The 111335-nt window shown below is 72.4% G+C and carries 104 protein-coding genes and 1 riboswitch (1 of these 105 running past the window's edge); of the genes, 41 read left to right on the top strand and 63 right to left on the bottom strand.

Annotated features, from left to right (window positions below):
• On the top strand, nucleotides 1-693 hold the 3' portion of the coding sequence (locus ACIPYQ_RS33755; RefSeq protein ID WP_361757254.1) for an SDR family oxidoreductase. Its footprint begins 63 nt before the window's first position; the window shows 693 of its 756 coding nt (coding positions 64-756); the start codon falls outside the window, past its left edge; it ends in the stop codon at nucleotides 691-693.
• A gap of 53 nt (nucleotides 694-746) precedes the next feature.
• Here the strand turns inward: ACIPYQ_RS33755 and amaP are convergent, their stop codons facing one another.
• The 8 genes from amaP to ACIPYQ_RS33715 all read right to left on the bottom strand — a co-directional run bounded on the left by amaP (nucleotide 747) and on the right by ACIPYQ_RS33715 (nucleotide 6182).
• Nucleotides 747-1313: an alkaline shock response membrane anchor protein AmaP gene (amaP, locus tag ACIPYQ_RS33750; protein WP_401257869.1), complete on the bottom strand. Its 567-nt coding sequence runs from the start codon at nucleotides 1311-1313 to the stop codon at nucleotides 747-749.
• Nucleotides 1310-1864 (bottom strand): DUF6286 domain-containing protein, encoded by a 555-nt coding sequence (locus ACIPYQ_RS33745; protein ID WP_361757248.1) that lies wholly within the window; start codon nucleotides 1862-1864, stop codon nucleotides 1310-1312. The genes amaP and ACIPYQ_RS33745 overlap by 4 nt, the downstream gene beginning before the upstream one ends.
• Entirely contained in the window at nucleotides 1861-2229 is a 369-nt protein-coding gene (locus tag ACIPYQ_RS33740; protein ID WP_361757245.1) for a hypothetical protein, read from the bottom strand. The genes ACIPYQ_RS33745 and ACIPYQ_RS33740 overlap by 4 nt, the downstream gene beginning before the upstream one ends.
• Nucleotides 2230-2236: 7 nt before the next feature.
• Complete coding sequence (locus ACIPYQ_RS33735; RefSeq protein WP_030716925.1) at nucleotides 2237-2422, bottom strand: hypothetical protein; 186 nt, start codon at nucleotides 2420-2422, stop codon at nucleotides 2237-2239.
• 16 nt (nucleotides 2423-2438) lie between these two features.
• Nucleotides 2439-2876, bottom strand: coding sequence for an Asp23/Gls24 family envelope stress response protein (locus ACIPYQ_RS33730; RefSeq protein ID WP_382510831.1), 438 nt, complete (start codon nucleotides 2874-2876; stop codon nucleotides 2439-2441).
• A 151-nt stretch (nucleotides 2877-3027) separates the two neighbouring features.
• Nucleotides 3028-3807: an enoyl-CoA hydratase/isomerase family protein gene (locus ACIPYQ_RS33725; RefSeq protein ID WP_361757239.1), complete on the bottom strand. Its 780-nt coding sequence runs from the start codon at nucleotides 3805-3807 to the stop codon at nucleotides 3028-3030.
• A 159-nt stretch (nucleotides 3808-3966) separates the two neighbouring features.
• Nucleotides 3967-4188 carry a helix-turn-helix domain-containing protein gene (locus ACIPYQ_RS33720; RefSeq protein ID WP_030010789.1) on the bottom strand — a complete coding sequence of 74 codons (222 nt, stop codon included), beginning with the start codon at nucleotides 4186-4188 and terminating at the stop codon, nucleotides 3967-3969.
• Between the two features lie 395 nt (nucleotides 4189-4583).
• Nucleotides 4584-6182 carry an ABC-F family ATP-binding cassette domain-containing protein gene (locus tag ACIPYQ_RS33715; RefSeq protein WP_361757235.1) on the bottom strand — a complete coding sequence of 533 codons (1599 nt, stop codon included), beginning with the start codon at nucleotides 6180-6182 and terminating at the stop codon, nucleotides 4584-4586.
• A gap of 288 nt (nucleotides 6183-6470) precedes the next feature.
• Between ACIPYQ_RS33715 and ACIPYQ_RS33710 the strand changes: the two genes are divergently transcribed.
• Together ACIPYQ_RS33710 and ACIPYQ_RS33705 are read left to right on the top strand one after the other, a co-directional pair.
• Nucleotides 6471-7361: a neutral zinc metallopeptidase gene (locus ACIPYQ_RS33710; protein WP_361757232.1), complete on the top strand. Its 891-nt coding sequence runs from the start codon at nucleotides 6471-6473 to the stop codon at nucleotides 7359-7361.
• Between the two features lie 63 nt (nucleotides 7362-7424).
• Entirely contained in the window at nucleotides 7425-7820 is a 396-nt protein-coding gene (locus tag ACIPYQ_RS33705; RefSeq protein WP_401257865.1) for a VOC family protein, read from the top strand.
• Between the two features lie 101 nt (nucleotides 7821-7921).
• On the opposite strand, the gene ACIPYQ_RS33700 is transcribed toward ACIPYQ_RS33705, so the two are convergent.
• Nucleotides 7922-9346, bottom strand: coding sequence for a hypothetical protein (locus ACIPYQ_RS33700; protein ID WP_401257863.1), 1425 nt, complete (start codon nucleotides 9344-9346; stop codon nucleotides 7922-7924).
• Nucleotides 9347-9478: 132 nt separating this feature from the next.
• A complete protein-coding gene (locus ACIPYQ_RS33695) occupies nucleotides 9479-10609 on the bottom strand; it encodes an alpha/beta hydrolase family protein (protein WP_401257861.1) in 1131 nt (376 codons plus the stop codon).
• 355 nt (nucleotides 10610-10964) lie between these two features.
• Here ACIPYQ_RS33695 and ACIPYQ_RS33690 point away from each other — a divergent pair, with 355 nt between their 5' ends.
• From ACIPYQ_RS33690 to ACIPYQ_RS33660, 7 genes are all read left to right on the top strand, one after another.
• Nucleotides 10965-12233 carry an inorganic phosphate transporter gene (locus ACIPYQ_RS33690; protein ID WP_361757223.1) on the top strand — a complete coding sequence of 423 codons (1269 nt, stop codon included), beginning with the start codon at nucleotides 10965-10967 and terminating at the stop codon, nucleotides 12231-12233.
• A 44-nt stretch (nucleotides 12234-12277) separates the two neighbouring features.
• Nucleotides 12278-12499 carry a hypothetical protein gene (locus tag ACIPYQ_RS33685; RefSeq protein WP_361757220.1) on the top strand — a complete coding sequence of 74 codons (222 nt, stop codon included), beginning with the start codon at nucleotides 12278-12280 and terminating at the stop codon, nucleotides 12497-12499.
• Between the two features lie 158 nt (nucleotides 12500-12657).
• Nucleotides 12658-12744, top strand: a riboswitch (cobalamin riboswitch).
• Nucleotides 12745-12802: 58 nt separating this feature from the next.
• A complete protein-coding gene (locus ACIPYQ_RS33680; protein ID WP_401257859.1) occupies nucleotides 12803-13762 on the top strand; it encodes a cobalamin biosynthesis protein in 960 nt (319 codons plus the stop codon).
• Nucleotides 13759-15318 (top strand): cobyric acid synthase, encoded by a 1560-nt coding sequence (locus ACIPYQ_RS33675; RefSeq protein WP_401257857.1) that lies wholly within the window; start codon nucleotides 13759-13761, stop codon nucleotides 15316-15318. Before ACIPYQ_RS33680 ends, ACIPYQ_RS33675 begins: the two co-directional genes overlap by 4 nt.
• 106 nt (nucleotides 15319-15424) lie before the next feature.
• The gene (locus ACIPYQ_RS33670; RefSeq protein WP_401257855.1) at nucleotides 15425-17566 is read left to right on the top strand and encodes a putative cobaltochelatase; all 2142 of its coding nucleotides are present in this window, start codon (nucleotides 15425-15427) and stop codon (nucleotides 17564-17566) included.
• Nucleotides 17566-18165, top strand: coding sequence for a cob(I)yrinic acid a,c-diamide adenosyltransferase (gene cobO, locus ACIPYQ_RS33665; protein ID WP_319731803.1), 600 nt, complete (start codon nucleotides 17566-17568; stop codon nucleotides 18163-18165). The genes ACIPYQ_RS33670 and cobO overlap by 1 nt, the downstream gene beginning before the upstream one ends.
• Nucleotides 18159-19646, top strand: coding sequence for a cobyrinate a,c-diamide synthase (locus tag ACIPYQ_RS33660; protein WP_401257853.1), 1488 nt, complete (start codon nucleotides 18159-18161; stop codon nucleotides 19644-19646). Before cobO ends, ACIPYQ_RS33660 begins: the two co-directional genes overlap by 7 nt.
• A 2-nt stretch (nucleotides 19647-19648) precedes the next feature.
• On the opposite strand, the gene ACIPYQ_RS33655 is transcribed toward ACIPYQ_RS33660, so the two are convergent.
• The gene (locus tag ACIPYQ_RS33655) at nucleotides 19649-20374 is read right to left on the bottom strand and encodes a ZIP family metal transporter (protein ID WP_401257852.1); all 726 of its coding nucleotides are present in this window, start codon (nucleotides 20372-20374) and stop codon (nucleotides 19649-19651) included.
• A gap of 104 nt (nucleotides 20375-20478) precedes the next feature.
• Here ACIPYQ_RS33655 and cobC point away from each other — a divergent pair, with 104 nt between their 5' ends.
• Together cobC and ACIPYQ_RS33645 are read left to right on the top strand one after the other, a co-directional pair.
• The gene (gene cobC / locus ACIPYQ_RS33650) at nucleotides 20479-21900 is read left to right on the top strand and encodes an Rv2231c family pyridoxal phosphate-dependent protein CobC (protein WP_401257851.1); all 1422 of its coding nucleotides are present in this window, start codon (nucleotides 20479-20481) and stop codon (nucleotides 21898-21900) included.
• 188 nt (nucleotides 21901-22088) lie between these two features.
• Nucleotides 22089-23321, top strand: a complete 1233-nt coding sequence (locus ACIPYQ_RS33645; protein ID WP_401257850.1) for a CapA family protein — start codon at nucleotides 22089-22091, stop codon at nucleotides 23319-23321.
• Between the two features lie 106 nt (nucleotides 23322-23427).
• Here ACIPYQ_RS33645 and ACIPYQ_RS33640 read toward each other — a convergent pair whose 3' ends face one another.
• The 11 genes from ACIPYQ_RS33640 to ACIPYQ_RS33590 all read right to left on the bottom strand — a co-directional run bounded on the left by ACIPYQ_RS33640 (nucleotide 23428) and on the right by ACIPYQ_RS33590 (nucleotide 34138).
• Entirely contained in the window at nucleotides 23428-24372 is a 945-nt protein-coding gene (locus ACIPYQ_RS33640; RefSeq protein ID WP_401257849.1) for an SCO1860 family LAETG-anchored protein, read from the bottom strand.
• 292 nt (nucleotides 24373-24664) lie between these two features.
• A complete protein-coding gene (locus tag ACIPYQ_RS33635) occupies nucleotides 24665-25750 on the bottom strand; it encodes an amidohydrolase family protein (protein WP_362232347.1) in 1086 nt (361 codons plus the stop codon).
• Nucleotides 25751-25792: 42 nt separating this feature from the next.
• Nucleotides 25793-26851, bottom strand: coding sequence for an aminotransferase class V-fold PLP-dependent enzyme (locus ACIPYQ_RS33630; RefSeq protein ID WP_401257848.1), 1059 nt, complete (start codon nucleotides 26849-26851; stop codon nucleotides 25793-25795).
• Nucleotides 26852-26920: 69 nt separating this feature from the next.
• Nucleotides 26921-27628 carry a DsbA family oxidoreductase gene (locus tag ACIPYQ_RS33625; protein WP_401257847.1) on the bottom strand — a complete coding sequence of 236 codons (708 nt, stop codon included), beginning with the start codon at nucleotides 27626-27628 and terminating at the stop codon, nucleotides 26921-26923.
• Nucleotides 27629-27812: 184 nt separating this feature from the next.
• Nucleotides 27813-28019 (bottom strand): antitoxin, encoded by a 207-nt coding sequence (locus tag ACIPYQ_RS33620; protein WP_401257846.1) that lies wholly within the window; start codon nucleotides 28017-28019, stop codon nucleotides 27813-27815.
• 31 nt (nucleotides 28020-28050) lie between these two features.
• A complete protein-coding gene (locus ACIPYQ_RS33615; protein ID WP_401257845.1) occupies nucleotides 28051-28623 on the bottom strand; it encodes a GNAT family N-acetyltransferase in 573 nt (190 codons plus the stop codon).
• Nucleotides 28624-28703: 80 nt separating this feature from the next.
• Nucleotides 28704-30152, bottom strand: coding sequence for a penicillin-binding transpeptidase domain-containing protein (locus ACIPYQ_RS33610; RefSeq protein WP_401257844.1), 1449 nt, complete (start codon nucleotides 30150-30152; stop codon nucleotides 28704-28706).
• A gap of 62 nt (nucleotides 30153-30214) precedes the next feature.
• A complete protein-coding gene (locus ACIPYQ_RS33605) occupies nucleotides 30215-30901 on the bottom strand; it encodes a response regulator (RefSeq protein WP_401257843.1) in 687 nt (228 codons plus the stop codon).
• A complete protein-coding gene (locus ACIPYQ_RS33600) occupies nucleotides 30898-32184 on the bottom strand; it encodes a sensor histidine kinase (protein WP_401257842.1) in 1287 nt (428 codons plus the stop codon). Before ACIPYQ_RS33600 ends, ACIPYQ_RS33605 begins: the two co-directional genes overlap by 4 nt.
• Entirely contained in the window at nucleotides 32184-33167 is a 984-nt protein-coding gene (locus tag ACIPYQ_RS33595; protein ID WP_401257841.1) for a hypothetical protein, read from the bottom strand. Before ACIPYQ_RS33595 ends, ACIPYQ_RS33600 begins: the two co-directional genes overlap by 1 nt.
• Nucleotides 33168-33355: 188 nt before the next feature.
• A complete protein-coding gene (locus ACIPYQ_RS33590) occupies nucleotides 33356-34138 on the bottom strand; it encodes an IclR family transcriptional regulator (RefSeq protein ID WP_361757166.1) in 783 nt (260 codons plus the stop codon).
• A 127-nt stretch (nucleotides 34139-34265) separates the two neighbouring features.
• Here ACIPYQ_RS33590 and ACIPYQ_RS33585 point away from each other — a divergent pair, with 127 nt between their 5' ends.
• From ACIPYQ_RS33585 to ACIPYQ_RS33570, 4 genes are all read left to right on the top strand, one after another.
• Nucleotides 34266-35789 (top strand): aldehyde dehydrogenase (NADP(+)), encoded by a 1524-nt coding sequence (locus ACIPYQ_RS33585; protein WP_401257840.1) that lies wholly within the window; start codon nucleotides 34266-34268, stop codon nucleotides 35787-35789.
• 360 nt (nucleotides 35790-36149) lie between these two features.
• Entirely contained in the window at nucleotides 36150-36371 is a 222-nt protein-coding gene (locus tag ACIPYQ_RS33580; RefSeq protein ID WP_362232372.1) for a hypothetical protein, read from the top strand.
• Nucleotides 36372-36433: 62 nt separating this feature from the next.
• Nucleotides 36434-37702, top strand: coding sequence for a TerD family protein (locus ACIPYQ_RS33575; RefSeq protein ID WP_361757157.1), 1269 nt, complete (start codon nucleotides 36434-36436; stop codon nucleotides 37700-37702).
• A 102-nt stretch (nucleotides 37703-37804) separates the two neighbouring features.
• Nucleotides 37805-37981 carry a hypothetical protein gene (locus ACIPYQ_RS33570; protein ID WP_319734186.1) on the top strand — a complete coding sequence of 59 codons (177 nt, stop codon included), beginning with the start codon at nucleotides 37805-37807 and terminating at the stop codon, nucleotides 37979-37981.
• A 108-nt stretch (nucleotides 37982-38089) separates the two neighbouring features.
• On the opposite strand, the gene ACIPYQ_RS33565 is transcribed toward ACIPYQ_RS33570, so the two are convergent.
• Nucleotides 38090-39529, bottom strand: coding sequence for an alkaline phosphatase PhoX (locus ACIPYQ_RS33565; protein WP_401257839.1), 1440 nt, complete (start codon nucleotides 39527-39529; stop codon nucleotides 38090-38092).
• Between the two features lie 290 nt (nucleotides 39530-39819).
• Nucleotides 39820-41352 (bottom strand): hypothetical protein, encoded by a 1533-nt coding sequence (locus ACIPYQ_RS33560; protein WP_401257838.1) that lies wholly within the window; start codon nucleotides 41350-41352, stop codon nucleotides 39820-39822.
• Between the two features lie 390 nt (nucleotides 41353-41742).
• On the opposite strand from ACIPYQ_RS33560, the gene ACIPYQ_RS33555 reads away from it, so the two are divergent.
• The 3 genes from ACIPYQ_RS33555 to ACIPYQ_RS33545 all read left to right on the top strand — a co-directional run bounded on the left by ACIPYQ_RS33555 (nucleotide 41743) and on the right by ACIPYQ_RS33545 (nucleotide 44545).
• Nucleotides 41743-43584, top strand: a complete 1842-nt coding sequence (locus ACIPYQ_RS33555) for an endonuclease/exonuclease/phosphatase family protein (RefSeq protein WP_401257837.1) — start codon at nucleotides 41743-41745, stop codon at nucleotides 43582-43584.
• Nucleotides 43585-43654: 70 nt separating this feature from the next.
• Nucleotides 43655-44146, top strand: a complete 492-nt coding sequence (locus ACIPYQ_RS33550) for a GNAT family N-acetyltransferase (RefSeq protein ID WP_401257836.1) — start codon at nucleotides 43655-43657, stop codon at nucleotides 44144-44146.
• A gap of 144 nt (nucleotides 44147-44290) precedes the next feature.
• Complete coding sequence (locus tag ACIPYQ_RS33545; protein WP_361757141.1) at nucleotides 44291-44545, top strand: hypothetical protein; 255 nt, start codon at nucleotides 44291-44293, stop codon at nucleotides 44543-44545.
• A gap of 30 nt (nucleotides 44546-44575) precedes the next feature.
• On the opposite strand, the gene ACIPYQ_RS33540 is transcribed toward ACIPYQ_RS33545, so the two are convergent.
• From ACIPYQ_RS33540 to ACIPYQ_RS33530, 3 genes are all read right to left on the bottom strand, one after another.
• Entirely contained in the window at nucleotides 44576-44989 is a 414-nt protein-coding gene (locus ACIPYQ_RS33540) for a hypothetical protein (protein ID WP_401257835.1), read from the bottom strand.
• 170 nt (nucleotides 44990-45159) lie between these two features.
• Nucleotides 45160-46140: a 2,3,4,5-tetrahydropyridine-2,6-dicarboxylate N-succinyltransferase gene (gene dapD, locus ACIPYQ_RS33535; RefSeq protein ID WP_361765107.1), complete on the bottom strand. Its 981-nt coding sequence runs from the start codon at nucleotides 46138-46140 to the stop codon at nucleotides 45160-45162.
• 9 nt (nucleotides 46141-46149) lie between these two features.
• Entirely contained in the window at nucleotides 46150-47379 is a 1230-nt protein-coding gene (locus ACIPYQ_RS33530; protein WP_401257926.1) for an MFS transporter, read from the bottom strand.
• A 93-nt stretch (nucleotides 47380-47472) separates the two neighbouring features.
• Between ACIPYQ_RS33530 and ACIPYQ_RS33525 the strand changes: the two genes are divergently transcribed.
• Nucleotides 47473-48348, top strand: a complete 876-nt coding sequence (locus ACIPYQ_RS33525; RefSeq protein WP_401257834.1) for a winged helix-turn-helix transcriptional regulator — start codon at nucleotides 47473-47475, stop codon at nucleotides 48346-48348.
• 91 nt (nucleotides 48349-48439) lie between these two features.
• Here ACIPYQ_RS33525 and ACIPYQ_RS33520 read toward each other — a convergent pair whose 3' ends face one another.
• Nucleotides 48440-49015 (bottom strand): TetR/AcrR family transcriptional regulator, encoded by a 576-nt coding sequence (locus ACIPYQ_RS33520; RefSeq protein ID WP_401257833.1) that lies wholly within the window; start codon nucleotides 49013-49015, stop codon nucleotides 48440-48442.
• On the bottom strand, nucleotides 49015-49335 hold the full coding sequence (locus ACIPYQ_RS33515) for a multidrug efflux SMR transporter (protein WP_037930119.1): 321 nt from the start codon (nucleotides 49333-49335) through the stop codon (nucleotides 49015-49017). Before ACIPYQ_RS33515 ends, ACIPYQ_RS33520 begins: the two co-directional genes overlap by 1 nt.
• A 125-nt stretch (nucleotides 49336-49460) precedes the next feature.
• On the opposite strand from ACIPYQ_RS33515, the gene ACIPYQ_RS33510 reads away from it, so the two are divergent.
• Nucleotides 49461-50303: a hypothetical protein gene (locus ACIPYQ_RS33510; protein ID WP_401257832.1), complete on the top strand. Its 843-nt coding sequence runs from the start codon at nucleotides 49461-49463 to the stop codon at nucleotides 50301-50303.
• On the opposite strand, the gene ACIPYQ_RS33505 is transcribed toward ACIPYQ_RS33510, so the two are convergent.
• From ACIPYQ_RS33505 to ACIPYQ_RS33465, 9 genes are all read right to left on the bottom strand, one after another.
• Nucleotides 50287-51624, bottom strand: coding sequence for a hypothetical protein (locus tag ACIPYQ_RS33505; protein ID WP_401257924.1), 1338 nt, complete (start codon nucleotides 51622-51624; stop codon nucleotides 50287-50289). The two genes, ACIPYQ_RS33510 and ACIPYQ_RS33505, sit on opposite strands and share 17 nt — an antisense overlap.
• 252 nt (nucleotides 51625-51876) lie before the next feature.
• Nucleotides 51877-52221 carry a metal-sulfur cluster assembly factor gene (locus tag ACIPYQ_RS33500; RefSeq protein WP_030388904.1) on the bottom strand — a complete coding sequence of 115 codons (345 nt, stop codon included), beginning with the start codon at nucleotides 52219-52221 and terminating at the stop codon, nucleotides 51877-51879.
• Nucleotides 52218-52679 (bottom strand): Fe-S cluster assembly sulfur transfer protein SufU, encoded by a 462-nt coding sequence (sufU, locus tag ACIPYQ_RS33495; protein WP_351291359.1) that lies wholly within the window; start codon nucleotides 52677-52679, stop codon nucleotides 52218-52220. The genes ACIPYQ_RS33500 and sufU overlap by 4 nt, the downstream gene beginning before the upstream one ends.
• 22 nt (nucleotides 52680-52701) lie before the next feature.
• Nucleotides 52702-53958 (bottom strand): cysteine desulfurase, encoded by a 1257-nt coding sequence (locus ACIPYQ_RS33490; protein ID WP_030009137.1) that lies wholly within the window; start codon nucleotides 53956-53958, stop codon nucleotides 52702-52704.
• Nucleotides 53955-54722: a Fe-S cluster assembly ATPase SufC gene (gene sufC, locus ACIPYQ_RS33485; RefSeq protein ID WP_361765092.1), complete on the bottom strand. Its 768-nt coding sequence runs from the start codon at nucleotides 54720-54722 to the stop codon at nucleotides 53955-53957. Before sufC ends, ACIPYQ_RS33490 begins: the two co-directional genes overlap by 4 nt.
• A 7-nt stretch (nucleotides 54723-54729) precedes the next feature.
• On the bottom strand, nucleotides 54730-55047 hold the full coding sequence (locus ACIPYQ_RS33480) for a bifunctional 3-phenylpropionate/cinnamic acid dioxygenase ferredoxin subunit (protein ID WP_030027083.1): 318 nt from the start codon (nucleotides 55045-55047) through the stop codon (nucleotides 54730-54732).
• Nucleotides 55047-56225, bottom strand: a complete 1179-nt coding sequence (gene sufD, locus ACIPYQ_RS33475; protein WP_401257831.1) for a Fe-S cluster assembly protein SufD — start codon at nucleotides 56223-56225, stop codon at nucleotides 55047-55049. The genes ACIPYQ_RS33480 and sufD overlap by 1 nt, the downstream gene beginning before the upstream one ends.
• Nucleotides 56226-56300: 75 nt before the next feature.
• On the bottom strand, nucleotides 56301-57716 hold the full coding sequence (gene sufB, locus ACIPYQ_RS33470; protein WP_214930288.1) for a Fe-S cluster assembly protein SufB: 1416 nt from the start codon (nucleotides 57714-57716) through the stop codon (nucleotides 56301-56303).
• Nucleotides 57713-58474 (bottom strand): metalloregulator ArsR/SmtB family transcription factor, encoded by a 762-nt coding sequence (locus tag ACIPYQ_RS33465; RefSeq protein ID WP_361765085.1) that lies wholly within the window; start codon nucleotides 58472-58474, stop codon nucleotides 57713-57715. Before ACIPYQ_RS33465 ends, sufB begins: the two co-directional genes overlap by 4 nt.
• Before the next feature lie 389 nt (nucleotides 58475-58863).
• Between ACIPYQ_RS33465 and ACIPYQ_RS33460 the strand changes: the two genes are divergently transcribed.
• The 4 genes from ACIPYQ_RS33460 (at nucleotide 58864) to ACIPYQ_RS33445 (ending at nucleotide 62765) form a co-directional block, all read left to right on the top strand.
• A complete protein-coding gene (locus tag ACIPYQ_RS33460; RefSeq protein ID WP_401257830.1) occupies nucleotides 58864-59790 on the top strand; it encodes an ABC transporter ATP-binding protein in 927 nt (308 codons plus the stop codon).
• A complete protein-coding gene (locus ACIPYQ_RS33455; protein WP_361765079.1) occupies nucleotides 59787-60569 on the top strand; it encodes an ABC transporter permease in 783 nt (260 codons plus the stop codon). The genes ACIPYQ_RS33460 and ACIPYQ_RS33455 overlap by 4 nt, the downstream gene beginning before the upstream one ends.
• Nucleotides 60570-60637: 68 nt before the next feature.
• The gene (locus ACIPYQ_RS33450; RefSeq protein WP_401257829.1) at nucleotides 60638-61771 is read left to right on the top strand and encodes a hypothetical protein; all 1134 of its coding nucleotides are present in this window, start codon (nucleotides 60638-60640) and stop codon (nucleotides 61769-61771) included.
• A 4-nt stretch (nucleotides 61772-61775) separates the two neighbouring features.
• A complete protein-coding gene (locus ACIPYQ_RS33445; RefSeq protein ID WP_401257828.1) occupies nucleotides 61776-62765 on the top strand; it encodes a heme A synthase in 990 nt (329 codons plus the stop codon).
• 72 nt (nucleotides 62766-62837) lie between these two features.
• On the opposite strand, the gene ACIPYQ_RS33440 is transcribed toward ACIPYQ_RS33445, so the two are convergent.
• From ACIPYQ_RS33440 to ACIPYQ_RS33430, 3 genes are all read right to left on the bottom strand, one after another.
• Nucleotides 62838-63932 (bottom strand): amidohydrolase, encoded by a 1095-nt coding sequence (locus ACIPYQ_RS33440; protein ID WP_401257827.1) that lies wholly within the window; start codon nucleotides 63930-63932, stop codon nucleotides 62838-62840.
• A 94-nt stretch (nucleotides 63933-64026) separates the two neighbouring features.
• Nucleotides 64027-64395: a hypothetical protein gene (locus ACIPYQ_RS33435; protein ID WP_401257826.1), complete on the bottom strand. Its 369-nt coding sequence runs from the start codon at nucleotides 64393-64395 to the stop codon at nucleotides 64027-64029.
• Nucleotides 64396-64410: 15 nt separating this feature from the next.
• Nucleotides 64411-65352 carry a heme o synthase gene (locus tag ACIPYQ_RS33430; protein ID WP_361765064.1) on the bottom strand — a complete coding sequence of 314 codons (942 nt, stop codon included), beginning with the start codon at nucleotides 65350-65352 and terminating at the stop codon, nucleotides 64411-64413.
• Nucleotides 65353-65685: 333 nt separating this feature from the next.
• Here ACIPYQ_RS33430 and tkt point away from each other — a divergent pair, with 333 nt between their 5' ends.
• The 5 genes from tkt (at nucleotide 65686) to pgl (ending at nucleotide 72447) form a co-directional block, all read left to right on the top strand.
• Complete coding sequence (gene tkt / locus ACIPYQ_RS33425; RefSeq protein ID WP_401257825.1) at nucleotides 65686-67773, top strand: transketolase; 2088 nt, start codon at nucleotides 65686-65688, stop codon at nucleotides 67771-67773.
• 34 nt (nucleotides 67774-67807) lie between these two features.
• Nucleotides 67808-68926, top strand: coding sequence for a transaldolase (tal, locus tag ACIPYQ_RS33420; RefSeq protein WP_401257824.1), 1119 nt, complete (start codon nucleotides 67808-67810; stop codon nucleotides 68924-68926).
• A 5-nt stretch (nucleotides 68927-68931) separates the two neighbouring features.
• Nucleotides 68932-70458: a glucose-6-phosphate dehydrogenase gene (gene zwf, locus ACIPYQ_RS33415; protein ID WP_383569206.1), complete on the top strand. Its 1527-nt coding sequence runs from the start codon at nucleotides 68932-68934 to the stop codon at nucleotides 70456-70458.
• Entirely contained in the window at nucleotides 70455-71495 is a 1041-nt protein-coding gene (gene opcA / locus ACIPYQ_RS33410) for a glucose-6-phosphate dehydrogenase assembly protein OpcA (RefSeq protein WP_401257823.1), read from the top strand. The genes zwf and opcA overlap by 4 nt, the downstream gene beginning before the upstream one ends.
• Nucleotides 71496-71667: 172 nt before the next feature.
• Nucleotides 71668-72447, top strand: coding sequence for a 6-phosphogluconolactonase (gene pgl, locus ACIPYQ_RS33405; protein WP_401257822.1), 780 nt, complete (start codon nucleotides 71668-71670; stop codon nucleotides 72445-72447).
• A gap of 71 nt (nucleotides 72448-72518) precedes the next feature.
• Here the strand turns inward: pgl and pgi are convergent, their stop codons facing one another.
• The 13 genes from pgi to ACIPYQ_RS33340 form a co-directional block, all read right to left on the bottom strand.
• Nucleotides 72519-74174, bottom strand: a complete 1656-nt coding sequence (pgi, locus tag ACIPYQ_RS33400) for a glucose-6-phosphate isomerase (protein WP_401257923.1) — start codon at nucleotides 74172-74174, stop codon at nucleotides 72519-72521.
• A gap of 150 nt (nucleotides 74175-74324) precedes the next feature.
• Nucleotides 74325-74660, bottom strand: coding sequence for an RNA polymerase-binding protein RbpA (locus ACIPYQ_RS33395; RefSeq protein WP_010352468.1), 336 nt, complete (start codon nucleotides 74658-74660; stop codon nucleotides 74325-74327).
• A gap of 182 nt (nucleotides 74661-74842) precedes the next feature.
• On the bottom strand, nucleotides 74843-75073 hold the full coding sequence (secG, locus tag ACIPYQ_RS33390) for a preprotein translocase subunit SecG (RefSeq protein WP_030388924.1): 231 nt from the start codon (nucleotides 75071-75073) through the stop codon (nucleotides 74843-74845).
• Between the two features lie 130 nt (nucleotides 75074-75203).
• Entirely contained in the window at nucleotides 75204-75980 is a 777-nt protein-coding gene (gene tpiA, locus ACIPYQ_RS33385) for a triose-phosphate isomerase (protein WP_361765049.1), read from the bottom strand.
• A 6-nt stretch (nucleotides 75981-75986) separates the two neighbouring features.
• A complete protein-coding gene (locus ACIPYQ_RS33380) occupies nucleotides 75987-77201 on the bottom strand; it encodes a phosphoglycerate kinase (protein WP_401257821.1) in 1215 nt (404 codons plus the stop codon).
• Between the two features lie 131 nt (nucleotides 77202-77332).
• Nucleotides 77333-78340 (bottom strand): type I glyceraldehyde-3-phosphate dehydrogenase, encoded by a 1008-nt coding sequence (gap, locus tag ACIPYQ_RS33375; RefSeq protein WP_361765043.1) that lies wholly within the window; start codon nucleotides 78338-78340, stop codon nucleotides 77333-77335.
• Nucleotides 78341-78549: 209 nt separating this feature from the next.
• Nucleotides 78550-81510 (bottom strand): M14 family zinc carboxypeptidase, encoded by a 2961-nt coding sequence (locus ACIPYQ_RS33370; protein ID WP_401257820.1) that lies wholly within the window; start codon nucleotides 81508-81510, stop codon nucleotides 78550-78552.
• Nucleotides 81511-81652: 142 nt separating this feature from the next.
• Nucleotides 81653-82648 (bottom strand): DNA-binding protein WhiA, encoded by a 996-nt coding sequence (gene whiA, locus ACIPYQ_RS33365; RefSeq protein WP_266597925.1) that lies wholly within the window; start codon nucleotides 82646-82648, stop codon nucleotides 81653-81655.
• Nucleotides 82639-83703, bottom strand: a complete 1065-nt coding sequence (gene yvcK, locus ACIPYQ_RS33360; RefSeq protein WP_361765036.1) for a uridine diphosphate-N-acetylglucosamine-binding protein YvcK — start codon at nucleotides 83701-83703, stop codon at nucleotides 82639-82641. The genes whiA and yvcK overlap by 10 nt, the downstream gene beginning before the upstream one ends.
• Nucleotides 83700-84647, bottom strand: a complete 948-nt coding sequence (gene rapZ, locus ACIPYQ_RS33355; RefSeq protein WP_030720410.1) for an RNase adapter RapZ — start codon at nucleotides 84645-84647, stop codon at nucleotides 83700-83702. Before rapZ ends, yvcK begins: the two co-directional genes overlap by 4 nt.
• 33 nt (nucleotides 84648-84680) lie before the next feature.
• A complete protein-coding gene (gene uvrC / locus ACIPYQ_RS33350) occupies nucleotides 84681-86681 on the bottom strand; it encodes an excinuclease ABC subunit UvrC (RefSeq protein WP_401257819.1) in 2001 nt (666 codons plus the stop codon).
• Nucleotides 86682-87063: 382 nt separating this feature from the next.
• Nucleotides 87064-87846, bottom strand: a complete 783-nt coding sequence (locus tag ACIPYQ_RS33345) for a hypothetical protein (protein ID WP_401257922.1) — start codon at nucleotides 87844-87846, stop codon at nucleotides 87064-87066.
• Between the two features lie 5 nt (nucleotides 87847-87851).
• Nucleotides 87852-88448, bottom strand: a complete 597-nt coding sequence (locus ACIPYQ_RS33340; RefSeq protein ID WP_401257818.1) for a papain-like cysteine protease family protein — start codon at nucleotides 88446-88448, stop codon at nucleotides 87852-87854.
• 230 nt (nucleotides 88449-88678) lie between these two features.
• Between ACIPYQ_RS33340 and ACIPYQ_RS33335 the strand changes: the two genes are divergently transcribed.
• Nucleotides 88679-89611: a hypothetical protein gene (locus tag ACIPYQ_RS33335; protein WP_401257817.1), complete on the top strand. Its 933-nt coding sequence runs from the start codon at nucleotides 88679-88681 to the stop codon at nucleotides 89609-89611.
• A 9-nt stretch (nucleotides 89612-89620) separates the two neighbouring features.
• Here the strand turns inward: ACIPYQ_RS33335 and ACIPYQ_RS33330 are convergent, their stop codons facing one another.
• A complete protein-coding gene (locus tag ACIPYQ_RS33330; RefSeq protein WP_361765023.1) occupies nucleotides 89621-90052 on the bottom strand; it encodes a Rieske (2Fe-2S) protein in 432 nt (143 codons plus the stop codon).
• Between the two features lie 129 nt (nucleotides 90053-90181).
• Between ACIPYQ_RS33330 and ACIPYQ_RS33325 the strand changes: the two genes are divergently transcribed.
• Nucleotides 90182-91063 carry a carbohydrate kinase gene (locus ACIPYQ_RS33325; protein ID WP_401257920.1) on the top strand — a complete coding sequence of 294 codons (882 nt, stop codon included), beginning with the start codon at nucleotides 90182-90184 and terminating at the stop codon, nucleotides 91061-91063.
• On the opposite strand, the gene ACIPYQ_RS33320 is transcribed toward ACIPYQ_RS33325, so the two are convergent.
• Entirely contained in the window at nucleotides 91053-91664 is a 612-nt protein-coding gene (locus tag ACIPYQ_RS33320; protein ID WP_361765020.1) for a TetR/AcrR family transcriptional regulator, read from the bottom strand. The genes ACIPYQ_RS33325 and ACIPYQ_RS33320 overlap by 11 nt on opposite strands.
• A gap of 72 nt (nucleotides 91665-91736) precedes the next feature.
• Here ACIPYQ_RS33320 and ACIPYQ_RS33315 point away from each other — a divergent pair, with 72 nt between their 5' ends.
• Nucleotides 91737-92387 carry an NAD(P)-dependent oxidoreductase gene (locus ACIPYQ_RS33315; RefSeq protein ID WP_401257816.1) on the top strand — a complete coding sequence of 217 codons (651 nt, stop codon included), beginning with the start codon at nucleotides 91737-91739 and terminating at the stop codon, nucleotides 92385-92387.
• A 178-nt stretch (nucleotides 92388-92565) separates the two neighbouring features.
• Here the strand turns inward: ACIPYQ_RS33315 and uvrA are convergent, their stop codons facing one another.
• The gene (uvrA, locus tag ACIPYQ_RS33310) at nucleotides 92566-95547 is read right to left on the bottom strand and encodes an excinuclease ABC subunit UvrA (protein ID WP_401257815.1); all 2982 of its coding nucleotides are present in this window, start codon (nucleotides 95545-95547) and stop codon (nucleotides 92566-92568) included.
• A 185-nt stretch (nucleotides 95548-95732) separates the two neighbouring features.
• Here uvrA and ACIPYQ_RS33305 point away from each other — a divergent pair, with 185 nt between their 5' ends.
• From ACIPYQ_RS33305 to ACIPYQ_RS33295, 3 genes are all read left to right on the top strand, one after another.
• Nucleotides 95733-96425 carry a maleylpyruvate isomerase family mycothiol-dependent enzyme gene (locus tag ACIPYQ_RS33305; protein WP_401257814.1) on the top strand — a complete coding sequence of 231 codons (693 nt, stop codon included), beginning with the start codon at nucleotides 95733-95735 and terminating at the stop codon, nucleotides 96423-96425.
• Nucleotides 96426-96434: 9 nt separating this feature from the next.
• The gene (locus ACIPYQ_RS33300; RefSeq protein ID WP_401257813.1) at nucleotides 96435-97091 is read left to right on the top strand and encodes an MBL fold metallo-hydrolase; all 657 of its coding nucleotides are present in this window, start codon (nucleotides 96435-96437) and stop codon (nucleotides 97089-97091) included.
• A gap of 210 nt (nucleotides 97092-97301) precedes the next feature.
• Nucleotides 97302-98627 (top strand): MFS transporter, encoded by a 1326-nt coding sequence (locus tag ACIPYQ_RS33295; protein WP_401257919.1) that lies wholly within the window; start codon nucleotides 97302-97304, stop codon nucleotides 98625-98627.
• Between the two features lie 6 nt (nucleotides 98628-98633).
• Here the strand turns inward: ACIPYQ_RS33295 and ACIPYQ_RS33290 are convergent, their stop codons facing one another.
• The 4 genes from ACIPYQ_RS33290 to uvrB all read right to left on the bottom strand — a co-directional run bounded on the left by ACIPYQ_RS33290 (nucleotide 98634) and on the right by uvrB (nucleotide 104719).
• Nucleotides 98634-99617: a TerC/Alx family metal homeostasis membrane protein gene (locus ACIPYQ_RS33290; protein WP_361769452.1), complete on the bottom strand. Its 984-nt coding sequence runs from the start codon at nucleotides 99615-99617 to the stop codon at nucleotides 98634-98636.
• 238 nt (nucleotides 99618-99855) lie between these two features.
• Complete coding sequence (locus tag ACIPYQ_RS33285; protein ID WP_401257812.1) at nucleotides 99856-101838, bottom strand: TerD family protein; 1983 nt, start codon at nucleotides 101836-101838, stop codon at nucleotides 99856-99858.
• Nucleotides 101839-101895: 57 nt separating this feature from the next.
• Nucleotides 101896-102474: a TerD family protein gene (locus tag ACIPYQ_RS33280; RefSeq protein ID WP_030762430.1), complete on the bottom strand. Its 579-nt coding sequence runs from the start codon at nucleotides 102472-102474 to the stop codon at nucleotides 101896-101898.
• A gap of 88 nt (nucleotides 102475-102562) precedes the next feature.
• Nucleotides 102563-104719: an excinuclease ABC subunit UvrB gene (uvrB, locus tag ACIPYQ_RS33275; protein WP_401257811.1), complete on the bottom strand. Its 2157-nt coding sequence runs from the start codon at nucleotides 104717-104719 to the stop codon at nucleotides 102563-102565.
• A gap of 233 nt (nucleotides 104720-104952) precedes the next feature.
• On the opposite strand from uvrB, the gene ACIPYQ_RS33270 reads away from it, so the two are divergent.
• From ACIPYQ_RS33270 to ACIPYQ_RS33260, 3 genes are all read left to right on the top strand, one after another.
• The gene (locus ACIPYQ_RS33270; RefSeq protein WP_362238325.1) at nucleotides 104953-105861 is read left to right on the top strand and encodes a glycerophosphodiester phosphodiesterase family protein; all 909 of its coding nucleotides are present in this window, start codon (nucleotides 104953-104955) and stop codon (nucleotides 105859-105861) included.
• Nucleotides 105862-105984: 123 nt separating this feature from the next.
• Nucleotides 105985-106548, top strand: a complete 564-nt coding sequence (locus ACIPYQ_RS33265; RefSeq protein ID WP_401257810.1) for a methylated-DNA--[protein]-cysteine S-methyltransferase — start codon at nucleotides 105985-105987, stop codon at nucleotides 106546-106548.
• A 156-nt stretch (nucleotides 106549-106704) separates the two neighbouring features.
• Nucleotides 106705-108000, top strand: coding sequence for an MFS transporter (locus ACIPYQ_RS33260; protein ID WP_401257809.1), 1296 nt, complete (start codon nucleotides 106705-106707; stop codon nucleotides 107998-108000).
• A gap of 57 nt (nucleotides 108001-108057) precedes the next feature.
• Here ACIPYQ_RS33260 and ACIPYQ_RS33255 read toward each other — a convergent pair whose 3' ends face one another.
• Together ACIPYQ_RS33255 and ACIPYQ_RS33250 are read right to left on the bottom strand one after the other, a co-directional pair.
• Nucleotides 108058-108426: a cupin domain-containing protein gene (locus tag ACIPYQ_RS33255; RefSeq protein WP_361769464.1), complete on the bottom strand. Its 369-nt coding sequence runs from the start codon at nucleotides 108424-108426 to the stop codon at nucleotides 108058-108060.
• 66 nt (nucleotides 108427-108492) lie between these two features.
• A complete protein-coding gene (locus ACIPYQ_RS33250; protein ID WP_401257808.1) occupies nucleotides 108493-109278 on the bottom strand; it encodes a class I SAM-dependent methyltransferase in 786 nt (261 codons plus the stop codon).
• 82 nt (nucleotides 109279-109360) lie between these two features.
• Here ACIPYQ_RS33250 and ACIPYQ_RS33245 point away from each other — a divergent pair, with 82 nt between their 5' ends.
• Entirely contained in the window at nucleotides 109361-110302 is a 942-nt protein-coding gene (locus ACIPYQ_RS33245; protein WP_401257807.1) for a pseudouridine-5'-phosphate glycosidase, read from the top strand.
• The gene (locus ACIPYQ_RS33240; protein ID WP_401257806.1) at nucleotides 110299-111228 is read left to right on the top strand and encodes a carbohydrate kinase family protein; all 930 of its coding nucleotides are present in this window, start codon (nucleotides 110299-110301) and stop codon (nucleotides 111226-111228) included. Before ACIPYQ_RS33245 ends, ACIPYQ_RS33240 begins: the two co-directional genes overlap by 4 nt.
• Nucleotides 111229-111335: the final 107 nt, after the last annotated feature.

The following is a 111335-nucleotide window of genomic DNA, read 5'->3' as shown; positions in this document are numbered from 1 at the left end:
GCCTCCGCCCGGGAACTGACCGCCGACGGCGCGAAGGTGCTCCTGACGGGCCGGGACGAGAAGCGGGCGGCCGACGCCGCCGCCGAGCTCGGCCCGAACGCCGTGGGTGTGGGGGCCGACAACTCCGACCCGGCGGTGGCCGGGCGGCTCGTCGCCGCCGCGCGCGAGCACTTCGGCCGCCTCGACGGCATCCTCATCAGCGTCGGCGGCCCGGCCCCCGGCTTCGCGGCCGACAACACCGACGCACAGTGGTCGGCGGCCTTCGAGTCGGTGTTCCTGGGCGCGGTCCGCCTCGCGCGGGCGGCGGCGGCCGAGCTGGGAGAGGGCGGGGTCATCGGCTTCGTCCTGTCGGGCTCGGTCCACGAACCGATTCCCGGGCTGACCATCTCCAACGGCCTGCGCCCGGGCTTGGCGGGCTTCGCGAAGTCCCTCTCGGTGGAGCTCGGCCCGCGCGGGATCCGGGTCGTCGGCCTGCTGCCGGCGCGCATCGACACCGACCGCGTGCGGGAGCTCGACGCGCTGGGCGGTGACGCGGACGCGGCCCGCGCCGGGAACGAGTCCCGCATCCCGCTGCGGCGCTACGGCGCCCCGGAGGAGTTCGGCCGCACGGCGGCGTTCCTGCTGTCCCCGGCGGCCTCGTACCTGACGGGCATCATGCTTCCGGTCGACGGCGGCTCCCGCCACGGCTTCTGACCCGTCTTCGGGTATTCCACCAGCCCCGCCGCCGGGGCTCCGGACCGTCCGGGCTACGTGACCCGCTGCGCCCGGTGCGACGCCACCGAGAGGCGGGCCTCCGTCGGGAGATCGGCGAGGCCCGCCGAGGCGCGGGCGTGCGTGAGGACCGGGCCCGCCACCGCGGCGAGCGTGTCGGCGGGGACCGCGTGGGGTTCCAGTTGCAGTGCGACCCGCAGCGCGGGCGACCCGCGCCGTCCGCGCAGCACCACCCGGCAGCCGGCGACCCCGTCCAGCGCGCCGGCCTCCGCGGCCACCGCCTGCTCCAGGGCGCGCCCGCGCAGCAGGGCGAAGGCCCCGTCCCCGGTGTCCACGACCACCGCGGGCAGCCGGGGGCGCCGGAGCTGGGACAGCAGCCACCACAGCGCCAGCAGCACGACCACCGCGAGCCCGGCGAGCACCGCCCACGACCACCAGCCGTCGGCGTGCCCGTACCGGTGCCTGGCCTCGGCCGTCAGCAGCGGCGCGTGCCGCCCGTGCAGCGGCCACGTGCCCGTCAGCAGCACGGCCCCGGCCGCCAGCAGGACCAGTCCGGCCACCGCCAGCAGGATCCGGTTCACCGTCCCGAGCATCCCGCTCACCTCCTGACCCGTACGCGCGTGTGCGGCGGGTGCGCGAGGCCCAGTTCCTCGACGCCGACGGCGAGGACGGCGTCCAGGTCGGCCCGTACGTCGTCCAGCTCACGGAAGTGCGAGGTGGCCCGCACCCCAATGCGGGACCGGCCCACCTTGACCCGGACCGAGCGCACCCCGGAGACCTCCAGGGCCCGGTCCCGCAGGACCTGCGCGGCGTCCTTGCGGCCGAGACCGGCCCGTACCGCGGCGTCCTGGCCGGGCGTGCGCATGGTCAGGATCCGGCGGAGCCCGGGGGTGAGCGCCAGCAGCAGGAGGACCGCCCCGGCCACGGCCAGGGCCCCGCCGGCCACCTGCACCGACAGGTCGGCGGGGGTCGCCGTCTCCAGCCAGTGGGCGAGGTCGTGGCGCCAGCTCATGGCGGGCCGGCCGGACCGTACGGCGGCCAGGTCGTACAGGAACAGCGCCGCCACCCCCAGCACGGCCAGGGCGGTGAGCGCGGCCGGCACCCGGCGGGCGGAGCGGAACCGGTGGGCGCGGCCGGAGCCGGGGGCCGTCACCGCAGCCGCCGGTCCCGCCCGGCGGCGGTCCGGGTGTGCGCCGAGTGCAGGTGCTCGACGTCGATGTCCACCTCGGGCACGGACATCTGCGCGCACTCCTCGACGCGGAGGGCGACCCGGGCGCGTACGGCGGCGCACTGGGCGGCGAGGTCGGAGGGGTAGTCGAGCTCCAGGCTCACCCGTACCCGTGCGATGTCGTGGTGCACGGTGACGGTGGCGTGCGGGGGCGCGCCCGAGGGGGCCGCCAGCGCCTCCCTCGCGGCCTGGGCCGCGATCTTGGCGACGACCCGGTCGGCGATGAGGGTGGACCCGCGGTCGGCGGCGGCCACCCGTGGCGGGGTGGCCCGGGGCTGGGTCGTGCTCATCGGCCCCTCACCCGCGCCGGTCGTCACGGCGGCGGAACAGGTCCCCGGCGTCCAGGTCCCCGTCGAGGAAGCGTCCTACGACGAATCCGAGGGCGCCGAGGGCGGCCACCAGGAGGAAGGCGCCGAAACCGCCGAAGTAGCCGGCGAACGCCAGGGCCATTCCGGCGAACAGGCCGGCGATCGCCATGCTCATTGCGGGATCCTCTCGGCTAGTGGAGACGGGACTCCGGCTCCTCGTCGGGCTCGTCGGGCAGCTTGACGTCGCTGACGGCGATGTTGACCTCGACGACCTCCAGGCCGGTCATGCGCTCGACCGCCGAGATGACGTTCTCACGGACCGCCCGTGCCACGTCGCGGATCGACACGCCGTAGTCGACGACGATCTCCAGGTCGAGGGCGGTCTGGACCTCGCCGACCTCAGCCTTGACGCCGCGGCTGACGGAGGCCTTCTGGCCGCCGGGCACACGGTCGCGGACGGCGCCGAAGGTACGGGAGAGGGCGGTGCCGCTGCCCATGGCGTGTACGCCGACCACCTCGCGGGCGGCCAGCCCGGCGATCTTCTCGACCACGCCGTCGGAGATGCTCGTGCGTCCCCGGTCGCCGGGTTCCTTGCCGGAGCCACCGCGGCCTGATGCGGATTCGGTCATGGCGTGCCCTTTCGCGCGTGCGGAGTCGGACTCACTCCGCACCACGGTAAGCGCGTCGGCGCTCCCGCGCCCTGGGACTACGCCGCTCGGCCGCCGGTGGGGCTGGATTCGGCGCGGCCGAATCCAGCCCCACCGGCGTTCGAGTCGCGGGCTAGTCGGAGAGCCCCGCCAGGTCCCGCAGGCGGCGGGCCTGGGCGGCGCGCTCGGCGGCGCGCTGGTCGTCGTACGGGCGGGAGTGTGCGGCGCCAAGGAGCGCCTTGGTCTCGATCACGGCGTCGCGCGGCGGGGCCAGCAGCGCCGTGGTGAGGTCCTGGACGGCGGCGTCGAGCTCGTCGGCCGGGACGACCAGGTTGGCGAGGCCGACCCGCTCCGCTTCCTCGGCATGCACGAAGCGGCCCGTCGCGCAGATCTCCAGCGCGCGGGCGTAGCCGACCAGGGAGGTCAGGGGCTGGGTTCCGGCCAGGTCGGGGACCAGGCCCAGGCTGGTCTCGCGCATGGCGAACTGCACGTCGTCCGCGACCACGCGCAGATCGCACGCGAGCGCGAGCTGGAAGCCGGCGCCGATCGCGTGCCCCTGCACGGCGGCGACGGAGATGATGTCGTTACGCCTCCACCAGGTGAAAGCCTCCTGGTACTCGGCGATCGTGGAGTCGAGCAGTTCGTCCGATCCACGCGCCAGATCGAGGAAGGACGGCTCGCCCTCGAAGCCTTCGGGGGTGAACGCCTGCCGGTCGAGCCCGGCGGAGAAGGACTGACCCTCACCGCGCAGCACGACGACCCGGACGGTGCCCGGCAACGACCTCCCGGCCTCGGCCAAAGCCCGCCAGAGCGCGGGGGATTGGGCATTTCGCTTGGCCGGATTGGTCAGTGTCACCGTGGCGACCGTGTCGTCGACGGTGAGTCGTACGCCGTCCTTGTCGAGCAGAGCCATCTGTGTATGCCTCCGGTGTGCAGTCGGCCGCAAGCCCGGCCTAAGTGACTGCACAGTAACCACCCAGCCGACCGGAGGGCCGACCGGGGGTCACCGAAGGAAACGTCGGAACATGTGAGCTTTGAAGCCGTTGGAGCGTTGGAACCGATGGGACCAGGGTCAGGCCGTAGCCGCCTTCTTGCCCCGCGTCGCGCCACCGCGACCGCGCAGCGAAACCCCGGACTCACTGAGCATCCGGTGGACGAATCCGTAGGACCGGCCGGTCTCTTCGGCCAGCGCCCGGATACTCGCACCGGAGTCGTACTTCTTCTTCAGGTCTGCCGCGAGCTTGTCGCGCGCGGCGCCGGTTACCCGGCTGCCCTTCTTCAGAGTCTCGGCCACCCGTGCCTCCTCATGGGAAGTGCGCTCTGGACTTCTCATGATCACCCCTCCCACGCTTCCTGGCCACCCATTCAGCAAGGTCGGTAGGGCGGCATTTCCCGAGGCGTGGACACCCGAGCAGAACGGAATCTTCTCTTCCGCCGCATGACTTCCGTCACACTCCGCCGCCCCCGCCGGGAATCTCCAGGTCAGAGGCGGGGCGGCGGAAAGCGAACGGCCCCGGCCGCGCACCTTCGCTGGTGCGGCCGGGGCCGTCGTACGACGCGCAACGGTACGAGACCGTCTCACTCAGATGATGGATCACCCCTGAGCCGAATGATCCATAAGGAACTGGATCAGGGTCGGAGCGGCCCCGGACCGGGGCCCTCCGGGGGCCGGCCGGCGCCCTGCCCGGGTCAGGCGAGCGCCACCAGGTCCCGGTAGTCCGGACCCCACAGGTCCTCGACGCCGTCCGGGAGCAGGATGATCCGCTCCGGCTCCAGCGCCTCCACGGCGCCCTCGTCGTGCGTGACCAGGATGACCGCGCCCTTGTACGTGCGCAGGGCCCCCAGGATCTCCTCGCGGCTGGCCGGGTCGAGGTTGTTCGTGGGCTCGTCGAGCAGCAGCACGTTCGCCGAGGAGACGACCAGCGTGGCCAGGGCCAGACGGGTCTTCTCACCGCCGGAGAGCACCCCGGCGGGCTTGTCCACGTCGTCCCCGGAGAACAGGAAGGAGCCGAGCGTCTTGCGTACGGCGACCAGGTCCAGGTCGGGCGCGGAGGAGCGCATGTTCTCCAGGACCGTGCGCTCCGGGTCCAGGGTCTCGTGCTCCTGGGCGTAGTAGCCGAGCTTGAGGCCGTGGCCGGGGACGACCGTGCCCGTGTCCGGCTTCTCGGTGCCCGACAGCAGGCGCAGCAGGGTGGTCTTGCCGGCGCCGTTGAGGCCGAGGATGACGACGCGGGAGCCCTTGTCGATGGCCAGGTCGACGTCGGTGAAGATCTCCAGCGAGCCGTAGGACTTGGAGAGGCCCTCGGCGGTCAGCGGGGTCTTCCCGCAGGGCGCCGGGTCCGGGAAGCGCAGCTTGGCGACCTTGTCGGAGACGCGGACGGCGTCCAGGCCGGCGAGCAGCCGGTCGGCGCGCTTGGCCATGTTCTGCGCGGCGACGGTCTTGGTCGCCTTGGCGCGCATCTTGTCGGCCTGCGAGTTCAGGGCCGCGGCCTTCTTCTCGGCGTTCTGGCGCTCGCGCTTGCGGCGCTTCTCGTCGGCCTCGCGCTGCTGCTGGTAGAGCTTCCAGCCCATGTTGTAGACGTCGATCTGGGCGCGGTTGGCGTCCAGGTAGAAGACCTTGTTGACGACGGTCTCGACCAGGTCGACATCGTGGGAGATCACGATGAAGCCGCCGCGGTAGTTCTTCAGGTAGTCCCGCAGCCAGACGATGGAGTCGGCGTCGAGGTGGTTGGTGGGCTCGTCGAGGAGCAGGGTGTCGGCGTCCGAGAAGAGGATCCGGGCGAGCTCGACGCGGCGGCGCTGACCACCGGAGAGGGTGTGCAGGGGCTGGCCGAGCACCCGGTCGGGCAGGCTGAGCGCCGCGGAGATGGTGGCGGCCTCGGACTCGGCGGCGTACCCGCCCTTGGTGAGGAACTCGGTCTCCTGGCGCTCGTACTGCTTGAGCGCCTTCTCGCGGGTGGCGCCGGCGCCGGTGGCGATGCGCTCCTCGTTGGCGCGCATCTTCTTGATCAGTACGTCGAGTCCGCGCGCGGACAGGATCCGGTCGCGGGCCAGGACGTCGAGGTCGCCGGTGCGCGGGTCCTGCGGGAGGTAGCCGACCTCGCCCGAGCGGGCGATGGAGCCGGCGGCGGGCTGTCCCTCGCCCGCGAGGCACTTGGTGAGGGTGGTCTTGCCCGCTCCGTTGCGGCCGACCAGGCCGATGCGGTCGCCCTTGGCGACACGGAAGGAGGCGGACTCGATGAGGATGCGGGCGCCGGCGCGCAGCTCGATGCCGGTGGCGGTGATCACGGAAATACTCCAGGGCGGGTCGGGACGGCGGAAGGGGGGCAGGACGCGAGCTTCGACGCCGCTAATCCGCGAGGAGATTTGCCATGGGAGTCATTCTACCGGGGGTGTGCAACTGGTTTCCGGGCGCGGGCCGGGCCGCCCGGCGGGCGGGAGCCGCCGCTCCGTGTCCCCCGTTCGGCCCAGGGCCTCGCGCAGGGCCGGGGCGCGTACCGGGAGGAATGGGTCGATACTCGCCGCAGGGGCGGCCACGCGGCCCGTCCGGCCCCACGCAGAGAGGGCGGTGCGGGGATGCAGTTCGACGACAACGCCGACCTGGACACCTCCGAGGTCAAGGATGTGCGAGGCAGCCGCATCCCCGGCGGGAGGGCCACGGTCGGCGGCGGGCTCGTCGGCATCATCGCGCTCATTCTGGGCCTGCTCTTCGGTGTGGGTCCGGAGCAGCTGGGGCTGTCCTCGGGGGACCAGGAGCCGGGTCCGGCCGCGTCCTCCGTCAACGAGGTGCAGCAGGAGTGCCGTACGGGGCGGGACGCGAACGCGCGGGAGGACTGCCGGCTGGTCGCGGTGGTCAACAGCACCCAGGACTTCTGGAGGCAGGAGTTCGCCCGGCGCGGCGGCCAGTACAGCCCGGCGTCGACGGTGTTCTTCACCGGCCGGGTGAACACGGCGTGCGGGGCCGCGACCTCGGCGGTGGGCCCCTTCTACTGCCCCGCCGACCGTCAGGTCTATCTGGACCTGGGCTTCTTCAACGAGCTGCGGACGAAGTTCGGCGCGAGCGGCGGCCCGTTCGCCCAGGCGTACGTCGTCGCCCACGAGTACGGGCACCACATCCAGAACCTGCTCGGGACGCTCCAGCGCTCCCAGGACGGCCGACAGGGGGCGAACAGCAACGCGGTCAGGGTCGAGCTGCAGGCCGACTGCTACGCCGGGGTGTGGGCGCACAACGCGACGCGCACCCCGGACGAGTCCACCGGGCGGCCGCTGATCACCAACCTGACCGAGCAGGACATCAGGGACGGGCTGGACGCGGCGGCCGCGGTCGGCGACGACCGGATCCAGGAGAAGTTCCAGGGCCGGGTGACCCCGGAGTCCTGGACGCACGGCTCGGCCGAGCAGCGGCAGCAGTGGTTCTACCAGGGCTACCGCACGGGCGACATGGCCCAGTGCAACACCTTCCGCTGACTGTCGGTGCCGCCTGCCATGCTGGTGTGACGCGGGTCACCGTCACGAGAGGGAGTGATCGTCATGGCAGGCGTTCCGTCCATCTGTCCCACGCTGGTCTACCGCGACGCGAAGGCCGCCATCAGGCTGCTGACCGAGGCCTTCGGGTTCAGCCAGGTCGCGGTGTACGAGGGTGAGGACGGCTCGGTGGTGCACGCGGAGCTGGCCTACGGCAACGGTGTGGTGATGCTGGGCAGCAAGGGCACCGGCGGGGTCTTCGACAAGGCCATGGAGGGCGCGGGCCCCTCGGGGATCTACGTCGTGGTCGACGACGTGGACGCCCACCACCGGCGGGCCGCCGAGCACGGGGTGGAGATCGTGATGGAACCCAAGGACCAGGACTACGGCTCGCGCGACTACATGGCCCGGGACGCCGAGGGCAACCTCTGGAGCTTCGGCACGTACGCGCCGCAGGTCTGAGACCCGCGGCGGCGCGGGCGCGGCGGCCCTGCGGGGCGCCCGGCCCGCGCGCCACGGCACGGGCGCCCCGGGCGGGCCGGCCCCGCCGCGCCCGGCGGGGGCTACGCGCCGCCGGTGTGGACCTGGAACGCGGCCCGGCGCACGGCCTTGGCCAGGGCCGGGTCGGGGTGCGCGGCGGCCAGCGCGACCAGGACCTGCACGGTGCGCGGATGCCCGACCGCGCGGACCTCGTCCAGCAGCCGGGGGACGGTGGTCCGGACGGCCGAGTCCAGGTGGCGGGCCAGCAGCTCGGCCTCGCCGTGGTCGGCGATGGCGGCCGCGGTGTCCACCCAGAGCCAGGTCGACTCCTCGGCGGTGAGCACGTCCTGAGCCTCGTCGGGATCGATCCCGTCGTGCTCGGCGAGCCAGAGCAGGGCGTAGGGGCGCAGGCCCGGCTCGCGTACGGCGGCGCGCACCTCGGGCTCGGCGGGGGCGCCGACGACGCGCAGCGCCTCGAAGGCGAGGCCGCGCAGCAGGGCGTCCTCGCCGCGGGCGGCCTGCAGCAGCTCGGCCACGGCGTGGCCGACGGGCCGGGCGGCGAGCCAGGCCTGGTACTCGGCGCGGGCCGGGCCGGGGGTGAGCCGGGCGCAGCCGTGCAGCATGGCGGCGGCGGACTGCTCGATGTTCCCGGCGGGGCTCTGCGCGGCGACGCAGATCTGCTCCAGCTTGACCCAGACGGCCCAGCTGCCGAGCGGGGTGAGCGTGGCCCGGGCGGGGCCGAGGGTGACGGCGTCCACGGCGGCGAGTCCGCCGAGCGCCCAGCGCAGCAGCCGGGCGAGGGGGACGGGGCGGGCCTCCGCGGAGCCGGCCGCGGCGGTCAGCGCCGCCGCGGGTTCGGCGTCGTAGGGGATCTCGCACCGCTCGTCGCGCAGTTCGGTGACGCGCTGCCCGAGCAGGTCGAGCAGGTCGGGGACGGTCACCGGGCCGGCGGACAGCTGGAGCAGGGAGAGGAGCTGGGGCATCGCCTCGACGACCTCGGCGACGGCCGAGGCGGCGATGTCGGCGGGGGCGGGGTGGACGAGCGACCATGCGTCGAAGAGGGCGACCCAGCCGCGCAGGACGGCGGTGTCGTCGCGGTCCCAGGCCCGCAGCCGCCAGCCGGGCCGGGCGTGGCCGCCGTGCACCTCGACCAGGCCGGCCAGCCGGGCGCGGTCCCAGCCGACCCGGATCTGTCCGTGCGTCAGGCCCAGTTCCCCGGCGGCGCGTTCGACGTCGGAGGCCGGCAGGGCGCCGGTGGGCGCGGGCCGGCCGCCGTCTCCGGCGCCGAGGTTGCGCTCGGCCCAGCGGGTCAGGCGCACGGCGTCGGCGAGCGAGGCCCGGGCCCGGTTCGCCAGGTCGGCCGTGGCGGGGGTGCCCGCCGGGGGCCTCGGGGCGGGCCGGGTGCGTCGGTCGGTCACCGCCTTGCGTGCCGCGGCGACGGAACGCGGGGAGACGAGTCGGAGTCTGGAGTCGCGAGCCAACTGCTCATCAGGCTTTCGGGACGTCACGGAAGCAGTCTCGCCCGTCACTGGCCGAAAGCCCAAACGGAATCGGCCGTTACCGCCGCCCGCCTGCGGTGCAGACCAGGACAACACGCCCGCAGGCGCAGCTCCGTCACACGGCCTTCACATGACAGGCCCTCACATGAGGGGGGTGAGGAAGCGGCGCAGGGCCTCCTGGTAGCCGGCCGGGTCGGCGTTCCACATGGCCCCGTGGCCGGCCCCGCTCACCGTGTGCAGGGTGACGAGGTCGGGGCGGGCCGCGGCGAGCCGGCGGGAGGGGCCCCAGGGGGCGAGGGTGTCGTCCGGGCCGTGGAAGATCAGTACGGGGACGCGCACGGCTCCGGGGTCCGCCCCCGGCGGCCGGCGGTCGGCGCGCAGCCCCGTGAGGCCCTCGGCCGCCCGGACGGCCAGCGGCAGCACCACGGCCGGGGTGCGGCGCGCCGCGGCGAGCCCGCGCAGGGTCGTGTGCCAGTCGAGCACGGGCGAGTCCAGCACCAGCCCGGAGATCCGGTCGGCCAGCGCGGAGCGTTCGGCGGCGTGCAGGGCCATCGTGGCGCCCGTGGACCAGCCGTGCAGGATCACGCGGCGGGCGCCGTAGCGCACGGCGTAGCGGATGGCGGCGTCCAGGTCCCGCCACTCCGATTCACCGAGGTGGCCGAGGCCGTCGGGCGGGGCCGGGGCGCCGAGGTCGCCGCGGTAGCCGAGGTCCAGGACGGGCAGCTGGTGCCGGTTCAGGAAGGGCATGACCACCATCGGGTGCTCGCGGGTGCCGCCGAGCCCGTGCACGGTGATCACCCAGGTGTCCCGGGCGGCGGGCACGAACCAGGCGGGCAGCGGCCCGAGCTCTCCGGGGACGTCCACATCGGCGTGTTCGAGCCCGAGGGCGCCGCGCGGGTCGCCGACGTACACCTGCGGCGTGAGGGTGACCCGGGTGCCGGGGGCGAGGGCGCCGTGGTTGACGGTGAGGAGCTGCCGCACGACGGTGTCCGGGTAGGGGTCGGCGTCGGCGACCACGGGCCCGACGACCGCGTGCACACCGGGTGCGACCAGGCCGTAGGTGCCGGGGCGCAGGGAGGCGAGGGAGCGGGTCAGCGTGACCCGGCCGGCGGCGGTGGAGTGGACGCTGAGCCGTGGCCCGCCGGGGAGCGGGCGTCCCGGCTCGGGACGCAGGGCCGCGTCGGCGGCGTACCGGCCGGCCGCGACGGCGGCCGCACCGGCGCCGAGGAGGGTGGTGGTGACGGCCGCTGCCGTTGCTGTCGCGGTACGCACCGTTCCAGTGTCCCGGCGGGTGCTCCGGAGGGCCACCGGAGCGCTGTCGGAGCCCCATCGGAGCGCCACCGGAGGAGATCGCTCCGCCGGCTGCCGCACCGCCGCCGGGAGCGGAGTGATCTAGGTCTCATTCGGGCACCCGGACGGGGGGCCGCATACACCTCCAGGCCGGTGCGGAGGGGCACATTCACCCGGCTTTGACGTGCATTTATCGAGTTATCTACGGCAGAATCAGGACGAATGTTCCGATCACGCCCCGAGCCAGTACACCACTCCGCCCGAGTCAGTTCACCTTCCGTTCACTCAGGTTGCCTACGGTCGCCGAGCCACTGACGTCAAACAGAAGCCTGGGTAAATGGAGCACATAACGCTTCTCCTCGGGATCGTGATCATTACCGCTCTCGTGTTCGACTTCACGAACGGTTTCCACGACACAGCCAACGCGATGGCCACCACCATCTCGACCGGCGCCCTCAAGCCCAAGACGGCGGTGGCCATGTCCGCCGTGCTCAACCTCGTCGGCGCGTTCATGTCCGTGGAGGTCGCCAAGACGATCTCCAAGGGGCTCGTCAACGAAGAGGGCATCCAGCCAGAGGTGATCTTCGCCGCCCTGGTCGGAGCGATCCTCTGGAACCTCGTCACCTGGCTGGTCGGTCTCCCCTCCAGCTCCTCGCACGCCCTGATGGGTGGCCTGATCGGTGCCGCGGTCGCCTCCGCCGGCATCGGCGCGGTCAACGGCAGCGTCGTCGTCACCAAGGTGCTCATCCCCGCGATCGCCGCCCCGCTGGTGGCCGGCATCGCCGCGTACCTGGCCGCCAAGCTCACCTACAAGCTGGGCAACAAGGTCGGCGAGAAGACCTCCGCCAAGGGGTACCGCGCCGGTCAGATCGCCTCGGCCGGCCTCGTCTCCCTCGCGCACGGCACCAACGACGCGCAGAAGACCATGGGAATCATCACCCTGGCCCTCATCGCCGGCGGCGCGATCGCACCCGACGCGAACCCGCCGGTCTGGGTCATCGTCTCCGCCGGTCTCGCCATCGCGATGGGCACCTACCTGGGCGGCTGGCGCATCATCCGCACCATGGGCAGCGGTCTGACCGACCTGCAGCCGCAGCAGGGCTTCGCCGCCCAGACCTCGGCCGCGTCCGTCATCCTCGCCTCCTCGAACCTGGGCTTCTCGCTCTCCACGACCCACTCGTGCTCCGGTGCGGTCATGGGTGCGGGCCTGGGCCGCAAGGGCGGTGTGGTCCGCTGGTCCACCGCGACCCGCATGTTCGTCGCCTGGGGCCTGACCCTGCCGGCCGCCGCGCTGGTCTCGGCCGGCGCCGAGCTGGTCATGCGCATCGGTGACGTCGGCATCGCCGCGGTCACGCTCTTCCTGATCGGCTCCTGCCTGGCCATCTGGCTGATCTCGCGCCGCCAGGTCGTCGACCACAACAACGTCAACGAGGTGGAGCCGGCCCGCGCCGAGGAGCCGGGTGTCGTCACCACGGCGATCGCCGCGGTCACCGTCCCGCCGACCGTCGCCGCCGCCGGCACCATCGCCGCGGTCACCGACGAGGACCTCAAGGCCACCATCCCGGCCGCGGCGCAGACCCCGGCGGCTCCGGCCGCCGCGGTCTGACCGCAACAGAGACACCGAGACCCGGACATTCAGAAAGCGGCAGTATGAAGATCGACTGGGAAGCGCTCGGCTCCGTCTTCGGGGTCAGCCTCTTCGCCACCGTCGCCCTCGTGGCCCTCTTCACCCTGGGCCTGGTGGGCCTGTCCAAGCACGAGACCGCCACCGAGCAGGGCGGCACCGCCACCCTCGCCCGCAGCGGCGCGTACGCCTGCTTCGCGGTCATCGCGACGGCCGTGGGCTACGGGATCTACCTGATCGTCGCCTGATCCGCCGCCCCGCGGCCGACCAGGCGTGAAGGCTCCCTCCGGGTTTGTCCCGGGGGGAGCTTTTCGCATTCCCCGCCCCGGCCGCGCCGCAGGTCAACGGCGAGTTGACGGGCCTTCTCGGCCCGTGGTGGACTGCCCGAGCCAATACGGCGGCATGGAGAGGAAGTCCGGTGCGAATCCGGCGCGGTCCCGCCACTGTCACCGGGGAGCGCACGCCGCGCGTGCGCCCCGGGAGCCAGGAACTCTCGCCGCCGGACACGTCGAACCAGGGCGCGGACCCTGAGTGAGGACATACCTGCCACCATGCGTGCCGATCGCGTCTTCGCGTACGGCGCCACGGCGGGCCTGATCGGCGACCGGATCCTCGGGGATCCCCGCCGAGGGCACCCCGTGGCCGCCTTCGGACGGGCCGCCGCCGCCGTCGAACGCGCCCTGTGGCGCGACGACCGCGCCCGCGGCCTCGTGCACACCCTGGCGTGCGCCGGAGGCGCGGCCGCCGTGGGCGCGCTCGGCGCCCGCGCCGTGCGCTCCCGGCCCGCGGCCGCCCGTATCGCCCTCACCGCCGCCGCCACCTGGGCCGTCGTCGGCGGCACCTCGCTGGGCCGGGAGGCCCGCGCCATCGGCGGGGCCCTCGCCGCCGGGGACACCGAGGTGGCCCGGGAGCGGCTGCCGCACCTGTGCGGGCGCGACCCGCAGTCCCTGGACGGGCAGCAGATGGCCCGCGCCGTCGTGGAGTCGGTCGCGGAGAACACCTCCGACGCGGTGGTCGGGGCCCTGGTGTGGGGCGCCGTCGCCGGAGTCCCCGGGCTGCTGGCCTTCCGCGCCGTGAACACCCTGGACGCGATGGTCGGCCACAAGTCCCCCCGCTACCTCCGCTACGGCTGGGCCTCCGCCCGCCTCGACGACCTCGCGGGCTGGCCGGGCGCCCGGCTGACGGCGGCCGCCGCCGTACTGGCCGGCCCCGACCGGCGGGGAGCCGTACGGGCCTGGCGCGCGGACGCGGCGGCGCATCCGAGCCCGAACGCCGGGCCCGTCGAGGCCTCCTTCGCGGGGGCGCTCGGCGTACGGCTGGGCGGCACCCTCGCGTACGGCGGCCGCGTCGAGCACCGGGCGGTGCTGAACGGCGAGGCCGGACGGCCGGTGGAGGTCGCGGACATCGAACGGGCGGTACGGCTGTCGCGACAGGTGACCTGGCTGGCGCTCGGGGCCTGTGTGGCGGCCCGGACGCTGGTCTCGGGCAGGACGAGGAAGGGACGTCGATGAGCGGCGCGAAGCTCGGCGGCGGACTCCTGGTCGCCGGAACCACGTCGGACGCAGGCAAGAGCGTGGTCACGGCGGGCATCTGCCGCTGGCTGGCCCGCCAGGGCGTGAAGGTGGCGCCCTTCAAGGCGCAGAACATGTCGCTGAACTCCTTCGTCACCCGGGAGGGCGCCGAGATCGGGCGCGCCCAGGCGATGCAGGCCCAGGCGGCCCGCGTGGAGCCGACCGCGCTGATGAACCCGGTGCTGCTCAAGCCCGGCAGCGACCGCAGCAGCCAGGTGGTGCTGCTGGGCAAGCCGGTGGGCGAGATGAGCGCCCGCGGGTTCTTCGGGGGGTCTGGGGGGTCGTCCCCCGGGAAGGCGCTGCACGGTGGCAGGCAGGAGCAGCTGCTCGGCATCGTCACGGACTGCCTGGAGCAGCTGCGGGGCACGTATGACGCCGTGATCTGCGAGGGCGCCGGAAGTCCGGCCGAGATCAACCTGCGCCGGACCGACATCGTGAACATGGGGATCGCGCGGGCCGCACGGTTCCCGGTGGTCGTGGTCGGGGACATCGACCGGGGCGGGGTCTTCGCGTCCTTCTTCGGGACGACGGCGCTGCTCTCTCCCGAGGACCAGTCGCTGATCGCCGGCTACATGGTCAACAAGTTCCGCGGCGACGTGTCGCTGCTGGAGCCGGGCATGGAGATGCTGCGCGGCCTGACCGGACGGGCCACGTACGGGGTGCTGCCCTTCCAGCACGGGCTGGGCATCGACGAGGAGGACGGCCTGAGGGTCTCCCTGCGGGGCGCGGTACGGGAGTCCGTGGTGGCCCCGCCCGTCGGCGAGGACGTGCTGCGGGTCGCCGTGTGCGCGGTGCCGCTGATGTCGAACTTCACGGACGTCGACGCGCTCGCGGCGGAGCCCGGGGTCGTGGTGCGGTTCGTGGACCGGGCCGAGGAACTGGCCGACGCGGACCTGGTCGTCGTACCCGGCACCCGGGGCACGGTGAAGGCCCTCGCCTGGCTGCGCGAACGCGGGCTCGCGGACGCGCTGCTGCGGCGGGCCGCCGAGGGACGGCCGGTGCTCGGCATCTGCGGCGGGTTCCAGGTGCTGGGCGAGCGGATCTCGGACGAGGTCGAATCGCGGGCGGGCGAGGTCGACGGCCTCGGACTGCTCCCCGTACGGGTCCGCTTCGAGCGGGAGAAGACCCTGGCTCGGCCGGTGGGCTCGGCGCTCGGGGAGCCGGTCGAGGGGTACGAGATCCACCACGGCGTGGCAGAGGTCCTCGGCGGGGAGCCCTTCCTGGACGGCTGCCGGGTCGGGTCGGTGTGGGGCACCCACTGGCACGGCTCGCTCGAATCGGACGGCTTCCGCCGCGCGTTCCTCCGTGAGGTGGCTTCCGCGGCGGGGCGCCGGTTCGTGCCGGCGCCGGACACCTCCTTCGCCTCCCTGCGGGAGGAACAGCTCGACCTGCTGGGCGACTTGATCGAGGAGCACGCGGACACGGACGCGCTGCTGCGGCTCATCGAGGGCGGAGCCCCCGCGGGCCTCCCCTTCCTCCCGCCGGGCGCACCATGACGGGCCGCCGGGCCTGCAAGATCCAGCCCCGCCGGCGATTGAGGCGCGGGGTCCGGGGCGGAGCCCCGGCAACGGTCCGCACCATCTTCCAAGGAGTGAGCAACGCATGAGCACGCCCTATCCGTTCACCGCAGTGGTCGGCCAAGCCGACTTGCGGCTGGCGCTCCTGCTCAACGCCGTGAGCCCGGCGGTCGGTGGTGTGCTCGTGCGCGGCGAGAAGGGAACCGCCAAGTCCACCGCCGTGCGCGCGCTGTCGACCCTGCTGCCGCAGGTCGACGTCGTGCCCGGCTGCCGGTTCTCGTGCGCGCCGGCCGCGCCGGACCCGGCCTGCCCCGACGGCCCGCACGGGCCCGGCCCCGGCAGCGCCCGGCCCGCCCGCATGGTGGAGCTGCCCGTCGGCGCCTCCGAGGACCGCCTGGTCGGCGCCCTCGACATCGAACGGGCCCTCGCCGAGGGCGTGAAGGCCTTCGAGCCCGGTCTGCTCGCCGACGCCCACCGCGGGATCCTCTACGTCGACGAGGTCAACCTCCTCCACGACCACCTGATCGACCTGCTGCTGGACGCCGCCGCCATGGGCGCCTCGTACGTGGAGCGCGAGGGCGTCTCCGTCCGGCACGCGGCCCGCTTCCTGCTCGTCGGCACGATGAACCCCGAGGAGGGCGAGCTCCGCCCGCAGCTGCTCGACCGCTTCGGGCTGACCGTCGAGGTCGCCGCCTCCCGCGAGCCCGCCCAGCGCGTGGAGGTGGTGCGCCGCCGGCTCGCGTACGAGGACGATCCCGCGCGCTTCGCCACCCGCTGGGCCGGGGACGAGAACGAGGTCCGCGCCCGCGTGGTGGCCGCACGGGCGCTGCTCCCGCAGGTCGTGCTCGGGGACACGGCGCTGCTGCAGATCGCGGCGACCTGCGCCGGCTTCGAGGTCGACGGCATGCGCGCCGACATCGTGATGGCGCGCACCGCGACCGCGCTGGCCGCCTGGGCGGGCCGGACCACCGTGCTGAAGGAGGACGTCCGGCAGGCCGCGCTGCTGGCGCTCCCCCACCGGCGGCGCCGCAATCCCTTCGACGCGCCGGGCCTGGACGAGGACAAGCTGGACCAGATCCTCGACCAGTTCCCCGACGAGGAGCCCGATCCCGACCCGGAGCCCGAGCCGAACCCGGACCCGGACGCCGACCCGGATTCCGAGGGCCCGGACGACAACGGCGGTGGCCCCGACGGCGGTGGCGGGGTGCCCCCGCAGAGCGGCGGCCCCCAGGGCTCGGACGCCCCGGCGGACTCCACCGACACCGGCGGACCCACCGAGGCGCCCGCCGAGGCCCCCTCGGACGCCCCCGAGTCCCCACAGCCCTCCGCCCAGGATGCCGGCGGGCCCGAGCAGGCCGCCGTACGGGCCGCCGAGCCGTTCCGGACGAAGATGCTGAGCGTGCCCGGTCTCGGCGAGGGCGCCGCCGGGCGCCGTTCGCGCGCCCGTACCGCGCACGGCCGGACCACCGGCGCCCAGCGCCCCCGCGGCCACCTGACGAAGCTGCACCTGATGGCCACCGTGCACGCGGCCGCCCCGCACCAGCGGGCCCGCGGCCGGGACGGGCGCGGGCTCGTCATCCGCAAGGACGACCTGCGTCAGGCCACCCGGGAGGGCCGCGAGGGCAACCTCGTCCTCTTCCTCGTCGACGCCTCCGGCTCCATGGCCGCCCGTCGGCGCATGAGCGCGGTCAAGGGCGCCGTGCTGTCGCTGCTCCTGGACGCCTACCAGCGCCGGGACAAGGTCGGCCTGATCACCTTCCGGGGGGCCACCGCCGAGCTGGCGCTGCCCCCGACCTCCTCGGTGGACGCGGCCGCGGCCCGGCTGGAGCAGCTGCCCACCGGCGGCCGCACCCCGCTGGCCGCCGGGCTGCTGAAGGCCCACGAGGTCCTGCGGATCGAGCGGCTGCGGGACCCCTCGCGCCGGCCGCTGCTCGTGGTCGTCACCGACGGCCGGGCCACCGCGGCCGGGACCGCCGCGGGCCGGACGGACAGCACCCCGCGGGAACTCGCCGGCCGCAGCGCGCGGCTGCTGCAGGCCGGTGGCGTCGCCTCGGTGGTCGTGGACTGCGAGTCCGGGCCGGTCCGGCTGGGACTGGCCGGCGTACTGGCCGCCGACCTCGGCGGACCCGCCGTCACGCTCGACGGGCTGCGCGCCGACTCGCTGGCCGGGCTCGTGAGGAACGTACGTACCGCAGTGACATCCGACAGCAACAGGAGGGCCGCGTAATGCCTCAGGGACAGCCGTCCGTCGTTCCGGACGACGGACTCACGACGCGCCAGCGCCGCAACCGCCCGCTCGTCTTCGTGCACACCGGCCCCGGCAAGGGCAAGTCCACGGCGGCCTTCGGGCTGGCCCTGCGCGCCTGGAACCAGGGCTGGTCGATCGGGGTGTTCCAGTTCGTCAAGTCGGCGAAGTGGAAGGTCGGCGAGGAGAACGCGCTCAAGGTGCTCGGCGCCTCCGGCGAGGGCGGCGCGGTCGCCTGGCACAAGATGGGCGAGGGCTGGTCCTGGGTCCAGCGGGACGCGCAGCTCGACAACGAGCAGGCGGCCAAGGAGGGCTGGGAGCAGGTCAAGCGCGATCTGGCGGCCGAGACGCACAAGCTGTACGTGCTGGACGAGTTCGCCTACCCGATGCACTGGGGCTGGATCGACGTCGACGAGGTCATCGAGGTGCTGCGCAACCGTCCCGGTACGCAGCACGTGGTGATCACGGGCCGCAACGCGCCGGAGAAGCTGGTGGAGTTCGCGGACCTCGTCACCGAGATGACCAAGGTCAAGCACCCGATGGACACCGGCCAGAAGGGCCAGAAGGGCATCGAGTGGTGACCTCGTTCCACGTTCCCCGGCTGGTCATCGCCGCGCCCTCGTCGGGCAGCGGCAAGACCACCGTCGCCACGGGCCTGATGGCGGCGTTCTCGGAGCGCGGCCTCGCCGTGTCCCCGCACAAGGCCGGGCCCGACTACATCGACCCCGGCTACCACGCGCTGGCCACCGGCCGGCCGGGGCGCAACCTCGACGCGTTCATGTGCGGGCCGGAGCTGGTCGCTCCGCTGTTCGCGCACGCGGCGGCCGGGTGCGACCTCGCCGTGGTCGAGGGCGTGATGGGGCTCTACGACGGGGCGGCGGGCCGGGGCGAACTGGCGTCGACGGCCCAGGTCGCGAAGTTGCTGCGGGCGCCGGTGGTGCTGGTCGTCGACGCCTCCTCGCAGTCGCGGTCGGTGGCGGCGCTCGTCCACGGCTTCGCGTCCTTCGACCCGCAGGTGCGGCTGGGGGGCGTGATCCTGAACAAGGTCGGCTCCGACCGGCACGAGGTGATGCTGCGGGAGGCCCTGGAGGAGGCGGGGATGCCGGTGCTCGGCGTCCTGCGACGGGCTCCGCAGGTGGCCACGCCCTCGCGGCACCTGGGCCTGGTGCCGGTGGCCGAGCGGCGTGCGGATGCGGTGGCCGCCGTGGCGGCGCTGGCCGAGCAGGTCCGCCAGGGCTGCGACCTGGACGCCCTCATGGCCCTGGCGAGGACCGCACCGCCGTTGCCCTGCGAGGCCTGGGACGCGGAACGTGCCCTGGCGGGCACTCGGGGCTCCGCCCCGAACCCCGGTCCTCAAACGCCGGACGGGCTGGAAGAACCAGCCTCGCCGGCGTTTGAGGCGCGGGGTCTGGGGCGGAGCCCCAGCAACGGCGCTGCAGCCGCAAACCCCGCGATACGGCCGATCGTCGCCGTCGCCGGCGGGCCGGCGTTCACGTTCTCGTACGCCGAGCACGCGGAGCTGCTCACCGCGGCCGGGGCGGACGTCGTCACCTTCGACCCGCTCAGGGACGAGGCGCTGCCCGAGGGCACCACCGGCCTGGTGATCGGCGGCGGCTTCCCCGAGGTGTACGCGCCGGAGCTGTCCGCCAACGAACCGCTCCGCAAGGCCGTGGCCCGGTTCGCCGAGGCCGGCGGCCCGGTGGCCGCCGAGTGCGCCGGGCTGCTGTACCTCGCACGGTCGCTGGACGGCAAGCCCATGTGCGGCGTGCTCGACGCCGACGCCCGGATGTCGGAGCGGCTCACCCTCGGCTACCGCGAGGCGGTCGCGGTGTCGGACAGCGCGCTCGCCGCCAACGGCACCCGGCTGCGCGGGCACGAGTTCCACCGGACGGTCATAGAGCCGGGCGCCGGGGCCGCGCCGGCGTGGGGGTTCACGCACCCCGAACGCCGCGTCGAGGGCTTCGTACAGCAGGGTGTGCACGCCAGCTACCTGCACACGCACTGGGCGGCCGAGCCGTCCGTCGCGCTCCGCTTCGTCGAAGCGGCGGCGGCCCGGCCGTGAGATCAGTCCGCGATGCCCACCACGAGCCAGATCCCGGCCACCCCGCCCAGCGTGCACATCAGCGTGGACAGGGCGGGGTGCTTGTGGTGGGCCTCGGGCAGGATCTCGGCGGCCGCGAGGTAGAGCAGGACCCCGCCGAAGAATCCGAGGTACGCGCCGAGGGGTTCCTCCGGAAGGGTGAACAGCAGAGTGGACGCCGCGCCCACGACCGGGGCGACGGCGTCCGCGAAGAGCATCATCAGGGCCTTGCGGCGGTCGTTCCCGTAGAGGCTGGTGAGCGTGTACGTGTTGAACCCGTCGGCGAAGTCGTGGGTGATGACGGCCAGCGCCACGGCCACCCCCATCCCCCCGCCGACCTGGAAGGCCGCTCCCAGGGCCACTCCGTCGGCGAGGCTGTGGCCGACCATCGCCGCGGCCGCGGTGAGCCCGACCTGCGGGACGCGGACGCCGTCCTCGGCGCCGTGCGCGGCCTGGCGGACCGCCAGGAGCCGCTCCACGACGTGGGTGACGAGGAATCCGGCCACGAAGAGCAGCAGGGCGAGCGGGACGCCGAACACCTCGTCGCCCGCCGCGTGGAGGGACTCCGGGAGCAAGTCGAGGCCGACGACGCCGAGCATCAGCCCGCCGGCCAGGCCCAGCACGAGGTGGCGGCGGTCGGTGACGCGCTGCGCCGTCCATCCGCCCGCCAGGGTCATCAGGAACGCACCCAACGCCACGATCACGGCCATGTGCCCCTGAATACAGACTCCTCGCGTCGCGCGCACGTCCGTGCGCGGGTGGCGGGCATCGGAGTGTTGACGTGGTGACGGTGACCAAGGAGAGAGGACTCCCGGTGGGCGATTGCACGACGCACGTGGTGGTCGGGGTCGGCGGACGCGCGGGGGTCTCCGTCGCGGAGGTCTGCGCCCTGATCGAGGAGACGCTGCGGGGGGCCGGGCTGACCGCGCAGGCGGTCACGGCCCTGGCCACGGTGGATTCGAAGGTGGGCGAGGCGGGGATCGCGGGCGCGGCGGAACGTTTCGGCGTACCCCTCGTCGGATACCCCGCCGAACAGCTGGCCGCGATCGCCGTGCCGCACCCCTCCGAAGCGGCGCGCACGGTCACCGGGACCCCCTCGGTGGCGGAGGCCGCGGCCCTCGCCGCGGGCGGGGAACTCCTCGTGCCCAAGCGACGGTCGGTGGCGGCCACTTGCGCGGTGGCCACGGCGCAGGCGCACGACCTGCGCCACCACGGCGACGCCGAGGTGGTCGACGCGGGCTCCGCGCTGGTGGACCTGGCGGTCAACGTACGGGCGGACACCCCGCCGGCCTGGCTCAAGCAGCGGATCGCCGCCTCCCTCGGGGACCTCGCCGCCTACCCGGACGGCCGGGCGGCCCGCGCGGCGGTGGCGGCCCGGCACGGGCTGCCGGTCGAGCGGGTGCTGCTGACGGCGGGGGCCGCGGAGGCCTTCGTCCTGATCGCGCGGGCTCTGGGCGCCGTACGGCCGGTGGTGGTGCATCCGCAGTTCACCGAGCCGGAGGCGGCCTTGCGGGACGCGGGCCACCGGGTGGAGCGGGTGGTGCTGCGGGCGGAGGACGGCTTCCGGCTGGACCCGGCGGCGGTGCCCGAGGACGCGGACCTGGTGGTGATCGGCAACCCGACCAACCCGACGTCCGTCCTGCACCCGGCGGCGACGCTGGCCGCGCTGGCCCGGCCGGGCCGGATCCTGGTGGTGGACGAGGCGTTCATGGACGCGGTCCCGGGCGAGCGGGAGGCCCTGGCCGGGCGGACGGACCTGCCGGGGCTGGTGGTGCTGCGGAGCCTGACGAAGACCTGGGGGCTGGCGGGGCTGCGGATCGGCTACGTGCTGGCCGAGCCGGAGGTGATCGCGAAACTGTCGGCCGCACAGCCACTGTGGCCGGTGTCGACGCCGGCTCTGGTGGCGGCCGAGGCCTGTGTGGCTCCGGCGGCCCTGGCCGAGGCGGAGGAGGCGGCGCGGCGGATCGCGGTGGACCGGGCCCATCTGCTGGCCGGACTCGCGGAGTTCGACGAGGTGACGGTCGTGGGAGTGGCGGAGGGACCGTTCGTGCTGATCCAGGTGGCGGGCGCCTCGGAGGTCCGCACCCGGCTGCGCGCCCTCGGTTTCGCCGTCCGCCGCGGGGACACCTTCCCGGGGCTGGACCGCTCCTGGCTGCGGCTGGCGGTCCGCGACCGGGCGACGACGGGCCGGCTGCTCCAGGCCCTGGACCACGCCCTGGCGCTCGCCGCGCACTGAACCGGGGCCGGGCGGCTGCGGCCGGGCCAGGCGGCTGCGGCCGGGCCTGGCCGGGGGCGGAACGGTGGAAGGGCGGGTCGGGGATCGGCCCGCGCAGCGGCACACCCGCAACCGCCCGGGGCCGGGTCGCCGGGCCGGAGGGGTCGGTCGCGCCTACGATGGCGGGACGATCGGAGGACGGGGGGGCCATGAAGGTGGCGGGGCGGATAGGGGTCGGCCTGGCGGGGCTGGTGGTGATCGGCGGCGGGGTCCTCGCCGCGCCGCGGCTCCTCGACGACGGCAGGGGGACGGCTGCGGAGCAGCGGCTGCGGGGCGAGCCCGTCCCGGCGCCGAGCGCCACGTCCCCCGCGCCCACCCGGCCGGGGCACGGGCCGTTCACCCTGGTGGCGACCGGCGACATCATCCCGTACCCGTCGATCGTCCAGCGGTCCGCGGACGATGCCGGGAAGGCCGGGGAGTACGACTTCCGGAAGATACTCGCCGGGGTCAAACCCCTGGTCTCCGCCGCCGACCTGGCGATATGCCACCACGAGATACCGTACGGGCGCCCCGGCGGCCCCTACACGGGCTATCCCACCTTCAAGGCCCCGCACCAGCTGGCGGACGCCCTCAAGGACGCCGGGTACGACGGCTGTTCCACCGCCTCGAACCACACGCTCGACGACGGCTACGAGGGCCTCGTCCGCACCCTGGACCACCTCGACCGGGTCGGCATCCCGCACGTCGGCTCGGCCCGCAGTGCGGAGGAGGCCAAGGCCCCGGCGCGGCTCGCGGCCGGCGGGGCGCAGGTCGCCCAGCTCTCGTACACGTACGGCACGAACGGCATCCCGCTCCCCCAGGACAAGCCGTGGGCCGTGAACCTGATCGACAAGGACCGGATCATCGCCGACGCCCGCGCCGCCCGGGCCGGCGGTGCGAACGTGGTCGTGCTCAGCGTCCACTGGGGCACCGAGTGGCAGACGGCGCCCGACGAGCAGCAGAAGGAACTGGCGCAGGCGCTGACCGCCTCCCGCTCGGCCGACGGCCTCCCCGACATCGATCTGATCATCGGCACGCACAACCACGTGCCGCAGCCCTACGAGAAGATCAACGGCACGTGGGTGGTCTTCGGGATGGGCGATCAGGTCGCCAGCTTCGTACCGGCCGACAAACTGCGCGGCAACCAGTCCTCGGTCCCCCGCTTCACCTTCGCCCCGGCGGCGGCCCACCCCGGCCGCTGGGAGGTGGTGAAGGCCGAATACCTCACGCAGTACTCGGACATGGGGCCGCCGTTCCGTGTCGTCTGCGCCTCCTGCGCGGCCTCCGACACCTCCCTGCCCGCCGCGAAGCGGAGCGAGTACGCCCGGATCGACCAGCAGGTCACCGAGGCCGTGCTGTCGCGCGGCGCGGGCGGGCAGGGTCTGGAGCACGCCACGCGCTGAGCCGCACGCCACCCTCCGAGCACTCCCCTCCGTGTGCTCCTCGGGGCGGCGGCCCGCGCGGGTCCGGATCCGGGCCCAGGCCCGGGCCCGGATCCGGCCGGCGGTCCTACGAGGCCCTGCCCCGGCGGGTCACCAGGAGCGCGACCCCGCCGATGCCGAGCAGGAAGAGCGCCCCGCCGGCGACGTAGGGGGTCAGTGAACCGCCGCCGGTCTCGGCCAGGTTGGCATCGGCGGTGACACCGGACGCGATGGCGGAGCCGGAGCCGGTCCCCGTCCCGGCTTGCGGCTTGATGTCCGGGTTCGCCGCCGGCGGGGCCGAGGAGGGCGCCGGGCCCGCCGGCGTCTCGCAGTGCGCCTCGGCGAGCACGATCTCGCCCTCCACCTGCGCCACGTTCAGGTTCAGCGGGTTCACCGACACCTTCAGGCGGAGCGCGGCCGCGGCGGCCGTCGTGGAGGTGGTCTGCGTACCGGACAGCTCCAGGTGGACCACGCCGACGCCCGGGACCTCCAGCTTGGTGGGGCCGCCCGCCGACAGCGTGACCTTCTTGCCGAGCGCCGTCACCTTCCCGAGGACGTTCGCGCTGGCCACCGGCTTCCTGCCGGCTTCGCACACGGCCTTGGAGGTGACCTTCTCCACCTCGACGAGGGAGAGCAGGGGCAGTCCGGGCACGTGCACCGTGGCCTTGGCGAGGTTGGCCTCCGCCTCGGCCCGGTTCTTGTCCGCGGTCGCCTTGGACGTGGCCACGTCGGCGCGCAGGACGCTGACCGGCCTGTTCCCCTCGACCCCGTCCAGGGTGACGGTCAGCGCGGTCTTCTCGGCCGTCGCCGGTGCACTGACCTCGTTGAGGGTCGCCTCCAGCGGTACGTGCACGGTCTTGTTGAGCAGACCCACGTCCAGCCCGGCGCGCAGGACCACGGCTCCGGCTTTCCCCTCGCCGCCCGCCCCGGCTCCGCCGCCTCCCGTGGCGGCGGCGGGCGGGGCGGTGAGCAGGGCCATCGCTCCCGTGGCGAGCAGAACGGCCGCGGGCATGCGGAAGGTGTTGCTGTTCAAGGTGTGGAACCCCCGGGGAGATGGGTGCCGTCGCGCTGCCAATGGGGGACATCGCGCGCGCCGACGGCCTCGACCCCGGAATTTTTACGCACTGTGAGTGAACGGGTGGCAACCTGACGTGAGTTCACCCCAAAGGGTGGTTTCCATCCATGTATTCGATTTGTGGCACCTCAGGAGACCTCAGGAGGAACGCGAGTTCCCTCCTTTCACAGACGGAGGGCCCGTCCGGGCGTCTTCAACGACCGACGGGCCCTCTGTGTCACGCGGCGTCAACAGGACGCCGAGCCGCGGCTCAGGCCCTGACCTCGCCGTTCACGACGACCCGCAGCGGCTGCGCCAGCGCGCGTACGTCGGCCCGCGGGTCGGCGCCGTAGACGACGAGGTCCGCCGGCGCCCCCTCCGTGAGGCCGGGCCTGCCGAGCCACTCGCGCGCCGCCCAGGCCGTGGCCGAGAGGGCGTCCAGCGCCGGGATCCCGGCCTTCACCAGCTCCTCCACCTCCGCCGCGACCAGGCCGTGCGGCAGGGAACCCCCGGCGTCGGTGCCGACGTAGACGGGGATGCCCGCGTCGTAGGCGGCCCGTACGGTGTCGTAGCGCCGCTCGTGGAGCCGCCGCATGTGCGCCGACCAGCGCGGGAACTTCGCCTCGCCGCCCGCCGCCATCTTCGGGAACGTCGCGATGTTCACGAGGGTCGGGACGATCGCGACCCCGCGCTCGGCGAACAGCGGGATGGTGTCCTCCGTGAGGCCGGTGGCGTGCTCGATGCAGTCGATGCCCGCCTCGACCAGGTCGCGCAGCGAGTCCTCGGCGAAGCAGTGCGCGGTGACGCGGGCGCCCAGCCGGTGCGCCTCGGCGATGGCCGCCTCGACCTCGGCGCGCGGCCAGCAGGCCGCCAGGTCCCCGGCGTCGCGGTCGATCCAGTCGCCGACGAGCTTCACCCAGCCGTCGCCGCGCAGCGCCTCGCGGCCGACGTACTCGACCAGGTCGGACGGCTCGATCTCGTGCGCGTAGTTGCGGATGTAGCGGCGGGTGCGCGCGATGTGCCGGCCGGCGCGGATGATCTTCGGCAGGTCCTCGCGGTCGTCGATCCAGCGGGTGTCGGAGGGCGATCCGGCGTCGCGGATGAGGAGGGTGCCGGCGTCCCGGTCGGTGAGGGCTTGGCGCTCGGCGGTCGCGGCGTCGACCGGTCCGTGGGCGTCCAGCCCCACGTGGCAGTGCGCGTCGACCAGCCCCGGCAGCGCCCAGCCCGACACCGTGGTGACCTCGCGGGCCCCGGGCGGGCGCTCGTAGGAGACCCGCCCTCCGACCACCCAGAGCTCGTCGCGGACCTCGTCGGGCCCGACCAGCACCCGCCCCTTCACGTGCAGCACATCACTCATGGCGGCACTGTACGTGCGCCCCGCGCGTGCGCGCCGTCCGCCTCAGGAGGCGGAGAGGACGTCCAGCAGCCGGTCCACGTCCGCCTCCGTGCTGTAGAGGTGGAACGAGGCCCGCAGGGCGCCGGCGCGGGCCGAGGTGGCGATGCCGGCCGCCTGCAGGGCGGGCTGCCGGTCCGCGAGGCCCGGCACCGAGACGATGGCGGCCCCGCCGGGTACGGGCTCGTGGCCGAGGCGGGCGAGACCGGCCCGGTAGCGGGCGGCGAGGGCGGTGTCGTGGGCGTGGATGGCTTCGATGCCGATCCGCTCGATCAGGGCCAGCGAGACCTCTGCCGCGTGGTAGGCCAGGAAGACCGGGGACTCGTCGAACCGCCGCGCGCCGTGCGCCAGTTGCGAGATCGGACCATAGGTGGAGTCCCACACGGACTCGGCCGCCACCCAGCCGGCGTGCAGCGGGGTCAGGGTGGACTGGGCCTCCTGCGACACGGTCAGGAACGAGGCCCCGCGGACGGCGAGCAGCCACTTGAAGCCGACGGCGACCGTGTAGTCGTAGGGCGAGGCGTCGAAGGGCAGCCAGCCCACCGCCTGGGACGCGTCCACGAGCATCCGGGCCCCGTGCGCCGCCGTGGCCGCGCGCACCGCGGGCAGGTCGGCCAGCCGCCCGTCCGAGGACTGCACGGCGCTCAGCGAGACCAGGGCCGTGTCCGGGCCGACGGCCTCGGCCAGGGACTCCAGCGGCGCGAAGCGGACCTTGAGGTCGCCCCGCACCACGAAGGGGTTGATCACGGAGGCGAAGTCACCCTCCGGGCACAGGACTTCGGCGCCGGGCGGGAGCGAGGCCGCGACGAGCCCGACGTGGGTGGAGACGGCCGAGCCGACGGCCACCCGCTCGGTGTCCACCCCGACGAGGCGGGCGAAGGCGGCCCGGGAGCGGTTCACGCGGTCGAAGTCGCCGAAGCCGGCGGGGACGCCGGCCCCCGCCGCCTCGGCCAGTTCCCGTACGGCCGCGACGGCGGAACGCGGGAGCACCCCGCAGTTGGCGGTGTTGAGATAGGCGGTGGAGTGGGCGAACTCGGCACGGGTTGCTTCGTCGAGAAGATCCATACCGTCAACTCTGCGGCAGGAACGACCCGAAATCCATTGCCGGTTACCCGCGCCCGCCCCAAGTCGTCCTTAGGCCTGCGGGACGGCGCAGGCCCCGTCGGGCTCGCACGCCTCGGCCCCGGCGGCCGGCTCCTCGATCTCCCGCGCGGCCCACGCCTGCTCCAGGGCCCGGGTGAACACCTCGGCCGGCTGCCCGCCGGAGATTCCGTAGCGGCGGTCGAGGACGAAGAACGGCACGGCGTTCGCGCCCAGCTCGGCGGCCTCGCGCTCGTCGGCCCGGACCTCGGCGGCGTAGGCGGAGCCGTCGGCGAGCACGGCGCGCGCCTCGGCCTCGTCCAGCCCGGCCTCGACGGCGAGCGCGACCAGCACCTCCGGGTCGAAGACGGAGCGCTCCTCGCCGAAGTTGGCCCGGTAGGCGAGGTCGAGCAGCTCCTCCTGCCGGCCGCGGGCACCGGCCAGGTGCAGCAGCCGGTGGATGTCGAAGGTGTTGCCGTGGTCGCGGCCGTCCGTCCGGTACTCCAGCCCCTCGGCGCGGGCGCTGGCCGCGACGTGCTCCTCCATGCCGCGCGCCTCGTCGAGGGTGCGGCCGTACTTCTTGGCGAGCATCTCCACCACGGGAGCGGTGACCCCCTTGGCACTGCCCGGGTCGAGCTCGAAGGACCGGAACACGACCTCCACCTCGTCACGGTGCGCGAACTCGGCCAGTCCCTTCGTGAAACGGGCCTTGCCTATGTAGCACCAGGGGCAGGCGATGTCGCTCCAGATCTCGACGCGCATGATCCTTCTTCTCTCCGGGGTCGGGGGACAAAACGGTTTCCCCTTCAACCACCCGTTGCCCCGTCCCATTCCCCGGACACGGCGGGGAGCGGACGGGAGCGGACGTACGGGCAGCCCGCGGGGGACCGCGCCGTCGTGTGATCGGGCGCGGTCCCCAGTGGCATGCGGGGCCGGAGGCGGGTCGTCAGCGCTGGGGCGGGCGGGGGTCCCCGGGGGCGGGGGACTCGTTGCCGCCGATCTGCTCGTTGAGCTTCTGCTGCGCCGTGTCCACCTGGCTCTGGTACTTGTTCCCGGTCTTCGCGTCGAAGGCATCTCCGGCCTTCTCGACTCCTTGGCGGGCCTGGTCAGGGTGTCCCTTGATCAGGTCTTTGAGCTTGTCGAGCATGGACATGGGGCGTCCTCTCTACGGAATGCCGGACGCTTCAAGCTTCTCCGCGAAGGCCGGTGTCCGCACCCGGAGCGTCCGCGGGGCCCCCGGCCGGGTCCGCGGGGCCCCCAGCCGGGTCCGCGGCGGGCGGGGGGCCGACCTGGAGCCAGAGGGTGCGGTGGGTGCCCGCGTGCGGGGTGGAGGGGTCCGGGCGCCAGCCGTGGGTGGCGTAGAAGGCCTGGGCGCGGAGGTTGTGCGCGTAGACCTCGAGGCGGACCCGGCTGACTCCGGCGCGGCGCCAGACGTCGAGGCAGGCGGCGTGAAGGGCGGCGCCGGTGCCGCGGCGCCAGTGGACCGGGTCGACGTGGAGCTGGGTGAGGGTGGTCTCGCCGTCCTCCGTGCGGAAGGCGGCGACCCCGGTGAGCCGGCCGTCCTGCTCGGCGCAGAGCACCGCGCCCTCGGCGGGGTCGCGGGCGACGGCCCGGGACCAGCCCTCGCGGGTCCGGTGGAGCTCCACGTCACCCGCGTAGGCCTGTTCGGGGATGTGTCCCTGGTAGTACGTGGCCCGGGCCCGCGTGTGCAGGGCGGCGATGGCGTCGAGGTCTGCGGGCTCCGCGGCTCTGATCACGGGAAGGGGAACGCGCCGGGAACCCGGGCGGTTCCCGGCGCGTCGGCCGTGCATGTGAGGGGGCCGGGCCGCCCGCGCGGCTACTTCTTGAGCCACGCCTCCATCATCTTCTGGGCGATGGGGGCGGCCAGTTTGCCGCCGCCGATCTCGGAGCGGTCGGTGTCCGAGTTCTCGATCACCACGGCGACCGCGATCTGCTTGCCGCCGAGCTTGCCGTACGAGGTGAACCAGGCCAGCGGCGCGAGGCTGTTGTTGACACCGCGCTGGGCGGTACCGGTCTTGCCGCCCACCTCGGCGCCCGCCACCTGGGCGGGCTTGCCGCCGCCCTCGGTGGCGACCGTGCGCATGGCGTCCCGGATCATCGAGGCGGTCTTCTCTCCCATGACCTGCCGGGACTTCGGGTCCTTGAAGCTCTCCAGCACGTCGCCGTTGCCGTCGGTGACCTCGGAGACCGTGTGCGGGGCGACGAGCTTGCCGCCGTTCTCGATCGCGGCCGTCACCATCGCCATCTGGAGCGGGGTGGCCTGGACGTCGAACTGGCCGATGCCCGTCTGCGCGACCTGGTCGACCGACATCTTCTTCGACGGGTACTTGCTCGGCGGGTTGGTGCGGACCGGGGTGTCGATCTGCACGTTGAACCCGAGCTTCTCGGCCGTCGCGCGCATCTTGTCCTGGCCGAGTTTGGAGGCGAGCTCGGCGAAGACGTTGTTGCAGGACAGCCGCAGGGCGGTGCGCACCGAGACGTTGTTGCAGGCCGCGGAGCCCGCCTCGCTGGGCAGCAGGGTGCGGGTTCCGGGGATCGTGTACGGGTCGGCGATGCCGGTCGGCTGGTCGAGGTTGGTGACCAGGCCGTTCTCGATGGCCGCGGCGAGGGTGACCAGCTTGAAGGTGGAGCCGGGCGCCTGGGGCTTGCGCAGCGCCACGTTCTCCATGGCCTTGCCCTTGTCGGCGGAGAGCGCGTCCCAGGCCTTCTGGTCGTTGGCGCCGGCGATGCTGCCCGGGTCGAAGGAGGGGTTGTTCACGACGGCGAGGATCGCGCCGGTGGCGGGATCGATGGCCACGGCGGCGCCCTGCTTGCCCTGGAGAGCGTCGTAGGCGGCCTTCTGCACGTTCTTGTCGATCGTGGTGAGGACGTTGCCGGGGGCGGCCCGCTTGTTGGTGAGCATGTCCATCGCGGTCTTCAGCCGGCTGTCGGAACCGTTGAGGACGTTCTTGTAGACGCCCTCCAGCATGCTGGTGCCGTAGGCCTGTGAGCTGTAGCCGGTGATCGGCGCGTAGAGGGGGCCGTCGACGTACGTCCGCTTGTAGCCGAAGTCCTTGCCGCCCGTCTTCTCCGAGCCGGTGATCGCCTCCCCGCCCACGATGATGTTGCCCAGCGGGTTCTCGTACTGCCCGATGAGGTTCCGGCGGTTGTGCTTGTCGTCTGCGAGGGCCTGGCCTTGGTATGCCTGCACCCAGGTGACGCGGACCAGCAGGGCCAGCACCAGAAGCAGACAGAAGACCGACGCACGCCTGATCGTCTTGTTCATCCCCCAGAAGGACGTCCCAGCGACCCCAGCCGTTCCGCTCTGCCCTGATTGTGGCGGTGTTCTCAGCTTTTCTTCATGATGAAGCCCCCCTCGTACGCCGCGATGACCGCCTGGGTGCGGTCGCGGGAGCCGGTCTTGGTGAGGACCGACGCGACGTGCGTCTTGACCGTCTGCGGTCCGACGCCGAGGCGCTCGCTCATCTCGTGGTTGGACAGCCCGGTGGCCATCAGGCGCAGTACGTCGGCCTCGCGGTCGGTGAGCCGGGCCACCCAGGGCGCGGTGGCGGCGGGGGCGCCGCCGGCCGTGTGGGCGGCGGCGAGGGAGCGCACCGCGGCGGGGAAGAGCAGCGAGTCACCGCGGGCGACGAGCCGGACCGCCCCGATCAGCTCGTCGGGGTCGGCGCGCTTGAGGAGGAAGCCCACGGCTCCCGCGCGCAGCGCGTCGTAGACGTAGGCGTCGTTCTCGAAGGTGGTGACGACCACGATCCGGGGCGGCGCGGCCATGGTGGCGAGGATCTGCTCGGTGGCCCGGATCCCGTCTATCTCGGGCATCCGGACGTCCATCAGCACCACGTCCGGGGCCAGCGAGCGGACCAGCGGGACCGCTTCGGCGCCGGTGGCGGCCTCCCCGACGACCTGCAGGTCGGGCTCGGCCTCCAGGATCACGCGCAACGCGGTCCGGACCATCCGCTCGTCGTCGCAGAGCACGATGCGCAGCGGCGGACGGCCCGCCGGGGTCGGTACGCTCATCGGTCGCCTCCGGCGAGCGGGAGGACGGCCCGCAGCCGCCACCGGTCCTCGTACGGGCCGGCCTCGACGCTGCCGCCGAGCAGCGCGGCCCGTTCCGCGGAGCCGCGCAGTCCGCGGCCCCCGGTGGTGCGGGACTCCCCCTCGCCGGGGGCAGCGGGCGTATTGGTCATGGTGATCTCCAGTTCACGGTGTCCGCCCTCGTGGCCGGCCCGTACCCGGATCCGCAGATCCACCGGGCCGGTGCCGTGGCGGAGGGCGTTGCTGAGTCCTTCTTGGACGATCCGGTACGCCTCGCGGGAGGCGATCGCCGGAAGCCCTGCCCAGTCCCCGCCGGGGCCGGGGTCCTGGTGTGCGGTGACGGTGGTGCCGGCCGCCCGGGTGCGGGTCAGCAGCCCGTCGAGGTCGGCGGCGAGGGTCGGCGCCGGCGCGGCGTCCGGCCGGGCCTGGTCCCCGTCCCGCAGCAGGCCCAGTACGGCATCCAGCTCGCCCACCGTCCGCCGGGTGGTGTCCTCGATCGCGGCCAGCGCCTCCCGTACGAACGCGGGGTCGCGCTCCAGCATCCGCCGGGCGGCGACCGCCTGGAGGGTGACGGCACTCAGCGCGTGCCCGACCGCGTCGTGCAGCTCCCGGGCCAGCCGGTTGCGCACGGCCAGGTCCGCGGCCCGCTCCTCGGCGGCGGCCAGCCGGTCCGCCGGCGTCGGCCCGAGCAGTACGGGCGCCATCCGGGCCAGCAGCGCCCCGGCCCCCGCGGCGCACAGGACGAGCCCGCCCAGCAGAGCGATCCCGACCAGGGGGGCCACGTACGGATCGGCCTCGGTGGTGAACCAGCCCAGCCCGAGCTCGGCCTTGCGCAGTCCGCTCACGAACGGCAGCGTGATCAGCACCACCGCCATGGGCGGTACCGCGAGGCTGATCCCGCTGATCACCGCACCCACCCCCAGGTGCAGGGTCCACCAGGCGGAGGTCCGCCCCCGCGCGGCCCAGGACCGCGCCGGCCCTTCCGCCAGCCGCTCCCCCGGCACCCCGCACATGGCCCGGACGGCGGCCACGGACAGCGGCCGGACCAGCCCGAAGACCGCGGTGACCGCGGCCAGCGGCAGGGCCGCCGCATAGGCGGTGAGGGCCAGCGGGAAGGAGTTGAGGGCATTGACCCCGCCGGCCGCCGTACCGACCCCCACCTGGGCAAGGAAGAAGTACGGCATCAGCAGCGCCCCGCCGAGGATCTGGTGGATCCAGCGCAGCCGGGCCCGCGCGCCGAGCAGCCGGCCCGGAGCGCCCCGCATCATCCTTCGCGGCGGGATATGAGGAACCGGGTGAGGACGGCGGCGGCGAGCGATCCGGTGATCATCTGGCCAGCGTAGGCCAACAGGACTGCGGAAGAAGGTCCTTCACCGCCGTCCAGCTGCGGTCCCAGCGAAGCGGTCAGCATCCAGGCTCCCCAGGTGAGGGCCGCACCCGCTCCGACCCAGGCGAGGGCGAGCGGCCACCGCGCCCGGAACCCCCCGCCACGGGCCAGCAGCAGCGCCCCCGCCCCGGCGGCGAGCGCGCACATCCCGTGGACCGCGGACACCACACCCGTCTGCGCGGAGTACGCGGCCGCCTGCTCGGCACCCAGCCCGGCCGTGCCGCCGAAGGCCCAGTACGCGTGCACCGCCGCGACCGCCAGGCCGGCCGCGGCCGCGGCTGCCGCCACCACCCCCGTGGACGACGGCAGCCGCTTCCCCGTCACGCCCTGCCACCGCCGGCCCCAGCGCTCTCGCGCGTAGGGCACGAACAGTCCGGCCAGGGCGAGCCCTTGAACCATGAAGCCGCCGTAGACCACGTTGAACACCCAGGGGTCCAGGAACGGCTCGCGCGCGGCCGCCGCGGCCGGGTCCGCCCCGAAGCCGAGCGCCCGTATGAGCAGTTGGCCCGGGAACCCCGTGATGATCGGGGTCAGCAGGCCCGTGGCCACGAAGACCGGGACGGCCAGCAGCCAGGCGGGCACCCGTATGCCCCAGGGCCTGGTGAGCACCACGACGAGCAGGATGACGCTCGCGTCCATGGCCAGCGTGACGGAATTGGCCGCGATCAAGACCGGCCCGGGCTCCAGCAGCACGCTGCCGTCCGGTATCCCGATCCGGCTCCCGGACAGCCAGGCGGTCTTCAGCGCCAGGTACGGCACGGTGGCAGCGATGGCCACCGCCCCCAGGATCCCCCGCCCGGCCCCCGTGGCGGGGGCCGGCGGCCTCGTCGCGTACGCCGTCCGAACGGCTCGTGTGCTCATGACCCAACGGTCCCGCGCCGACCGCCCCCACCACCTCCCCCTCAAAGGGGAACCGCCTCCCCCACGCGGGGGAGGAACCACCCGCACCGCCGCCCCACCTGCACCGCCGCCCCACTCGCGACGCCGTCCCACATGCACCGCCGTCCCACTCGCGACGCCTCACATGCACGGCCTCGCATGCGGCGGCCTCACATGCGCCGCGTCACCACCGACAGCCGGTCCCGCGCCTCGAACAGCGCCGCCTTGATGACCTGTTCGTGCCCCGCCGTCAGCCGCGCCACCGGCACCGAGCAGCTCACCGCGTCCCGGGCCGGCGTCCGGTACGGGACCGCCACCCCGAAGCAGCGCAGCCCGAGCGTGTTCTCCTCCCGGTCCACCGCGTACCCCTGCTCCCGCACCAGCGCCAACTCCTCGACGAGCTGCTCCCGGTCGGTGATGGTGTGCTCGGTGACCGCTTCCAGCCGCCGCGGCAGCAGTCTCCGTACCTCTTCGTCCGTGTGCGTGGCCAGCAGCGCCTTGCCGAGCGCCGTCGAGTGCACGGGCAGCCGCCGCCCGACCCGGGTGAAGGGCCGCAGGTAGTGCTGGGACTGCCGGGTGGCGAGGTACACGACGCTCGTCCCGTCCATCCGCGCCAGGTGGATGGTCTCCGTCGTGTCGTCGGAGAGCCGGTCCAGCGTGGGCCGGGCGGCGGCGACCACCTCGTCGCCGTCGATGTACGAACTGCCGACCAGCAGAGCTCGTACGCCGATTCCGTACCGCGTGCCCGTCGCGTCCGTCTCCACCCACCCCAGGTTCACCAGCGTGCGCAGCAGCATGTAGAGGCTGGACTTGGGCAGGTCGAGGTCGTGCTGGATGTCCGCCAGGCTGTGCAGCCCCGGCCGCGCCGCGAAGTGCTCCAGCAGCAGGACGGTCCGCACCGCCGATTTGACCGGCGCCGCCGCAACCGGGATCCCCGACTCGGTCGTCGTCATACGCCTGCTTCCCCTCTGGTCGCCTCTTGTCACGCGGAGGACGCGGAAATAGAGTCCGCAGCAGATGTGATCATTCATCCACCGGAACCGCGTTCAGAATACTGAACGATCCAGGAGGCAGTGGGCCATGACAACGACACCAGTCTGGAGTGTGGACCCCCGCACCGGGAAGCAGCGCGAGCAGGTTGCGGTGGAGGCCACGCCCCAGGAGGTGGCCGAAACCGTACGGGCGGCCCACGCGGCCCGCGGCCCGCTCGCCGACGCCTCCGTCCGCGCCGCCTTCCTCCGCACCGCCGCCGCACTGCTCGACGAGGCCGCCGCCCACGTCATCGAGGCCGCCGACGCCGAGACGGCGCTCGGCCCGGGCCGGCTCACCGGCGAACTGGCGCGCACCACCGGCCAGCTGCGCGCCTTCGCCGACGCCGTCGACGAGGGCGCCTACCTCGACATCCGGATCGACCGCGCCGACCCCTCCCTCAGCCCGCCCCGCCCCGAACTGCGCCGCTACAAGGTCCCGCTCGGCGTGGTCGCGGTCTACGCCGCCTCCAACTTCCCGCTCGCCTTCTCCGTCCCCGGCGGGGACACCGCGAGCGCGCTGGCCGCCGGCTGCCCGGTGGTCGTCAAGGCGCACCCCGACCACCCCGCAACCTCCGAGCTGTGCGCCTCGCTGCTGCGCCGGGCGGCGGCCACCGTCGGACTGCCGGCCGAGGTGGTCAGCGTGGTCCACGGGTTCGACGCCGGCCTGGAGCTGATCCGCCACCCGCTGGTGGCCGCCGCCGGATTCACCGGTTCCATCCGCGGCGGGCGGGCGCTGTTCGACGCGGCGGCCGCCCGGCCCGTACCGATCCCCTTCCACGGCGAGCTGGGCTCCCTCAACCCCGTCGTGGTCACCGCGGCCGCGGCCGCCGAGCGCGCCGAGGAGATCGGCGCCGGACTGGCCGGCTCGGTCACCCTCGGCCTCGGCCAGTTCTGCGTGAAGCCGGGACTGGTACTGGTCCCCGAGGGCGCGGCGGGCGACCGCCTCACCGGCGCGCTCACCAAGGCGCTCGGGGAGACCGAGCCCGGGGTGCTGCTCGACCACCGGATGCGGGAGAACTTCGTCTCCGGAGTGCGCGAGCGGGCCGGGCTACCCGGCGTCGACGCGCCCGTCACCCCGGGCTCCGGCGGGGACCACACCGTCGGCGCGGGCTACCTGACCGTGAGCGCCGGGGACCTGCTCGGGGGCGGCGCCCACGATCTCCTCCTGGAGGAGTGCTTCGGCCCGGTCACCGTGGTCGTGCGGTACGCCGACCAGGGCGAGGCCGGCGCGGTGCTCGGCCGGCTCCCCGGAAACCTGAGCGCCACGCTCCAGCTGTCGGCCGCCGAGACGGAGGGCGCGCCGGGCCCGGCCGCCGAGCTGATCGGGCAGGTCACGGAGCTGGCCGGCCGGATCGTGGTCAACGGCTGGCCGACCGGTGTGGCGGTGGCCCCGGCCCAGCACCACGGCGGCCCCTACCCGGCGGCGACCTCGCACTCCACCTCGGTGGGCGGGACCGCGATCGAGCGCTGGCTGCGGCCGGTGGCCTACCAGTCCGTGCCGGACGCGCTCCTTCCGGCGGAACTGCGCGAGGCCAACCCGCTGGGGCTGCCGCGCCGGGTCACGGGCGCCTGAGCGAAGGCCGCGCCTTGGCCGGGAGGGCGTACTCCGGCCGGAGGCGTATCCCTGCCGGGAAGCTGCACTCCGGCCGGGAGGCCTTACCCCTGCCGAGGGGGTGTACCCCGCCCGGAGTACACCCTGGCGAGGGCCACACCCCGGCCGGGAGGGCGCACCCCGGCCGGGGGCGTATCCCCGCCGGGGGGGTGTACTCCGGCCGTGGGGCGTACCCCGGCCGGGCCACACCCCGGCGAGGGCCACACCTCGGCCACCGCGCCCAGAGCAGGACCGTGCCCGGACCGGGGACCGTGCCCGGGCCGGGAGCGCCACCCGTAATCCCGTTGCCCGCCCCGCGCGCGGCGGGGCAGGCTGCGCCCCATGCCGAAGCCGCACGGATTCTCGTACGAAAGACTGGGCGCCCAGGGCCTGGTCATCACCCACCAGGGCCGCACCGCCGCCACCCTGCGCGGCGCCCGGGCGGAGAAGTTCCTCACCGAGGTCGAGTCCGGCGACGCGCAGCTGGTCATGGCCCGCTGGACCGGCTCGTACAAGTTCGGCAACGAGCGCGCGGCGCGGAACCACCCCCGCAACCGGCGCTGAAATCTCCCGCGAGGGTAAGGGAACGGCAAAGCCCCTCCGGTCGTTCTCCGGGCATGACCGCTATGACCCCTGGTTCCAACCTGCCGCTCAACACCGTCCGCGTGACGGTGGACGTGGCTGCGCCGGTGCGGCTCGACGTATCGGCCCTGCTCCTGACGGCCGACGGCAAGGTGCGCTCCGACGCCGACTTCATCTTCTTCAACCAGCCCTCCGGCCCCGGTGTCAGCTACCGGTCCGGCGGCGGTGCGGCGCCGGACTCGATCACGGTGGACACCGGCGCGGTGCCGCCGGGCATCGAGCGGATCGTGGTCACGGCCAGCCCCGACGCCGCCGGGCAGAGCTTCCAGGGCATCGAGCCCACGGCCACCGTGCGCAATGCCGACGGCGGCGCGGTGATCGCCTCCTTCACCCCGCCGCAGCTGGGCTCCGAGACGGCGCTCGTCGTCGTCGAGATCTACCTGCGCGGCGGCGTGTGGAAGGTGCGCGCGGTCGGCCAGGGGTACGCGAACGGCCTCGCCGGCATCGCCACCGACTTCGGGGTCTCCGTGGAGGACGAGCCGGCTCCCGCGGCCGCCGTCACCCCGCCCGTCGCGCCGGCACCCCCCGCGCCCCCCGCGGCGCCGGCCGCACCGGTCTCCTACCCGCCCTCCCCCTGGCTCGGAGGCGCCACGACCCCGGCGGCCCCCGTCACCCCGGCCGCGCCGGTCCCGCCCGCGGCGCCCGCCGCACCCCCGGCCGCCCCGGCCGGCACCGGGAAGATCAACCTCGACAAGGGCCGGGTCAGCCTCCAGAAGAACCAGACCGTCTCCCTGGTCAAGGGCGGCCGCCCGCTGCTCTCCCAGGTCAAGATGGGCCTGGGCTGGGAGCCCGCCTTCGGCGGCCGGGACATCGACCTCGACGCCTCCGTCATCGCGTACGGCCCCCAGCGCAACCACATCGACAGCTGCTACTTCGGCAAGCTGTCCATCCTGGGCGGCTCCGTCAAGCACTCGGGGGACAACCTCACCGGTGAGGGCGCGGGCGACGACGAGGTGATCGTCGTGGACCTCGGCCGGCTCCCCGCCGAGGCCACCGGCCTGGTCTTCACGGTCAACTCCTTCTCCGGCCAGAAGTTCACCGAGGTGGCGAAGGCCTACTGCCGCCTGATGGACGCGGCGACCGGCGAGGAGCTGGTGCGCTTCGACCTGACCACCGCCGAGCCCCAGACCGGCGTGATGATGGCCAAGCTGATCAAGCAGTTCAGCGGCGAGTGGGAGATGACGGCCATGGGCGAGTTTGTGAAGTCGCGCACAGTGCGCGGCATGGTCAAGCCCGCCGCGCAAGCACTCTGAGCAGGTGGGCGGGCACCGGCAGCCACGGCGGCGCATCCCGGGTGATGGATGCCACGCGTAATCCGTACGTTGCTGTCAGTGCCCGCCCGTAGCCTTGAAACCATGCACCAGACACTCACGCCCGCGGGACCCGCCCGCCCGTCCGCCGCCGAGGCGAACGAGGCGATACGGCTCCTCGTCGAGACCCGGGTGGACGGCGAGTGGCCCTCGGAGGCGTATGAGTTCCTGCTCACCGAGTGGGCCGACGGCTCGCGCGCGGAGGTTTCCGCAGGCCAGTGAGCGCGGGCGCCCAGGCACCCGCGCCCACGCTCACGCCCACACCCGTACCGGCTCCCACACCCGTTGCCGGCGCGCCCGCGCTCGTGGGCGCGCCGGGGTCCGCCCGCGTCAGTGGCCGCGCCGCCAAGGCCCGGTGATGGCCAGCATGATGCCCGGGTCCTGGATGTTGGCGAACAGCGTGCGCCCGTCCGGGGAGAAGCAGACACCGGTGAATTCGGAGTACTCCGGCTCCTCGGCCGTCCCGATGTTCAGCTCGTTGCGCGCCAGCGGGTAGGTGCGGCCCGAGTCGGTCGCGCCGAACAGGTGCTGCAGCCCCGAGCCGTCCTCCGCGATGACCAGCCCTCCGTACGGCGACACGGTGATGTTGTCCGGGCCGTCGTAGCCGCCGTCCACCGACGGATCCGCGTTGACACCGATCAGGACGGTCAGCCGGACCGTGCGCCGCTTCGGGTCGTAGAACCACACCTGGCCGTCGTGCGCCGCGCCCGGGCTCTCCTCACGGGCGTAGGAGGAGACGAAGTACGCGCCTCCGTCGGCCCACCACATGCCTTCCAGCTTGCGCCCGCGCGTCACCACCCCGTCCGCGAACTGCTTGCGCACCGGCACCGTCCGGGCGTCGCGGTCGGTCACGTCCACCCAGTCGACCCCGTAGACGGTGCCGATCTTCGTCGCGCGCGAGAGGTCGTCGACGAACCGGCCCGAGCTGTTGATGCACTTGGCGGCCTGCAGCACGCCGGCGTCGGCGGCGAGCGTACGGAGCCTGCCGCGCCCGTGGTGGAAGCCGCGGGGCGGGGTCCAGCGGTAGAGCAGCCCGTTGGGGCCGGAGGCGTCCTCGGTCAGGTACGCGTGGCCCTGGCGCGGGTCGATGACCACGGCCTCGTGGTCGTAGCGGCCGAAGGCCTTGACCGGGCGCGGGTCGCGGTTGGCGCGCCGGTCGTGCGGGTCGACCTCGAAGACGTAGCCGTGGTCCTTGGTCATGCCGTTCTTGCCGGCGAGGTCGGAGTTCTCCTCGCAGGTCAGCCAGGTGCCCCAGGGGGTGGAGCCGCCCGCGCAGTTGGTGGACGTACCGGCGATGCCCACCCATTCGGCGACCCCGCCGCCGCGCCTGACCTCGACGACCGTGCAGCCGCCGGCCGCGGCCGGGTCGTAGACCAGGCCCTCGGTGAGCGGGACGGGGTGGGTCCAGCCCGAACGGGGGCCCTTGAGCTCGTGGTTGTTGACGAGGAGGGTGACTCCTCGGTGGCCCTCGAAGGCGGCGGTCCCGTCGTGGTTGGACGGGGTGCTCTCGCCGGACTCCAGTGTGGTGACCCCGCTGTGCGTGAGCACCCGGTACTTGAACCCGGCGGGGAGGGCGAGGAGGCCGGCCGGGTCGGGGACGAGCGGGCCGTAGCCGGGCTCGCAGGGCCGCCCGCGCTCGTCGCGGTGGGTGCTGTCGTCGGCCGCCAGTGCTCCGGGGGCGGTGGCGAGGGCGCCGACCGTCCCGGTGAGCGCGACTCCCGCGCCGGCGATGACGGTGCGGGCGGTGAAGTCTCTACGGCTGAGCGGCATCGGGTCTCCTGGGGTGGGGAGGTGGTGCGCCTGTCGTGCGGTCGTCGGCGCACACGCTCGCGCCCGCACGTGAACGGCGGCTGAACTACCCACGAAAAGGATCAGTCCCCTTGCCGGTGGCCGGAATGGCCAACTCCGGCCCCAGGAACGGCGCATTCTCGCCACCTCGGCCCGGACTCCGCGGATGCCCGGGCCCCCGACCCCACCGGCCACACCACCACCACTGCACCCACCGCCGCACCCCACCGGCGCGCCCTCACCAACGCCCCCACCCCCACCCCCCGCTCGGCTCAGGGGCGGCGGGAACGTGCCTTGAACGCGGCCTTGCGGGCCTCCTTCGCCGCCTTCTTGTCCGGGTGCAGCCGGCCCATCGCCTCCAGGACGTACGCCGTCGCCGGGTGCTCCACCCGCCACACCTGCTCGAAGAACCCCGCGTGATGGGCGGTCAGCGTCTCCATCAGGAGCGGCAGCTCCTCCGTCTCCCCATCGGCGGCCAGCTGCGCCGCGATCGTGTCGACCGTCAGCCAGAACACCATCTCCGGGTCCGGCGCCGGTACGTCGGCCACCCCGCGCTCCGCCAGCCAGACCCGGGCGAGCCCGCCGAGCTCCGCGTCGTCCAGCACCGCGCGGACGGCCGGTTCGGCCTCCGGCCCGGCCGGCGCGAGGGCCTGCTGGCACCGGAGCCGGCGCAGCGGGCCGCCCTCGTCGTCCCCGCGGGCGGCGGCCAGCAGTTCGGCGACCGCGGTGGGCAGTTCGCGGCCGGCCAGCCACTGTTCGATCTCGGCCTGGGCGGCGCTCTCGGGGTAGAAGGAGACCGCGTCGAGCAGGGCGTCGGCCCCCTTGTCGGCCAGTTCGCCGACGGCCGGCGCCTCGACCCCGGCTTCCAGCATGCGGGCCCGGATCCCGTACACGCCGAGCGGGGTGAGGCGGACCATGCCGTAGCGGGAGACGTCCTCGTCGTCCACGGCGGCCGGGCCGCCCGCCTGCGAGGCGCCGGCGGCGAGCTCCTCCTCGTCGGCCTCCGCCATCAGCTCCTCGTCGACGGGCCGGAATTCGACCAGCCCGATCGGCTCCAGCTGCCTGAACTGGTCGTCGAGGCGCATCATCGCGTCCGAGACCTGCTCCAGCACGGCGTTGGTGGGCTCGCCCATGCCGTCGGGGACGACCATCGAGGCGGCGAGCACCGGCAGCGGAACCGGCCGGTCCGCCGCCCCGCCCTCGGTGACGGTGAGCAGGTAGAGGTTGGCGAGGACCCCGTCGAGGAAGTCCGCCTCGCGGCCCGGGTTCCAGTCCAGCCGGTCGAAGTCGATCTCGCCGCCCGCGTCCAGCGCGTCGACGAGGCCGTCCAGGTCGGGCACGGCCGCGTCGGCCAGCACCGTGTCCAGGGCCGCCAGCCACAGGTCGAGCACGTCGCCGGGCGCACCGCCCGTCACCAGGGCGAGGTCCTCGCCGGGGGCGGCCGTGCCGAACCGCTCGTCGCCGCCCTGCCCGGCGTCCGGACCGCCGCCCTGCCCGGTGTCCTGCCCGGCGTCCTCCTCCGGCTCCGTCACGTCCACCAGGCCGGTGTCCACGGCCACCCGCCAGGCCTGGCCCGCGTACCCGGCGGAGTCCGCGTCGGCGGCGTCGAGGCCGAGCGCCGCGACGGCATCGGGCAGCTGGTCCGCGACGAGTTCGCCGCCGACGTCGACGCGCGTCCCGGGTCCGGCCCAGCGGGCGAGGCGCACGGCGCGCGCGAACAGCGGGGCGACGAGGGCGTCGCGCGCCAGTTCCGCGTCGGAGTGCAGCCGTACCGGCGGCAGCGTGGGGTGCGACTCTGCGGACATGGTGCTGTTCTCCTCGCGGACGCGGTGGGGCCGGGCGCGCAGCCGGGCCGGCGGGCCGTGACGACCGATTGGTCCGTCATGTGCGCGCGGACATCGGCGACATGGCCGACATGGCAGGCAGGCCGGCGCAGGGCAGATGTGGCGCAGATGACAGCGGTGGCCGTCGTTCGGCGCTCCAGCGTAGACGCATTTCGGGACCATCCGGCGGGCCATCGCCTTTGGTTCATCCCACAGTCAGCTGTCGTATTCCCTGGAGGGCTTGACAACTTTGCTGGCCACACAGGAAATTGACGCGCGTAGATGTATCGGGAGCGGCATGCCTCCCGCAGATCTCGCTGCGACCCCGCTGCCGCAACCCTCCTTCCCTCTCCCACACCGGAGTCACTGACCATGCGCTCCTCGCATCCCCGTTCCGCCGCCGTCGCGGCCCTCGTCGCCACCGCGCTGGCCACCGGCCTGCTGGCGGGCTCCGCCGACGCGGCCGAAGGCGCCGTGTCCGCCGATCCGATACGCATCCACGACATCCAGGGCACCACCCGGATATCCCCGCTGAACGGCAAGCAGGTCGCCGACGTCGAGGGCATCGTGACGGGCGTGCGGACGTACGGCTCGCGCGGCTTCTGGATCCAGGACCCGGACGCCGACGACAACGACGCCACCAGCGAGGGCGTGTTCGTCTTCACCAGCTCCGTTCCGACCGTCGCCGTGGGCGACGCGGTGAAGGTCTCCGGCACCGTCGGCGAGTACGTCCCCGGCGGCCTGAACTCCGGCAACCAGTCGGTGACCCAGATCTCCAAGCCGACGGTGACCGTGGTCTCCTCCGGCAACGCGCTGCCCGAGGCCACCGCGATCAACGAGTACTCGGTGCCCGCCGAGTACGCCCCGGCGGGCGACCCGGCCGCCGCCGGCAGCATCAACGGCCTGACCCTGGAGCCCACGCGCTACGCCCTGGACTACTACGAGTCGCTGGAGGGCATGAACGTCAAGATCGGCACCTCCCGCGTGGTCGGCGCCACCGACCCGTACTCGGAGCTGTGGGTCACGGTGAAGGGCTGGGAGAACGCCGCCAAGCGCGGTGGCACGATCTACGGCTCCTACGAATCCCAGAACACCGGCCGCCTGCAGATCCAGCAGCTCGCGCCCCTCGCGCAGCAGCCCTTCCCGGTGGCCAACGTCGGCGACAAGCTGACCGGCACCACCGAGGGCCCGTTGGACTTCAACCAGTTCGGCGGCTACACGCTGGTGGCGCGCACCCTGGGCACGGTCAAGGCGGGCACCCTCGCCCCCGAGAAGACCAAGCCGCAGACCGAGCAGGAGCTCGCGGTGGCCACGTACAACGTGGAGAACCTCGACCCGAGCGACCCGCAGGAGAAGTTCGACGCGCTGGCGAAGGCGGTCGTCGAGAACCTCGCCTCCCCGGACATCCTCGCCCTGGAGGAGATCCAGGACGACAACGGCGCCAAGAACGACGGCACCGTCTCCGCCGAGCAGACGCTGACGAAGTTCACCGCGGCGATCACGGCGGCGGGCGGCCCGGCCTACCAGTGGCGGACCGTCAACCCCGAGGACAAGAAGGACGGCGGCGAGCCCGGCGGCAACATCCGCCAGGTCTTCCTCTTCAACCCGGCGCGCGTCTCCTTCACCGAGCGCGCCCCGGGCGACGCGGTGACGGCGACCGGCGTGGTCAAGGAGAACGGCAAGGCCGCCCTGACCCACTCCCCCGGCCGCATCGACCCCGCGAACCCGGCGTGGGCGGACAGCCGCAAGCCGCTCGCGGGCGAGTTCGTCTTCCGCGGCAAGACGGTCTTCGTGATCGCCAACCACTTCGGCTCCAAGGGCGGCGACGAGGGCCTGACCTCGCACCACCAGCCTCCGGTGCGCAAGTCGGAGGAGAAGCGACTGCTCCAGGCGCAGGCCGTGAACGGCTTCGTCAAGGAGATCCTGGCGGCCGACAAGAACGCGAACGTCCTGGTCCTCGGTGACATCAACGACTTCGAGTTCTCGGCGACGACGGACGCGCTCGCGGACGGCGGGGCGCTGTACCCGGCGATCAAGTCGCTGCCGAAGGCGGAGCGCTACTCGTACGTCTTCCAGGGCAACGCGCAGGTGCTGGACCAGATCCTGACCAGCCCGGCGATCAAGAAGTTCACGTACGACAGCGTGCACATCAACGCGGAGTTCGCGGCGCAGAACAGCGACCACGACCCGCAGGTGCTGCGCTTCCGCCCGTAACCCCCGCTCCCACGAACCGCAGGGGGTCCGGCCGCCGTCACGGCCGGGCCCCCCTGCCACAATCCGGCCCATGACCTTCCGCAACGCCACCCGACGGGACCTGCCCGCCGTACTCGCCCTGCTCGCCGACGAGGACCAGGTCCTCGACCCGGCCTCGATCGAGGTCGGCGCGGCGCACGAGCGGGCCTTCGCCGCCATCGAGGCGGACCCCCGCAACGAGATGCTGGTCCTCACGGACGGGACGGGCGGGACGCCTGGGATGGACGGGGCGCCCGGGGCGGACGAGGTCGTCCTCGGCTGCCTCCAGCTGACGTACATACCGGGCCTGGGCCAGAACGGGCAGGAGCGGGCCGTGGTGGAGGCCGTACGGGTCCGCGCGGACCGGCGGGGCGCGGGACTCGGCGCGGAGCTGATGCGCCTCGCCGTCGAGCGGGCCCGCGAGCGCGGCTGCGGCCTGGTCCAGCTGACGAGCAGCAAGCGGCGCACCGCGGCGCACCGCTTCTACGAGCGGCTGGGCTTCGCACGCAGCCATGAGGGCTTCAAGCTGCAGCTGAAGCCGTAGAGGGCCCTTTTCCGGGCAAGGTGGGGACTTTCGGCCCTGGCGTGACGCTCGACACATCCCTACCGAATCCACCGGTTGTGGTGTTGAGTATCTCCACGCCCGATCTTGCCCCGGCTTGTACCGCCCCCTCCCTGGAGGATCCGCGTGTTCCCCTCCCTCTCGCTCGCCCAGGAAATCGGCCTCGCCGTCCTGCTCGTGGCTGCGATCGTCTGGGTCGTCGGCCTCGGCCACATGCTCTGGGACAGCCGCTTCCACCAGCCGGAGCCCGGCGCCCCCGAGGGCCTGCCGATGATCCCGGCGCAGCGCAGCTCCGCCGCGCACCCGATGGAGTCGGTGGAACTGACCGAGGCGGAACAGCAGGCCTTCGCCGGCCTGATCCGGACGATCCCCCTCCACTAACCGCCGCCGCCCCCGCCCCCGCCCCTCGGCCTACTCGTGGGCGCGCCCCTGGGGCTGTCGCCGTCCCACCGCGCCGATCAGGGCACAGACTCCGGCGGTCACGGCGAGGGTCCCCACCATGACCATCCCCACGCCGATCACGAAGAGCCCGCTGGCGTCGTCCGACCAGTCGTAGGCGGCGGCGATCGTCAGGCCGGCCGTGACGCCCGCGACGGCGCCCGCCGCGTGGCCCCGGAACGCCGCCCAGCACACCGGCACCAGCAGGGTCACCACGAGCCCGATCACCTGCCAGGCCTCGTAGGGCCCGGTCTGCGAACCGTCGGGCTGCACATCGCGGTGCTGGTCCCAGCCCAGCCAGGCGGCCCACGCCGCCGACGCCACCACGGCGAGCAGCAGGGCGGTCAGGAGGCGGGGAGCGGGGCCGGAGAGAAGTCGTCGTCGCATGCCCCCCAGCCTCCCCTCCCGCCCCACCGCCGACCAGAGCGCAGGTACTCAGTTCCGGCCGGGTACCAGCCCCGGCCGAGCACCCCGCCCCCACCACGACCGAGCGCCCTCCCCGCCCCATGACGGGCCGGAAGGGCGCTCGGTGCTGACGGCCGGCAACCGGCGGAGCGTCAGTTGTGGCTGTGCAGGACCTCGTTCAGGCCACCCCAGGCCGCCTTGTACGGGCGGGCCTCGACGGCGCCGGTGACCGAGTTGCGGCGGAACAGGATGTTGTTGGCGCCGGAGAGCTCCAGGGCCTTGACGATCTGGCCGTCCGGCAGGGTGACGCGGGTGCCCGCGGTCACGTACAGGCCGGCCTCGACGACGCACTCGTCGCCCAGCGCGATGCCGACGCCGGCCTCGGCACCGATCAGGGTGCGCTCGCCGATCGAGATGATCTGCTTGCCGCCGCCCGAGAGGGTGCCCATGGTGGAGGCGCCGCCGCCGATGTCGGAGCCGTCGCCGACCACGACGCCCGCGGAGATGCGGCCCTCGACCATGGAGGTGCCGAGGGTGCCGGCGTTGAAGTTGACGAAGCCCTCGTGCATGACGGTGGTGCCCTCGGAGAGGTGCGCGCCGAGGCGGACGCGGTCCGCGTCGGCGATGCGCACGCCCTTGGGGGCGACGTAGTCGGTCATCCGCGGGAACTTGTCGATCGAGGTCACCTGGAGGTGCAGGCCCTCGGCGCGCGCGTTGAGGCGGACGGTCTCGACCTGGTCGATCGCGACCGGGCCCAGCGAGGTCCAGGCGACGTTGGCGAGCAGGCCGAAGACGCCGTCGAGGTTCTGGCCGTGCGGCTTGACCAGGCGGTGGCTGAGCAGGTGCAGGCGCAGGTACGCGTCGTGCGCGTCCAGCGGCTTGTCCTCCAGGGAGGCGATCACCGTGCGGACGGCTACGACCTCGACTCCGCGGACCGCGTCCGTACGGATCGCCTTGGCCGCGGCGGCGCCGAGGAGCTCCACGGCCTGCTCGGCGGTGAGGCGCTCGGTGCCGGCCGGGCCGGGCTCGGCGACCAGCTCGGGGGCGGGGAACCAGGTGTCGAGGACGGTGCCGTCGGCGGTGAGGGTGGCAAGTCCGGCGGCGACGGCGCCGGTGGTACGCGTAGCAGTCATATCCGAAACCTAACCGGCGACGGCCTGAGGTTGCGAACCGGTCTCATGTGCCGGTCGGACCGCGTGTCGCCGCTGCCGCGCCGAGGCCCACAGCACCGCCGCGCCCGCCGTCGCCGCGAGCCCGGCGCACAGCGGCCACAGCAGCCCCGGCGCGGCCGAGTAGAGCGCTCCGCCCAGCGGCGGGCCGATGACGACCCCACTGACCGAGATCCCCGCGTACAGGCTCTGGAACCGCCCGACGGCGTGCTCGGGCGCCTCGTCGGCGACGTAGGCGGTGGCGGTGGTCTTGTAGAGGATCTCGCCGAGGCTCAGCAGCACCATCATCGTCACGGCGCTCGCGATCCCCGCTCCGAGCAGCAGCGCCGCGTACCCGGCCCCGACCAGCAGCAGCCCGGTACCGATCACCGGCAGCGCCGGCCGCTCGCGCAGCGCGACGGCGGCGGGCAGCTCCAGCAGCAGGATCACCCCGCCGTTGAGGGCGATCACGAGCCCGAAGGCGCGCGGGTCCATGCCGTGGTCGGTGAGGAAGACGGGGAAGGTGGAGTACTGCTGGCGGTAGACGACGTCGGTCACCAGGATCGCGCCGAGCAGCACCAACAGGGCCGGCCGGGCCCGCAGTTCGGCGGCGAGTCCGCGGCCCCGACCCCCGTCCGGGGCCGCGGAGGTCTTGCGGGGTGCGCCGCGCGCCGGGACGACGCGGGCGGTCCAGAGGGCGAAGAGGAGGGTTCCGACGCCGTCGGCGACGAAGAGCCAGTCGTACGAGAGCCCGGTCGCGACCAGGGCGCCCAGCGGCGGCCCGAGGGTGAAGCCGCCGTTGGACACGCACCGTACGAGGGCGAAGGCCTGGCGGCGGCCCCCCTCCGGGACGGTGACGGCGACCAGCGCGGAGTTGGCGGCCCGGATCACGCCGGCGGCGTACTCGGCCACCGGCATGGCCACGAAGAGGAGCGGCGTGGGCAGCAGTGGGAAGACCGCGAGGGCCAGTCCGCCCAGGGTGGCGGCGGCCAGGAGCACCCGGCGGTGGCCGAAGCGGTCTCCGTACCAGCCGCCGCTGAAGTTGCCCGCGACCAGGCCGACTCCGCTGATACCGCTGACGAGGCCGGCCTGGGCCGCCCCGAGGCCGCGCGGCCCCGTCAGGTAGAGGAAGACGAAGACGAAGGTGAAGCTGACGACGGCGTTGACGAAGATCCCCGCAGCCAGCAGCCACACGACCCTCGGTATGTCCTTGAACCCCTGCAGCACACCCGTGCCCCCCGCATCCCCTGGTGAGTTCCCTTTGGGAACTGACTATGTCAGCATGACAACCTCGGGTCAACGGACAAAGGAGCTCCCATGGCCCAGCGCACACACCTCGGCGACGCGGACTGCGCCATCGCCCAGTCCCTCGACGTGGTGGGCGACTGGTGGACGCTGCTGATCGTGCGCGACACCGCACGCGGCCTGCACCGCTTCGACGAGCTCCAGCGCGAGCTGGGGATGTCCCGCAAGGTACTGACGGAGCGGCTGAAGATGCTCGTCGAGGCCGGGGTGCTGACGCGCGAGCCGTACCAGGAGCGACCGGTGCGGCACGAGTACCGGCTGACCCCGCGCGGGCGGGGGCTGCTGCCGGTCCTGGTGGCCCTCCAGGACTGGGGAGACACCTGGATCCTGGGAGAGGGAGAGATGACGGCGACGACCGACGAGGCCTCGCGGGAGGCGGAACGGGTGCACGCGCTGCGCGGCACGCGGGTGCCGGAGCTGCTGCTGCCGGACCGCTTCGGCGGGATGGGCGACCCGGTGGCGGACACCCCGTTCACGGTCCTGTACTGCTTCCCGGGCGCGTACGCGCGCGCCGAGTCGTACCCGCCCGGCTGGGCCGGCATTCCGGGCGCCAAGGGCTGCACGTTCGAGTCGTGCACGTACCGCGACCAGCTCGCGGAGTTCACGGCGGCCGGCGCCACCGTGCACGGGGTCTCGACCCAGCGCCCGGACGAGCAGCGGGAGTTCGCGGAGCAGGAAGGGCTGCGGTTCCCGCTCCTCTCGGACGCGGACCTGGCGCTGACGGCGGCGCTGCGGCTGCCGACGTTCCGGGCGGCGGGCGTGACCCGGATCAAGCGGCTCACCCTGGTCGTGGACCGCGACCGCACGGTGCGCGAAGTCTTCTACCCGATCCGGGACATCGAGGCGAGCGTGGCCGCGGCGCTGGCGGCGGTCCGCTCCGCGGGTTAGCCGGGGCGCGGTCCGGGCCGGGCCGCTCCTGCGCGGAGCCCCTCCCCGCCCCGTCCCTATCCCGAAACCGGGCTCTGCCCGGACCTGGTCCTCAAACGCCGGACGGACCGGAAGATCCAGCCCCGCGGAGCACCCGCCCCAGGACCTCGCGGGCGTACGCCTCGTCGTAGGCGGCGTCCGTCAGCAGGACCTGGAGGCTGATCCCGTCCATGACCGCGACCAACGCCCGCGCCGTCACCGGATCCGTTCGCGGGGCCAGCCCGGCGGACACGGCCTCGCACCACTCCGCCGCCACCGGCCGCAGCGCCGGGCGGCGCAGGGCCGCGAGGTAGAGCTCGTACTCCAGCTCGACCCGGCCCCGGTCCGCCGCCAGGAACTCCCCCAGCAGGCGGGCCAGAGCCCCGGCGAGGTCCGCGTCGGGATCGGCCAGCGCCGGTGAGTCGGCCACCGCCTGCGCGAAGCCCGCGTTGGCCTGGCGCAGGGCCGCGACCAGCAGATCGTCGAGGGTCTTGAAGTGGTACGTCGTCGACCCGAGCGGTACGTCGGCCTCCGCGGCCGCACTGCGGTGGCTCAGCGCCGCGATGCCCTTGGCGCCCACCACCCGGATCGCCGCGTCGATGATCCGCTGCCGCCGGTCCGGGTCGTAGCGCCGCGCGCCGGAGGGCATCAGTGCGCTCCACCGAGGTTCAGCAGGACCACCCCGCCGATCACCAGGGCGATCCCGGCGATCTTGGCAGCGGTGGCCGCCTCCCCCAGGAACACCATGCCTATGGCGGCGATGGCGGCCGTGCCGACGCCCGCCCAGATGGCGTAGGCCGTGCCGACCGACATCGACTTCAGCGTCTGCGCGAGCAGGGTGAAGGCGATGGCGTACCCCAGCAGGGTGCCCAGCGAGGGCCACAGCTTCGTGAAACCGTCGCTGTACTTCATAGCGGTGGTTCCGGCGACCTCGGCGGCGATGGCCGCGGCAAGCAGTACGTAGGGCATGTGTACAAGGGTACACATCGATGCGTACATGTGTACACATCGGCGACCCGCGCACGGCCCGGGACTCCTGCGGCCCGCGGCGCTACCCTGTCCGCCTCCTGGGGAGACGAAGGGGCGGCCCGCGCATGGCGCAGCATTGGACCCATCAGGGCGGCGGCTGGCTGCCCCCGCGCTCTCCCCTGCCGGGGGTGATACCGCTGCGCCCGCTCGCACCGCGGGAGATCCTCGGCGGCGCCCTCGCGACCCTGCGCCGGTACGGCGGCCGGCTGGTCGGCGCCCTGCTCCTCGGCCAGCTCGGCGGGCTGCTGCTGGTCGCCGCCGTCGCCGGGGCGGCCACCCTCGCCTCTCAGACCCGTACCGCCGGCAGCCGGGCCTTCGTCTACGCCCTCGTCCCGGCCGTCGCCCTGTTCCTGCTGTTCAGCTGGGCCCTGGCCGGCGCCCTGGCCGCGGCCCTGCTCCGGCCGGCCGTGCTCGGGCGGCCCGTGGCGGCGCGCGAGCTGCTGCGCGCGGCCCTGCCCCGGACCCCGGCGGTGCTCGGTGCCCGGCTGCTGTCCCTGCTCGCCGCCGCCGGACCGGGCGCCGCCGCCTTCGCCGCGGGGCTGCCGCCGGTCGCGCTGCTCCCGCTGGCCCCGGCCGCCCTGTGGCTCGCCGTGCTCTTCGCCCTGGCACCCACGGCCGCCGGGTACGAGGGACTCGGCCCCGTGGCGGCCCTGCGCCGGTCGGCCGGCCTGGTGCGCGGCGGCTGGTGGCGGACCCTGTGGGTCACGGCCCCGGCGGGCGTGCTCGCGCTGGGGGCCGCGTACGCCCTCGTGCACTGGTTCGGCGCCCTGGGCGTCCTGCTCGCGCCGGCCCTGCTGCTGACCTTCCCCCAGCTGACCGCCGGCCTGCTCTACGCCGACCGGCGGCTCCGCCGTGAGCGCCTTGCCGGGCCGCTCACGGCGGAGCCCCTGGTCACGGGTTCAGCGTGAACCAGGCGGCCCGCGCCTTCTTCCACTCTGCGTGCGTCAGGTCCTTGGCCTCGGTGCCGTCCCCGTAGAGGTCCGCGGACCCGCTGTCGGTGATCAGCTGCACCCGGGCTCCCGCGGCCGTCAGGTCCGGGACGTCCACGATCGCCTCCCAGCCGCCCGGGTCGGTGGTCGGCAGGTCGGCCCGCTTGACCGGGGCGTGTCCGGCGACGCCGTCCCACTGGTAGAGCGCGTACGGGTCGGAGTTGTCGTCCGCGGCCCACGAGCCGGCCAGGATCAGGTACTGCCCGGCCGCGTTCCTGCGGATGTCCCGGACGGAGAGCCCGCCGAGGTCCAGCTCGATGCCCGTCCCGAAGACCGCCTTGGCCCCACTTGCCAGGACCTGGTCGAAGTTGGTGACCGGCACGACCAGGGCCTTGCCGCCCGGCACGGCCGGCGCCAGCGGGGCGCGGAAACCCAGGTAGGCGGTGGTCGTGGAGCCGGGCGCGAACTCCAGACCCTCCACGTTGAAGCCGTCGATCTGCTTCGGCACCTCACCGGCCGCCGTGCCCGCGGCGAAGCCGTAGCGGTTGCCGTTCGCCTTGTCCCAGGCGACGAGGTCCTCGCGGAGCTTCTTGTACGAGCGCCCGTACGCCAGCTGCGTGCCCGTGCCGGACCCGCTCACGGTGGTGGTGAACACCGTGTTCCGGGGCGCCTTGTACTCGCCGTCCTTGTTGTTGCCGAGCGAGCCCGTCCAGTAGATGGTGTCGCCGATCCGGGTCGCCCCCTCGATGTCCACCTCCTTGCTGACGCCGAGCTGCGAGCTGAAGTCCCAGGTCTTCACCGGGGCGCCCGAACGGGACCGGTCGTAGAGGCGCAGCACGTTCGACTCGTCGTCGGCGACCACCGCGTACCCGCCGCCGACGTCCACGGCGGCCGAGGCGTCCGCGGAACCGGTGAAGTAGCGCGCGTCGGCCGGGTTCTGCACGGCGGCGGACGCCGCGTAGTAAAGCGTCTTGGTGGCGGTCTTCCCGCCGAGCCCGGTCACCTTGACGGTCAGGTTCGTGTAGCCGCGGCCGCGCGCGGCGACGGCCAGCTGCCGTACCGCCCCGGCGCCGGTGACGGTGACGGTGACGTCCCCGGTCCCGGCGACCGAGGCCTTGCTCGACGCCGAGGCGCTCACCGTCAGGGCGGAGGCGTCGGCCCCGCTCTGGCCGACGGTGACGTTCACGACGGGGTCCCCGGTCGCCCCGACGGCCCCGGACAGGTAGGACGCGGACAGGGCGATCGTCGGCGTCCCGTACGTCACGGCCTGTGCGGGCGCGGTCAGCCCGACGATCAGCAGGGCGGCGGCGCCGGCTGTCCCGGCGGCGAAACGAACGGTCACGGAGGGTCCTCTCGTCTGCGGCGCCACGTCGTGACGGCCGTCGAGAAGGTTCGGTGACGGTGGACAACTCCGGGTGCACGCCGTCCGTCCAGCCGGAGAACAGCCTTCCGGATCCGGGAACCCCGCCGGGAACGGGGATCCGGCAAGGTCCGGAGAACGGCGAGAGCCCCCGGCACGACCGTGCCGGGGGCCCTCGTCAGCAAGCGCTGATCAGACGTTGAAGCCGAGCGCGCGGAGCTGCTCACGACCGTCGTCCGTGATCTTGTCCGGACCCCACGGCGGCATCCAGACCCAGTTGATCCGGAGTTCGTTGACGATGCCGTCCGTCGCCGACTTCGCCTGGTCCTCGATGACGTCCGTCAGCGGGCAGGCCGCCGAGGTCAGGGTCATGTCGAGGGTGGCGATGTTCGCGTCGTCGATGTGGATGCCGTAGATCAGGCCCAGATTGACGACGTCGATGCCCAGCTCGGGGTCGACCACGTCGTAGAGGGCCTCGCGGACCTCTTCCTCGGTGGCCGGCTTGATCGACGCCTCGGGCGTCGCGTTCTCGGTCATGCCGTCTTCCTCTCCGCGTCGCCCAGAGCCTGGGCGGTCGCGTCCTTCCACGCCATCCAACTCAGCAGAGCACACTTCACGCGGGCCGGGTACTTGGAGACGCCGACGAACGCGACCGCGTCCTCCAGCACGTCCTCCATGGCCTCGTCCGGCTCGATCTTGCCCTTGGACTGCATCATCTCCAGGAAGACAGCCTGGATCTTCTGCGCCTCGGCCAGGTCCTTGCCGACCAGCAGCTCATTGAGTACGGACGCGCTGGCCTGGCTGATGGAGCAGCCCTGGCCCTCGTAGGAGACGTCGGTCAGCGTCTCGCCGTCGTACTTCACGCGCAGCGTGATCTCGTCACCGCACGTCGGGTTGACGTGGTGCACCTCGGCGTCGCCGTCGCGCAGGCCACGCCCGTGCGGGTGCTTGTAGTGGTCCAGGATCAGTTCCTGGTACATCGAATCCAGCTTCACTGCGTCCTCGTCGCCTCGTCCGTCAGCCGAAGAAGTTCCGTACGTGCTCCAGCCCGTCGATCAGCGCGTCGACCTCGGCCGGAGAGGAGTACAGGTAGAAAGACGCTCGCGTCGTCGCAGGAATTCCGTAGCGCAGGCAGACGGGGCGCGCGCAGTGGTGTCCCACGCGGACCGCGATGCCCTGCTCGTCCAGCACCTGACCGACGTCGTGCGGGTGGATGTCGCCGAGGACGAAGGAGATCGCGGCGCCGCGGTCCTCGGCCGTGGTGGGGCCGATGATCCGCAGGTCGGGCACCTCGGCGAGGCGCTTGATCGCGTACTCGGTGATCGCGTGCTCGTGCGCGGCGATCTTGTCCATGCCGATCGCGGTCAGGTAGTCCACGGCCGCGCCGAGGCCGACGGCCTGGGCGATCGGGGGCGTACCGGCCTCGAACTTGTGGGGCGCCGGGGCGTACGTCGAGGCGTGCATCGACACGGTCTCGATCATCTCGCCGCCGCCGAGGAACGGAGGCAGGTCCTCCAGGAGCTCCTGGCGGCCCCAGAGCACGCCGATGCCGGTCGGGCCGCACATCTTGTGGCCGGTGAAGGCCACGAAGTCGGCGCCGAGCGCCTGCACGTCCAGCGGCATGTGCGGGGCGGCCTGGGAGGCGTCGATCAGCACGAGGGCGCCGACGTCCTGGGCGCGCCGGACGATCGCCTCGACCGGGTTGACCGTGCCCATGATGTTGGAGACCAGAGTGAAGGAGACGATCTTCGTCTTCTCCGTGATGACCTCTTCGATGTTGGACAGGTCGAGCCGGCCGTCGTCGGTCAGGCCGAACCACTTCAGCTTCGCGCCGGTGCGCTGCGAGAGCAGCTGCCACGGCACGATGTTGGAGTGGTGCTCCATCTCCGTGATGGCGATCTCGGTCTCGCGGTCGACCCGGTAGGGCTCGTCCGCCCAGCCGAGCATGTTCGCGACCAGGTTGAGCGACTCCGAGGCGTTCTTGGTGAAGATCACCTCGTCGCGGCTCGGAGCGTTGATGAAGGCGGCGACTTTGTCGCGAGCGCCCTCGTACAGCGCCGTGGCCTCCTCGGCGAGCACGTGCACGCCACGGTGGACGTTGGCGTTGTGCTGCTCGTAGTACTCGTTCAGCGCATCGAGTACCTGGCGCGGCTTCTGCGAGGTCGCCGCGTTGTCCAGGTAAACGATCTTCTTCCCGTCGTGGACCACACGATCCAGCAGGGGGAAGTCCTTGCGGATCGCCTCGATGTCGAGGAGGCCAGGCAGCTGTGTCACGCGGTCGCGCCACCCTTCGTGCTGTACGACTCGTAGCCTTCCGCCTCCAGCTTGTCGGCGAGCTCGGCGCCGCCGGACTCGACGATGCGGCCTTCGGAGAAGACGTGGACGAAGTCGGGCTTGATGTAGCGGAGGATCCGCGTGTAGTGCGTGATCAGCAGGGTGCCGACCTCGCCGGTCGCGCGGACGCGGTTGACGCCCTCGGAGACCTGGCGCAGCGCGTCGACGTCCAGGCCGGAGTCGGTCTCGTCGAGGATCGCGATCTTCGGCTTCAGGAGCTCCAGCTGCAGGATCTCGTGGCGCTTCTTCTCACCGCCGGAGAAGCCCTCGTTCACGTTGCGGTCGGCGAAGGCCGGGTCCATGGAGAGCTGCTCCATCGCGGACTTGACCTCCTTCACCCAGGTGCGCAGCTTCGGGGCCTCGCCGCGGATGGCGGTGGCCGAGGTGCGCAGGAAGTTGGAGACCGAGACGCCGGGGACCTCGACCGGGTACTGCATGGCGAGGAAGACGCCGGCGCGCGCACGCTCGTCGACGGTCATCTCCAGGACGTCCTCGCCGTCGAGGGTCACGGTGCCACCGGTGATGGTGTACTTCGGGTGACCGGCGAGCGAGTACGCCAGGGTGGACTTGCCGGAGCCGTTCGGACCCATGATGGCGTGCGTCTCACCCTGCTTGACGGTGAGGTCGACGCCCTTGAGGATCTCGCGGGCGCCGTTCTCGGCCTCGACGGAGACGTGCAGGTCGTGGATTTCAAGCGTTGCCATGGATACCTCAGGACTCCTGGGTGAGGGAGACGAGCACGTCGTCCCCTTCGATCTTTACGGGGTATACGGGTACGGGGCGCGTCGCGGGCAGACCGGAGGGCTTGCCGGTGCGCAGGTCGAAGGCCGACCCGTGCAGCCAGCACTCGATCATGCAGTCCTCGACCTCGCCCTCCGAGAGCGAGACGTTCGCGTGCGAGCAGATGTCGTTGATCGCGAACACCTCCCCATCGGTGGAGACGATGGACACCGGCGTGCCGTCGAGTTCCACCCGCTTCGGGGTGTTCTCCTCCAGCTCGCTCAGCGCGCAGGCCTTGACGTAATTCATCAGACGGAACCCTGGAGCTCGGTCTCGATCTTGGCGAGCAGACGCTCCTCGATGTCCGGGACACCGATCTGCTGGACGAGCTCGGCGAAGAAGCCGCGGACGACCAGGCGGCGGGCCTCGTCGGCCGGGATGCCACGGGCCTGGAGGTAGAAGAGCTGCTCGTCGTCGAAGCGGCCGGTCGCCGAGGCGTGGCCGGCGCCGACGATCTCGCCGGTCTCGATCTCCAGGTTCGGCACCGAGTCGACCCGCGCACCGTCCGTGAGGACCAGGTTGCGGTTCATCTCGTAGGTGTCGGTGCCCTCGGCGGTCTTCTCGATGAGCACGTCACCGATCCAGACCGCGTGGGCGTCCTGGCCCTGGAGCGCGCCCTTGTAGACCACGTTCGACTTGCAGTGCGGCGCGACGTGGTTGACCAGGAGGCGGTGCTCCTGGTGCTGGCCGGCGTCCGTGAAGTACAGGCCGAAGAGCTCGGCCTCGCCGCCGGGGCCGGCGTAGGTGATCCGCGGGTGGATGCGGACGACGTCGCCGCCGAAGGTGACCACGACGGACTTGAAGCTCGCGTCGCGGCCGATCAGCGTGTTGTGCTGCGAGCAGTGGACGGCGGTGTCGTCCCAGTCCTGCACGGAGACGACCGTGAGCTTGGCGCCGTCGCCGACCAGGAAGTCGACGTTGGCGGCGCGCACGGCGTCACCGGTGTGGTCGATGACGATGACGGCCTCGGCGAAGGCCTGCACGTCGAAGACGGTGTGCCCGAAGGTGGTGCCGCCCTCGCCGTGCAGCGTGAGGCGCACCGGGTCGGTCAGGACGGCCTCCTTGGGCACGGTGACGACCGTGGCCTTGGCGAAGGACGAGAACGCCTGGGCGGCGATCCGGTCCACCGGGGTGCCGGCCTTGCCGATGCGCGCGTCGCCGCGCTCCACCGACTCGACCGTGACGCCCTCGGGCGCGTCGATCTGGGCCTTGATGGCGCCGTCGGCGACCGCGGTGCCGTCGTGGAGACCACGCAGGCGGGCCAGCGGAGTGAAGCGCCACTCCTCCTCGCGGCCGTGGGGCACGGGGAAGTCCGCCACGTCGAAGGACGGGGGGGCACTCATCCGGGTGGCGACGGTGGACTCGGCGGCCACCGCGATCGCGCCGGCGGTGGTCGAACCCGCCGGAATGTTCTGAGCCTCAGCCATGGCTGTCTTCGTGCTCGCTCTCTTTAAAACACACGTCTACGTCAAAGAATGTCTGCGGGACTCGGGCGGCCGGGACTATCCGACCGAACCCTCCATCTGCAGCTCGATCAGCCGGTTCAGCTCCAGGGCGTACTCCATGGGCAACTCACGCGCGATGGGCTCGACGAAGCCGCGCACGATCATGGCCATCGCCTCGAACTCCGTCAGACCGCGGCTCATCAGGTAGAAGAGCTGGTCGTCGGAGACCTTGGAGACGGTGGCCTCGTGGCCCATGGAGACGTCGTCCTCACGGACGTCCACGTACGGGTACGTGTCCGAGCGGGAGATGGTGTCGACGAGGAGCGCGTCGCACAGCACGTTGGACTTCGAGCCGTGGGCACCCTCGCCGATCTCGACCAGGCCTCGGTACGAGGTGCGGCCGCCGCCCCGGGCCACCGACTTGGAGACGATGTTCGAGGAGGTGTTCGGCGCCATGTGGACCATCTTGGAGCCGGCGTCCTGGTGCTGGCCCTCGCCCGCGAAGGCGATGGAGAGGGTCTCGCCCTTGGCGTGCTCGCCCATCAGGTAGACGGCCGGGTACTTCATGGTGACCTTGGAACCGATGTTGCCGTCGATCCACTCCATGGTCGCGCCCTCGTACGCCACGGCGCGCTTGGTGACCAGGTTGTAGACGTTGTTCGACCAGTTCTGGATCGTCGTGTAGCGGCAGCGGCCGCCCTTCTTGACGATGATCTCGACGACGGCGCTGTGCAGCGAGTCCGAGGAGTAGATCGGAGCGGTGCAGCCCTCGACGTAGTGGACGTAGGCGTCCTCGTCGACGATGATCAGCGTCCGCTCGAACTGGCCCATGTTCTCCGTGTTGATACGGAAGTAGGCCTGCAGCGGGATGTCGACCTTGACGCCCTTGGGGACGTAGATGAACGATCCGCCGGACCACACGGCGGTGTTCAGCGACGCGAACTTGTTGTCGCCGACCGGGATGACCGTGCCGAAGTACTCCTGGAAGAGCTCCGGGTGCTCCTTGAGCGCGGTGTCCGTGTCGAGGAAGATGACGCCCTGCTCCTCCAGGTCCTCACGGATCTGGTGGTAGACGACCTCGGACTCGTACTGGGCCGCGACACCGGCGACGAGGCGCTGCTTCTCCGCCTCCGGGATGCCGAGCTTGTCGTACGTGTTCTTGATGTCTTCCGGCAGGTCCTCCCAGGAAGCGGCCTGCTTCTCGGTGGAACGCACGAAGTACTTGATGTTGTCGAAGTCGATGCCCGAGAGGTCGGAACCCCAGTTCGGCATGGGCTTCTTGTCGAACAGCTTCAGGCCCTTGAGGCGGAGCTTCAGCATCCACTCCGGCTCGGACTTCTTCGCCGAGATGTCGCGGACGACGTCCTCGGACAGACCCCGCTTGGCAGCGGCACCGGCCGCGTCGGAGTCGGCCCAGCCGTATTCGTAGGTGCCCAGGCCATCGAGCTCAGGGTGAGCAGTCTCCGTGGTCATGCGGGGTTCCTCCCGGCCGTACTTGCAGATACTGATGTGTCGGTCTGTGTGGTGCTCGCGCTGCGCGGAATGAACGTGGTGCACACTCCGTCGCCGTGGGCGATGGTGGCGAGACGCTGCACGTGCGTCCCGAGCAGGCGGGAGAAGACCTCGGTCTCCGCCTCGCAGAGCTGCGGGAACTGCTCGGCCACGTGGGCCACCGGGCAGTGGTGCTGGCAGAGCTGTTCACCGCTGTGCGGACCGGGAGCGCTCTTCGCCGTAGCAGCGTACCCGTCTGCGGTCAACGCCTTGGCCAGGGCCTCCGTACGGTCTCCGGGGGCGGCCGCCTCCATCGCTTCCCGGTAGGCGCGCGCCTGCGTCTCCATCCGCGATCTGGCGAAGGCGGCGACGGCCGCCTCGCCCTGCTCGCCGCCGCCGACGGACTGCGCGATCCAGCGCAGGGCGTCCGCGGCGAGCGTGTCGTAGGACTGGTCGAAGGCGTCGCGGCCGCAATCGGTGAGCGCGAAGACCTTGGCGGGCCGACCCCGGGTGCGCGCACCGTACACGCGCTGCTCACGGGGTTCGACCACGTCGTCGGTGACGAGCGTGTCGAGGTGGCGGCGGACGGCGGCCTGGGTGAGGCCGAGACGCTGGGCGAGGTCGGCGACGGTGGACGGACCGTGGTCCAGGATCGAGCGCGCCACTCGGTTGCGGGTTGACCGCTCCCCGGTGGCGAGCTCCCCCTGGGGGGTCTCGATCTGCCGTTCGCCGTATTTCACAACGCCATTGTTGCGTAATTAGTCGAGCCCCGACAAGCCGTGACGGATGCCACTCCTGGTGTCCTCCATCACTAAGGGTTACCTTATTTGTCGACGGAGAGTTATTTGGAGGGGAACATTCCGCCATCTCACCGGCCGGCTGCAATATGCCAGTGCACCGCCCCCACCAGCACAACTCCCCCCATGATGTTTCCCTGAGCGGCACACACCGAGTTCCGGAAAAGATCACGGAAAGCGGCCGGACCGTCCAGAACGGCCCGGCGGAAAAGAACCCGTATTCACTACGCCGTCGTCGTCGGCGAACGGCCCGCACCCCCTCCACCGGGGGTCCGGGGCCCCTCGACCCCGGGGCCCGTGGACCCTCCCGGCGCTCCGTAGACTCACCCTTCATGAGCAACGACCCCGCCGTGGAGATCCGCGGACTGGTGAAGCGGTACGGCACCAAGACAGCGGTGGACGGCCTGGACCTCACCGTCCGTACGGCCTCCGTCACCGCGGTCCTCGGTCCCAACGGCGCGGGCAAGACGACCACGGTGGAGACCTGCGAGGGCTACCACCGCCCCGACGCCGGCACCGTCCGCGTCCTCGGCCTCGACCCGGTCGCCCAGGCCGGGGCGCTGCGCCCGCGGATCGGCGTGATGCTGCAGTCCGGAGGCGTCTACTCCGGAGCCCGCGCGGTCGAGATGCTGCGCCACATGGCCAAGCTGTACGCCGACCCGCTCGACGTCGACGTCCTGGTGGAACGCCTCGGACTCGGCGGCTGCGGCCGCACCGCCTACCGCCGGCTCTCCGGCGGCCAGCAGCAGCGCCTGGCCCTGGCCATGGCCGTCGTGGGCCGCCCCGAGCTGGTCTTCCTGGACGAGCCCACCGCCGGCCTGGACCCGCAGGCCCGCCGCGCGACCTGGAACCTCGTGCGGGAGCTGCGCACCGACGGGGTCACCGTCGTCCTCACCACCCACCACATGGACGAGGCCGAGCAGCTCTCCGACGAGGTCGCGATCGTGGACGCGGGCCGGGTCATCGCCCACGGCAGCCCCGAGCAGCTCTGCCGGGGCGGCGCCGAGAACACCCTGCGCTTCACCGGCCGCCCCTCCCTCGACCTCGCCTCGCTGCTGAAGGCACTGCCCGACGGCACCCAGGCCGCCGAGCTGCTCCCGGGCACCTACCGGGTCACCGGCGACGTCCACCCGCAGCTGCTGGCCACCGTCGCCTCCTGGTGCGCGCAGCACGGCGTGATGCCGGACAGCCTCACGGTGGAGCGGCACACCCTCGAAGACGTCTTCCTCGAACTGACCGGTAAGGAGCTGCGCGCATGAGCGCCGGTACGTTCACCCCCAATCCGGGGGCCGCGCCCGTGTCCCGCATGATCCTCGCGCAGACGGCTCTGGAGACCCGGATGCTGCTGCGCAACGGGGAGCAGCTGCTGCTGACCGTGATCATCCCGGCCCTGCTGCTGACCCTGTTCTCCGCCGTCGACATCATCACCGTGCCCGTCGGTGAGGGGGGCTCCGGGAAGTCCGTGGACTTCCTCGCCCCCGGCATCCTGGCGCTCGCCGTGATGTCCACCGCCTTCACGGGCCAGGCCATCGCCACCGGCTTCGACCGCCGCTACGGGATCCTCAAGCGGCTCGGGGCCTCGCCGCTGCCGCGCTGGGCCCTGATGGCCGCCAAGACCCTGTCGGTGCTGGTCACCGAGGTGCTGCAGATCGCCCTGCTGACGGCGATCGCCCTCGCCCTGGGCTGGTCCCCGCACGGGAACCCGCTGTCGGTCGCCGCGCTGATCCTGCTGGGCACCGCCGCCTTCTCCGGGCTGGGGCTGCTGATGGCGGGCACGCTCAAGGCCGAGATGACCCTGGCCGCCGCCAACCTGGTCTTCCTGCTGCTGCTCGTCGGCGGCGGGGTGATCGTGCCGATGGAGAAGTTCCCGGAGGCGGTGCAGTCCGTCCTGGGACTGCTGCCGATCTCGGCCCTCTCCGACGGTCTGCGCGAGGTGCTCCAGCACGGGGCCGCGCTGCCGTGGGGCGACGCCGCCGTGCTCGCCGGCTGGGCCGTACTCGGTCTGGGCGCCGCCGCGCGGCTCTTCCGCTGGGAATGAAACCCTTCCCCTCCCGCTGAGATTGCCGCGAGGATGGGCGCCTCCACACATGAAGCCGGGGGGCGGACATGGTGCAGCGGGAGGCCGTACTTCGGCTGGACGAGCAGTGGGCACAGGTGCGGTCGGGGGCGGCGCACGCGGGACCGGAGGAGCGCGAGCGGCTCCTCGACGAGCTCATCGGCGCCCTGCGCGCCCTCCCGGACGACCCGCAGTGCACCGCGCTGCTCGGGCTCCGGCTCGCCGACCGGGCAGCCTTGCGGTTCGCCACGGGGGACCGCGCGGGCGCGCTGGCCACGATCGAGGAGGGGCTGCGCAGCTCCGAGCGCGCGGCCCGGCACTCCGCCGAGTACGCCCGCTGGTACGCCCGCGGGCTGATCAACCACGGGGTGTGGCTGGCCTGGCCGCTGAGCGACGAGTCCCGGCTGCCGAGGCACCCGCTGGGCCCGGCCGCCACCGAGGGTCCGAGCGCCATGGAGCGGGCGGCCGGTGAGCGCGCCCGTGATCTGACCCGGACCGCGGTGGAGGTGTGGGCGGGCCTGGACCAGCACGATCCGGTCAACCGGCGGGGCCTCGCCCAGGCCAAGGTGTTCCTCGGCGACCGCCTCGCCGAGCTGGGCTTCGCCGAGGACGCGGTGGCCTGGGCCGTGGACGCGGAGTCCGACTTCCGGCAGCTGCTGCTCGCGGATCCCGGCGCCGAGGAGTCGGAGGAGGCCGAGGAGGCCCTCGACCACATCGGCCGCCAGCTGGAACTGCGGCTGCGCTTCCTGGCCTTCGAGTCCCTGGTCGGCCTGCGCGCGCGGGGACTGATGCCCGAACGGCTGCTGCCGCAGGCCGTGGTGGCCGCCCGCCTCCAGGGGGTGGAGGAGTCCGAGGTCGCGGCCCGGCTGCGCCTCGGCCCCGAACAGGTGCGGACGATGCTGGAGGTCACGCCCTGGCTCGCGGTGTGGCGCGTCGAGGTGCGCGGTCCTGACGGACTGTGGAAAGTACTCCCCCATCCCTGGCACAGCACCACAGAAGTGAGGAACCGGACGGCCGAGGACGTAGCGGGCGAATTGATACGGGGGTTCACGGGATCGGCGGACTACCCGGGCGACGGGGTCCCTTGGCGCATCCGCGTGTGGTGGCACGAGGAGGGCGACCCGGCCGGGGCGAGGTTCCGGCTGGTCGCGGGCCCCGACGCACCCGCGGCCACCCCCTCGTGAAACTTTGCACAAGGCGCCGCCTACGATAGGTGCCGTGTTGAACCCCTTCGCTTACATCGCCGACCGCTGGACTCCGTCACCCCGGATCGTCCGGCGCGCGGCACTCGCCGCCCTCGTCATGAGCGTGGCCATCGTCGTCACCGGCGGCGCGGTGCGGCTGACCGGATCCGGTCTCGGCTGCGACACCTGGCCCAAGTGCACCGACGACAGCCTGATCGCGACGCAGGCCCAGGGCTTCCACGGCGCCATCGAGTTCGGCAACCGGATGCTGACGTACGTGCTCAGCGCGGCCGTCGGCTGGATCATCCTCGCGGCGCGCTCGGCCAAGCCCTGGCGGCACTCGCTGACGAAACTCGGCTGGGTCCAGTTCGTCATCGTGATGGCCAACGCCGTGCTCGGCGGCATCACCGTCATGACGGGCCTCAACCCGTACAGCGTGGCGGGGCACTTCCTGCTCGCCACCGCGCTCATCGCGGTGACGACCGTCACCTGGCAGCGCGCGGCCGAGGGCGACACCGCCCCCCGCCCGCGCGTACCGGGTCCGGTGCGCAAGCTGTCGTGGGCGCTGATCGTCACCACCCTCGTGCTGATCGCGGCGGGCACGGTGGTCACCGGTTCCGGACCGCACGCCGGCGACAGCAGCGAGATCAGGCGGATGCCGTTCGACTGGACGGCCATCGCCCACGTGCACGCCGTCGCCGCCTGGGTCGTGTGCGCGCTGGCCGTCGCGATGTGGCTGGTGCTGCGCGTGGTCGACGCCCCCGTCGACACCCGGGCGCGCGCCCGCGACCTGCTGATCGTGCTGCTCGCCCAGGGCGGCATCGGCTACGTGCAGTTCTTCACCGACCTGCCCGAGGTCCTCGTCGCCGCGCACATGCTGGGCTCCTGCCTGGTGTGGATCGCGGTGCTCCGGGTCGCGCTGAGCCTGCGCGAGCGGCCGTCCGAGCAGGCGGACGTCCCGGCCCAGGGCGACCCGCAGCTCTCCGCCGTCTGAGCCGTGCGGGCCGAGGGGCCCGTGGGTGAGCGGCGCGTGGACTGACGGGCTCGCGGGCCGACGGGCGCGTGGCTAAGGGCCGTCCAGTCGGTAGACGCGGCGGGCGTTGCCCGCCGCGACCATGGCGGCCACGCGCTCCGCGTCCCGCCAGGACCAGGACCCCTCCGCGACCCAGCCGCCCAGCACCCGGCCCAGCGCCTCCCGGAACACCAGGGCGCCCACCGCGTGCAGTTCCGGCAGCCGCCCGCCGCCGCTGGAGAACAGCAGCTTCCCGAACGGCGCGAGCTCCAGCAGCTCGGCCAGGACCGCCGCGGCCCCCGCCCCGGTCCGCCCGAGGGCCGGTCCGGTGTCGGCGTAGACGTGCGGGAAGGCCGCCGCGAGCCGCGCCGCGTGCCGGTGGTGGTGCGCGAGCCCGCCGAGCAGCACCAGCCGCGCACCCGGGCCCGCGGTGGCCCGTACGAACTCCGTCAGCGGCGCCGGATCCTCCGCGCCCGTGTGCAGCTGGAGCGGCAGCCCGGACGACACCGCGCTCCACAGCAGGTGCCGCAGGAGTACGGGGTCCCGTACGGCCCCGCCCCTGGACCGCCCGGCCAGCCACCGTCCGGCCGCCCCGCGCACCTCGCCCGGACCGGGCGGATCGGGCGCGAGGGCCGTGGCGCCCGCGCCGTCGAAGGCGGCCGCGCAGGTGAAGGCCGTGGCCCCGGCGGCGGCGTGGTGGACGGCCTCGGCGAGATTGGCGAGGAAGGCGGACACCGTGCCGGAGGTGTCGGCGACCTGCTCGGCCAGTAACTCCAGCCGGACCGATTCGAAGGCCTCCGCGTCCCCGGCGAGCGCCAGCTCTTTGGGCCCGGTGAGGTCCCCGGGCACCCCGGTGTCGACCACGTAGGCGGCGACCCCGGAACCCCTGAGCAGCCGCCGCGCGGTCTCGGCCGCGCCCAGCTCGCGCCGTCGGGCCAGATAGCGGGCGGGGGCGGCGTGCGGCTCCAGGCCCAGCAGCGGCGGGCACCAGCGGCGCACCGCGAAACCGGTCTGGGTGTCGAAGAAGGTGGTGCCCGCGGCGGGCGGGCCGGCCGAGCGGACCAGCTGGGCCTCGAAGGTGCCCAGGCCCAGCTCCGTACGGAGTACTCCGTGGCAGTACTGGTCCACCAGGGGCGGCGTTTCGATCATCCGGGCATCCCGTTGCGGACGTGAGGAAGGGGCTTCCACACGTCCTAACGGGTGAGCGGGGTGTGAGGTGTTGCTCGCGCTGTTGACCGAGAACCTAGCTCTCGTGTCCGCCGAGCTGGATGCCGGCCATCCGCGTCCACTCGTACGGGCCGGTGCGCACGCGCGCCGCGAACTCCCCGTCGAACTCCTCGTGGAGGGTCAGCCCGGCCTTCTCGGCGGCCAGCTGCGCCACCGCGAAGGTCGGCGCCACCAGGTCGCCCCAGCCGCCGTCCGAACCCACGAGCACGATCCGGGTGCCGGCCTGGCCGATGTGGGCGAGCTGGCCCTCGGCGCCGCCGTGCCGCTTGGCGAAGGCGCCGATCTGCTTGGCGAGCTTCGCCGCCGTACGGTCCTGCTTCTTGTCCGCGGCGCCTGCGGTGTCCGCTGCGCCTGCGGTGTCTGCGGTGTCTCCCATGGAGGGCATGCTACCGGCGAGTAATCAGCGGAGGAAGGGATCCACGGCCACCGCCACGAACAGCAGCGACACGTAGGTGATCGACCAGTGGAACAGGCGCATCTCCTTGAGCTTCCCGCCCGTCACGCCCGCCTTGGCCCGTGCGTGCAGCGCGTGCGCCTCCCACAGCCACCAGCCGCCCGCCGCCAGCGCGACCGCGGTGTAGAACCAGCCGGTGTATCCCAGCGGGGTCAGCAGCAGCGAGACCGCCACCATCACCCAGCTGTAGAGGACGATCTGGCGCGCCACGGCCTTGTTGCCCGCCACGACGGGGAGCATCGGCACGCCGGCCCGCGCGTAGTCGTCCTTCACCTTCATCGACAGCGGCCAGTAGTGCGGCGGCGTCCAGAAGAAGATGACGAGGAAGAGGATGACCGCTGCCCAGGAGACCGAGTTCGTGACGGCCGACCAGCCGATGAGCACCGGCATGCAGCCCGCGATGCCGCCCCAGACGATGTTCTGGGCGGTGCGCCGCTTCAGCAGCATCGTGTAGACCACGACGTAGAAGAGGAGCGCGCCGAGCGACAGCGCCGCCGACAGCCAGTTGACGAGCAGGCCGAAGAAGAGGGTGGAGACCACCGCGAGGGTGAGGCCGAAGGCCAGGCACTCCCGCGGGCTGACCATCCCGGTCACCAGCGGGCGCTGCGAGGTCCGGTCCATCAGCGCGTCGATGTCGCGGTCGATGTACATGTTCAGCGCGTTGGCGCCGCCCGCGGACAAGTAGCCGCCGAAGCAGGTCACGAGGACCAGCCACAGTGACGGCACGCCCTGCTCGGCGAGGAACATCACCGGCACTGTGGTGATCAGCAGAAGTTCGATGATCCGCGGCTTGGTCAATGCCACGAAAGCCATGACGCGGGTCCCGAACGGCCGGTGACCGGGGCTCGTCCCGAGCACCGCCGCTGGACGGGATTCGACGGCCGTCACGCACACCCCTGAGAGAGAATCCAGCAAGCTCCGACGCGGGCCGTTCACAGTGTGAAGGCCCGGTTAAGGCTTGCGCGTACCACGCCACTGTAGACGTTGCACTTACGTCGCCCGGCGCCGGGGTCGCCTCGTGTTGGGCCGATCGGACCGTGCATACCTACGGGGGACGCCGCGGCCCGCACCCCCGTGCAGGGGTGAACACGGGTCGGCGGCGCGGTGACGGACTGCCTGCACTCGAATAGCTGCACGCCGTTGCGGGGGTAGGCTCGGAATCGCGCCGGTGCACCGTTCGTCACCGGGATTCATACATGTGGAGAGGAGCCCTGACCCACGGTGAGCACCAAGCCGACCACCACAGAGCTCGAGTGGACCGAACTGGACCAGCGGGCCGTCGACACCGCCCGCATCCTGGCCGCTGACGCGGTCCAGAAGGTCGGAAACGGCCACCCCGGTACGGCGATGAGCCTGGCCCCCGCCGCGTACACCCTCTTCCAGAAGGTGATGCGGCACGACCCGGCGGACCCCGAGTGGGTGGGCCGCGACCGCTTCGTGCTCTCCGCGGGGCACTCGTCCCTGACGCTCTACACCCAGCTGTACCTCGGCGGGTTCGGGCTCGAGCTGGACGACCTGAAGGCGTTCCGCACCTGGGGCTCGAAGACCCCCGGTCACCCGGAGTACGGCCACACGGCCGGCGTGGAGACCACCACCGGCCCCCTCGGCCAGGGTGTCGCCAACGCGGTGGGCATGGCCATGGCCGCCCGCTACGAGCGCGGCCTGTTCGACCCGGAGGCCGCCCCGGGCACCTCCCCGTTCGACCACATGGTCTACGCGATCGCGGGCGACGGCTGCCTCCAGGAGGGCATCTCCCACGAGGCGTCCGCACTGGCCGGCCACCAGAAGCTCGGCAACCTCGTGCTGCTGTGGGACGACAACCACATCTCCATCGAGGGTGACACGGAGACGGCCGTCTCCGAGGACACCATCCAGCGCTACGAGGCGTACGGCTGGCACGTCCAGCGCGTCGCGCAGCAGGAGAACGGCGACCTCGACCCGAAGGCGCTGTTCGCCGCTCTCCAGGCCGCCAAGGCCGAGACCGGGCGCCCGTCCTTCATCGCGGCCCGCTCGATCATCGCCTGGCCGGCCCCGCACGCCCAGAACACCGAGGCCGCCCACGGCTCCGCGCTCGGCGACGACGAGGTCGCGGCCACCAAGCGCGTCCTCGGCTTCGACCCGGAGCAGACCTTCGAGGTCTCCGACGAGGTCATCGCGCACACCCGCAGGGCGCTCGACCGCGGCCGCGAGGCCAAGGCCGCCTGGGAGAAGGACTTCTCCGCCTGGCGCACCGCCAACCCGGAGCGCGCCGCCTCGTTCGACCGCATCAACGCCAACGAGCTGCCCGCGGGCTGGGAGGACGAGCTCCCCGTCTTCGAGGCCGGCAAGGGCCTCGCCACCCGCGCCGCCTCCGGCAAGGTGCTCCAGGCGCTCGGCGCGGTCATCCCGGAGCTGTGGGGCGGCTCGGCCGACCTGGCCGGCTCCAACAACACGACCATCGACAAGAACTCCTCGTTCCTGCCGAAGGACAACCCGCTGCCGGAGGCCGACCCGTACGGCCGCACCCTCCACTTCGGCATCCGCGAGCACGCCATGGCCGCGGCCATGAACGGCATCGCCCTGCACGGCCACACCCGTGTCTACGGCGGCACCTTCCTGGTGTTCTCCGACTACATGCGCAACGCCGTGCGCCTGTCGTCCCTCATGCACCTGCCGGTGACCTACGTGTGGACGCACGACTCCATCGGTCTCGGCGAGGACGGCCCGACCCACCAGCCGGTCGAGCACCTGGCCTCGCTGCGCGCCATCCCGGGCCTGAACGTCGTCCGCCCGGCCGACGCCAACGAGACCGCGATCGCCTGGCGCGAGATCCTCAAGCGCCACACCAAGGTGTTCGGCAAGGGCGCCCCGCACGGTCTGGCGCTCACCCGCCAGGGCGTGCCGACCTACGAGCGCAACGAGGACGCCGCCAAGGGCGGGTACGTGCTCTTCGAGGCCGAAGGCGGTCCGGCCCAGGTCGTGCTCATCGGCACCGGCTCCGAGGTCCACCTCGCCGTCGAGGCCCGCGAGCAGCTCCAGGCCGAGGGCATCCCGACCCGGGTGGTCTCCATGCCGTCCGTCGAGTGGTTCGAGGAGCAGCCGCAGGAGTACAAGGACGGCGTCCTGCCCTCCTCGGTGAAGGCCCGCGTCGCGGTCGAGGCCGGCATCGGCCTGACCTGGCACCGGTACGTCGGCGACGCCGGCCGCATCGTGTCGCTGGAGCACTTCGGCGCCTCCGCCGACGCGAAGGTGCTCTTCCGCGAGTTCGGCTTCACCGCCGAGGCCGTGACCGCCGCCGCCAAGGACTCCCTCGCCGCCGCCGCGCGCTGACGCCGGTCCAGAACCAAGTAGGAGATGTAATCCCATGACAGACGCACTCAAGCGCCTCTCCGACGAAGGCGTGGCGATCTGGCTGGACGACCTGTCCCGCAAGCGCATCACGTCCGGCAACCTGGCCGAGCTCATCGACCAGTCGCACGTGGTCGGTGTCACCACCAACCCGGCGATCTTCCAGAAGGCGATCAGCGGCGGCGAGGGCTACGAGCAGCAGCTCACCGACCTCGCGACCCGCAAGGTCACCGTGGAAGAGGCCCTGCGCATGATCACCACGGCGGACGTCCGCGACGCCGCCGACATCCTGCGCCCGGTCTACGACCGCACCGACGGCCAGGACGGCCGCGTGTCGATCGAGGTCGACCCGCGCCTGGCGCACAACACGCCGGCGACCATCGCCGAGGCCAAGCAGCTCGCGTGGCTGGTGGACCGCCCGAACACGCTCATCAAGATCCCGGCGACCAAGGCCGGCCTGCCGGCGATCACCGAGGTCATCGGCAAGGGCATCAGCGTCAACGTCACGCTGATCTTCTCGCTGCAGCGCTACCGCGAGGTCATGGACGCGTACCTGGCGGGCCTGGAGAAGGCCAAGGCCGCGGGCCTGGACCTGTCCCTGATCCACTCGGTCGCCTCCTTCTTCGTGTCCCGCGTGGACAGCGAGATCGACAAGCGCCTGGACGCGGTGGGCACGGACGAGGCGAAGGCCCTCAAGGGCAAGGCGGCGCTCGCCAACGCCCGTCTGGCCTACGAGGCGTACGAGGAGGTGTTCTCCTCGGACCGCTGGGCCGCCCTGGAGCGCGTCGGAGCCAACAAGCAGCGTCCGCTGTGGGCCTCGACGGGCGTCAAGGACCCGGCGTACAAGGACACCCTGTACGTGGAAGACCTGGTCGCCCCGAACACGGTGAACACCATGCCGGAGGCCACCCTGGAGGCCACCGCCGACCACGGGCAGATCACGGGCGACACCGTGCGCGGCTCCTACGAGCAGGCCCGTGCCGAGCTCGACGCGGTCGCGAAGCTGGGCATTTCGTACGACGATGTGGTGCAGCTGCTCGAGGACGAGGGCGTCGAGAAGTTCGAGGCGTCCTGGAACGACCTGCTGAAGTCGACCGAGGCGGAGCTTGAGCGCCTTGCCCCCACGGAGGCCTGAACACCTTGTCTGTGAACGGAGCGAACCCGCTTCGTGACGCACAGGACCGGCGGCTCCCGCGCATCGCGGGGCCGTCCGGCCTGGTCATTTTCGGCGTTACGGGTGACCTGTCGCGCAAGAAGCTGATGCCTGCCGTCTACGACCTGGCCAATCGCGGCCTGCTCCCGCCCGGCTTCTCGCTGATCGGGTTCGCCCGCCGCGAGTGGGAGCACGAGGACTTCGCCCAGGAGGTGTACGAGGCCGTCAAGGAGCACTCGCGCACCCCCTTCCGGGAGGAGGTCTGGCAGCAGCTGGTGCAGGGCTGCCGCTTCGTGCAGGGCGACTTCGACGACGACGCGGCCTTCGAGACCCTGAAGGCGACGATCGACGAGCTGGACAAGGCGCAGGGCACGGGCGGCAACTTCGCCTTCTACCTGTCGGTCCCGCCCAAGTGGTTCCCGAAGGTGGTCCAGCAGCTCAAGGACCACGGGCTGGCCCAGAAGGAAGGCTCCTGGCGGCGCGCCGTCATCGAGAAGCCCTTCGGCCACGACCTGAAGAGCGCCGAGGAGCTCAACAAGGTCGTTCACGAGGTCTTCCCCCGTGACGAGGTCTTCCGGATCGACCACTACCTCGGCAAGGAGACCGTCCAGAACATCCTGGCGCTCCGCTTCGCCAACACCATGTTCGAGCCGATCTGGAACCGGTCGTACGTCGACCACGTGCAGATCACCATGGCCGAGGACATCGGCATCGGCGGCCGGGCCGGGTACTACGACGGCATCGGCGCGGCCCGTGACGTCATCCAGAACCACCTGCTGCAGCTGCTCGCGCTGACCGCGATGGAGGAGCCCGGCTCCTTCCACCCCAAGGCGCTGGTGGCGGAGAAGCTCAAGGTGCTCAGCGCCGTCGAGATCCCCGAGGACCTGGGCAAGCACACCGTGCGCGGCCAGTACGCGGCGGCGTGGCAGGGCGGCGAGAAGGTCGTCGGGTACCTCGAAGAGGACGGCATCGACCCCAAGTCGAAGACCGACACCTACGCGGCCATCCGGCTGGAGATCAACAACCGCCGCTGGGCGGGCGTCCCGTTCTACCTGCGGACCGGCAAGCGCCTGGGCCGCCGGGTGACCGAGATCGCCGTGGTCTTCAAGCGCGCCCCGTACCTGCCGTTCGAGTCGGGCGCGACCGAGGAGCTGGGGCAGAACGCCCTGGTCATCCGGGTCCAGCCGGACGAGGGCGTGACGGTCCGCTTCGGTTCCAAGGTTCCGGGCACCTCCATGGAGGTCCGGGACGTCACGATGGACTTCGCCTACGGCGAGTCCTTCACGGAGTCGAGCCCCGAGGCGTACGAGCGGCTCATCCTCGACGTGCTCCTCGGCGACGCGAACCTCTTCCCGCGTCACCAGGAAGTCGAACTGTCCTGGAACATCCTCGACCCGATCGAGGAGTACTGGGACAAGCACGGCAAGCCCGCGCAGTACCCGTCGGGCACCTGGGGGCCGGTCGAGGCGGACGAGATGCTCGCACGAGACGGACGGAGCTGGCGCCGGCCATGAAGATCGACCTCACGGAGACCAACTCCAGCAAGATCAATGCCGCGATGGTGCAGGCACGCCGGGACATCGGCACGCCGGCCATCGGCATGGTCCTCACGCTGGTGATCGTGACCGACGAGGAGAACGCGTACGACGCGCTCAAGTCGGCGAACGACGCGTCCCACGAACACCCCTCGCGGATCGTCGTCGTCATCAAGCGGGCCAGCCGCTCCCCCCGCAGCCGCCGCGACGCCCGGCTCGACGCGGAAGTCCGCGTCGGGGCGGACTCCGGCAGCGGTGAGACGGTCGTGCTCCGCCTTCACGGCGAACTGGTCGACCACGCCCAGTCGGTGGTTCTCCCCCTGCTCCTGCCGGACGCCCCGGTCGTCGTCTGGTGGCCGGACGGTGCGCCCGCGGACCTGGCGGGCGATCCGCTGGGAACGCTGGGCCAGCGCCGGATCTCGGACACGTACTCCTGCGAGGACCCGACCCGGGAGCTCAGCGCCCGGGGGGCGGCGTACGCCCCGGGGGACACGGACCTCTCGTGGACCCGCATCACCCCGTGGCGTTCCATGCTGGCGGCCGCGCTGGACCAGCAGCAGCTGTCGGTCACGTCGGCGACCGTCGAGGGCGAGGACGAGAACCCGAGCTGCGAGCTGCTGGCCATGTGGCTGGCGGACCGGCTCAAGGTCCCGGTCACGCGCACGCTGTCCGCGGGCCCCGGCCTGACGGCGGTACGCCTGTCGACCAAGGACGGCGACATCGTCCTGGACCGCGCGGACGGGGCGCTGGCCACGCTGTGCATGCCGGGGCAGCCCGACCGTGCGGTGGCGCTCAAGCGCCGCGACACGGCCGAGCTCCTGGCGGAGGAGCTGCGCCGGCTGGACCCGGACAACACGTACGAGTCCGCGCTGAAGTTCGGCGTGACCAAGCTCCAGCCCCCGGCCCCGGCCAAGCCCGAAGCCCCCGCCAAGGCGGAGGCCGAGCCGAAGGCCGAGGCCAAGCCGGAGGACCCGAAGCCGGCCGCCAAGCCTTCGAAGAAGTCCGCGAACAAGTAACGGGTCCCTGCGGGAAACTGGGGCTCCGCCCCAGACCCCGCGCCTCAAACGCCGGCGAGGCTGGATTTTCCAGCCCGTCCGGCGTTTGAGGACCGGGTCCGGGCGGAGCCCGGTTGCTCCGCGCAGCGGCACCCGCCCCCTGAACTACACAAAAGGCGGCAACACCATGGGTATGACGACTCCCCAGGTCGTCGTCCACCGGGACAAGGAACTGATGGCCCAGGCCACCGCGGCCCGGCTCATCACGAAGATCGTGGACGCGCAGGCGGCCCGCGGCACCGCGTCCGTGGTCCTCACCGGCGGACGCAACGGCAACGGCCTCCTCGCGGCACTGGCCACCGCCCCCGCCCGCGACGCCGTCGACTGGGCGCGGCTGGACCTCTGGTGGGGCGACGAGCGGTACGTCCCCGCCGACGATCCCGAGCGCAATCACACCCAGGCCCGCGAGGCCCTCCTGGACTCGGTCCCGGTGGACCCCGCCCGCGTGCACGTGATGCCGGCCTCGGACGGCCCGTACGGGGCCGACGTCGACGCGGCCGCGGCCGCCTACGCGGCCGAGCTCGCGAAGGCGGCCGGCCCCGAGGACCACGGTCCGGTGCCCCGCTTCGACGTTTTGATGCTGGGCGTGGGCCCGGACACGCACGTGGCCTCGCTCTTCCCGGAGCACCCGGCGGCCCGCGAGAGCGAGCGGACGGTGGTCGGCGTCCACGGCGCCCCGAAGCCCCCGCCCACCCGGATCTCCCTGACGCTCCCGGCGATCCGGGCGGCCCGTGAGGTCTGGCTGCTGGCGGCGGGCGAGGACAAGGCCGGCGCGGTGTCCATCGCCCTCGGCGGCGCGGGCGGGGTCCAGGCCCCGGCCGCGGCCGCCTACGGCCGCTCCCGCACCCTGTGGCTGCTGGACCGTGCGGCGGCGGCGAAGCTCCCGGCCGGGATGTACCCCCCGGCCTCCTGACCGGTACGACGCGAAGGGCCCGCTCTCCCGAGGAGAGCGGGCCCTTCGGCCGTCCGGCGGCCCTTCGGCCGTCAGCTCCGGCCGCGCAGCTTCCGGTACGTGGCCACCAGCGCCTTCGTCGAGGCGTCCAGGCCCTCCACGTCCGCGCCCTCGCTCAGGGCGGGCTCGACGCGCTTGGCGAGCACCTTGCCGAGCTCGACGCCCCACTGGTCGAAGGAGTCGATGTTCCACACCGCGCCCTGGACGAACACCTTGTGCTCGTACAGCGCGATCAGCTGGCCCAGCACCCCGGGGGTGAGCTCGGTCGCCAGGATGGTGGTCGTGGGGTGGTTGCCGTGGAAGGTCTTGTGCGGGACCAGCGACTCCGGCGCCCCCTCGGCGCGCACCTCGTCGGCCGTCTTGCCGAAGGCCAGCGCCTGGGTCTGCGCGAAGAAGTTGGCCATCAGCAGGTCGTGCTGGGCCGCCGGGGCCGCCTCCAGCTCGGCCACCGGCTTCGCGAAGCCGATGAAGTCCGCGGGGATCACCTTCGTGCCCTGGTGGATCAGCTGGTAGTAGGCGTGCTGCCCGTTGGTGCCGGGCGTGCCCCAGACCACCGGGCCGGTCTGCCACTCGACCGGATTGCCGTCGCGGTCCACGGACTTGCCGTTGGACTCCATGTCCAGCTGCTGCAAGTACGCGGTGAAGCGCGAGAGGTAGTGGCTGTACGGGAGCACCGCGTGCGACTGCGCGTCGAAGAAGGCGCCGTACCAGATCCCCAACAGGCCCATGAGCAGCGGGACGTTCTCCTCCGCCGGCGCCGTGCGGAAGTGCTGGTCCATCAGGCGGAAGCCGGCCAGCAGGTCGCGGAAGGCGCCGGGGCCGATCGCGATCATCAGGGAGAGGCCGATGGCCGAGTCGAAGGAGTAGCGGCCGCCGACCCAGTCCCAGAACTCGAACATGTTGGCCGGATCGATGCCGAAGTCGGTGACCTTCTCGGCGTTGGTCGACAGGGCGACGAAGTGCCGTGCCACGGCCTCCCGGTCTCCGCCGAGGCCGGCCAGCAGCCAGCCGCGCGCCGAGGTGGCGTTGGTGATGGTCTCGATGGTGGTGAAGGTCTTCGAGGCGATGATGAACAGCGTCTCGGCCGGGTCCAGGTCCCGCACGGCCTCGTGGAGGTCCGCGCCGTCGACGTTGGACACGAAGCGCACGGTCAGGCCGCGGTCGGCGAAGGCGCGCAGGGCCTCGTAGGCCATCGCCGGACCGAGGTCGGAGCCGCCGATGCCGATGTTGACGACGTTCTTGATGCGCTTGCCGGTGAAGCCGGTCCACTCCCCCGACCTGACCTGGTCGGCGAAGGCCGCCATCTTGTCCAGGACGGCGTGCACGCCGGGGACCACGTCCTCGCCGTCCACCTCGACGACGACGTCCCTCGGTGCGCGCAGGGCGGTGTGCAGCACCGCCCGGTCCTCGGTCGTGTTGATCTTGTCGCCACGGAACATCGCCTCGCGCAGCTCGGCCACGCCCGTGGCCGCGGCCAGCTCGCGGAGCAGCGCGAGCGTCTCGTCGGTGACGAGGTGCTTCGAGTAGTCGATGTGCAGGTCCCCGACCCGCAGGGTGTAGCCGGCGCCGCGGCCGGGATTCTCCTGGAACAGCTCCCGCAGATGCGTCTGCCCGAATTCCTCCCGGTGCTTGCCCAGTGCAAGCCACTCGGGCGTCCGGTTGACCTTCGTACGGCTGCCTGCGTTCATCTCGGACATCAACCCACTTCTTCCGTCCTGTCGTGCCCCGCCGGCTCCAACTTAAGGGATGAGAAGCGGCGCAACGCACACAAAGAGGCCCGGCTCCGCGGGAGATGATTCCTGCGGGGCCGGGCCTCACGTCACACACTTGGGGCGGTGTCAGATCTCGCCGCGGAGTTTCGCGAGCGCCTCGGCGAGGATCGCCTCGCCGTCGGCGTCCGAGCGTCGTTCCCGTACGTACGCCAGGTGCGTCTTGTACGGTTCGGTGCGCGGCGGCGCGGGCGGGTTGTCCCGGTCCTGGCCGGCCGGGAACCCGCAGCGCGGGCAGTCCCAGGTGTCCGGCACCTGTGCGTCGCTGGCGAAGCTGGGCTGCGTCTCGTGCCCGTTCGAGCACCAGAAGGAGATGCGCAGGCGGGGCGCGGACTCGCCGCGCTCTGCCTCGCCCATCGGCCCCGCTCCGACCCGGCTACCACGGATCGCGTTGCCACTTGCCACGGTCGTAACTCCCTGCGTGATGGTGCCGCGGAGTGTGAGTGGAATTTCCGCCGCGGAGCGCCCAAGTCTACGTAAGGCCCAACGCACGTCCAGTGAGCGGAGTTACTGATTCCGCGCCAGGAACGACGGACCTCATGATAGGCCGGGCACCACCGACAGGACTGCCGGAATGGCCAGAACGGTCAGCTGCTCGACTTCATCAGCAGACCGAGCGCGACGATGCACGCGAACCACAGCAGACCCACGACGACGGTGATGCGGTCCAGGTTGCGCTCCGCGACGGAGGAACCGCCGACCGACGACTGCATTCCGCCGCCGAACATGTCGGAGAGGCCGCCGCCCTTGCCCTTGTGCATCAGCACGAGCAGCATCAGCAGGGCGCTGAAGACGATCAGGGCGATCGAGAACCCCATAATCACGGCTGATTCCTACTTTCTGGCTTTTTCAGGCTTTCCGGCTTTGCGTGATGTGCGCGGGGGCCAGTGGCTGGTGGTTCAGCCCCTGGCCCCCGCAAGGGTACGACGGATCGGCCCTACCGCATACTCACTGGTCGCGGAAGCGGACGATCTTGACGAACTCGTCCGCGTCCAGCGCCGCGCCGCCGATCAGGGCGCCGTCGACGTCGGGCTGGGCCATGATCGCCGCGATGTTCCCGGACTTCACGGAGCCGCCGTACTGGATGCGGACCTTGTCGGCCAGCTCCTGCGAGTACAGCTCCGCGAGGCGGGTGCGGATCGCCCCGCAGACCTCCTGGGCGTCGTCCGGGGTGGCGACCTCGCCGGTGCCGATGGCCCAGACGGGCTCGTACGCGATCACGATGGACTCGACCTGCTCGGCCGGGACGTCCTTGAGGCCGCCGTCGAGCTGGCTCAGCGTGTACGGGACCTGCTGCCCGGCCTTGCGGACGTCCAGGCCCTCGCCGACGCACAGGATCGGGGTGACCCCGTGCCGGTAGGCGGCCTTGACCTTGGCGTTGCAGATCTCGTCCGTCTCACCGTGGTACTGGCGGCGCTCGCTGTGGCCGACGGCCACGTACGTGCACTTCAGCTTCGCCAGCATGGAGCCGGAGATCTCACCGGTGTAGGCGCCGGAGTCCTGCGCGGAGAGGTCCTGGGCGCCGTACTTGATCTTCAGCTTGTCGCCGTCGACCAGGGTCTGGACCGAGCGCAGGTCGACGAAGGGCGGCAGGACCGCGACCTCGACGGCGTCGTAGTCCTTGTCTGCGAGCGCGAAGGCGAGCTTCTGAACGTGGGCGATGGCCTCGAGGTGGTTGAGGTTCATCTTCCAGTTGCCCGCCATGAGCGGGGTGCGCGTGGTCATACGGTTTCAGCCCTCCAGGGCGGCGAGGCCGGGGAGCGTCTTGCCCTCGAGGTATTCGAGGGAGGCGCCGCCACCGGTCGAGATGTGGCCGAAAGCATTCTCGTCGAAGCCGAGGATGCGGACCGCGGCGGCGCTGTCTCCGCCGCCGACGACGGTGAAGGCGCTGCTGTCGAGCAGTGCCTGGGCGATGGCCGTGGTACCGCCGGCGTAGTCGGGGTGTTCGAACACGCCGACCGGGCCGTTCCAGAAGACGGTCTTGGCATCGGCGATCTTCGACGCGTACAGCTCGCGCGTCCGGGGGCCGATGTCCAGACCCTCCTTGTCGGCGGGGATCTTGTCCGCGTCGACGGTCTCGAAGGTGGCCGGAGTCTTGCCCTTGAGGTCCGGGAACTCCGCGGAGACCAGCACGTCGACCGGGAGGACCAGCTCGACGCCGGTGTCCTCGGCGCGCTGCATGTACTCCTTGACCTTGTCCACCTGGTCCTTCTGGAGCAGGGAGATGCCGACCTCGTAGCCCTTGGCGTAGAGGAAGGTGTAGGCCATGCCGCCGCCGATGAGGATGCGGTCGGCCTTGCCGAGCAGCTCGTCGATGACGGCGAGCTTGTCGGAGACCTTGGCGCCGCCGAGGACCACGACGTACGGGCGCTCGACCTCGGCGGTGAGCTTCTTCAGGACGCCGACCTCGGTGGCGATGAGCTGGCCGGCCGCGTGCGGGAGGCGCGCGGGCAGGTCGAAGACCGAGGCGTGCTTGCGGTGGACGGCACCGAAGCCGTCGCCGACGTAGACGTCGGCGAGCTCGGCGAGCTGGTCCGCGAAGGCGCCGCGCTCGGCGTCGTCCTTCGAGGTCTCGCCGGCGTTGAAGCGCAGGTTCTCGATGACGGCCACCTGGCCGTCGCCGAGGGCCGCGACGGTCTCCTTGGCGGAGGCGCCGACGGTGTCGGCGGCGAAGGCGACGTCCGCACCGAGCAGTTCGCCGAGGCGCGTGGCGGCGGGGGCGAGCGAGAAGGCCGGCTCCACGCCGGTTCCCTTGGGGCGGCCCAGGTGCGAGGCCACGATGACGCGGGCGCCGGCGGCGGCGAGCTTCGCGATCGTGGGCTGGACGGCGCGGATGCGGCCGTCGTCGGTGATGCGGACTCCGTCCAGCGGGACGTTCAGGTCCGCGCGGACGAAGACCCGCTTGCCCTTGACGCCCTCGGCGAGGAGTTCATCGATCGTCTTCATGTGTACCTACTCCTTTGTGCCCTTCACTCGAAGGGCGAGGAAGGGAGAACGAGGCAAGCAACAGGGCCCGTGCGGCGCTTCGTCGCGCTGCTCGGACCCTGTGCTCACATCGTGGTGCCTTGCCTACGTGCTTAGAGCTGACCGCCGACGAAGACGGTGAGGTCGACGAGACGGTTGGAGTAGCCCCACTCGTTGTCGTACCAGCCGACGACCTTAACCTGCGTGCCTTCCTGGACCATGGTCAGGGAGGAGTCGAAGGTGCAGGACGCGGGCCAGTTCACGATGTCGGAGGAGACGATCGCGTCCTCGGTGTAGTCGAGGATGCCCTTGAGCTGTCCCTCGGCGGCCTTCTGGAAGGCGGCGTTGATCTCTTCCACGGTGGTCTCGCGGGAGAGCTCCAGGACCAGGTCGGTGACCGAACCGGTCGGAACCGGGACGCGCATGGCGATACCGTCCAGCTTGCCCTTGAGCTGCGGCAGGACCAGGGCGGTGGCCTTGGCGGCACCGGTGGAGGTCGGGATGATGTTCTCGGCGGCGGCGCGGGCGCGGCGCAGGTCCGAGTGCGGGAAGTCCAGGATGCGCTGGTCGTTCGTGTACGCGTGGACCGTCGTCATCATGCCCTTGACGATGCCGAAGTTCTCGTCGAGGACCTTGGCCATCGGCGCCACACAGTTGGTGGTGCAGGAGGCGTTGGAGATGACGTGGTGGCTGGCCGCGTCGTACTTGTCCTGGTTGACGCCCATCACGATGGTGATGTCCTCGTCCTTGGCCGGAGCCGAGATGAGGACCTTCTTCGCGCCGGCCGCGATGTGCTTGGCGGCGTCGGCCTTCTTCGTGAAGATGCCGGTGGACTCGATGACGATGTCGGCGCCCAGCTCACCCCAGGGGAGGTTCGCGGGGTCGCGCTCGGCGAAGGTCTTGAACGTCTGGCCACCGACGGTAATGCTGTTGTCGGTGTGGCTGACCTCGTGCTTCAGCCGGCCCAGGATGGTGTCGTACTTGAGCAGGTGCACCAGGGTCGCGTTGTCAGTCAGGTCGTTGACACCGACGATCTCGATGTCCGCTCCCTGCTCCAGGAGCGCCCGGAAATAGTTACGGCCAATGCGGCCAAAACCGTTGATGCCTACGCGGATCGTCACGAACCGATCTCCTCGTTGGTGCGCCGGTTAGTGCGCCGGCGAGCTGAAATGGGATGTCCCCGACCGCTTACGACCCTACCTCTCCGTGAGCTTTTGGGTGACATCGGTCGGGGCCTGACACGCCCCCCGGTCCCGTACCTGACGCTCCGGAACAGGACCGGGGGACTTTGGTCCCTGTCACTCAGGGTGAGTGACGAAGGGGCCGCTGATCAGCGGTTCAGCGTGCGCAGTGCCTTACCGACGAGTAGCGCGCGGTCCGCCGCGGCGGACACGTGCTCCAGGCCGAAGCCGAGCAGGACGGTGTCACGGGTAGTGACCGCCGCGAAGGACTTGAACAGCTCGCCGGACCGGGACCAATCGCCGGGAACTTCAGGGCTTCCGGCGGGTGCGCCCTGGGCCGTCCAGACGCCGAGCGAGGACTCGAAGCCCTCGACGGCCTGGTCCGCTCCGCCGACCGACAGGCGCGCCTCGTCCGCGAAGACGCCGCGGCCGCCCGAGCCCGGGTCGGTGATGTAGGAGAGCGAGACCTCGACGGTCTTGCCCGCGTACGCACTCAGGTCGAAGGAAACCTGCTTCCAGCCGCCGGAGGAACCGGTGAAGCTGTTCCACGCGCCGCTGGTGCCCTGCGCGGTGCAGCCGCCGGAGTCCAGGGTGAGGTAACGGCGGAGGAAGGGGTGGCCGTTCATGAAGAACCCGGCCGCGCACTCCTCCGGCACCGTGGTGCTGCTCAGACCGCCCTTGTCCGGCAGCGTCGTCCAGTCGTCGCCGCCGGCCGTACGGGCCTCCAGCGCGGCGTGGTCGTAGCCCTCCTCGGTGTTCCAGTTGAGGGCGAGCTTCAGCTGCGGCTGGTCGGCCGCGGTGACGCCGGTGAGGTCGATCGTGCGGACGAGGCGCTTCCAGTCGTCGTCCGCGTGCAGGGCCGAGGCCATCCCGGTGCCCGCGTAGGGGGCGTACGGGTTGACGACCCCGGTGAACTGGCCCGCCTGGGCGCTCTTGAACTGCGGGAACTGCGCGGGCGCCAGGGTCTCGGAGGTGACCGTGTAGGCGCCGGGGGCGTTCAGCGGGTTGCCCGCGGCGTCGCCGAGGCCGCCCTTCGCCCCGCTCAGGGCGCCGGCGCCGGTGAAGCCGCTGGCGCCGGGCGTGCTGGTACGGCCGTACGCGCCGAGCCAGTACTGGCTGAAGTCGTTGGTCACGGCGCGGCCGACCTGGGCGTTGCCGCCCGCCAGCTCACCGGCCTCGATCAGCTTGCCGCCCTCGTTCAGGAAGTCGCGCACCGCCAGCTGGGTGTCACCGCCCGGGCTCTTGGCCCCGGTGTAGTGAACGGCCGTACGGAAGTGCGAGAGCACGCCCAGGTGGTGCGGGGCGCCCTGGGTCGCCACGTCCCAGACCGCCGCGGACTTCTTGTTGGCGCGCAGGGCGTCGACGTAGCTCTGGGCGTGCTGGGCCTTGGCCCCCTCCTCGGCGATCACCAGGACGTCCGCGCGGGGCCGCTCGGCCACCGTGTACGTGAAGTGCTCGCTGGAGACGGTCCTGCCGGAGCGGTCGCGGCCGGTGAACCAGACCTCCACCTTGTCACCGGGCTTCGCGCCGTCGACCTCGGCGCGGTACTCGTCGAACCAGTTGTTGTCATCGCCGCCGTAGACCTCGCCGCCCTTCCAGGCCTTGAGCTCCTCGTCGTGCGTGCGGCCGCCGTTGATCCGGAAGTTGAGCTCCTTGTCCTTCAGCGCCTTGCGGGCCGTGACGGAGACCGTCTGGTCCTCGCCGCGGGCCGCGTAGGAGGTGGTGAAGGGGTCGAGGGTGAAGTCCGCGGCGCTCAGGCCCACGGAGGACACCGGGCGGTCCGGCTGCGCGGCGCTCTCGCCCACCGAGAGCGCGAAGGGGATGTTCTTGGCGAACTCCGCCTGGATGAGCTTCTCGTCGTCCGGGAAGTTGAAGCCTGAGGCGCAGTCCTCGGGCTTCCACTGGTCGTTCGGGTCGGCCGCGGAGGCGGTCTGACAGGTGGTCATCTCCGGCGTGAACATCATGATGCCGTTGACGTTGGAGGCGTGGCCGTCGGCCTCGCCGTTCGTGGTGTAGAGCTCGGAGGAGACCTGCGGGTAGTAGCCGGGGACCGCGGGGTTCTCCGGGGTGCCGGCGAGCGCCTTGTAGGCGACGTCGTCGGGGGTGGGGGTGGCCACCTGCCAGCCCACGCCGTAGAGGATCAGTTCGGCGGCGGAGTGGTAGTTGATCGCGTAGTCGAAGCCGATGCGCTTCTGGAAGGCGTCGAGGGCGGTGGTCTCCGGCTCGGAGGAGGCCTTCGGGCCGCGGTAGGTCTCGCTCGCCTGGTTCGGCGAGGAACCCTCGTTGTCGTAGCCCCACTTGAAGGCGAAGTTGCGGTTGAGGTCGACCCCGTCGCCGGCGCTGGTCCTGCCATCGCCGTTGTTGTCGCGCAGATTCTTGCGCCACAGCCGCTCGCCGTCCGGCGCGTGCGTGAAGTCGTACCCGTCCGGGTTGGCGGAGAGCAGGAACCACAGCTCGGTCGAGTCCACCAGCTTGGTGATCCGCTGGTCCTTGCCGTAGTTGTCGATCGTGTGGTGCATCAGCCGCCGGGTCATCTCGGGGGTGATCCACTCACGGGCGTGCTGGTTGGACATGTAGAGCACGGAGGGCTTGTCGCCGTCCTTGGTCTTCTTGGCGTTCTTGCTGACCTTGAGGGCGAGGATGTCCTTGCCCTGGACGGTCTTGCCGATGGAGACGACCTTGGTGAGCGCCGGGTTCTCCTGCGCCGTGCGCAGGATCTCCTCCTGGAGGCCGCCCTTGCCGCTGTACGGGCGGAACACGCCGTCGCCCGCCGCCTTGGCGCGGGCCAGCCCCTGGGCCCCGATCTTCCGCTCGGCGAGCTTGACGCCCTGACCGGCGAGCTCCTTGGCCTGACCGCCGGTGAGGAAGAGCTCGACCCGGGCGGTCCCGGTCTCCGGGGCGCGCTCGGTGAGCTCGTGGGCGTCCTGGCCGGCGGCGAGGACGAGCGGGACCTGTTCCCGGGTGATGTCGGCGTCGTAGACCCGTACCTCGTCGGCGCCGGGTGCGGTGCCGGAACCGGGTTGGGCCTGGGCCGCCACGGGTAGTGCGGCGAGTGTGCTTGCGAAGACGAGTGCGCTTGCGGCGAGGATCGATCTCGCGCGGTGCCTCATGTGCCCCCCTGGGCGTCGTCTGCCACGAAAGCTTCGGACGCCAGACTCAAGACCGGCCCATGCTCATGTCAATGGGGCCTACGGCAAAGGGGCCCGCACGAGTGATCGCGCGGACCCCTTTGCCGTACACGGGGATCAGCGGCTAACCGGCCATGTTGTCGGCCATCTCCTCGCTGAGGTCGAGGTTCGACTCGGTGCCCGGGACGCCGAGGTCCTGGGCCCGCTTGTCGGCCATCGCCAGCAGGCGGCGGATCCGGCCCGCGACCGCGTCCTTGGTCAGCGGCGGGTCGGCGAGCGCGCCCAGCTCCTCCAGGGAGGCCTGCTTGTGCTCCATGCGCAGCCGGCCGGCCGCGGCGAGGTGCTCGGGGACCTCCTCGCCGAGGATCTCCAGCGCGCGCTGCACGCGGGCGCCGGCAGCCACCGCGGCACGCGCCGAGCGGCGCAGGTTGGCGTCGTCGAAGTTGGCGAGGCGGTTGGCGGTGGCGCGGACCTCGCGCCGCATCCGCCGCTCCTCCCAGGCCAGCACCGACTCGTGGGCGCCGAGGCGGGTCAGCAGGGCGCCGATCGCGTCGCCGTCGCGGACCACGACCCGGTCGACGCCGCGCACCTCGCGGGCCTTGGCGGCGATGGAGAGCCTGCGGGCGGCGCCCACCAGGGCCAGGGCGGCCTCCGGGCCGGGGCAGGTGACCTCCAGGGAGGAGGACCGGCCCGGCTCGGTGAGCGAGCCGTGGGCCAGGAAGGCGCCGCGCCACGCCGCCTCGGCGTCGCACGTGGCTCCGGAGACCACCTGCGGGGGAAGACCCCGGATGGGGCGGCCGCGGCCGTCCACGAGGCCCGTCTGGCGCGCCAGCTGGTCACCGCCGGCCACGACGCGGACCACGTAGCGGCTGCCGCGGCGCAGTCCGCCGGGGGCCATCACCACCAGGTCCGAGGAATGGCCGAAGATCTCCAGGATGTCCTTGCGCAGGCGTCTCGCCGCGATCCCGGTGTCGAGCTCCGCCTCGATGACGATGCGGCCGCTCACCAGGTGCAGGCCGCCCGCGAACCGAAGGATCGCCGAGACCTCCGCCTTCCTGCAGCAGGTCCGGGTGACGGGGAGGCGGGAGATCTCATCCTTCACCGCGGGCGTCATCGCCATGGGCCGATCCTTCCATGCATCCGAAAAATACGGTCGTACGCGGCGGCCAGCAGCTCCGGATCGTGCTTCGGAGAACCGTCCTGCCTGGCCACGGGGGCCAGCTCGACCGCGGCACCGAACCGTTTCGCGGCATCGGCGAGGGACTCGCGGTCGGGTACGGCGGCCTCGTCGGCCAGCACCACGTCCAGGGCGAGTTTAGGGGCGTGTCGGGCCAAAACCTCCAAATGACGCTGCGGAGAGAAGCCCTCTGTTTCGCCGGGCTGCGGCGCGAGGTTCAGCGAGAGGACCCGGCGGGCCTTCGTCTCGACCAGCGCGTCGAGCAGTTCCGGCACCAGCAGGTGCGGAATGACGGAGGAGAACCAGGACCCCGGGCCGAGCACCACCCAGTCGGCGTCCAGGACCGCCGCGACGGCCTCCGGCACGGCCGGCGGGTCGCTCGGCACCACCTGTACGGAAAGCACCTCGCCCGGAGTCAGGGCCACCGTGGCCTGCCCGCGGACGGTGTCCACGTCCTCGGGACGGGCCGGGTCGTGCCCCCTGACCAGGGCCTGGAGCTCCAGCGGCACCGCCGACATCGGCAGCACCCGGCCCTGGGCGCCGAGCAGCCTGCCCACCAGGTCGAGGGCCTGGACGGGGTCGCCGAGCTGTTCCCACAGGGCGACGATCAGCAGGTTGCCGACGGCGTGCCCGTGCAGGTCGCCCTCGGACTGGAAGCGGTGCTGGATGACCCGGGCCCAGGTCTGGCCCCAGTCGTCGTCCCCGCACAGCGCGGCCAGCGCCTTGCGCAGGTCGCCGGGCGGCAGCACGTCGAGCTCCTCCCGGAGCCGGCCGCTGGAGCCGCCGTCGTCGGCGACGGTGACCACGGCGGTGAGGTCACCGGTGATCCGGCGCAGGGCGGCGAGGGAGGCCGACAGGCCCTGGCCGCCGCCGAGCGCCACCACCTTGGGCGTGGCGCCGCGCCGGCGGCCGGAACGGCCGGAGCGGCCCGCGCCGTCCTCGCCCCGTCCCGGGGTGAGGCGGCGCAGACGGCTCAGCCGCGGGGTCCGTGCGGTCACTCGCGCCCCATGTCCCGGTGGACGACGACGGTCTCGACTCCCTCGGAGGCGAGGCGGGCGGCGAGCTTCTCGGACATGGCCACGCTGCGGTGCTTGCCGCCCGTGCACCCGACCGCGATGGTCACGTACCGCTTGCCCTCGCGGCGGTAGCCGGTGGCGATGAGCTGGAGCAGCTCGGTGTAGCGGTCGAGGAACTCCTTGGCGCCGGGCTGGCTGAAGACGTACCCCGACACCTCCTCGTTGAGCCCGGTGAAGGGGCGCAGCTCCGGGACCCAGTGCGGGTTCGGGATGAAGCGGCAGTCGACGACGAGGTCGGCGTCGACGGGGAGGCCGTACTTGTAGCCGAAGGACATGACGGTGGCCCGCAGCTCGGGCTCCTCGTCCCCGGCGAACTGGGCGTCCATCTTGGCGCGCAGCTCGTGCACGTTCAGGCTGGAGGTGTCGATCACCAGGTCGGCGTCGCCGCGCAGCTCGCGCAGCAGGTCCCGCTCGGCGGCGATGCCGTCGGTGATGCGGCCGTCGCCCTGGAGCGGGTGCGGGCGGCGGACCGACTCGAAGCGCCGGACCAGGGCGTCGTCGGAGGACTCCAGGAAGACGATGCGGCGGGTGACGCCCTTGCTGTCGAGGTCGGCCAGGGACTCGCGCAGGGCGTCGAAGAACTGGCGGCCGCGGACGTCGACGACGACGGCGATGCGCGCCACGTTGCCCTGGGAGCGGGCACCGAGCTCCACCATGGTGGGGATCAGCGCCGGCGGGAGGTTGTCGACGACGAACCAGCCGAGGTCCTCCAGACACTTGGCCGCCGTACTGCGGCCGGCCCCGGACATGCCGGAGATGATCACCAGCTCGGGGATGGCCGCCTCGGCGGTCTCGCCGGGCTCCACTGTCGTGCCCGTACTCACCTGTGCTCCGTCTCGGTCGTGCGTGGTCTCGTGCTCGGTCATTGCTCGGTCCCCCGTTCGGACGATGGCTCCCGGCTACTGCCGGGAGGTGTCCCCGCCCGCGGGGGCGGGGTTCTCATCCTCAATGATCTCTCCTGTGGCCGTGTTGACGGCAGGGCCGGCGGGGACCGCCCCGGCGAGGGCCGCGGCCACCGTCTCGGCCGTCTTCCGTCCTATGCCCGGGACCTCGCAGATCTGGTCGATTGTCGCCTGTCTCAGCTTCTTCACCGAACCGAAGTGCTTGACCAGGGCCTGCTTGCGGCTCTCGCCGAGGCCGGGCACCTCGTCCAGCGGGCCCGACTTCAGGCGCTTGCCGCGCTTGTTGCGCTGGTACTGGATGGCGAAACGGTGGGCTTCGTCACGCACCCGCTGGAGCAGGTAGAGGCCCTCGCTGGTGCGGGGCAGCACGACCGGGTCGTCCTCGCCGGGCAGCCAGACCTCCTCCAGCCGCTTGGCCAGGCCGCACACGGCGACGTCGTCCACGCCGAGCTCCTCCAGGGCCCGCTTGGCGGCGGCGACCTGCGGCTGCCCGCCGTCGACCACCACGAGCTGCGGCGGGTACGCGAACCGCTTGGGCCTCCCGTCGTCCTCGGGCACCGCGGCCTCGCCCTCCTCGGCCTCCCACTCGCCCGTCTTCAGCTTCTCCTGGAGGTAGCGCCGGAAGCGCCGCGAGACCACCTCGTGCATGGAGCGGACGTCGTCCTGCCCCTCGAACGATCTGATCTGGAAGCGCCGGTACTCGCTCTTGCGGGCCAGCCCGTCCTCGAACACCACCATCGACGCCACGACGTCGTCACCCTGCAGGTGGGAGATGTCGAAGCATTCGATGCGCAGCGGGGCACTGTCGAGCTCCAGGGCCTCGGCGATCTCCTCCAGGGCCCGGGAGCGGGTGGTGAGGTCGCTGGCGCGCTTGGTCTTGTGCAGGGCGAGGGACTGCTGCGCGTTGCGGTGGACGGTCTCCATGAGGGCCTTCTTGTCGCCGCGCTGCGGTATCCGCAGGCTGACCTGGGACCCCCGGCGGTCGGCGAGCCACTGGCTCAGCGCGGGCGTGTCCTCGGGCAGCGCCGGGACCAGCACCTCCTTGGGGACGGCCTCGCCCTTCTCCTCGCCGTACAGCTGCTGGAGGGCGTGCTCGACGAGCCCGGCGGTGTCGACGGCCTCCACCTTGTCGGTGACCCAGCCGCGCTGGCCGCGGACGCGGCCGCCGCGCACGTGGAAGATCTGCACCGCCGCCTCGAGCTCGTCCTCGGCGACCGCGATCAGGTCGGCGTCGGTGGCGTCGGCCAGCACGACGGCGTTCTTCTCCATGGCCCGGCGCAGCGCCCCCACGTCGTCGCGCAGCCGGGCGGCCTTCTCGTACTCCATCTCCTCGGCGGCCTCGTGCATCTCCTTCTCCAGGCGGGAGAGGTACGTCCCCGTCCGCCCGGCCATGAAGTCACAGAAGTCCTCGGCCAGTTCGCGGTGCTCCTCGGGGGTGACCCGGCCGACGCAGGGCGCGGAGCACTTGCCGATGTAGCCGAGCAGGCAGGGGCGGCCGATCTGGGCGGAGCGCTTGAACACTCCGGCGGAGCAGGTCCGTACCGGGAACACCCGGAGCATCAGGTCGACGGTCTCGCGGATCGCCCAGGCGTGCCCGTACGGACCGAAGTAGCGCACGCCCTTCTTCTTGGGCCCCCGCATGACCTGGACCCGGGGGTACTCCTCGTTCATCGTCACGGCGAGGGAGGGGTAGCTCTTGTCGTCCCGGTACTTGACGTTGAACCGGGGGTCGAACTCCTTGATCCACGAGTACTCCAGCTGGAGCGCCTCGACCTCGGTGGACACCACGGTCCACTCGACGGAGGCGGCCGTGGTCACCATGGTGGCCGTACGGGGGTGCAGGCCGGCCACGTCCTGGAAGTAGTTGGCCAGGCGCTGGCGCAGGCTCTTGGCCTTCCCGACGTAGATCACCCGGCGGTGCTCGTCGCGGAACCTGTAGACCCCCGGGGAGTCGGGGATCTGTCCCGGCTGGGGGCGGTAGCTGGAAGGGTCGGCCATGCCAACCACCCTACTGGCGCGGTCCGACAACCGACCGCAGGCCTCCGGCCCGGTGCGCGGCTCCCGGTGGTCCGCCGCCCGGCGCTTCCTGGGCTCCGCCCAGACCCGGTCCTCAAACGCCGGACGGGCTGGAAAATCCAGCCTCGCCGGCGTTTGAGGCGTGGGGGTCCCCCCGGACGGAGTCTGGGGGAGGGTCCGGGGCGGAGCCCCGATCTTCAGCCTCGCCGGCGTTTGAGGCGCGGGGTCTGGGGCTGAGCCCCGATCTTCAGCCTCGCCGGCGTTTGAGGCGCGGGGTCTGGGGCGGAGCCCCGGGACGCGGCGGGTCAGGTGGCAACGGACCGCGGGCCCGGCCCCTGGCTGGAGCCGGGCCCGCGGGCGGCGGCTAGGCCACGCCGGTGCGGCGGCGGCGCAGGGCCAGCGCCCCGGCCCCGCCCAGCGCGAGCGCCCCGGCGGCGGCCACCACCCCGACGGGGGTCCCGGCAGCCTCGGCCGAGGCTTCGGCATAGCCGCCCGCCCCGCCCCGCGCGGCATAGGCGGAGCCGGGCAGCTTGTCCCCGTACGCCCCGGCCACCCGGGCGCGGTAGGCGGCCAGGCCGACACCCCCGGCGCCCACGGCCCGTACCGCGTCCTCGTCCAGCGGCAGCACCCGATCGCCCCCGGCCACGTACCACGCGTCGATCTGCGGCTCCCGGAACACCGTCCCGCCGGGCAGCTTCTCCGCGCCCAGCCGCGCGTAGCGGAATTCGTCGTCGCCGGTGGCGATGTTCACCACCTGCCAGCCCGCCTCCGTCCGCGCCGTCCACAGCGCGGCCTGCTGCCCGTCGGAGGAGACCGCCTTGCTGGCGAGGAATTCGAGGCGGGCGACGGGCGCCCCCGTCCGGCCCGCGACGAAGTCCGGGGAGAGGTGGTTGACCGGTATCGCCTCGCCCTCGATCCGGGGCCGCGCGGCCGTGAGGGAGACCTTGCCCTCCCGGGCGAAGAAGCGGGACAGCGTGGCGAGGGTGTCGGGGGCGGTCGCCGCCTGCGCGGCGGCGGCCCGGTTCTCGGCGGTGGCGGCCCCGGGCTGCGGCACGGGGCCCCCGGGAGCCGCGGCTGCGAGCGGGGCGAGCCCGAGGAGGGCGGTGGCGGCGAGGACCGCGGCGGCGGCGGTGGCGCGCAGGGTCATGGCGGTCACGCCCCGATCCGGTAGAGCGAGTGGGTCCAGGAGAAGGTGCTGTTGTTCACGTACCAGGCGTGCGAGGCCCAGTTGTAGCGGTCGCTGGAGGGCCAGGGGTCGCCCCAGTAGACCCAGTTGCTCGCGGTGTCGTAGCCGTAGACGACGTGCATGTGGCCGCCGCCGTTCGACCACTGGATCCGGGTCTCGATGGGGCGGTCGGCGTTGATCTCGCTCTGGACGGTGGAGTACTGGAGCCAGCCGTTGACGTACGAGCCGGGGTTGATGCCGGCCCAGCGCAGTCCGGTCTGGACGTTGCCGAGGGTGGCCTGGTTGTTGGGGCACTCGGAGCCCTGCTGGCGGTTGAAGGCGGCGTTGCAGAACTGGTTCTGGGAGTGGTTCCGGCCGAACCAGGTGGCGATGGTGTTGCCGCCCGCGGCCCAGCACCAGTTGGTCTTCTGCTGTGCCTGCATGGTGATGTTCAGGCGCTTGTGGGCCAGTGCGGAATCGGTGCCGGTCTCGGCTGCCGTGGCGGTGGCGGTGCCGAAGGGCAGGGTGAACAGCACGGCGGTGAGGAGGGCGGCCAGGGAAAGCCGCCCGTTTCGGTTGCGCATCGCGTTCCTCCCGGTGGGGGGAGTGGGGGGGTGGAGGAGCGCGTCCGGACGCTGTGGAGGAGCATCAAGCAGTTGTCGCGATCAGGTCAACACGCTTCAATACGCGGTGACGTTGCAGTGTGAACGGTGGGGCTGCGGTGTGAACGGTTGCTGTCGTTTCACCTGGTCCCCCGGAGCCTCCGGCGCGATCCTCCGCGCCGACGCGTGTGAACGTTCACAGAGGAGTCGCGATGGCGCCGACCGGGGACACGGCCGAGCTCGGCCGGTTACTGCGCGGCGGCCCCTTCCACCTCGCCCTGCGCGCCGCCCTCGCCGCACGCGGGCTGCCCCTGCACCGGATACAGCACCGGCTGGCGGCACGGGGCATCAAGGTCGGTGTCACCAGCCTCAGTTACTGGCAGCAGGGCGCCCGCCGGCCGCGGCACCCGGAGTCGCTGCGGGCGGTCACCGCCCTGGAGCAGATCCTGGAGCTGCCCGACGGCGCCCTCGTCCGCCTGCTCGCCGCACCGCAGGCCGCCCCGGGGCCGGCCCGCCCGGCCGGCCGCTCGTACCGGGCACTGTTCAGCATGGGCGGCACGGTGGAGCGGCTGCTGGACGGGATGGAGCTGCCGCCGGACGGCGGACTGCACACGCTCGGCCACCACGAGCGGGTCCGCATCGGCCCGGCGGGCGAGCTGCGGATCCGCGAGTCGCAGCAGATCGTCCGGGCGCACCGCGACGGGGTCGACCGCTACCTCGCCGTCCACCACGGCGACCCGGGCTGCGACGTGTCCCGGATCCGCGTGACGGCGTACGAGAACTGCCGTACGGGCCGGGTGCGCTGCCATCCGGAGGCCGAGGTGGTGGTCGCGGAGCTGCTCTTCGACGCGCGGCTGAGACGCGGGGACACCCATGTCTTCGGCTACGGCATCGAGGACGGCACGGGCGCCCGCAGCGCCGAGTACGTGCGCGGATTCGGCCACGCGGGCGGCCAGTACATGCTCCAGGTCCGCTTCGACGAGGCGGCCCTGCCGGTGCGCTGCCGGCGCTTCGCCCGGACCGGACCGCAGGCCCCGCGCACCGGCCTCGTGGACCTGACGCCCAGCGGCCGGCACCGGGTGGTGCACCTGGTGGAACAGACGGTGCGGCGCGGGATCCTCGGGATCACCTGGGACTGGGCGTGACCGCGCGGGTCAGCCCGCGATGAGCTTCCCGTTCTCGGCCCGGACCGGGACGGCGGGCAGCGGGGCGGACGCCGGGCCGCGCAGGACCTTGCCGGTGGCCACGTCGAAGCGGCTGCCGTGGCAGGGGCAGTTGCCCTGACCCTCGACGATCTTGTCCAGGACGCATCCGGCGTGCGTGCACTGGGCGCTGAACGCCGTGTACCGGCCTTCCGCCGGGCAGCTGACGATCAGCTTCCGCTCCCGGTACAGCTTGGCGCCGCCCACCGGGACGTCGGCCGCGGCGCCGAGCTCCACCGGCGCGGTGGGCGTGGCGGGGGTGTTGCCCCCGCTGTTGGTCTCGGTGGAGCAGGCCGCGAGCGTCACTCCGGCCCCGGCGGCCCCGGCGAGCGCGGCGGCGCCCTTGAGGACGGTACGGCGGGCGGCTGACTGCGGCGCGGGCATGCGGTTCTCCTGGGGTGCGGGCACGGCGGGGACGGTACGGGCGGTGGCGCGGGCCGGGCACGGGCCGGGCCCGGCCGGGGGCCCGGCCCACCCGACGATACCGCCGGCCGCATGGGGTACCTTCCCCGCGTGATCGTCGTCGGCGGAGAAGCCCTCATCGACCTGGTGCCCGCGGTGCGGCCGCCGGGCGCGCTGCTGCCCCGGCCGGGCGGGGGACCGTACAACACCGCGCTCGCCCTCGGGCGGCTCGGCGCCGAGGTTGCCTTCTGCTCGCGGGTCTCGGCGGACGGCTTCGGCGAGAGCCTGCTGGCCGGGCTGCGGTCGGCCGGGGTGGACGTGTCGCTGGTCCAGCGCGGACCGGAGCCGACCACTCTCGCCGTGCCCTCGCTGGCCCCGGACGGCTCGGCCTCGTACGGCTTCTACGTCGAGGGCACGGCGGACCGGCTGTTCACCCTGCCGCCGGCCCTCCCCGACGGAGTCCGGGCCCTCGCGCTCGGCACCTGCTCGCTGGTCCTGGAACCGGGCGCGAGCGCGTACGAGGCCCTGCTGCGCCGGGAGGCGGGGCGCGGGCTGCTGACCCTGCTGGACCCCAACATCCGGCCGGCGCTGATCGCGGACCCGGCGGCGTACCGCGCGCGCTTCCGGGAGCGGCTGCTGCCGAGCACGACCGTCCTCAAGCTGTCCGAGGAGGACGCGGCCTGGCTGGGCGGCGGGGTCCGCGACTGGCTGGCGGCGGGCCCCTCGGCGGTGGTGCTGACCCGGGGTGCGGCGGGCCTGACCGTCTGGACGCGGGAGGGCGAGGAGCACTCGGTGGCGGCCCGCCGGGTCGCGGTGGCCGACACCATCGGGGCGGGCGACACCGTCAACGCCGCCCTGCTGCACCGGCTCGCCGGCACGCCGGGGCGCCCGGTGGACTGGCCCGACGTCCTGGCCTACGCCGCCCACGCGGCCGCCCTGACCTGCACGCGGGCGGGCGCGGAGCCTCCGTACGCGGCGGAGCTCAGCGGATAGCGGCCCACACGGTCCCGGCCACGGCCGGGGCGAACTCCTCGACCGGCTGGACCACCTGGGCGCCGGAGAAGTGCAGGAAGAAGGCCCGCTGGAAGCAGGCGCCGAGCAGCAGGGCGGCGGCCGCCGCCGGATCGGCATCGGCTCGCAGCCGCCCGGCGGCGAGCTCCCGCCGCAGTCGGCCGGCCAGGGCGTCGAGGACCACGTGGGGCCCGGAGCCGATCTTCTGCACGCCTTCGCGGTGGCGGACGAGCAGAGCGGGTTCGGCGAAGAGCGAGGCGGCCATGGGCATGGCGTCGGCGTAGAAGAGCGAGGCGTGCCGGGCGATGTCGGTGAGCGCCTCCTCGACCCCCTGCTCCCCCGGATCGGGATCGGCCTGCAGGGCGGCCATGAGCGGGCCCGCGTTGGGGGTGCGCTCCATCAGCACGCGGACGAACAGCTCCTCCTTGTTCGCGAAGTACTTGTAGAGCGCGGCCTCCGAGCAGCCGGCCTCGCGGGCGATCGCCTTGGTGGTGGCGTTGGCCAGGCCGCTGGTGCGCATCAGCTTCTCGGCGGCGTCCAGCAGCCGCTCGGGGGTGGGACGGCTTGACTTCGGGGTGAGCATTCACTCACTCTAAGGGCAGGAAGAGGTGAGTGAACACTCACCCACCTACCTACCCACATGTCGGGAGCCAGGATGAAACTCACGGTGTTCGGAGCCACGGGCGGCGTCGGCCACGAGGTCGTCAGGCAGGCGCTGGCCGCGGGACACGAGGTCACGGCGGTCGTCCGCGACCCGGCCCGGCTGAGGGTGCCGGCCCACGACCGCCTCCGGGTCGCCGTGGTCGGCGACCTGACGGACGAGGACGCGCTGGTCCCCGTACTGGCGGGCCGGTCGGCGGTGATCTCGGCCCTCGGCGCGGCGAACAACAAGCAGGCCAAGGCGGCCCCGGTCACGGGGCCGGCGGTACGGGCCATCCTCGCGGCGATGGACCGGGCGGGCGTGACCCGCCTCTCGGCCCTCAGCGCGGCCCCGGTCGGCCCGCCGGCGCAGGGCGAGAGCGTGGTCACCCGGGCGGTGGTCTTCCCGCTGCTGCGCAGACTGCTGCGGGACCTCTACGCGGACCTCGCGGTCATGGAGGCGGAGCTGCGTGCGAGCGGAGCCGAGTGGACGGTCATCCGCCCGCCGATGCTCCGCGACAAGCCGCACACCGGCCGGTATCGGCGGGCGATCGACGCCAACGTCCGGGGCGGCCGGGTCATCCCCCGCGCGGACGTGGCCGACGCCCTCCTCACCACCCTCACCGACCCGGCCTACACGTCCCACACGGTGGGCGTCGCCTCATAACGGGGCTCCGCCCCAAACCCCAACGGCGCTCAGCGCCCGCGCCTCAAACGCCGGCGAGGCTGGAAATCCAGCCCCGCCGGCGTTTGAGGCGCGGGGTCCGGGGCAGAGCCCCGATCTTTCAGCCCCGCCGGCGATTGAGGCGCGGGGGCTCGGGGGCAGCGCCCCCGGGAGCGAGCGGCTAGACCTTGCGGGCCCGCGCCGTCGTCTTCTTCGCCGGCGCCGCCTTCTTCGCAGCGGCGGCGGCACCAGAAGCGGCCGTCTTCCTGGCCGGAGCCTTCTTCACCGCGGCCCGCGCCGGAGGCGTCCCGTCGGAGACCCGGTCCGCCCCCAGGATGTCCCGCAGGAACTTGCCCGTGTGGCTGGCCCCCACCGACGCCACCTGCTCCGGCGTGCCCTCGGCCACCACCAGGCCGCCGCCGTAGCCGCCCTCCGGGCCCATGTCGATGACCCAGTCCGCGGTCTTGATGACGTCGAGGTTGTGCTCGATGACGATCACCGAGTTCCCCTTGTCCACCAGCCCCGACAGCACCTTGATCAGCTTCGAGATGTCCTCGAAGTGGAGACCCGTCGTCGGCTCGTCCAGCACGTACACCGTCCGCCCCGTCGACCGCTTCTGCAGCTCGGAGGCCAGCTTCACGCGCTGCGCCTCACCGCCCGACAGCGTCGGCGCCGACTGGCCGAGGCGGACGTAGCCCAGCCCGACCTCGTTGAGCGTCTTCAGGTGACGCGCGATCGTCGGCACCGCCTCGAAGAAGCCCAGCGCCTCCTCGATCGGCATGTTCAGGACCTCGGCGATGGACTTGCCCTTGTAGTGGACCTCCAGCGTCTCCCGGTTGTACCGGTCGCCGTGGCAGACCTCGCACGGGACGTAGACGTCCGGCAGGAAGTTCATCTCGATCTTGATCGTGCCGTCGCCGGAGCAGTTCTCGCAGCGGCCGCCCTTGACGTTGAAGGAGAAGCGGCCCGGCAGGTAGCCGCGCACCTTCGCCTCCATCGTCTCCGCGAAGAGCTTGCGCACGTGGTCGAAGACGCCGGTGTACGTCGCCGGGTTGGAGCGCGGCGTCCGGCCGATGGGCGACTGGTCGACGTGGACCACCTTGTCGACGAGGTCGTCGCCCTCCACCCGGGTGTGCCGCCCGGGCACCGAGCGGGCGCCGTTCAGCTCGCGCGCCAGGTGCGTGTAGAGGATGTCGTTGACCAGCGTCGACTTGCCCGATCCGGACACACCGGTCACGGCCGTGAGCACGCCCAGCGGGAAGGACACGTCGATGTCCCGCAGGTTGTTCTCCTTGGCGCCGTGGACGGTGAGCCTGCGCTCGCCGTTCACGGGCCGGCGCGCGTCCGGGATCGCGATGGAGCGCTTGCCCGACAGGTACTGCCCGGTCATCGACTCGGTGTTCTTCAGCAGCTCCTTCAGCGAACCGCTGTGCACCACCTTGCCGCCGTGCTCACCCGCGCCGGGGCCGATGTCCACGACCCAGTCCGCCACCTTGATGGTGTCCTCGTCGTGCTCGACCACGATGAGCGTGTTGCCCATGTCCCGCAGCCGCACCAGCGTCTCGATCAGCCGGTGGTTGTCCCGCTGGTGCAGGCCGATGGAGGGCTCGTCCAGCACGTACAGCACGCCGACCAGGCCGGAGCCGATCTGCGTCGCGAGCCGGATGCGCTGGGCCTCGCCGCCCGACAGGGTGCCGGCGGCCCGGTTGAGCGAGAGGTAGTCGAGGCCTACGTCGACGAGGAAGCGGAGCCGCTCGTTGACCTCCTTCAGGACCCGCTCGGCGATCTTCTTGTCACGGGCGTCGAGCCGCAGCCGTCCCAGGAAGTCCGCGCACTCGCTGATCGACATGGCGGCGACCTCGGCGATGGACTTCTCCATCACCGTCACCGCGAGCACGATCGGCTTGAGGCGGGTGCCCTCACAGGTCGGGCAGGGCACCTCGCGCATGTAGCCCTCGAAGCGCTCGCGGCTGGCGTCGCTCTCCGACTCCGCGTGCCGCCGCTTGACGAACGGCACGGCGCCCTCGAAGGCCGTCGTGTACGCCCGCTCGCGCCCGTACCGGTTGCGGTAGCGGACCTCGATCTGCGTCTTGTGCCCGTAGAGCAGGGCCTTCTTCGCACGCGCCGGCAGGCCGGCCCACGCGATGTCGGTCCGGAAGCCGAGCTCCTCGGCGAGCGCGCCGATCAGCCGCTGGAAGTAGTCCTTGGTGTGGCCGAGCGACCACGGCGAGACCGCGCCCTCGTCCAGGGACTTGTCCTCGTCCGGGATGATCAGCTCGGGGTCGACCTCCATGCGCGTGCCGATGCCGGTGCACTCGGGGCAGGCGCCGAAGGGCGAGTTGAAGGAGAAGGAGCGCGGCTCCAGCTCCTCGAAGGAGAGGTCGTCGTAGGGACAGTAGAGGTGCTCGGAATACATCCGCTCACGCTCGGGGTCGTCCTCGGCGAGGTCGACGAAGTCCAGGATCACCATGCCGCCGGAGAGGCCGAGGGCCGTCTCCACGGAGTCGGTGAGCCGGCGCTTGGCGCTGTCCTTGACGGTGAGGCGGTCGATGACCACCTCGATGGTGTGCTTCTCCTGCTTCTTCAGCGTGGGCGGCTCGGAGAGCTGGATGGTCTCCCCGTCCACCCGCGCCCGGCTGTAGCCCTTGGTCTGGAGGTCGGCGAAGAGGTCGACGAACTCGCCCTTGCGCTCGCGCACCAGCGGCGAGAGCACCTGGAAGCGGCTGCCCTCGGGGAGCGCGAGCACCTTGTCGACGATCGCCTGCGGCGACTGGCGCGAGATGGGGCGGCGGCACTCGGGACAGTGCGGCTTGCCGATGCGGGCGAAGAGGAGGCGGAGGTAGTCGTAGACCTCGGTGATGGTGCCCACGGTCGAGCGCGGGTTGCGCGAGGTCGACTTCTGGTCGATCGAGACGGCCGGGGAGAGGCCCTCGATGAAGTCGACGTCGGGCTTGTCCATCTGCCCGAGGAACTGGCGTGCGTACGACGAGAGCGACTCGACGTAGCGACGCTGGCCCTCGGCGAAGATCGTGTCGAAGGCCAGGGAGGACTTGCCCGAGCCGGAGAGTCCGGTGAAGACGATGAGCGAATCGCGGGGCAGGTCGAGCGAGACGTTCTTGAGGTTGTGCTCGCGAGCGCCACGAACGATGAGACGGTCGGTCACGCCGGTCCGCACCTTTCTTGAGAGAGCGGGGGCACGGGCCCCCGTCCCAGGGTATGGGGGGCGCCTCTGCGGTGGAGATGGAGTCTGGACTTCGAGCGTATAGCACGCACATTCGATTTACGGCACTCCCGAGACCTCTTCACCCGATCGTGTGGCCGAAGTCCGCAGACCACTAGGCTCGTCTCATGACTGATCATGTGCACGACCTGCGATCTGTACGTGAAGCCACGGACCGGCTGCTGACCGCAGTCGCGAAGATGGACAACGCAGCGCTTTCCGAGGAGTCACACCTCCCCGGCTGGACCCGCGGCCACATCCTGGCCCACCTCGCGCGCAACGCGGACGCCCTCGTGAACGTCTTCGAGGGGCGCCCGATGTACGAGAGCGCCTCCGCGCGCGACGCCGACATCGCAAGCGACGCCGACCGGTCCCTGGAAGAACACCTGACGGACCTCCGTGATTCCGGGGCCCGCTTCCTCGCCACCACGGAGCCCGACCAGGACTGGTCCCGCACCGTCGAGCTGCGCAACGGCGTCACCGACCTCGCCGCCAACGTGCCGTTCCGCCGCTGGGTCGAGGTCGACCTGCACCACGTCGACCTGAACATCGGCTACGAGCTCCACCACCTCCCGGAGGAGTTCACCGACCGCGAGATCGCCTTCCTCGCCGACCGCTGGTCCGGGCGACCGGACGTGCCGCCGGTCACGCTGCGGGCCATGCCCGACGAGGTCTGGCACACCGGCGGCACCGAGGGCACCCCCGTGGTCCTCGAGGGCCCCAAGGACGAGCTGCTCGGCTGGCTGGCCGGGCGCGGTCTCAAGGGCGCCCACCTCGCCGTCGTGGCCGGCGACGGCCTCCCCGAGCTGCCCCCGCTCTAGGATCAAGACATGACGTACACCGGAGAGGTCAAGGTCGGCGGTCCGGCCGACGTGCACGAGCTCGCGGACCTGATGATTTCCAAGGTCGCGGTGGGCTCCATGAACAACAACGCGTACCTGCTGCGCTGCCGGGCCACCGACGAGCAGCTGCTGATCGACGCGGCCGCCGAGGCGGTGACGCTGCTGAACCTGATCGGGGACGACGGCATCGCGTCCGTGGTCACCACCCACCGGCACGGCGACCACTGGGGCGCGCTCGAGGAGGTCGTCGCGGCGACCGGAGCGCGGACCTACGCGGGCGCCCAGGACGTCGAGGGCATCCCGGTGCCGACCGACGTGCCCGTGGCGGACGGGGACACGATCCAGGTCGGGCGGGTCAAGCTGACCGCCCGCCACCTGGTCGGGCACACCCCCGGCTCGATCGCCCTGATCTACGACGACCCGCACGGCCACGCGCACGTGTTCACCGGCGATTGCCTCTTCCCCGGCGGCGTCGGCAACACCCAGGGCGACCCGAAGGCCTTCGCGAGCCTGATCGACGACGTGCAGCACAAGCTCTTCGAGCAGCTGTCGGACGAGACCTGGGTCTACCCCGGCCACGGCAACGACACCACGCTCGGCGCGGAGCGTCCGCACCTGGCGGAATGGCGCGAGCGCGGCTGGTAGGCAGTGCAACGCGTCAACTTCGGTACGCGACGCACTCCTTCCGGTCGTTGACGGCCGAACGCACGTCCCGAGGGGCGGGGAACGGGTAGTTGGTGCAGCATGCACCAGGACCCATCCCCGCCCCTCGCGTCCTCCCCCATTCCCTCTCCCGCCTCCCCTACCCACGACGCCGTGCGGCCCGCCGAGGCCGACGACGCCGCCCGCCCCGGGATGCTGCGGCTCGCCTCGGCCTCGCTCGCCGGGACCGCGATCGAGTTCTACGACTTCTTCGTGTACGGAACGGCCGCCGCCCTCGTGCTCGGCCCGCTGTTCTTCCCCTCCTTCTCGCCGCTCGCCGGGACCCTCGCCGCCTTCGGCACCTTCGGCGTCGGCTTCCTCGCCCGCCCGCTCGGATCGGTGGTCTTCGGCCACATCGGCGACCGCTACGGCCGGCGCCCGGTGCTCCTTGCCTCCCTGCTCCTGACCGGCCTCGCCACGGTCGCCGTCGGCTGCGTGCCCACGTACGCATCGATCGGCGTGGCCGCGCCCGTGCTGCTGCTCCTGCTGCGCTTCCTGCAGGGTCTGGGGCTCGGCGGCGAGTGGGGCGGCGCGGTGCTGCTGACCGCCGAGCACGCGCCCGAGCAGCGGCGCGGGCTGTGGTCGAGCTTCCCGCAGATCGGCCCGCCGGTGGGTTTCTTGATGGCCAACGGCCTGATGCTGGGGCTGTCCGCGTCCCTCAGCGATGCGCAGTTCACCTCGTGGGGGTGGCGGGTGCCGTTCTGGGCCGCGGGGCTGCTGGCCCTGGCCGGGCTGTGGCTGCGCCGCTCGGTGGAGGAGACCCCGCAGTTCAAGGCGCTGGCCGAGACCGGGCGGCGGGCCGAGGCCCCGCTGGCCGAGGTGTTCCGGAGCCACTGGCGGCTGCTCCTGCTGACCGGCGGGGCCCTCGCCGTGGCCTACGCCGTCTTCTACACGGTCACCACCTGGGCCCTCGCGTACGCCACCGAGCGCCTCGGGATGGGCCGGACGGTGGTGCTGGCCTGCATCATGGGCGCCGTCGCGCTGATGGGTCTGGTGACCCCGCTGGTGGCGATGCTCGGCGACCGGTACGGCCGCCGGCCGCTGTGCCTGGCCGGGTGCACGGCCTGCGCCCTGCTGATGTTCCCGCTGGTGGCGCTGCTCGGCACGGCCGACCCGCTGCTGATGACGCTGGGCTTCGCGGGGGCGCTGCTGGGCATGGTGACGATGTTCGCGGTGGTGGGGGCGTACCTGCCGGAGCTGTACGCCCCGCGGATCCGCTGCACGGGCGCGGCCGTCGGCTACAACCTGGGCGGCGTCCTGGGCGGGGCGCTGACCCCGATCGTGGCGACGGCGCTGGCGGACGGCTCGGGTCCGCCGTGGGGCGTCGCGGTGTACCTGACCGGGATCGCCCTGGTCAGCCTGGGCTGCTTCGCGCTGCTGCCGGAGACCAGTCCGCTGGTCGTACGGGCGCGGTCGGGCGCCGGCAGGGGAACGGAAACGGGGGCGGCCGAAGCGGCCGCCCCCCGTGTAGCTCCGTAGCTCCGGTTACGCGTCGATGCTCTCCTGGCGGGCGGCGGCCTCGGCCGCCGCCTGCTTCTTCGAGGCCATCAGGCTGGTGATCGTGGTGATGATCAGGACACCGCAGATGACGCCGAGGGAGACCGGGATCGAGATCACCGGGACGTGCACCCCGTTCTCGTGCAGGGCGTGCAGCACCAGCTTGATGCCGATGAAGCCGAGGATGATCGACAGGCCGTAGCTGAGGTGGACCAGCTTCTTCAGAAGGCCGCCGATGAGGAAGTACAGCTGGCGCAGGCCCATCAGGGCGAAGGCGTTGGCCGTGAAGACGATGTACGGGTCCTGGGTGAGACCGAAGATCGCCGGGATGGAGTCCAGGGCGAACAGCACGTCGGTGGTGCCGATCGCGAGCATGACGACCATCAGCGGGGTCAGCACGCGCTTGCCGTTGTTGACGATGAAGAGCTTGGTGCCGTGGTACTGGTCGGCGACGCCGAACTTCTTCTCGACGGACTTGAGGAGGCGGTTCTCCTCGAACTCCTCGTCGTCCTCGTCCTTGCGGGCCTCCTGGATCAGCTTCCACGCGGTGTAGATCAGGAACGCGCCGAAGATGTAGAAGACCCAGCTGAAGCTGGCGATGATCGCGGCGCCGGCGGCGATGAAGACCGCGCGCAGGACCAGGGCGATCAGTACGCCGATGAGCAGCACGCGCTGCTGGAGGTGGGAGGGCACCGCGAACTTCGCCATGATCAGGACGAAGACGAAGAGGTTGTCGACGCTCAGGGACTTCTCGGTGATGAAGCCCGCGAAGAACTCCTGGGACGCCTGGGGGGTGCCGAAGAACCAGAGGCCGAGGCCGAAGAGTGCGGCGAGGACGATCCAGACGACCGTCCAGGTGCCGGCTTCCTTGATCGATACGTCGTGCGGCTTGCGGCCGATGAAGAAATCGGCACCGATGAGGAGGGACAGACCGAGAATGGTCACGGCCCACAGGGCCCAGGAAACTTCCATGGTGAACACGCCTCCGGCGGATGGCTCAGGACTACGTCAGCGTCATCGCTGCCGGAGGTCTCTTCCACCCGGGCGGCCTGGAGGCCGTGGGCCGGCGCCCCGGGACCGACTGCGCTCGTATTGCCGCAGTGGTCCGTATTGACGGGTACGCCGTAGCAGGAAAGCAGGAATACTCCCCTCCGCACACACGAGCATACCCATCAAGGGCCGGAAAGGTAAAGGGAATGCCAAAGGATGGTCACGGGCGGGTAGTGCGCCGGGCCTCCACCACCCTGTCCAGTGCCTGTTCGAGGACCCGGCTGCCCTGCGGCGGAAGGTCCGGTTCGAAGGTCCAGGCGTGGTGGACCCAGGGGTCGGCGAGATGGCTGTCCGGAACCGGCGACAGCCGCATCAGCGAGCGCCACAGCGGGTCGAGGAGCGGCCCGTAGGCCGAGGCCTCGTCGCGGTCGGCGACCATCAGCAGGTGCACGCCGACCGCCGGGCCCTCGTCGGCGAGGTAGCGCAACTGGGTCACGGCCCGGTCGTCGAAGCCGTGCGGGAAGTCGTGCACGAGCAGCAGCTGCTCCGCCGTGTCCACGTCCGGCGGCAGGTCCTCGGGGGCTCCGGCCCGCAGCGCCATCTGTACGAGGTCCACCCGCCGGGTCAGCCCCGCCAGCGTCTGGGTGACCCCGTGGGCCCCGGCGGCGGGCGGCCCGGCCAGCACCCCGGCGCGGACGAGGGGCGCCAGGGAGGCGGCGCCCGCACCGGCCGCGTCGATGACGTGGACGGAGAACCGGTCGCCGGGGTGGACCGCGAGCAGCCGCACCGCGTGCGCGACGGCCATGTCCATGGCGGCCCGGCGCAGCCGGTCGGTGTCCATGGCCATCGCGGCCTCGGAGCCGGTACGGCCGTTGTCGATCCAGATCCCGCGCTCCAGCGGCACCCTCATCAGCATGGGGATCCGCAGGTCGGGGCGCTCGGGCAGGGACAGGTCGCCGAGGCGCAGGGCGAGCGGGTTCTCCTCGGGAGGCGCGGTCGCCCGGCGGTCGTGCCAGACCGGGTTGTCCCAGCGGGCGTACGCGGCAGGCAGCGCGGGCTCGACCACCTCCGACTCGGAGATCAGCTGGACGAGGTCCCGGTCGAGGACGGCCCGGGCCTGCGCGACGAGCTCCTCGCGGCGGGCGCGTGCGGTGTCGCGGGCGGCGTTGCCGGAGCCTCCGAGGCGGTGGCGCGGGTCGGAGAGGGCCTCGTCGAGCTCGCGGTCCATCCGGTTGTCGGCGAACTCGACGGCGCTGCGGTAGGCGGCGACCGTGCGGGCCAGGTCCTCGAACATGCCCCAGACCTGGTTGTAGAGCCGCTCCTCCATGGACCAGCCGCTGGCGTCCCCGGCGACGGGCCGCGGGGGCTGCCCGGGCTCCTGCGGCGCGGTGGCCCGCGGCGCCGGCTCGGGCGGCTCCGTGCTGGTGCGGCGCCGCCGCGGGTGGGCGTAGTTGATCGTGGGCGGCGAGCCCCCGGTGTCACCGCCGGGCGCGGGCCCGGGCGTACCGGCGTACGGGACCCCGGAGACGGGGATCTGATCGGTCGGCTCGGGGGTGGCCGCGGGGCCCTGAGTCGCGTTCTGGGCCGGGTTCCGCGGGGCGCGCAGGTCGCCGGCCAGGGTCCGCAGGGCCGCGAGCGTGCCCTCGCCCTGCGCGGCCGGGGCTGCCGTGCGCAGCGCGGCGGCGGCCAGCGCGGCGGCGTCCGCCGCGGGGAGTCCGCCGTCGGTCAGCAGGGCGCCGAGGCCGTCGGCGTAGCCCTGGCCCACGGCGCGGACCTTCCAGGCGCCCTGGCGCCGGTACAGCTCCAGGGCGACCACGGCGGTCTCGGCCTCCAGCCCGGTCAGGGTGTAGCCGGCGAGCTCGCCGCCCGCCGGGTCGGCCACGGCCACGTAGGAGGCCGGGACGGAGCCGAAGCGTGCCGGGCCGCCGGGCGGCAGCACGAGCAGCACGCCGACCCGGTGGACCTCCGCCGCGACGGCGTCGAGGTCGACGGCGAAGGTGTGCCGGTCGGCGAGCTCCCCGGGCGCCTGCACGCCGGGGAGGGACCTGGCCCCCGGATGGGCCAGCACCGCGTCGCCGGCGAACCGGCCCTGTTCGTCGGCGAGCGAGGCCAGGGCGAGCACGGGTGTGCCCGCCGAGACCCTGATCTCCACCCGGCTGTGGGACACGGGGTGGTTCTGCCCCCGGACCAGTTCGGCCGTCATCGTGCAGCCCCTCCCCCGTGCCTTGTTCTCTCGTGCCTTCTTCTCTGCCGGTACTTCTTACAGGTGCGGCAGGATCGCCGGCATGAGGTCCTGGAAGGTGCGGCCGTTGGCCGGGTTTCCGAGGGCCGTCATCTGCCAGCCGGCGCCCGCGCGGGACACCTTCGCCATGATCTGCGCGGTGTACTGACCGCCGCCGTCGAGGGTGTAGCGGGCCAGCTCCTGGCCGTTGGTCTCGTCGACGATGCGGCAGAACGCGTTCTGCACCTCCTGGAACGTCTGGCCGGTGAAGGAGTTCACCGTGAAGACGATCTGGTCGATGTGGACCGGCACGCGCTGGAGGTCGACGAGGATCGCCTCGTCGTCCCCGCCCTGGCCGACGCCGCCGACGAGGTTGTCGCCGGTGTGGCGCACCGAGCCGTCGTCGCTCTGGAGGTGACGGAAGAACACGACGTCCACCGGCTGCTTGTCGGCGAAGAGCACCGCCGACGCGTCGAGGTCGATCTCCCGCGTCCGCGAACCGAACAGTCCGCGGCGCTTCGCCGCCTGCCAGCCGAGGCCCATCCGGACCGCGGTCAGCGTGCCCCCGTCCGCCTTCTGCAGACTGATGGCCTGACCCTTGGTCATATTGACCGTCACGAGCTGTCCCCTCTCCATGGCCCGCCCCATTAACGGGCGCGCAGGGTGTACCTGCGGCTGTGATTCAACCCTACTGACCCGCTCCGGGTCAGGCGAGGCCCGCTTCCTTCATCTGACGCAACTCCTTCTTCAGCTCGCCCACCTCGTCCCGGATCCGGGCCGCGACCTCGAACTGCAGCTCCGCGGCCGCCCCGCGCATGCGCTCGGTCATCTGCTCGATGAGCGCGGCCAGCTCTTCGGCGGGCCGGTCGGTGAGCACCTCGGCGCCCTTGCCGCCCTTGGCCCCCTTCGCGCCCTTGCCGCCCGCCTTGCCCTGGGCGGCCCGGCCGCCGAGCGCCGGCACCGGAGCCTTGGCCCCCTTGCCGTCCTTCGCCTGCCGGTATCCGGTGCCGAGGAGCTCCTCGGTGTCGAGTTCCTCGCGGGCGATCGTCGCGACGATGTCGTTGATCTTCTTGCGCAGCGGCTGCGGGTCGATGCCGTTCGCCGTGTTGTAGGCGATCTGCTTCTCCCGGCGCCGGTTGGTCTCGTCGATGGCCTTCTCCATCGCCGGGGTCATCTTGTCCGCGTACATGTGGACCTGGCCCGAGACGTTGCGCGCCGCGCGGCCGATGGTCTGGATCAGGGAGGTCCCGGAACGCAGGAAGCCCTCCTTGTCGGCATCGAGGATCGCCACCAGGGACACCTCGGGCAGGTCGAGGCCCTCGCGCAGCAGGTTGATGCCGACCAGGACGTCGTACTCGCCGGCCCGCAGCTCGCGCAGCAGCTCGATGCGGCGCAGGGTGTCCACGTCGCTGTGCAGGTAGCGGACCTGGATGCCGAGCTCCAGGAAGTAGTCCGTGAGGTCCTCGGCCATCTTCTTGGTGAGGGTGGTGACCAGGATCCGCTCGTCCTTCTCCACCCGCTGCCGGATCTCGTGGACCAGGTCGTCGATCTGCCCCTCGGTGGGCTTGACCACGACCTCCGGGTCGATGAGGCCGGTGGGGCGGATGATCTGCTCGACGAAGCCGTCGCCGCGCGAGAGCTCGTACTTTCCGGGGGTCGCCGACAGGTAGACGGTCTGGCCGATGCGCCCCTGGAACTCCTCCCACTTCAGCGGCCGGTTGTCGAGGGCGGACGGCAGCCGGAAGCCGTGGTCGACCAGGGTCCGCTTGCGGGAGGCGTCGCCCTCGTACATGGCGCCGATCTGCGGCACGGTCACGTGCGACTCGTCGATGACCAGGAGGAAGTCCTCCGGGAAGTAGTCGATGAGGGTGTTCGGGGCGGAGCCGCGCTCGCGGTCGTCCATGTGGAGCGAGTAGTTCTCGATGCCGGAGCAGGACCCGATCTGCCGCATCATCTCCAGGTCGTACGTGGTGCGCATGCGCAGCCGCTGCGCCTCCAGCATCTTGCCCTGCTTCTCCAGCTCGGCGAGGCGCTCGGCCAGCTCCGCCTCGATGCCGTTGATCGCCTTCTCCATGCGCTCGGGGCCGGCGACGTAGTGGCTGGCGGGGAAGACGTACAGCTCGCGGTCCTCGCTGATGACCTCGCCGGTCAGCGGGTGGAGGGTGGAGAGGGCCTCGATCTCGTCGCCGAACATCTCGATGCGGACGGCCAGTTCCTCGTAGACCGGGAAGATCTCGATGGTGTCGCCGCGGACCCGGAAGGTGCCGCGGGTGAAGGCCACGTCGTTGCGCGTGTACTGGATGTCGACGAAGCGGCGCAGCAGCTGGTCCCGGTCGATCTCCTCGCCGACCTTGAGGGAGACCATCCGGTCGACGTACTCCTGCGGGGTGCCGAGGCCGTAGATGCAGGACACGGAGGCGACGACGATCACGTCGCGCCGGGTCAGCAGCGAGTTGGTCGCGGAGTGGCGCAGCCGCTCCACCTCCTCGTTGATCGAGGAGTCCTTCTCGATGTACGTGTCCGACTGCGGGACGTACGCCTCGGGCTGGTAGTAGTCGTAGTACGAGACGAAGTACTCGACGGCGTTGTTCGGCAGGAGCTCGCGGAACTCGTTCGCCAGCTGGGCGGCGAGCGTCTTGTTCGGCGCCATGACCAGGGTGGGGCGCTGAAGCTTCTCGATCATCCAGGCGGTGGTCGCCGACTTGCCGGTGCCGGTCGCACCCAGCAGGACGACATCCTTCTCACCTGCACGGATGCGCTTCTCCAGGTCGGCGATGGCCGCCGGCTGGTCGCCGCTGGGCTGGTAGGGGCTGACGACCTCGAAAGGCGCCACCGTGCGTTCGATCTTCGATACGGGCCGCATGAGTCAACCGTACGACCCCCCACTGACACTCACGCATCCGCGCCGGTCCGCGGCGTGCTCCGACGGCTCCGGACGCCCGGGGGCCCGTCATTCGTTCTGGTCCGTTTGTCGTAGTTCGGTGGCGGCTCGGTGATCTTCAACCCCATGATCGCCGTGAAGTGCATCGCCACAACGTCTGCCGCTCCGCACCCGTCTGACGCAGGAACAGGGCTCACGACCCGAGGAGAACGCACATGTACGTCCGAGTCCGACCCGCCGCCGCGGCCGCCGCCGCGTTCCTGGGCCTCACCCTCACGTTGCTGGGCGGGACGGCCTCGTACGCCGCCACCGGCCCCGGATCCGCCACCGGCCGGGCAGCTCTGGGGGAGCCTGTCGTGTACGCCCACCGGGGGGCTTCGGCGTACGCCCCGGAGAACACCCTGGCCGCGATCGACCTGGCGATGCGCCTGGGCTTCGACTGGGTCGAGAACGACGTGCAGCGCACCAGGGACGGCGAGCTGGTGGTGATCCACGACGACACCCTGACCCGGACCACCAACGTCGAGCAGGTGTTCCCGGGCCGCTCCCCCTGGAAGGTCAAGGACTTCACGGCGGCCGAGATCGCCCGGCTGGACGCGGGCAGCTGGTTCGGCGAGGAGTACGCGGGCGCCCGCGTGCCGACCCTGCGCCAGTACCTCAACCGGGTGCAGCGCAACCAGCAGAAACTGCTGCTGGAGATCAAGAAGCCGGAGCTCTACCCGGGGATCGAGGAGCAGACCCTGAAGGTGCTGGAGGCGGCCGGCTGGCTCGACGAGCGGCACGTGACGCAGCGCCTGGTGGTGCAGAGCTTCAGTGCCGACTGCGTGCGCATCGTGCACCGCCTGCGCCCGGACCTGGTGACCGCCTTCCTGGGCACCCCCACCGTGGCGGACCTGCCGTTGTACGCGGAGTTCACCGACCGGATCAACCCGTGGCACACCACGATCTCGGCCGACTGGGTCGCGGCGGTGCACGGCCTGCTCGGGGCCCACGGCAAGGCCATGGAGGTGGACACCTGGATCGTGGACGACGCTGCGACCGCCCGGAAGGTCCAGGACATGGGCGTGGACGGGATCATCACCAACGCCCCGGACGTGGTGCAGGAGGCGGTGGGCGGGTTCTGAGCCCGCAGGGCCGTGGCCGGCGCGGGTGCCGCAGGTGCCGCGGGTGATGTGGGCGCCGCGGGTCCCGCGGGTGGTGTGGCCGAAGCGGCCGGTGTTGTCGGAGGCGAGCCGTACGGTGGACGGGTGGACACCTCCGAGCGGCCCCGCGGGCCGCACCTCGAATGGACCGTCGTCGCCAGCGACATCGGTCCCCTGCTCCTGGCCGCGACCCCGGAGGGTCTGGTCCGGGTCGAGTTCCATGCCGCCCCGGACCGGGTCGAGAAGATGATCGGCCCGCTCGTCTCCCGGCTGGGCGCCGACGCCCGGCGGCCGGCGCCGGGCGAGGAGGTGCTGCTGGCCGAGCCCATACGCCAGCTCAAGGCGTACTTCGCCGGCACGCTGCGGCGCTTCGAGCTGCCGCTGGACTGGCGCCTCAGCTCCGGTTTCAACCGGCAGGTGCTCCAGGAGCTGGACCGTTCCGTGCCGTACGGATCGGTCGTGGGCTACGGGGAACTGGCCGCCCGCGCCGGACAGCCCGGCGCCGCCCAGGCCGTGGGCAACGCCATGGGCTCGAATCCGCTGCCGCTGGTGGTGGCCTGCCACCGGGTCGTGGAGAACGACGGGGGCATCGGGGGGTTCGGCGGCGGGGTGGAGACCAAGCGGCAGCTGCTCGCGCTGGAGGGCGTCCTCCCGCAGCCGCTGTTCTGAGCGCGGCCCTGTCCCGCGTGCCGGCCGGTACGCGGGGACGGTTCCGCCCGACGGTAAGGGGTGGCACACTGCGGCGGTGACTACTGCTGCCGCCGCACCCGGCTTCACCGCGCCCTCCGGGCCCCGCGTCACGCACCCGCGCGAGCGGGGTGCGGCATGACGGCCTCCCCCGGTACGGACCGGCCCGCTCCGCCGCTCGGCCTGCCGGACGTGGCCCGGCTGCAGCGGCGCACCTCCTGGGTCCTCATCGCCGGCCAGATCCTCGGCGGCCTCGGCGTGCCCATCAGCATCGCCCTGGCCCCCGTGCTCGCCACCGAGATCAGCGGCACCGAGGCCATGTCCGGCCTCGCCTCCACCGCCGCGGTGATCGGCACCGCCCTGGTCTCGCTGCCGCTCGCCGCCCTGATGACCGCGCGCGGCCGCCGCCCCGGCCTGGTCCTCGCCTACGCGATCGGCGCCGTCGGAGCGGGAATCGTCGTCCTCGCCGCCACCATCGGCAACTTCCCGCTGCTGCTCCTCGGCATGGCCGCCTTCGGCGCCGCCTCCTCCGCCAACCTGCAGGCCCGGTTCGCCGCCGCGGACCTCGCCGCCCCGGACCGCCGGGCCCGGGCGATCTCCGTCGTCGTGTGGGCGTCCACCCTCGGCGCGGTGCTCGGCCCCAACCTGTCCGCGCCGGCCAGCCGCAGCTTCGCCGGGACCGCGATACCCGAGACGGCGGGCCCCTTCGTGTGGGCCGCCGTCGTCTTCCTGCTCACCGGCACGCTGATCGGCGTACTCCTGCGCCCCGACCCGCTGCTGACGGCCCGGGCGCTCGCCGCGCCGGCGGAGCAGACCCGCGAGGGCCGCTCGCTGCGCGCCGGATTCGCCGCCGTCAAGGCCTCCCCGCGGGCCCGGCTCGCACTCGTCACCGTCGCCGTGTCGCACACCGTCATGGTCTCGATCATGGTGATGACCCCGATGGACCTGGGCCACCACGGCGCCGGCCTGGAGCTCATCGGGCTGGTCATCAGCATTCACATCGCGGGCATGTTCGCCTTCTCCCCGCTGATGGGGTGGCTCGCGGACCGGCTCGGACGGCTGTCCGTGATCGGCCTGGCCGCCGGGCTCCTGTCGGTCGCCGCGCTGCTCGCCGGGACGGCCGGGCCCAGCCACGGCCGGACCACGCTCGGGCTGTTCCTGCTCGGGCTCGGCTGGTCCGCCGGGATGGTGTCCGGCTCGGCCCTGCTGACCGACTCGGTGCCGCAGCCCGCGCGGGCCGCCGTACAGGGCCTGAGCGACCTCACGATGAACGCGGCCGCGGGGGTGGGCGGCGCGGCCGCCGGCCTGGTCATGTCCCAGGCGGGCTACGGCTGGCTGAACGCCGTCGGCGCCGCGCTGCTGCTGCCGATGGCGGCGCTCGCCCTGTTCACCGCGCGCCGCCACCCGGTCGCCGCGAAGGGTGTCGGTGGCTGAAGGGCCTCAGTGCCTGAAGGGCGTCAGTGCCTGAAGGGCGTCAGTGCCTGAAGGGCGTCAGTAGCTGATGTGGTAGGCCTTGCGGAGCGTCTCGTGCACCGTCCAGGTCGTCTTGTCGCCCTCCCGCAGGACGCAGGCGGAGCCGGGGCCCACCTCAAGGGTCTCGCCGCCCTCGACCTCCACGGTGGCGCGGCCGCTCACCACCACGAACAGCTCGTTGGCCTCGGTGTCGGTGACCACGCCCGGGGTGATCTGCCAGATCCCGCGCACCTGGCTGCCGTCCGGCGACTCCCAGAGCACCTTGCCCGTCACGACGGGCTCCCCGGAGACGATCTGGGCGGGGTCGAGGTCCTCGGGCTCCAGTTCCACGTCCGCGACGGACACGGAGAAGGAGGCGGGGGCGGCGGAGTGATCACTGGTGCTCATGGCGCGCCAGCCTAGTCCGGCCCGCCCGTACGGCGCGGTGACCACAGCGTCCAGGAACGGCCCCGCCTACGCGTCAGCCTGTCCAGTCGGACCGGGGCGCCGGGCGGTGAGGACCGGCTGGGGGAACCCGGTGTCCGCCGGTGCGTGCCAGACCGTCTCGCCCAGGCCGGCCTCCCGGGCGAACCCGGCGGTCCGCTCCCGCGGCAGCGCCCAGTACGTCGCGCTCGACGTCCGTGTGGTCCACGTGTCGGCAGTGGGCAGCAGCTGGAAGAGCTCCAGGTCGTAGCGTTCCCCGTCGGCGTGCCAGTGCCACAGCTGGAAGGTGACGGTCCGCCCGTCGGGGCCGGTGCGGACGCGCGGGGCCTCGCTCTGCGGGCGGGCCCGGAGCAGTTCGTCGTACGGGCGGGTGGAGAGCAGCAGCAGTCCGCCGGGGCGCAGGACCCGCCGGGTTTCGGCCAGCGCGGCACGCACGTCCTGAGCGGTGAGCAGGTGCGGCAGCGCGTTGTCGGCGCAGACCACGGCGTCGAAGGAGGCGTCCTCGAAGGGCAGCGCCCGCATGTCGGCGGCCGCGACGGGCAGGTCGAGTCCCCGGCCGGCGGCCTCCCTCGCGGCGCGGGCCACGGAGGCGGGGCTCAGGTCGGTCCCGGTGACCCGGTGACCCAGGGCCGCGAGGCCCAGGGCCTGGGTGCCGATGCCGCAGGCGTTGTCGAGGACGGTGTGCGGTCCGGTGCCCAGCGCGGTCGTGAGGAGGGCGCCGAGGGCGCGGCCCTGCCGGGTGACCGAGGCGTCCCAGTCCGCGTAGATGAGGTCGTAGCGGTCGGCCAACTCGTCGTAGAACCCGCGCGTGTCCATGGGGGAACGCTACTCGGACAGGTTGGGGCGGGTGTGGCTGGAGTGCGTTTGGGGACGCTGATCCCGTGCCATGGATGGGGACATGTCACAGCACACAGCAACTGCACCCTTGTCGGGCGGACCGGTCCTGTCGGAAGAGGTGCGCGAGGCGCTCACCCGGGGCAAGCCGGTGGTGGCCCTGGAGTCGACGATCCTCGCGCACGGTCTGCCCCGCCCCCGCAACCTGGCGGTGGGACTCGAACTGGAGGCGCTGGTCCGTTCGGAAGGCGCGGTTCCGGCGACGGTCGCGGTCGTGGACGGGGTGGCGTACGCGGGGCTGGACAAGGCGCAGCTGGAGCGGATCGCGGGCGGCGACGTCCGCAAACTCGGCCACCGAGACCTGGCCCCCGCGCTGGCGACGGGGGCGACCGGGGCGACGACGGTGTCCGCGACGGCCTTCCTGGCCGCGCGGGCGGGCCTGCGGGTCTTCGCCACGGGCGGGCTGGGCGGAGTACACCGGGAGTGGGCGCAGACGCAGGACGAGTCGGCGGACCTCGCGCTGCTGGCGCGGACGCGGATCACGGTGGTGTGCGCGGGGGTGAAGTCGATCCTGGACGTGCCGGGCACGCTGCAGCGGCTGGAGACGCTGGGGGTCGGGGTGCTCGGGTACGGGACCGACCGCTTCCCCGGGTTCTACCTGGCGGATTCCGGTGAGCCGGTGGACTGGACGGTGCACCGGCCCGAGGAGGTCGCCGCGGTGATGGCCGCTCAGGACGCGCTGGGCGGGCCGGAGTCGGCGCTGCTGGTGGCCAATCCGGTGGCCGAGGCGGAGCAGCTGGACCCGGAACTGCACGACCGGGTGCTCGCGGAGGCCCTCGCCGAATGCCGTGAGCGGGGGATCACGGGGCAGGCGGTGACCCCGTTCCTCCTGGGGTTCCTGGTACGGGCCACCGGCGGCGCCTCGCTGGAGGCCAATCTGGCGGCGGTACGCGGCAATGTGCGGCTCGGAGCCCGGATCGCGGGAGCCTGGGCGGCGCGGGCATGACCGGCACGGGCAGGACCGGCCCGGGCACGACCGGCCCGGGAGCACTGGTCGTCGTCGGGGACGTGGTGACGGACGTGGTGGCGATACATCCGGATCCACTCGCTCCGGCCACGGACACCGCCGCCCGGATCCGGACCCTGCCGGGTGGCGCCGGGGCCAACGCCGCCTGCTGGGCGGCCCGTGCGGGGACCGCGGAGGTACGGCTCCTGGCGCGAGTGGGCCGCGAGTCGGCGCGGTGGCACGAACGCGCGCTGGTGGACGCCGGGGTGCGGCCGCGGCTGGTGATCGACCCGGAGGAGCCGACCGGGACGGTCGTCGCGCTGGTCGGCAAGGACGCGGAGCGCACCTTCCTGACCGACAGCGGGGCCTCGCTGCGGCTGTGCCCCGCCGACTGGGCTCCGTCGCTGCTGGACGGGGCGGCCCACCTCCACCTGTCCGGCTACCTGTTCTTCGCCGACAGCAGCCGGGAGCTGGCCATGGTCGCGCTGCGGGCGGCCCGGACCCGGGGGGTGCCGGTCAGCGTGGACCCCGCCTCGGCCGGTTTCCTGCAGGCCCTGGGGCCGCAGCGGTTCCTCGACGCGGTGGCCGGAGCGTGCGTGCTGCTGCCCAACGAGGACGAGGCCCGGCTGCTGGCCGGACTGCCGGAGCCGGCCGGGGTGGCCCAGGCTGCGGTGGAACTCAGCAAACAAATCCCCCTGGTGGTGGTGACCCTGGGCTCCGCCGGTGCGCTGGTCGCCGAACGGGGCCGGATCACCGCCGAGGTCGCCGCCGAGCCGGCCGAGGCGGTGGACTCCACGGGCGCCGGAGACGCCTTCACCGGCGGCTTCCTGGCCGCCCGCCTCCAGGGCGCGAACCCCAAGGAAGCCGCCCAAGCCGGCTGCCGCACGGCCGCCCTGTCAGTAACCCGCCCAGGCGGCCGCCCTTAACCACGAACCCCTCCCACCCCCACCGAGCCACTCCGACCCCAATGGGCAACTCCGGCTCTGCTGAGCAATTCCAGCCTCGCCGGCGCTTGAGGCGCGGGGTCCGGGGC

Source organism: Streptomyces sp. NPDC090045 (assembly GCF_044747975.1).
Classification (GTDB): domain Bacteria; phylum Actinomycetota; class Actinomycetes; order Streptomycetales; family Streptomycetaceae; genus Streptomyces.
This window is presented reverse-complemented; position numbering and strand designations above follow the sequence as displayed.

Bases quoted from the DNA above. Each gene is read 5' to 3' on its own strand.
- ACIPYQ_RS33740 (WP_361757245.1), bottom strand. From the start codon at position 2,229: ATGAGCACGACCCAGCCCCGGGCCACCCCGCCACGGGTGGCCGCCGCC.
- ACIPYQ_RS33735 (WP_030716925.1), bottom strand. From the start codon at position 2,422: ATGAGCATGGCGATCGCCGGCCTGTTCGCCGGAATGGCCCTGGCGTTC.
- ACIPYQ_RS33730 (WP_382510831.1), bottom strand. From the start codon at position 2,876: ATGACCGAATCCGCATCAGGCCGCGGTGGCTCCGGCAAGGAACCCGGC.
- ACIPYQ_RS33725 (WP_361757239.1), bottom strand. From the start codon at position 3,807: ATGGCTCTGCTCGACAAGGACGGCGTACGACTCACCGTCGACGACACG.
- ACIPYQ_RS33710 (WP_361757232.1), top strand. From the start codon at position 6,471: ATGCAGTTCGACGACAACGCCGACCTGGACACCTCCGAGGTCAAGGAT.
- ACIPYQ_RS33705 (WP_401257865.1), top strand. From the start codon at position 7,425: ATGGCAGGCGTTCCGTCCATCTGTCCCACGCTGGTCTACCGCGACGCG.
- ACIPYQ_RS33690 (WP_361757223.1), top strand. From the start codon at position 10,965: ATGGAGCACATAACGCTTCTCCTCGGGATCGTGATCATTACCGCTCTC.
- ACIPYQ_RS33685 (WP_361757220.1), top strand. From the start codon at position 12,278: ATGAAGATCGACTGGGAAGCGCTCGGCTCCGTCTTCGGGGTCAGCCTC.
- ACIPYQ_RS33680 (WP_401257859.1), top strand. From the start codon at position 12,803: ATGCGTGCCGATCGCGTCTTCGCGTACGGCGCCACGGCGGGCCTGATC.
- ACIPYQ_RS33675 (WP_401257857.1), top strand. From the start codon at position 13,759: ATGAGCGGCGCGAAGCTCGGCGGCGGACTCCTGGTCGCCGGAACCACG.
- ACIPYQ_RS33670 (WP_401257855.1), top strand. From the start codon at position 15,425: ATGAGCACGCCCTATCCGTTCACCGCAGTGGTCGGCCAAGCCGACTTG.
- cobO (WP_319731803.1), top strand. From the start codon at position 17,566: ATGCCTCAGGGACAGCCGTCCGTCGTTCCGGACGACGGACTCACGACG.
- ACIPYQ_RS33655 (WP_401257852.1), bottom strand. From the start codon at position 20,374: ATGGCCGTGATCGTGGCGTTGGGTGCGTTCCTGATGACCCTGGCGGGC.
- ACIPYQ_RS33645 (WP_401257850.1), top strand. From the start codon at position 22,089: ATGAAGGTGGCGGGGCGGATAGGGGTCGGCCTGGCGGGGCTGGTGGTG.
- ACIPYQ_RS33635 (WP_362232347.1), bottom strand. From the start codon at position 25,750: ATGAGTGATGTGCTGCACGTGAAGGGGCGGGTGCTGGTCGGGCCCGAC.
- ACIPYQ_RS33630 (WP_401257848.1), bottom strand. From the start codon at position 26,851: ATGGATCTTCTCGACGAAGCAACCCGTGCCGAGTTCGCCCACTCCACC.
- ACIPYQ_RS33625 (WP_401257847.1), bottom strand. From the start codon at position 27,628: ATGCGCGTCGAGATCTGGAGCGACATCGCCTGCCCCTGGTGCTACATA.
- ACIPYQ_RS33620 (WP_401257846.1), bottom strand. From the start codon at position 28,019: ATGTCCATGCTCGACAAGCTCAAAGACCTGATCAAGGGACACCCTGAC.
- ACIPYQ_RS33610 (WP_401257844.1), bottom strand. From the start codon at position 30,152: ATGAACAAGACGATCAGGCGTGCGTCGGTCTTCTGTCTGCTTCTGGTG.
- ACIPYQ_RS33605 (WP_401257843.1), bottom strand. From the start codon at position 30,901: ATGAGCGTACCGACCCCGGCGGGCCGTCCGCCGCTGCGCATCGTGCTC.
- ACIPYQ_RS33600 (WP_401257842.1), bottom strand. From the start codon at position 32,184: ATGCGGGGCGCTCCGGGCCGGCTGCTCGGCGCGCGGGCCCGGCTGCGC.
- ACIPYQ_RS33595 (WP_401257841.1), bottom strand. From the start codon at position 33,167: ATGAGCACACGAGCCGTTCGGACGGCGTACGCGACGAGGCCGCCGGCC.
- ACIPYQ_RS33590 (WP_361757166.1), bottom strand. From the start codon at position 34,138: ATGACGACGACCGAGTCGGGGATCCCGGTTGCGGCGGCGCCGGTCAAA.
- ACIPYQ_RS33585 (WP_401257840.1), top strand. From the start codon at position 34,266: ATGACAACGACACCAGTCTGGAGTGTGGACCCCCGCACCGGGAAGCAG.
- ACIPYQ_RS33580 (WP_362232372.1), top strand. From the start codon at position 36,150: ATGCCGAAGCCGCACGGATTCTCGTACGAAAGACTGGGCGCCCAGGGC.
- ACIPYQ_RS33575 (WP_361757157.1), top strand. From the start codon at position 36,434: ATGACCCCTGGTTCCAACCTGCCGCTCAACACCGTCCGCGTGACGGTG.
- ACIPYQ_RS33570 (WP_319734186.1), top strand. From the start codon at position 37,805: ATGCACCAGACACTCACGCCCGCGGGACCCGCCCGCCCGTCCGCCGCC.
- ACIPYQ_RS33565 (WP_401257839.1), bottom strand. From the start codon at position 39,529: ATGCCGCTCAGCCGTAGAGACTTCACCGCCCGCACCGTCATCGCCGGC.
- ACIPYQ_RS33560 (WP_401257838.1), bottom strand. From the start codon at position 41,352: ATGTCCGCAGAGTCGCACCCCACGCTGCCGCCGGTACGGCTGCACTCC.
- ACIPYQ_RS33555 (WP_401257837.1), top strand. From the start codon at position 41,743: ATGCGCTCCTCGCATCCCCGTTCCGCCGCCGTCGCGGCCCTCGTCGCC.
- ACIPYQ_RS33550 (WP_401257836.1), top strand. From the start codon at position 43,655: ATGACCTTCCGCAACGCCACCCGACGGGACCTGCCCGCCGTACTCGCC.
- ACIPYQ_RS33540 (WP_401257835.1), bottom strand. From the start codon at position 44,989: ATGCGACGACGACTTCTCTCCGGCCCCGCTCCCCGCCTCCTGACCGCC.
- dapD (WP_361765107.1), bottom strand. From the start codon at position 46,140: ATGACTGCTACGCGTACCACCGGCGCCGTCGCCGCCGGACTTGCCACC.
- ACIPYQ_RS33525 (WP_401257834.1), top strand. From the start codon at position 47,473: ATGGCCCAGCGCACACACCTCGGCGACGCGGACTGCGCCATCGCCCAG.
- ACIPYQ_RS33520 (WP_401257833.1), bottom strand. From the start codon at position 49,015: ATGCCCTCCGGCGCGCGGCGCTACGACCCGGACCGGCGGCAGCGGATC.
- ACIPYQ_RS33515 (WP_037930119.1), bottom strand. From the start codon at position 49,335: ATGCCCTACGTACTGCTTGCCGCGGCCATCGCCGCCGAGGTCGCCGGA.
- ACIPYQ_RS33510 (WP_401257832.1), top strand. From the start codon at position 49,461: ATGGCGCAGCATTGGACCCATCAGGGCGGCGGCTGGCTGCCCCCGCGC.
- ACIPYQ_RS33500 (WP_030388904.1), bottom strand. From the start codon at position 52,221: ATGACCGAGAACGCGACGCCCGAGGCGTCGATCAAGCCGGCCACCGAG.
- sufC (WP_361765092.1), bottom strand. From the start codon at position 54,722: ATGGCAACGCTTGAAATCCACGACCTGCACGTCTCCGTCGAGGCCGAG.
- ACIPYQ_RS33480 (WP_030027083.1), bottom strand. From the start codon at position 55,047: ATGAATTACGTCAAGGCCTGCGCGCTGAGCGAGCTGGAGGAGAACACC.
- sufD (WP_401257831.1), bottom strand. From the start codon at position 56,225: ATGGCTGAGGCTCAGAACATTCCGGCGGGTTCGACCACCGCCGGCGCG.
- sufB (WP_214930288.1), bottom strand. From the start codon at position 57,716: ATGACCACGGAGACTGCTCACCCTGAGCTCGATGGCCTGGGCACCTAC.
- ACIPYQ_RS33460 (WP_401257830.1), top strand. From the start codon at position 58,864: ATGAGCAACGACCCCGCCGTGGAGATCCGCGGACTGGTGAAGCGGTAC.
- ACIPYQ_RS33455 (WP_361765079.1), top strand. From the start codon at position 59,787: ATGAGCGCCGGTACGTTCACCCCCAATCCGGGGGCCGCGCCCGTGTCC.
- ACIPYQ_RS33450 (WP_401257829.1), top strand. From the start codon at position 60,638: ATGGTGCAGCGGGAGGCCGTACTTCGGCTGGACGAGCAGTGGGCACAG.
- ACIPYQ_RS33440 (WP_401257827.1), bottom strand. From the start codon at position 63,932: ATGATCGAAACGCCGCCCCTGGTGGACCAGTACTGCCACGGAGTACTC.
- ACIPYQ_RS33435 (WP_401257826.1), bottom strand. From the start codon at position 64,395: ATGCCCTCCATGGGAGACACCGCAGACACCGCAGGCGCAGCGGACACC.
- tal (WP_401257824.1), top strand. From the start codon at position 67,808: ATGACAGACGCACTCAAGCGCCTCTCCGACGAAGGCGTGGCGATCTGG.
- opcA (WP_401257823.1), top strand. From the start codon at position 70,455: ATGAAGATCGACCTCACGGAGACCAACTCCAGCAAGATCAATGCCGCG.
- pgl (WP_401257822.1), top strand. From the start codon at position 71,668: ATGACGACTCCCCAGGTCGTCGTCCACCGGGACAAGGAACTGATGGCC.
- pgi (WP_401257923.1), bottom strand. From the start codon at position 74,174: ATGAACGCAGGCAGCCGTACGAAGGTCAACCGGACGCCCGAGTGGCTT.
- secG (WP_030388924.1), bottom strand. From the start codon at position 75,073: ATGGGGTTCTCGATCGCCCTGATCGTCTTCAGCGCCCTGCTGATGCTG.
- tpiA (WP_361765049.1), bottom strand. From the start codon at position 75,980: ATGACCACGCGCACCCCGCTCATGGCGGGCAACTGGAAGATGAACCTC.
- ACIPYQ_RS33380 (WP_401257821.1), bottom strand. From the start codon at position 77,201: ATGAAGACGATCGATGAACTCCTCGCCGAGGGCGTCAAGGGCAAGCGG.
- ACIPYQ_RS33370 (WP_401257820.1), bottom strand. From the start codon at position 81,510: ATGAGGCACCGCGCGAGATCGATCCTCGCCGCAAGCGCACTCGTCTTC.
- whiA (WP_266597925.1), bottom strand. From the start codon at position 82,648: ATGGCGATGACGCCCGCGGTGAAGGATGAGATCTCCCGCCTCCCCGTC.
- rapZ (WP_030720410.1), bottom strand. From the start codon at position 84,647: ATGACCGAGCACGAGACCACGCACGACCGAGACGGAGCACAGGTGAGT.
- uvrC (WP_401257819.1), bottom strand. From the start codon at position 86,681: ATGGCCGACCCTTCCAGCTACCGCCCCCAGCCGGGACAGATCCCCGAC.
- ACIPYQ_RS33345 (WP_401257922.1), bottom strand. From the start codon at position 87,846: ATGACCCTGCGCGCCACCGCCGCCGCCGCGGTCCTCGCCGCCACCGCC.
- ACIPYQ_RS33340 (WP_401257818.1), bottom strand. From the start codon at position 88,448: ATGCGCAACCGAAACGGGCGGCTTTCCCTGGCCGCCCTCCTCACCGCC.
- ACIPYQ_RS33335 (WP_401257817.1), top strand. From the start codon at position 88,679: ATGGCGCCGACCGGGGACACGGCCGAGCTCGGCCGGTTACTGCGCGGC.
- ACIPYQ_RS33330 (WP_361765023.1), bottom strand. From the start codon at position 90,052: ATGCCCGCGCCGCAGTCAGCCGCCCGCCGTACCGTCCTCAAGGGCGCC.
- ACIPYQ_RS33320 (WP_361765020.1), bottom strand. From the start codon at position 91,664: ATGCTCACCCCGAAGTCAAGCCGTCCCACCCCCGAGCGGCTGCTGGAC.
- ACIPYQ_RS33315 (WP_401257816.1), top strand. From the start codon at position 91,737: ATGAAACTCACGGTGTTCGGAGCCACGGGCGGCGTCGGCCACGAGGTC.
- ACIPYQ_RS33305 (WP_401257814.1), top strand. From the start codon at position 95,733: ATGACTGATCATGTGCACGACCTGCGATCTGTACGTGAAGCCACGGAC.
- ACIPYQ_RS33300 (WP_401257813.1), top strand. From the start codon at position 96,435: ATGACGTACACCGGAGAGGTCAAGGTCGGCGGTCCGGCCGACGTGCAC.
- ACIPYQ_RS33295 (WP_401257919.1), top strand. From the start codon at position 97,302: ATGCTGCGGCTCGCCTCGGCCTCGCTCGCCGGGACCGCGATCGAGTTC.
- ACIPYQ_RS33290 (WP_361769452.1), bottom strand. From the start codon at position 99,617: ATGGAAGTTTCCTGGGCCCTGTGGGCCGTGACCATTCTCGGTCTGTCC.
- ACIPYQ_RS33285 (WP_401257812.1), bottom strand. From the start codon at position 101,838: ATGACGGCCGAACTGGTCCGGGGGCAGAACCACCCCGTGTCCCACAGC.
- uvrB (WP_401257811.1), bottom strand. From the start codon at position 104,719: ATGCGGCCCGTATCGAAGATCGAACGCACGGTGGCGCCTTTCGAGGTC.
- ACIPYQ_RS33270 (WP_362238325.1), top strand. From the start codon at position 104,953: ATGTACGTCCGAGTCCGACCCGCCGCCGCGGCCGCCGCCGCGTTCCTG.
- ACIPYQ_RS33260 (WP_401257809.1), top strand. From the start codon at position 106,705: ATGACGGCCTCCCCCGGTACGGACCGGCCCGCTCCGCCGCTCGGCCTG.
- ACIPYQ_RS33255 (WP_361769464.1), bottom strand. From the start codon at position 108,426: ATGAGCACCAGTGATCACTCCGCCGCCCCCGCCTCCTTCTCCGTGTCC.
- ACIPYQ_RS33250 (WP_401257808.1), bottom strand. From the start codon at position 109,278: ATGGACACGCGCGGGTTCTACGACGAGTTGGCCGACCGCTACGACCTC.
- ACIPYQ_RS33245 (WP_401257807.1), top strand. From the start codon at position 109,361: ATGTCACAGCACACAGCAACTGCACCCTTGTCGGGCGGACCGGTCCTG.
- ACIPYQ_RS33240 (WP_401257806.1), top strand. From the start codon at position 110,299: ATGACCGGCACGGGCAGGACCGGCCCGGGCACGACCGGCCCGGGAGCA.